This window comes from Amycolatopsis sp. PSD-21 (genome assembly GCF_055561455.1).
This window is the reverse complement of sequence record NZ_CM145712.1, coordinates 6,739,530-6,852,568: the sequence shown is the minus strand read 5'-3', so window position 1 is coordinate 6,852,568 and position 113,039 is coordinate 6,739,530. Positions and strand designations below refer to the sequence as shown.

Here is a 113,039-nt window from a genome sequence, read left to right as displayed (position 1 = left end):
CTCGCCTTCGTGGCCAGCACGATGTCCTCACGGCGGCCCGCGATGGCCTTGCCGACCATCTCCTCCGACTGCCCGGCGCTGTACATGTCCGCGGTGTCGATCAGGTTGACACCGGCGGCCAAGGCGGCGTCGACGATGGCGGTGGCCTCGTCCTGGGTGGTGCGCCCGATCGCGCCGAAGTTCATCGCGCCGAGCGCGAGGGTGCTGACCTGCACGCCGGTCCTGCCCAAGGTGCGGTACTGCATGACGATGTCCTCCATGGCAAAATAAGCAAGCGGAACACTGCTCCGCTAACGATACGGAGCAGTGTTCCGTTTGGCAAGCCCGCTGGCAGAGGAGTGGCGTGATGAGTGAAGAGGGCACCAAGGCCAAACGCGCGGACGCCCGCCGCAACGAGAAGACCCTGCTCGACGCCGCGGCCGCGGTCTTCGTCACCTCGGGCGTCGAGGCGCCGGTCCGCGACATCGCGGCCAAGGCCGGCGTCGGGATGGGCACGATCTACCGGCATTTCCCGACCAGGGCCGACCTCATCGTCGCCGTCTACCGGCATCAGGTCGACGCGTGCGCCGAAGCGGGGCCGGAACTGCTGGCGTCGAGCGACTCCCCCTATGAGGCGTTGCGGCGCTGGATCGACCTCTTCGTCGATTTCCTGGTCACCAAACACGGGCTGGCGGCGGTGCTGCAGTCCGACAACGCCGGATTCGAGACGCTGCACACCTACTTCCTCGACACCCTCCTGCCGGTGTGCGCCCGGCTGCTCGGCGCGGCGGCGGAAGCGGGGGAGATCCGCTCCGATCTCGAGGCGCTCGAAGTGATGCGCGGCGTCGGGAACCTCTGCATCGGCGCCGAAAGCGATCCGCGCTACAACGCGCGCAAGATGGTCGGGGTGCTCGTGGCGGGACTTCGCGAGAGGTAAGGCAAAGGGTGGCGGTGTCGCGAAAGCCACTTTCGGGACATCAGACGTCGCGAAAGTGGCTTTCGCGACACGCGTCGGCCAGGAGGCGGCCTCTCGACAGGACCTAGGTCCATGGCGGCGGCGCCATTCCGCGCGCTACAACTCGACCATGGAACGTACACAGTGCTGTGTGGTGGGGGGCGGTCCGGCGGGGATGGTGCTCGGGCTCCTGTTGGCGCGGGCCGGGGTCGAGGTCACCGTTCTCGAAAAGCACCACGACTTCTTCCGCGATTTCCGCGGTGACACGGTGCATCCGCCGACGCTGATGCTGCTCGACGAACTCGGGCTCGGTGCGCGTTTCGCGGAATTGCCGTCGCGACGGCTGGAGAAGATGCGGTTGCTGATCGGCGGCGCGACCATCGTCGCCGCCGATTTCAGCCGAATTCCGGGGCCGCACAAATACATCGCGATGGTTCCGCAATGGGATTTCCTGAACCTGCTCGCCGGAGCCGCGGCCGAGGAACCGACGTTCACCCTGCGAATGGGAGCCGAAGTGCTCGGCCTGCGCGAGGGCGGCGGCGTGCGTTATCGCGACGCCGACGGTGAGGAACGCGAACTGGCCGCACCGCTCGTGGTCGGCTGTGACGGCCGGGACTCGCTGATCCGCGCCGAGGCGGGGCTCGTGCCGAAGGAGTACGAGGTGCCGATGGACGTCTGGTGGGTCCGGGTGCCGAAACTCGAGGACACCGGCAAGGAAGCGCAGGTGTTCGGCCGGTTCGAGGGCGGGCTCGCCGGGATGACCATGGACCGCGGCGACTACTTCCAGACGTCGTACCTGATCCGGAAGGGGCAGGACGCCGCGCAGCGCGCCGAAGGGATCGACAGGTTCCGGGAGCGGATCGGCGGCCTGTTCGGCTGGAACGACCGGCAAGTGAACGAGATCCGCGGCTGGGACGACGTCAAACTGCTGAAGGTGCGGATGTCCAAGCTGCCGCGCTGGTACTCCGGCCGGGTGCTCTGCATCGGCGACGCCGCGCACGCGATGTCACCGGCCGGCGGAATGGGGGTCAACATCGCGGTGCAGGACGCGGTGGCGGCCGCGCGGATCCTCGCCGCCCCGCTGCTGCGCGGGACACTGACCGCCCGGGATCTCGCCCGCGTGCAGCGACGGCGATCCGTGATCGTCTCGCTCGCCCAGAAGCAGCAACTGGAGGAGCACAAGAGGCTCATCGAGCCCGCTCTCGACGGGACGCTGAACGAGCGGACCGTGCCGTTGCCGCTTCGCGTCTCGGACCGGTTCCCGCGGCTCATCGCCCTCGCGGCCTTCTTGGGCGGCATGGGCCCCTTGCGCGAAAAGACCCCCGTCTTCGCCCGCCGCTGACGCGCGTTTCGTCCTCTGGATGCGGTACTTGCGCGTGCAAGTACCGCATCCAGAGGACGAAACGCGCGCACAATGGAGGAGTGAGCGATCCACTGGCGGGCTTCGTCGGCTTCGCGGAGGCATTGCGCGAAGCCGGTTTGCCGTGCGACGCGCACCGAGTGCAGGCGTACCTCGGAGCCGTCGGCGAGATCGACCTGGCCGATCCGGACCAGCTGTACTGGGCCGGGCGGTTGACGCTGTGCGCGGATCCCGACGACCTGCCGCGCTACGACGCCGCGTTCGACGGCTGGTTCACCGAAAAGGAAGCCGGACCACGGCGGCGAAGCCGGGAAGCGGCCCCGAAGCGAGCCAGGATCGCCACGCTCGCGCAGGCGGGCCAAGGCGAGTCCGCCGCGGAGCCCGACGAACTCCGCGTCGCGGCGAGCGACGAAGAGATCCTGCGGCACCGCGATCTCGCCGAGCTGAGTGTCGCCGAACGCGCCCACCTGCGGGAACTGCTCGCGAAACTGCGCCCGGCGCTCCCGGTGCGTCCGTCCCCACGCCGTCGCGCCGCCCGGCGGGGCACGCTCGATCCGTCGCGCACGCTCCGCGCGATGCTGGCCGGGGGCGGCGAGCCCGTGCGCTTGGCGTACCGGCGGAAGGGGAGCAAACCGCGCCGCGTCGTCCTCCTGATCGACGTCTCCGGCTCGATGGGGCCGTACGCCGACTCCCTGCTGAGGTTCGCGCACGTCGTGGCGCGGTGCGCTCCCGGCCGGGTCGAGGTGTTCACCCTGGGCACCCGGCTCACCAGGGTCTCCCGGCAGCTCCGGCTGCGCGATCCCGAGCACGCGATGCTCGCCGCGGCCGCCGCGGTCCCCGATTTCGCGGGCGGGACCAGGCTCGGCGAGACCTTGCGGGCGTTCCTCGACCGGTGGGGACAACGCGGTGTGGCCAGGCGATCCGTGGTCACCGTGTTCTCCGACGGCTGGGAACGGGGCGACCCCGGCCTGCTCGGCGAGCAGCTCGCGAGGCTGCGGAGGCTCGCGCACGTCGTATTCTGGGTGAATCCGCACGCGGGGCGGGCGGGTTACGCTCCCGTGCAGTCCGGCATCGTGGCCGCGCTCCCGCACCTCGATCGGCTGCTCGCCGGGCACAGTTTGGCCACATTGGAACGACTTCTCGTGGAGATCGCCGATGCGTGACGTACTGGACGAACTGCACCGCCGCTGGGCGGCAGGCGAGACGGTGGGGGTCGGCACGGTGGTGGCGACGTTCTCGTCGGCGCCGCGGAGCCCCGGCGCGGCGATGCTCGTCGCCCCGGACGGCACGGTCACCGGCAGCGTCTCCGGTGGCTGCGTCGAGGGCGCCGTCTACGAGCTCGCGCAGCAGGTGGTCGCCGAACGCGCGCCCGTGCTGCAGCGCTACGGCGTGTCCGACGACGACGCCTTCGCCGTGGGGCTGACCTGCGGCGGGATCATCGACATCTACGTCCAGCACATCGACCGCGACTCGATGCCGGAGCTCGGTGACGTCGTCGAATCGGTCCACAGTGGACAGCCGGTCGCCGTGGTCACGGTGATCGAGCACGAGCGGGAGGGCATGGTCGGCGAGCATCTCGTCGTCTGGCCGGATCGTGTCGCGGGTTCGCTCGGTTCCTCGCGCATGGACGACGCCGTCGTCGACGACGCGCGCGGCATGCTCGCCGGCGGCCGCACGGGCACCCTGCACTACGGGCCGGACGGGCAGCGCCGCGGCGAGGGGATGACGGTCTTCGTCAACTCCTTCGAGCCGCCCGCGCGCCTGCTGGTCTTCGGCGCGATCGACTTCGCCGCCGCGATGGCGAAGATGGGCGCGTACCTCGGCTACCAGGTCACGGTCTGCGACGCGCGGCCCGTGTTCGCGACGAAGAGCCGGTTCCCCGACGCCGACGAGGTCGTCGTCGACTGGCCGCACCGCTACCTCAAGGCCGAAGCCGACGCCGGCCGGGTCGACGGCCGGACCGCGATCGCCGTGCTCACCCACGACCCGAAGTTCGACGTTCCGTTGCTGGAGGTCGCGTTGCGCCTCGACGTCGGCTACGTCGGCGCGATGGGCTCGCGCAAGACCCACGACGACCGGTTCGCGCGGCTGCGCGAGGCCGGGGTCACCGAGGCGGAGCTCGAAAGGCTGTCATCGCCGATCGGCCTCGACCTCGGCGCGCGGACCCCCGAGGAGACCGCGGTGTCGATCGCGGCCGAGATCATCGCGCTGCGGTGGGGCGGTTCGGGCTCGCGGCTCGCCGAGCTCAGCGGCCGGATCCACGGCTGACACCGGGCACCGGCACCGCCTGGCTCGATTTGACCACCTCGAACGCGGGCAGGGTCTCGAACCGTTTGACGTGCTTGTCGAACAGCTTCCTGGACAGGTACCGGCTCGCCTTGAGATCCGGGGTGAGCAGCACGACGACGTAGTCCCACTGCCCGACGATGCTGTAGCAGTGCTGGACGCGGGGCTCCGCCAGCATCCGCTCGCGGAAGGCCGTGTGGCGCTTTTCGTCGTCGTCGGTCAGTGCGACCAGGATGACCGACGTCATCCCCGCGCCCAGCGTCTCCGGATCGAGCACGGCGACCTCGGCGCGGATCACGCCCGCGGCGCGCAGCCGGGTCAGCCGCCGCTGCACCGCGCTGGGGGAGAGGCCGACGGCGTCGCCCAAGTCGTGCAGGGGGCGCGCCGCGTCGGCCTGGACGAGGTCGAGCAGCAGATGGTCGATCTCGTCGAGAGGCACGCAAGATTTTTGCACGCGGGCGGGAAAATTTACAATCGGCATGATCGGCCTCCGGCCTAGCTTGAGGGTCATGGACCTCAAGCTGGACAACGTCGCCGAGGCGGCGAAGGTGATCGATCCCGTTTTCCTGAACTCCCCGCAGTACGGCGACGAACAGCTGAACGCACGGCTCGGCCGTTCCGTGCTGGTGAAGATCGAGACGCTGAATCCGTTGCGCAGCTTCAAAGGCCGGGGCGCGGACTACTTCGCCGCCGGGCTGGAGCCGGGCACCACGATGGTGTGCGGAACCAGCGGCAACTTCGGGCAGGCCGTCGCGTACGCCGCCAGGAAACGCGGATTGCGGGCCGAGGTGTTCGTCCCGGCCGACGTCTCCCCGGTCAAGCTGCGGCGGATCAAGACCCTGGGGGCGCGGGTGCGGAGGGTCGAGGGCGAGGTGAAGGTCGTCGCTGCCGCCTTCGCCGCCGAAGCGCCGGACCGCGTCTTCGTGGTCGACGGCCGTGATCCCGCGATCTCCGAAGGGGCGGGCACGATCGGGCTGGAACTGGCGGGAGCGGGCGCGATCGACACGGTCGTGCTCCCGGTCGGCGACGGCGCGCTGATCGCCGGCGTTGCGCTCTGGCTCAAGGCGCACATGCCGGACGTCCGTGTCGTCGGCGTCGGGACCACGTCGGCGCGGGCGATGGCGACGAGCTGGCTGGCCGGTGAGCCGGTCACCGTCGACCGGGTGAACTCGTTCGCCGGTGGCATCTCGATCCGCACCCCGGAACCCGAATCCGTCCGGCGCCTGCGGTCGCTGGTGGACGACTTCGTGCTGGTCGAGGACGACGATCTGCGCGCGGCCATGCGGCTGGGCGCGGAAACCCTCGGTGTCCTGCCGGAACCCGCCGGGGCCGCCGGACTGGCCGCGCTGACCGTGCACGACCTCCCCGGCGACCGGGTCGCCACCGTGGTCACCGGGGCCAACGCCGTCTGGCCGCCGACGTGGTCGTGAGTGGCGATTCGGGTTAGAACCCGAATCGCCACTCACGACCCCCTGTACCGAATGGACACTTGCGCTTTCCCCGCATCTGCACCGATTTCCCCGGAGTACAACCGCATCTGCGGAGCCGTTCGCGAGTCACCCCCTGGTGGGGGTTGCCCTGGCAGGCGCTGAGTAGCACGCTCGACTGTGAGTCCGATCACGGTCGCTCCGGGGTCGGTCCGTGACAACCGAATGACCGGCCGCTCCCGAACGACCCCGGACCAGCGCGGGGTTTCTCTTGCTTTTGGAGGCCTGATGCGCATCACCGTCACCGTCGACGGCACCAGCTACACAGACGACGTCGAGCCCCGGACCCTCCTCGTGCACCATCTGCGCGAACGGCTCGGGAAGGTGGGCACCGTGGTCGGCTGCGACACCAGCAACTGCGGCGCCTGCACCGTCCACCTCGACGGGCACAGCGTGAAATCCTGTTCGGTACTCGCGGTCCAGGCCGACGGCTGCGAGGTCACCACGATCGAGGGACTCGCCCGCGACGGCGAACTGCACCCGGTGCAGAAGGCCTTCCACGAGAACCACGCGCTCCAGTGCGGTTTCTGCACTCCCGGCATGATCATGCAGTCGATCGACCTGCTCGCCGACAATCCCGATCCGGACGAGAAGGCGGTCCGCGAAGGGCTCGAAGGCAACCTGTGCCGCTGCACGGGTTACCAGAACATCGTCCGCGCGGTGCGCGACGCCGCCCACGAGATGCGGCCCGGTGCCGGCCCCGAAGCCGAGCGGCTCGCTTCGGACACCGCTTCCCGTGTCGGCGCGGGTGGTGAGTGATGACCTCCACGATCGAGCCGGAGGTCGGCAAGTCCCGTCGCCGCAAGGAGGACGAACGCCTCATCACCGGCAGGACCCGCTGGACCGACAACCTGACCCTGCCCGGCATGCTGCATCTCGCGGTGCTCCGCAGCCCGTTCGCGCACGCCAAGATCGTCTCGATCGACGTCACCGAGGCGAAATCCGCGCCCGGCGTGGTCGCGGTCTTCACCGGGAAGGACCTCGACCCCGAGGACGCCATCGGCATGCCGTGCGCGTGGCCGATCACGCCCGACATGAAATCGCCGAGGCGGCCCATCCTCGCTTCGGACACGGTGAACTTCGCCGGTGAGGGGGTCGCGGTGGTCGTCGCCCGCACCTCGGCCGAAGCGCACGACGCCCTCGAAATGATCGACGCCGATTACGACGAACTGCCGGTCGTCCTCGGTCTGGAGAACGCGCTCGCCGAGGGCGCGCCGCTGGTGCATGAAGATCTCGGCACCAACCAGAACGCGGTCTGGGTCTTCGATTCCGCAGACGCGGGAACGGGTTCCAGCGTCGAGGACGCGATCTCGAATTCCGAGGTCGTGCTCAAGCGGCGGTTCCGCCAGCAGCGCCTGGTGCCGGCGTTCATGGAACCGCGGGCGTGCGTGGTCGACCCGACGGGCAATCAGCTGGTCATGTGGTCGGCCACCCAGGTCCCGCACATCCTCAAGACGATGACCGCGGCCACGCTCGGGCTCCCCGAGCACAAGGTGCGGGTGATCGCGCCCGACGTCGGCGGCGGGTTCGGCGGCAAGATCGCCGTGCTGCCCGAAGAGATGATGTCGACGCTCATCGCCAAGCGACTCGGCAAACCGGTGAAGTGGACCGAGTCCCGTTCGGAGACGATGGTCGCCGCGCACCACGGCCGCGACCAGATCCAGGACCTCACCATCACCGCGAACCGCGACGGCACGGTGACCGGCCTCAAGGTCGAACTGCTCGCCGACATGGGCGCGTACCTCGGTCTCGTCGGCCCCGGCGTGCCGATCCTCGGCGCGTTCATGTTCAACGCGATCTACAAGTTCCCGGCGTACCACTTCGCCTGCACCAACGTGTTCACCAACACCACGCTCACCGACGCCTATCGCGGCGCCGGGCGGCCGGAGGCCACGTTCGGGATCGAGCGGATGATGGACGAACTCGCCGTCGAACTCGGCATGGACCCGATGGAGATCCGCGAGAAGAACTGGATCAAGCACGAGGAGTTCCCGTTCACGACGGTGGCCGGGCTGACCTACGACTCGGGCAACTACGAGGCCGCCACCGCCAAGGCCAAGGAACTCTTCGACTACGACGGCCTCCGCCGCGAGCAGAAGGAACGGCGGGAATCGGGCGACCCGGTCCAGCTCGGCATCGGCATCTCGACGTTCACCGAGATGTGCGGTCTCGCGCCGTCGCGGGTGCTCGGCTCGCTGGACTACGCGGCAGGCGGCTGGGAACACGCGGAGATCCGCGTGCTGCCCACCGGCAAGATCGAGGTCATCACCGGCGCCTCCGCGCACGGCCAGGGCCACGAGACGGCGTGGAGCCAGATCGTCGCCGACAAACTCGGTGTCCCGTTCGAGGACATCGAGGTCATCCACGGCGACACCCAGTCCTCGCACAAGGGCATGGACACCTACGGCTCCCGGTCGCTCGTGGTCGGCGGGATCGCGGTGGTCAAGGCGGCGGACAAGGTCCTCGCCAAGGCCAAGCCGATCGCGGCGCATCTGATGGAGTGCTCCGAGGACGACCTCGAATTCTCGGCGGGCAAGTTCTCGGTCAAGGGCACGGATTCCTCGACGTCCATCCAGGACATCGCGTGGGCCGTGTTCTCGGCGCACAACCTGCCGGACGGCGTCGAGCCCTCGCTGGACTCGTCGGACACGTTCGATCCGGAGAACTTCTCGTTCCCGCACGGCACGCATCTGTGCGCGGCCGAGGTCGACACCGAGACCGGGCGCGTGCGGTTGCGCTCCTACGTCTGCGTCGACGACGTCGGCGTGGCCGTCAACCCGCTGATCGTCGAAGGCCAGGTGCACGGCGGGCTCGCGCAGGGCATCGCCCAGGCGTTGTTCGAGGAGGCCGTCCACGACGAAGGCGGCACGCTGACCACCGGGACCTTCGCCGACTACCTGCTCCCGTCGGCCGCGGATCTGCCCAGCTTCACCACCGACCGCACCGAGACCCCGTCGACGACGAACCCGTTGGGCGCCAAGGGAGTCGGGGAGGCGGGCACGATCGCCTCGACCCCGGCGGTGGTCAACGCCGTTGTCGACGCCGTCCGGCACTTCGGGGTGAACGACATCGAAATGCCGTTGACCCCGATGCGGGTCTGGCACGCCATCCAGCACGGGTCGGCCGCCGCGGGCGGGCTGGGCTCCGAAGCCGGTGGCGGTCTCGGTTCGATCGACGCCACCGGAGGTGCCCAGTGATCCCGGCCCCGTTCGATTACGTCGCTCCGTCCACAGTGGACGAAGCGATCAGCGCGCTCGCCGAGGCGGGCGAGGACGCCAAGGTGCTGGCGGGCGGGCAGAGCCTGCTGCCGGTGCTGCGGATGCGGCTCGCCACGCCGACCACGCTGGTCGACCTCGGGAAGGTCGCCGAACTGCGCGGCGTCCGCGAGGACGGCGACGTGCTGGTCATCGGCTCGATGACCACGCATTACGACGTCCAGCGGGACACGCTGGTCGCCGAGCACGCCGCGTTGCTCAAGGCCGCCACCGACACGGTGGCCGATCCGCAGATCCGCCACCGCGGCACGTTCGGCGGCGCCATCGCGCACGCCGATCCCGCCGGTGACCTGCTCGGCCCCGTTCTCGCGCTCGGCTGCGAACTCGTCGTCGCCGGGCCGGGCGGGCGGCGGACGGTCGCCGCGGCGGACTTCTTCCAGGACATGTTCACCACCGCGCTCGCCGCGGACGAACTCCTGGTCGAGGTCCGGGTGCCGAAGCACACCGGCTGGCACGCGCACTACGAGAAGTTCAACCGGGTCGCGCAGGCGTGGTCGATGGTCGCGGTCGCGGCCTGTGTCCGCACCGAGGCGGGCACCATCGAGGAGGCGCGGGTCGCGCTGACCAACATGGGTTCGACGCCGGTGCGGGCGGCCGGGGTCGAGGAGGCGCTGGTCGGCTGCGCGGCCACCGCCGAGGCGATCCGCGCCGCGGCCGAACGCGCGGCCGAGGGCACGAATCCGACGGCCGACGGCAACTCCGACGTCGAATACCGGCAGCACCTCGCGCGGGTGCTGACCGGCCGGGCGGTCCTCGCCGCGGCAGGTAGCTGAGACACAGAAGGGAGGTCGGCCCGTGCGGCTCGACCACGAATTCACCGTTCCCGCCCCGGTCGGCGAGGTCTGGAAGGCCGTCATTGATCCGGAACGGGTGGCGCCGTGCATGCCGGGTGCCACCGTCACCGAAGTCGACGGGGACGCCTTCAAAGGCACGGTGAAGGTCAAGCTCGGGCCGATCTCCCTGCTCTACAAGGGAACCGGCCAGTTCATCGAGAAGGACGCCGACGCGAAGAAGGTGGTCATCAAGGCCGCCGGGAAGGACGCCCGCGGCGCGGGCACGGCGTCGGCGACGGTGACGCTCACCCTGACCGAGAAGGACGGCGTCACCCATGGCGCCGTCGCCACGGAGCTTGCGGTCACCGGGAAACCGGCGCAGTTCGGACGCGGGATGATCTCCGAGGTCGGCGGCAAGATCCTCGACTCGTTCGCGGACTGCCTGTCCGGCAAGCTCGGTACCCCTGAGCCTGAGAAGGCCGAAGAACGCCCGCCGTTGAAAGCGGTAAAGCCGGTGCCGGAGGGCGAAGCCATCGATCTGATGGAGTACGCGGGCGAATCCGTGGTCAAACGGGCGGCGCCGGTGCTGGTGGTGCTCGCCGGGGTGCTCCTGATCGTCGCCATCGTGAGGGCTGTGACGCAGCGGACACAGTGACGTAGAGGGAAATAGCTGCTTCCGGGAGCCGTTGAACCCGGTATGAAGGCGGATCACGAAGTCGACGTGGCGGTGATCGGGGCGGGACAGGCCGGTCTGTCGGCGGCGTATCACCTGCGCCGCGCGGGATTCGCCAACGAGGCGGGTTTCGTCGTGCTCGACCACGGCAAACGGCCCGGCGGCGCCTGGCAGTACCGCTGGCCTTCGCTGATCGTCGAGAAGGTCCACGGCATCCACGACCTCCCGGGGATGGCGTTCGGCACCCCGGATCCGAAACTGCCCGCGGCCGACGTCGTTTCCGACTACTTCGGCCGCTTCGAACGCACCTACGACCTCCCGGTCCACCGGCCCGTCGACGTCCTGTCGGTGAGCGCCGAGGGCGACCGGCTGGTCGTGGCGAGCGCGGCGGAAACCTGGGCAGCGCGCGCGGTGATCAGCGCGACCGGCACCTGGGACCGGCCGTTCTGGCCGCACTATCCGGGGCAGGAGACCTTCCGCGGCCGTCAGCTGCACACCGCCGATTACACCGGCGTCGAGGACTTCCGCGGGAAACGCGTCGTCGTGGTCGGCGGTGGCTCGTCGGCCGTCCAGCTGTTGCTGGAGATCGCGCCGTTCGCGCGCTCGACGCGCTGGGTGACCCGGCGCCCGCCGGTGTGGCGGGACGAGCCGTTCAACGAGAACTGGGGCCGTGAGGCCGTCGCGAAGGTCGATCGGCGTGTCCGCGAGGGCCTGCCGCCGAAGAGCGTCGTCAGCGTGACCGACCTGGCGGTGACGCCCGAGGTGCGCGCCGGCCTCGACGCGGGGATCCTCGACCGGCACCCGATGTTCCAGCGGATCACGCCGGACGGCGTGGAGTGGGCGGACGGCACCTTCGAGCCCGCCGACGTCATCCTGTGGGCCACCGGGTTCCGCGCCGCGATCGACCACCTCGCGCCGCTGCGCCTGCGGGCGGCCGGCGGGGGCATCCGGATGGACGGCACCCGCGTCGTCGCCGAACCGAGGCTGCACCTCGTCGGCTACGGCCCTTCCGCGAGCACGGTCGGCGCGAACCGGGCCGGCCGCGCGGCCGTCACCGAGATCCGGCGCCTGCTCGGACACTGAGGTCCCGGCCCCCGTATTTGACCGATCGTTACAAAACGTGGCATGCTGCGGCCATGCCCCGCCCCAAGGGATTCGATCCCACCGAAGTACTCGATGCCGCCGTCAGTACGTTCTGGCGCAAGGGATACGCGGCCACGTCGGCCCAGGATCTGGTCGACGGCACCGGGCTGGGCCGGGGGAGCCTGTACAACACGTTCTCGGGCAAGCAGCAGCTGTTCAGCGAGGCGCTGCGCCGGTACGAGGAGACGACGGCCGTCCGCATCGAGGAGATGCTGGCCGGGCCGGAGTCCATCCGGGCGCGGGTCAGGCGGGTCCTGATGGACGTCGCCGACGACGAGCTGGACCCCTCGGCCGCGCATCGCGGCTGCCTCGCCGTCAACGCCGCCATCGAGCTCGGCGGGATCGACGACGAGGTCACCGCCCGTGTCCGCCACGACTTCGAACGGGTGGAGAACGCCTTCCACGCCGCCTTCGCCGCCGCGAGGGAGGCGGGCGAGATCGGCCCGGACCGGGACCCGCGGGCGCTGGCGCGGTTCACGCTCGCCGCGATGTACGGCATGCGGGTGCTGGGAAAGACCGCGGACCGGCGGGCGCTCACCCAGATCGTCGAAACCACCGTCCAGGCGTTGTGAGACTTCCGGGTTTCACGCCGGATTTTTAACGACCATTCCACTACTGGCAGGGAGCAAGCCAAGTCATGACGAAGACCGTCGCGGTGCTCGGCACCGGAATCATCGGTGCCCCGGTCGCCCGCAACCTGAGCAAGGCCGGGTTCGAGGTCCGTGCCTGGAACCGCACCCCGGCCAAGGCCGAAGCCCTGTCCGGGGACGGTGTCCGGGTCGCGGCGAGCGCCGCGGAGGCCGTGGAGGGCGCGCCGGTCGTGATCACGGTCCTCACCGACGGCCCGGCGGTACTGGAGGCGATCCGTGCGGCAGGCCCCGCCGCCGGAACGATCTGGGTCCAGCTCAGCACCGTCGGCGACGCGGTCGACGAACTGGTCGCGTACGCGGACGAGCACGGCCTCGTCTTCGTCGACGCGCCGGTGCAGGGCACCCGCCAGCCCGCCGAGCTGGGCCAGCTGATCGTCCTGGCGGCGGGCGCCGCCGAGGCCCGCGAGACCGTCCAGCCGCTGTTCGACGCCATCGGCAAGCGCACGCTGTGGGTCGGCGAAGACGGCCGCACCGGCGCGTCGAGCAGGCTCAAACTGGTGCTGAACACCTGGGTGATCGCGCTGACCCACGGCGTCGGCGAAGCACTCTCGCTGGCCGAAGGGCTCGGTGTCGACCCGCGGCATTTCGTCGACGTCGTCACCGGCGGCCCGATGGACAACGGCTACTTCCAGGCGAAATCCACCGCGATCCTCGAGAACGACTACACCACCGCCTTCTCGGTCGACAACGCCGAGAAGGACTCCCGGCTGGTGCTGGAGGCCGCGGCCCGCGCGGGTGTCCGGCTGGACGCCGTCGAGGCCGGTCGAGCCCGCTTCGCCCGCGCGTCCGCGGCCGGACACGGCGACGAGGACATGGCGGCCGGCTACTTCGCCAGCTTCGTGAAGTGAGTCAGCCCGTCAGGTAACCGCCGCTCGCGTCGACGTCGGTCCCGGTCACCGCGCTCGAATCCGGGGAGCTGAGCCACATCACCACGGTCGCCATCTCCTCCGGCCGCACGATGCGCTTGATCGGATAGTCCTGCGCGATCTGTTCGTAGGTCAGCCCGAAGGCCTCCGCGGCGCGGCGGAGCATCGGGGTGTCCACGGCGCCCGGAGCGAAGGCGTTGACCCGGATGTTCTTGTCCGCGTACTCGAGCGCCGCGACCTTGGTCAGCGACGTGACACCGTGCTTGCTCGCGTTGTAGGGCGCGATGGTGGCGAACCCGACCTCGGCGGAGATCGAGGCGGTGTTGACGATGACGCCACCACCCTGCGCGAGCATCCGCGGGATCTCGTACTTCATCCCGAGGAAGACCCCGGCCGTGTTGGTGCGCCAGACGTCCTCCAGCTCGGCCAGGGTCTGCTCGGCGAGCGGTACCGCGCGCGGGCTTTCGATCCCCGCGTTGTTGACGGCGATGTCCAAGCGGCCGTAACGGCGCACGCACTGGTCGACCAGACCGCGCACGTCGGCCTCCACCCGGACGTCCGCGCGGCGGAAGGTCGCCTCGCCGCCCCGCGCCCGGATTCCGGCCGCGACCTCCTGGCCGAGCTTTTCGCGGCGGCCACAGAAGAACACCTTCGCACCCTCGTCCGCCATCGCCCGCGCCGTGGCGGCACCGATACCCGAGGTCGCGCCGGTGATCAGCACGACTTTGCCGTCGAACCGGCCTCGTGACCGTTCCGCGGCGGCGGCCGCGCCGGTCGGCGCCATGGCCGTCGCCGCGAGCCCCAGGGCACCCGCGGTCAGCACTCGTCTGCGTGAGGTGTCCATCGCTCAGCCCTTGGCGAGACGGTCGGGAATCCGTGCCAGCGGATATCGCCGCCAGAAGAACGCGTCGGCGGCGTGCTGGTCGGACGCGAAGTTGATCGCCTCGGCGATCCGCCTGCCCTGGATGCGATAGGCGAGCACCCAGGTGATGTCCAGCCCGGCGGGCGTGGTGCTCCAGCCGCGGTGCAGATCGACCACCCGGTCGCCGTCCGCGGCGAGGTACAGCACTTCCGCGCGGAATCCAGCACGGGCGAGCTCGCCGAAGAAGGCGATCACCTCGTCCGCACCGGTCTTGGTCCCGGCGAGCGGATGGTGTCCCGGGATCGTCCACCGGATGTCCGGTGTGAAGAACTGCTTGAGGGCATTGAGATCGCCGGACCCGTACGCCTCGTAGTAACGGCGGATCAGCGCGACGTTGGGGTGCTCCCGGGTCCGCTCCGGCACGGCGGAGGCGGTCCCGCCGGTCAGGGACGTGGCCAGCAGCGCGGCGGCGCCCGTGCCGCCTGCCCGCAGGAACGTCGCCCGGTCGATCGGTGTCCTTCGGTCTTCCACGGTCTTTTCCCTCCAGAAGTGGCTGCCGTCCACGCAATCACCGGGACCTCACGGCGGTCCAATGCCCGTACCCATACGTTCTGGGCATCGGGAGGATCGGGACATGGACGTCGACACGAGGGTGCTGCGCTATTTCGTCGCCGTCGCGGAACAGCTGAGCTTCACCAGGGCCGCCGAAGCCCTGTTCGTCACGCAGCCGTCGCTGAGCCGCCAGATCCGCCAACTGGAGTCCCGGCTCGGCACGGACCTGTTCACCCGGGGGAACTCGGAGATCCGGCTGACCGCCGCCGGTGAGGTCCTCCTGCCCGCCGCGCACCGCCTTCTCGCCGACTGGCAGCTCACCGGCCGTCTCGTGCGCACGGCCGCCGCGGCCGCGGGCAACGTCCTGCGGGTCGGCTTCGTCGCGACCGGCGGCGGCCCGCTCGCCCGGCGGGCGCGGACCCTGTTCACCGAACGCCACCCCGACGCGACCATCGAACCGAAGCGGTTCGACTGGGGTGGTGAGGCGCAGGCCTTACGGGACGGACTCGCGGACATCGCGTTCGTCTGGCTACCCGCCGATCTGACCGGTTTGCACGCCGAAGTCGTCGCCACCGAACGGCGATGGGTCGCCATGAACGCGTCACATCCCTTGTCGGCCAAGGAAGAAGTCGTCATCCACGATCTCCGCGACGCGCCTTTGCTCTGGACCCGCAACGCTCCGCCCGAGTGGGTCGACTGGTGGGCGGTCAACCCGCGTCCCGACGGCTCGGCGCCGAACTGGGGGCCGGAGAACGGCAACGTGGAGGAGATGCTCGAATTCGTCGCCACCACCGACGCGGTCTGCATCTCGCCCGAGTCGATGGCGAGGTTCTACGCGCATCCGGATCTGGTGTGGCGGCCGATCGTCGACATCGAGCCACTGCGGATCGCACTGGCCTGGCCGAAGGAGAGCACCGGCCCGCTGGTGGGAGCGTTCGTGCGGGCGGTGCGTCTCGTCAGCTCTTCAAGTACCTGACCTGTCCGGCTTTGCTCTCCTCGAAGTCCGCACGTCCGGAAAGGTGTTCCGGAACGCCGACTTCCCACCAGGCACCGGCTTCGGTCCACGCGTCCGGCCGGGTGCGCACCACGACCACCGCCGGCCGGTGCTCGGCCACCGCGGCTTCCCGTGCCTTCGCGTACGCCGCCCCCACGTCGTCCACAGTGGACGCTGTGAACACCGCGCACCCCAGCGACTCCGCGTGCCGCGCGAAGTCGACCCGAGGCGGAGCGGTGTGCGCGCTCCGGCAGTCATCGAGGAGGTTGTTGAACGGCTTGCCGCCCTGCCCCTCCTGCAGCCGGGCGATGACCGCGTAGCCGTCGTTGTCGCAGACCACCGCCACGAAGGGATGCCCGGCGAAGGCGGCCGAGAACAGTTCGGAGTTCAGCATCAGGTACGAACCGTCCCCGAGCATCGTGGTGACCAGGCCCTCGGTATGCGCCATTGCCGCACCCCAGGCACCCGCCAGTTCGTAGCCCATGCACGAAAACCCGTACTCGACGTCCATGCCGATCGAGCCCGAACCGCGCCAGCCGCCGATCAGCTCGCCCGGCATCCCGCCGGACGCGGTCATCACGTAGTCGTGCGGTTCGGAGAGGTCGTTGACCGCGCCGACGACCTGGGCGTACGTCGGCACCTCGCCGGAAGCGGCGCGCAGGGTGTCGATATGCGCGTCCCAGCGGGCGCGCTCCGCCGAGGCGCGCTCCGTCCACAGTGGATCGACTTGCCAGTTTTCGAGCTGGGCGGACAGATCCACGAGCCCCGCGTCGGCGTCGCCCACGACGGCCAGCGCACCGTGCTTGACCGCGTCGAACCGGGCGGCGTTCAGCGTGATCAGCCGCACGTCCGGGGAGAACACCGTCCAGGACGCCGTGGTGAAGTCCTGCAGGCGAGTGCCGACGGCCAGCACGACGTCGGACTCGGCGGCCAGCACGTTCGCCGAGGTCGAGCCGGTGACCCCGAGCGGGCCGGCGTGCAGCGGATGGCCGTGCGGGACCAGGGTGCGCCCCGCCGTGGTCTCGGTGACCGGGATGCCGTGCCGTTCGGCGAAGGCCAGCGCCCGCGCGCCCGCGCCGGAATACCGGACGCCGCCGCCGAGTACCAGCAACGGTTTCCGCGCCGCCCGGAGCAGGCCCGCCGCTTCGGTGAGCGCCCGGCGATCGGGCCGCGGGCGCTGCGGGCGATGGGTCACCGGCGCGAACAACGCGTCCGGGAAATCGTAGGTCTCCGCCTGCACGTCCTGGGGGAGCGCCAGCGTCACCGGCCCCGCGTCCGCCGGATCGGTCAGCACCCTGGCGACCTGCGGCAGCGTCGAAAGCAACTGCTCCGGCCGGGTGATCCGGTCGAAGTACCGGCTCACCGCGCGGAAGGCGTCGTTGACCGTGGCCGTCGGATCACCGAAATGCTCCACCTGCTGCAACACCGGATCGGGGGCGCGGCTGGTGAAGGTGTCGCCGGGGAGCAGCAGTACCGGCAACCGGTTCGCGTGCGCGACCCCGGCCGCGGTGACCATGTTCAGCGCGCCGGGACCGATCGACGACGTCACCACGCCGACCTGCCGCCGGTGCGTGGCCTTGGCGTAGCCGACCGCCGCGAGCGCCATGCCCTGCTCGGTCTGCCCTCGCCACACGGGGAGCTCGTCCCGGTGCTCTTCCAGCGCGGTGCCGAGACCCAGGACGTTGCCGTGCCCGAAGATCGCGAACACCCCGGGGAACAACGGGACCTCCCGGCCGTCCAGGGTTTCCGACCGCTGCGCCAGCAGCCAGCGCACGAGGGCCTGTGCCGTGGTCAGCTTCATGAGACCCGCCCTTCGTGGCTCGTGACCGGGCAGCGCGGATCGAGCTCCTGGTCGTTCCACGTCTCGCGGACCCAGCCGTGCGCGGGGTCGTCGCAGAACGCCATCGACCGCTCGGCGGCGGGCCCGGCCAGGACGTTCAGGTAGTACATCGGATAGCCGGGCGCGGCGACGCAAGGACCGTGGTAGCCGCGCGGGATCAGGAAGACGTCGCCGTCCCGGACCGCGACGTCCTCGTCCAGTCCACCGTCGGCGGTGTACGTCCGGTGCAGGCCGAACCCTTCGCGCGAAGGGGTCACGCCGTCGCGGCCCGCGATACGGAAGTAGTAGATCTCCTCGTTGACGACCTCGCAGTCGGACGCCTCGTCGTGTTTGTGCGGCGGGTACGACGACCAGTTGCCGCCCGGGGTGATCAGCTCGCAGGCGTTCAGCTTGTCCGCGTGGTCCCAGACACCGGGCACGCCGAAGTTGGTGACCTGCCTGGTCGCCTGTCCCGCGCCGCGCACCTCCACCGGCACGTTCTCGGCCGGCCCGTAGCGCGGTTCGAGACGGCGGGTGCAGCGGGCCATCGGCAGGGCGACCTCGATCCCCGCGACTGTCGACAACTCGACTTCGGCGTCCCGTGGCACATAGGCGAAATCCGTGACGCGGGTGAACACGGAATCCCGCCCGGCGAGGGCGAAGACCTGCCCGTCGACCCGGACGGTGCACGCGCCGGACAGGGGCAGGACGAACGCTTCGTACTCGCCCGTGCGCACCACCCTGGACTCCCCGGCGGCCAGCGAGAGGACCCGCAGGCCGCTGTAGTCCCAGCCCGCCGAATCCGGGGTGAGCCGGACCGGGTCCCGCTCGTCCGAAAGCGTCCCGAGTGGACGGTGCAGCTTGCTCACAGCAACTCCTCGATCTCGTCGGCGGTGGGCATGGCGTCGGCGCAGGCGAGCCGGGAAGCGACGAGCGCGCCCGCCGCGTTGGCGTAGGTGGCGATGCGCACCGGATCCCAGCCGGACAGCAGACCGTGGATCAGCGCCCCACCGAAACCGTCCCCGGCACCGAGCCCGCACACGACCTCGACCCGCTGGGGCGGCACGGTCCAGCGGCCTTCGGCGGTGGCCACCAGCACCCCGTCCGCGCCTTTCTTGATCACCGCCAGCTCGACACCCCTGGCCAGCATCCGGGACGCGGCCTCGTCGGGGTCCGCCGTGCCGACGGCGACCTCGGCCTCGGTGCGGTTGCCGACGGCGACCGTGACGTGGTCGAGCATCCAGCCGATCTCTTCCTGCGCCGTCTCGGTGTCCGGCCAGAACATCGGCCGGAAGTCGAGGTCCAGCACGGTGTGCGACCGGCGTCCGCGCCGTTCGAGCATCTTGCGCTGGGTGCCGCGCGCCGGCTCGACGGAGACGCCGGTGCCCGTGACCCACAGCAGCGGAACGGATTCCACGAGGTCCCACGGCACGTCGTTCTCGGTGATGGTCAGGTCCGGGGCGATGGGGGACCGGTAGAACAGCAGCGGTGGATCCGCGGGCGGGTCCAGCGCGCAGAACACCACCGGCGTCTGCAATCCGGCCGACGTCCCGACGTGCTCGGGGGAGACGCCGAACTCCCGCAGCGCCTGCCGCACGTACTCGCCGAAGCCGTCGGGGCCGACCTTCGTCAGCACCGACGTCGAGCGGCCGAGCCGCGCGGCGGCGACCGCGACGTTGGTCGCGGTGCCGCCGAGCGACTTGGCGAAGGTGCTGACCCCGGCCAGCGGCACGCCGCTCTGTTCGGGGTAGAGGTCCACCCCGACCCGGCCGACGGTCAGTGCTTCGAGAGCGGTCATGAAGGGGACTCCGCGGCTCGCAATTCGTGTTCGAGGGCTTCCAGTTCCGCGCCGCCCGCCATCTGCCGGGTCAGCTCGGCCAGATCGATCTCGGACTTCTCGTACGCGCCGAGCGACGCGCCCCGTTTGAGCAACAGGAAGCGATCGGCCACCGGGTACGCGTGATGCGGGTTGTGCGTGATCAGCACGACCCCGAGCCCGCGGTCACGGGCCTGTGCGACGTACTTGAGCACGACGCCCGCCTGCTTGACCCCCAGCGCCGCCGTCGGCTCGTCGAGGATCAGGACCTTCGCCCCGAAGTACACGGCCCGTGCGATGGCGACGCACTGCCGCTCGCCACCGGACAGCGTGCCGACCGGCTGCTCGACGTCACGCAGGTCGATACCCATGTCGGACAACGCCTTCTTGGTCGTCTCGCGGCCCTTCTTCCGGTCGAGCGCGCGGAACGGGCCGAAGCCGACCGTCGGTTCGGAGCCGAGGAAGAAGTTCCGCCAGACGCTCATCAGCGGGACGACCGCGAGATCCTGGTACACCGTCGCGATTCCGCGATCGAGCGCCTCACGCGGCGAAGCGAACTTCACCGGCTCGCCTTCGACCAGGAACTCGCCCTTGTCGTGCTGGTGGACCCCGGCGAGGATCTTGATCAGGGTGGATTTGCCCGCGCCGTTGTCGCCGAGGACGCAGGTGACCTCGCCCGCGTCGACCACGGTGGAGACGTCGCGCAGCGCGATCACGCTGCCGTAGGTCTTGCCGACGTCCTTGACCTCGAGAAGACGACTCATCGCCGCACCCTTTCCGCGCGCCGCCGGAAGGCGTTGTTGACCAGGACCGCGGACAGCAGCATGACGCCGAGGAACAGCATGAACCAGTCGCTGTCCCAGCGGGCGAACACAATGCCCTGCCTCGCCATCCCGAAGATCAGCGCGCCGATCGCGGCGCCGATCGCCGAACCGAACCCGCCGGTGAGCAGGCAACCGCCGATCACGGCCGCGATGATGTACTGGAACTCCAGCCCGATGCCCTGGTTCGCCTGGACGCTCGCGAACCGCAGGATGTTGATCGAGCCGACCAGCCACGCGGCGAGCGCGGTGGTCATGAACAGCAGGATCTTGGTGCGCACCACCGGGACCCCGACCGCGCGCGAACTCTGCGCGGAGCCGCCGACGGCGAAGATCCAGTTGCCGAAGCGGGTCCGCACCAGCAGCCAGGCCGCCAGCACGGCGAACCCGATCCACCAGACGATGGAGATCTGGAACGCGGTCCCACCCATGTCCACTGTGGACGCGAAGACGAAGCCGGCGGATTCGTAGCCGTCGGCCGACCGCATCCCGGACACCTGGACGGTGCCGGTGACCAGGCGGGTCACCCCGAGGTTGAGCCCCTGCAGTGCCAGGAAGGTGCCCAGGGTGACGATGAAGCTGGGCAGACCGGTGCGCATCACCAGCCAGCCGTTGAACGCGCCCACCGCGAGGGCGAAGACCAGCGACGCGAACAGCGCGAGCCAGACGTTCCAGCCGGCCTGAGTCGCCAGCGTCGCGGTGACGAGCGCGGTGGACGCCGTCATCACGCCCGCCGACAGATCGAACTCGCCGCCGATCATCAGCAGGGACACCGCGACCGCCATGATGCCGAGCGTCGAGGCGTCGTCGAGCCAGGTCGCCACGCCGCTGCCGCTGAAGAACTGGTCGGTGACGAGGGTGAAGAACAGGAAGACGACGACGGCGCCGAGGAGCGCGCCGATCTCGGGGCGGACGACCAGCCTGTCGAGCAGGCGGGGTTTCGCGATCCGTTCGTCGAGCATGGTGGTGGTCATCGCGTGCCCCTTTGCACGTACTTGCCGACGGTGTCCACAGTGGATTTGTCGACCAGGTCGGGCCCGGTGAGCACCGGCTTCCCGCCGCCGACGACGTTCGCGTTGTCCCGGTACAGCTTGAGGAACTGCACCGGGAGATAACCCTGCTCGTACTGCTGCTGGTCGACCGCGAACACCACGTCGCCCGCCTTGATCGCGCCGACCACGTCGGTGTTGAGGTCGAACGTGCCGACCTGGGCCGCCGAGCCGACCGCCTTGATCGCGCTCACCGCCCGCGCCGCGACCTGGGAGTTCAACGTCAGAACGGCGTCGAGGGTGGAGTCGGTCTGCACCGCGCCCCTGATCCGGGATTCGGCGTCGGTGGGGTTGCTGATGTCGACCTGAAGGGTCTGCACGTCGCCCGCGAAGCCGGTCTTGGCGCCATCGCACCGCTGTGCCTGCCCGACGTTGCCCGCTTCGTGGACCACGCAGAGCAGCTTCTTCTTGCCCAGCTCACGGAACTTCTTCCCGGCTTCCTCGCCGGCGATGGTCTCGTTCTGCCCGACGTGGGTGAGCGCGCCGTAGCCCGCGCTCTTGTCCTCGCCGGAGTTGATGGTGATGACCGGGATCCCGGCGCGGACCGCGTTCTCGATCGAGGTCTTGAGCGCCTCCGGGTTCGCCATCGACACCACCAGCCCGCCGACCCGCTGGGCTACCGCGTTGTCGATCAGCTTGGCCTGGTTGCCGGGGTCTCCGTCGGAGTTGTACTCGACCTGGACGTCGAGCTGCCTGCCCGCCTCCTCGGCGCCGTTCTTGACCACGTTCCAGAACGCGTCGCCCGCCGTGCCGTGCGAGATGACCGCGACCCGCAGCGGCCCGCTGGGCTCCGCCGTCTCCGGGCCCGCGCCCGCGGCCGGTTTCACCTCGGCCTTCGGCCCGGTGCACGCGGACAGGAGCAACAGCCCCGCCACGAGCACCGAAGCCGCTTTCAAGCGATGGGACATCGTCGTCTCTCCTCGCTTCTTCCGTTACCTGGCAGCCGGGAGCCGGCTGACGATTCCGTCGAGATGCGCCAGGCTCCTGGCCACGTCCCGCTTCGGCAGATCCTCCGGGCTCCCCTCGCTCAGCGCGGTGTCCTGTTCGAGCACGTACCACCCGTCGTAGCCCGCCTCGTGGACGGACCTGACCATCGTTTCGATGTCGACGTCCCCGTCACCGAGGGGGACATAGAGACCTTTACCCACGGCCTCGGTATACGGAAGCCTGCCGGCGCGGACGTCTTCGGCGAGTTCGCCGCGCACGTCCTTGAGATGCAGATGCCCGACGCGTCCGGGGTACCGCTTCGCCAGCGCGACCGGGTCGGTCCCGCCGATCAGGAGATGCCCGGTGTCCAGGCACAGCGGGAGAGCGGAATCGGCGAGGAAGCGCTCGACCTCTTCCTCGGTTTCCGCGTGCGTCCCGACGTGCGGGTGCAGCACGGTGCGAAGGCCGTGGCGCGCGGCGATCTTCTCGATCTCGCCGGAGGTATCGACGAGGGTCGTCCATTCGGTTTCGCTCAGCTTCGGCCGGTCGTCGTAGCCGTCGAGGCCGGTGGCGGCGGCGAGCACGAGCACATCGCCACCGCAGGCCGCGAACAGCGCGGCGGACTCCTCGGCCGCGGCCAACGCGGCTTCGGGATCCTCGTGCAGCACCACGGCGAGGAAACCGCCGACCAGTTCCAGCTCGTATCCGCCGAGCAGCTCACGCAGCGCGGCCGGGTCACGCGGCAGATAGCCGGGCGGGCCGAGCTCGGTGGCGCGCACCCCCAGCTCCGCCATTTCGCCCAGCACGGTCTTCGCGTCGAGCACGCGGCCCCAGCCGGGGACTTCGCAGACGCCCCACGAGATCGGGGCGGCGGCGATCCGGATCCGGGATGTCGGCGCTGTCATCGGCGGCCTCCTGCGGTGGGAACGGTGGGACGGGGATGGGATTAGAGCGCTCTATTGATTAGAGCGCTCTAATCATGTAGCGTCCGTCACAGTAAAGTCAAGGGCAGGGGGACGGTGGAAAATGGCGCGACCGACGATGGAGGACGTCGCCGCGAAAGCGGGAGTGTCCCGTGCGCTCGTGTCGCTGGTGATGCGGAACGCTCCGAACGTCTCCGACGAACGGCGCACGCGCGTGCTGTGCGCGGCGCACGAACTGGGGTACGAGCCGCACGCGATGGCCAGGTCGCTGGCGAGCCGGACGTCGACCGTCCTCGGCGTGATGGTCTCCGACCTTCGCAACGCGTTCTTCGCCGACGTCGTCGAGGGGCTGGACGCGGCGGCGGAAGCGGCCAGGTTCCACTTGATCCTCAACACCGGCGGCCGCAGTCCCGCGCGCGAGCGTGCCGCGCTGAAGAACCTGCTGTCCTTCCGCCCCGCCGGGGTGATCCTGCTGTCGCCGGTGGTCCCCGCTTCGGCGATCGAGGAAGCCGCCGCGCAATGTCCCGTCGTCCTGGTGTCGCGCACTTCGCGCGCCGCGGGGGTGGACACGGTGAACGACGACGGCGAGGCCGGGTCCGCGCTCGCCGTCGATCATCTGGTCTCGTTGGGCCACCGGAGGATCGCCCATCTGGACGGCGGGCTCGCGGCCGGTGCGGCGGCCCGGCGCAGGGGCTATCAGCAGGCCATGCGGCGGCACCGGCTGCCCCCGATCATCGTGCACAGCGAGCATACGGACACCGCCGGGGAGAAGGCCGTGCACGAACTGCTCAGCGACCCTCCGATGGGCGGAATGCCGACGGCCCTGGTTGCGGGCAACGACTTCAACGCCGTCGGCGCGATCTCCGCCCTCGAAGAGGTGGGCCTTCGCGTGCCGGAGGACGTGTCCGTGGTCGGCTACGACAACACCTCGCTCGCCGCGTTGCGCCATCTCTCACTGACCACTGTGGACCAGCCGCGTACGGAAATGGGCAGGCTGGCCGTCGAAGCGCTGCTCGAACGGATCCGGGGCGAACGCGCCGAACCGGTCCGGCATCTGCTGCACCCGTCGCTGGTGGTCCGTTCGACCACCGCCGCTCCAGAAAGGTAACCACATGAGGTTGGGACTCGCCGGCACCGGCCGGATCGGCACTTCGCACGCCGAGACCTTGAAGAGCTTCGACGAGGTTTCCTCCGTGGTCGTCGCCGACGTCGACGCCGCTCGTGCCCAGGCCGCCGCGGCGAAGCTCGGCGTCGAAGCGGCGGCGGACATCCCCTCGCTTTTCGCGTCCTCTTTGGACGGTCTGGTGATCGCCGCGGCGACGGACGCGCATCCGGAGCTGATCCTCAAGGCGGTGGACGCGGGCATCCCGGTGTTCTGCGAGAAGCCGGTCGCCGCCGACATCCCCGGGACGCTCGCGGTGATCGACAAGATCTCCGGTTCGGACGTGCCGGTGCAGATCGGTTTCCAGCGCAGGTTCGACGCGGGTTACGCCGCGGCCCGGGCGGCGGTGGCGTCCGGCGAACTCGGCTGGCTGCACACCTTGCGCGCGACCACGCTCGACCCGGCACCGCCGCCCGCCGAGTACGTCGCGCACTCGGGTGGACTGTTCCGCGATTGCGGGGTGCACGACTTCGACGTCGTCCGGTTCGTGAGCGGGCGCGAGGTCGCCGAGGTCTACGCGGTCGGCGCCAACAAGGGCGAGCGGTTCTTCGCCGACGCCGGTGACGTCGACACCGCGGCCGCGACGCTGACGCTCGACGACGGGACGCTGGCGGTGGTTTCGCTGACGCGCTACAACGGCGCGGGCTACGACGTCCGACTGGAAGTCCTCGGCTCGGCGGGCAACGCCGTGGTGGGCCTGGACGACCGCGCGCCACTGACCTCGGTGGAACCCGGCGTCCAGCCGTTGCCCGGCCCGGCCTACCCCGGGTTCATGGAACGTTTCCGCCCCGCGTACATCAGCGAACTGAAGGCGTTCCTCGACGTCGCCGCCGGTCGCGCGCCGAGCCCGTGCGGCGCGGCGGACGCGCTGGAGGCGTTCTACATCGCCGAGGCGTGCGAGCTCTCGCGCCGCGAACGGCGCCCGGTCCGCGTGGACGAGGTCCGCGTCTGACCGGCCGACACCCGTGACTGGATGGACGACACGCGTGATCAGGCGGACGACACGCGCGTGGCCGGGGCTCGCGCCGAGTCGGCCGTCCAATCACGCGAGACGGCCTTCTGATCACACGTGTCGTCCGTCCAATCACGCGAGACGGCCTTCTGATCACGTATGTCGTCCATCCAGTCACGCGAGACGTCCACTCGCGCACCCGGCGGGGCATACCTGAGGCACGGTCGGCTCCAGCGACCCGACGCAGTCACGAGTACTTGCCGCCGGTACCACGTGCGAAGGTCGAGTTTCCTCAGCCGAACCCTCAAGGCCGTGTCGCGAAAGCCACTTTCGGGACATCCAACGTCGCGAAAGTGGCTTTCGCGACACGGGCCGGGGCAGACTTCGCCCCCCTGCGCCGCACGGACTCACCGTGTCGCGAAGGCAGTTTCCTGCCATGAACGGTCCACCATGAGCCGACTTTCGCTACGGTGACCGCGAACCACGACAGGCGGCCCGGTCCGTGCCGCCGAACGCGCGAGGAGTGCGGATGCAGCCGAATCCACCGCAGCCCGGCTTTCCGCAGCCCGGTCAGCCGACGCCGAGCGGACCTCCGCCGTGGGGCCAGGCGGCGCGGCCCAAGCCGCGGGCCAACACGCCGGCAGCGGTGACAGCCGGCGTCCTCGCGTTGCTCGCCGCTGCCATGCTCGTCTGGTTCGCGCTCTACAACGTCGTCGTCGCCGCGGAGGCGGACGGTCGCCCGCCGGGTATCACGGTGCAGAACATGGCCAGCGGCGTCATCTCCGCCGTGGTCCTGGTGATCGCGGCGGCGTTCACGGTCGCCCGCCGGATTCCCGGCGCCTGGACCCTGTGCGGGCTTTGCCTGTTCTACGTGGTGGCGGTCTTCGTGGGGACGCCCCTGGTGTGGGGCACGCCGTTCGGCGCTCAGGCGAAGTGGCTCTTCAGCTTCGACGACGGCGACAGCACCGCCATGGCACTGACGATCATCCTCGCTGTCCTGGCGGCGATCGCGGCGGCGATCGCCGCCAGTGTGAAGTCGTACGACACCAACGACTAAAGCTCGTCCAGGATCAGCTTCGCGCGTTCCTCGACGAGCCGGTAGCCGGAGCGCGCGGCGAGTTCCAGTGCCAGTTCGCCGTGTGTCCGGGCTTCCGCGAGCTTTCCCAGTTTCAGCAGGGTTTCCGCGAGCCCGGTCCGGGCGGCGGCTTCGCACCAGAAGAAGCTGGTCGTCCGCGCGATGGACAACGCGAGCCGGTAGTGCTCCACAGCTTCCTCGGGCCTGCCGAGCCGCAGGCAGACCTCGCCGAGCCCGGCCAGCGTCCAGGCCTCGGTGCCCCGGTCGCCGATCTTGCGGGTGAGCTCGACGGCTTCGAGCGCGTCCGCGTGGTTCTGCTCGCCCGGGTCGCGCCTGCTTTCGAGCACGGCCCTGCCGGACAGTGCCGTCGCTTCGCCGTAGGTGTAACCCAGCTCGCGGTTGGCCGCGAGCGCCCGGGTGTAGAAGTCGTAGGCGTCGTCGAGGAGGCCGAGATCGCGGTGCACGTTGCCGAGGTCGACCAGCAGCACCGCGACGCTGAACCGGGCGCCGTCGCGTTCGGAGACCGCGAGCGCGCGAGTGAAGTTGGCGAGCGCTTCGTCGAGCTGACCCGTCTGCCAGTACGGGAAACCGAGGTTCGCCAGCGCCATCGAGACGGCGGGCATGTTCAGTTCTTCGCACAGCCGCAGGGATTCCAGCCCGCAGCGGATCGCCTCCTGCGGGTCGCCGAGCCGCTGGTGCACCGCGCTCAGATTGTTGAGCACGGCCGCGCGGCCCGCGTCCCAGCCGTCCAGGAGATCGCCGCGCAGGGCGTTGGTGAGGTGTTCGCGCGCTTCGTCGTAGCGGCCGCTGTTGACGCAGGCCAGCGCGATGCTCAGGTGCATCGCGGCCTGTGCCTGCCCGGCGCCGCTGCGGCGGGCGGCCTGGAGCGCGGTCGAGGCCGTGTCGATCCATTCCGCGTGATGCCCGCGCTGGTGGAAGAAGGCGCGGAGCGCGTCGGCGAGATGCCACGAGAACTCGGGCGGGCCGTGTTCGGCGCTGTGCTCGACGGCGGCGGCCAGGTTCGGCCACTCGGCGTCCAGCCAGGCCAGCGCCTCTTCGGTGTCGGCGAAGGGTTTGGCCGCCGGTTCTTCGCGCGGCAGGCGCAGGAAGTGCGGGATGAGGACACGCCCCGCGGCGTCGGCGGTACTCAGGTAGCTCTCGAAGAGCCGCCTCTCCGCGGCGTCACGGTCGGCCTTCGAGTCCTCCGAGAGCGTGCGTCCCGCCGCGAAACTGCGGAGAAGATCGTGGAACCGGTAGCGCCCCGGGGTGTAGCGCTCGACCAGATGCGCCGCCGCGAGCGCCTTGAGTTGCTGGTTCGCCTTCGAGTGCGCGACACCGGTCAGCGCCTGCGCCACGGGAGCGGTGAACGTCTGGCCCGGAACGAGCGCGAGACGGCGGAACAGCTCCCGGTGCTCCTCGGGAAGCGCCCGGTAGGAGACACCGAACGCCGTGGTCACGGCACTTTCCTCGGCGCCGTCGACGGTCAGCTCCGCCAGCGGGTCACCGCCTGCCAGCTCGCGGGCGAGTTCGGCGATCTCGGGTTCGCCACTGGCACCGAGGTTGGCCGCCGCGATCCGCAGGGCGAGCGGGAGATGCCCGCACAGCCGCGCCAGTTCGGCGGCCGCGACGGCCTCGGCGGCGACGGTTTCGCTGCCCAGCACGGCTTCCAGCAGATGCCGCGCGTCCTCGGCGGGCAGCACGGACAGCGGGAGCGCGCGGGCGCCGGTGCGGGCGATGAGGTCGCCGAGCCGCTGGCGGCTGGTGACCAGGACGGTGCCGGAAGGCGGCAGCAGCGGCAGGACCTGGCCGCTGTCGCGCACGTTGTCGAGCACCAGCAGCACCCGGCGGTCGGCGAGGAGGGACCGGAGCAACGCTGCCCGTGTGTCGGTGTCCGGCGGGATCGCCTTGGGCGCGGTGCCGAGCGCCTGCAGGAGCTGGGTGAGCGCGACGGCCGGGGTGAGCGGTTCGTGGTCGGGGTCGAAACCACGCAGGTCGAGATAGAGCTGGCCGTCGGGGAAGGAGTCGCGGACGCGGTGGGCCCAGCGGACGGCGAGCGCGGTCTTGCCGACCCCGGCGGTCCCGCTGATGACCCAGATGTCGGTGCCCTCGCCCGGGTGCCGGGTCGCCTCGTCGAGCCGCTCCAGCTCGGCCGCCCGCCCGGCGAACCCCCGGACGTCGTGCGGCAGCTGGGCCGGGCGGACCGGCTCGGGCCGGGTCGCGGGTTCCAGCGCGGGATCGGCGCCGAGGATGGCGGATTCCAGCCGCCGCAGCTCCGGCGAGGGATCGAGACCCAGCTCGGTGCCGAGCCGGCCCCGCAGAGCGCGGAAGGCTTCGAGGGCGTCGTCGGTGCGGCCTTCGCGGTGCAGCGCGAGCATGAGCTGCCCGACGAACCGCTGGCGCAGGGGATGCGCGGCGACCAGCTCGGTCAGCTCCGCGAGGACCTGCCTGCCGCGGCCGAGCCGCAGCTGCGCTTCGGCCCGATCCTCCAGCGCCGTCCAGCGTGCTTCGTGCATACCGCCGCGGAGCCGCTGGGCGACCTCGCCGCTCACCACGTCGGACAACGCCTCGCCGCGCCACAAACCGAGCGCCTCGTCCAAAAGCCCGACGGCGGTCTCGTCGTCGGCGTCGCGGGCTCGCGCGGTCAGCTCGGTGAAGCGGTGCAGGTCGACCTGACGCGGATCGACCTTGAGCAGGTACCGAGTCCCCTCGGAGACGATCTCCGGCCCGCCCGCGCCGCGGAACACCGCACGCAGCCTGGACACCAGCGCTTGAACGGTGTTCCGGGCACTGGCCGGGGGTTCTTCGGGCCAGAGGAGGTCGATGATGCGGTCGCGCGGCACCGGTTTGCCCGCCTCCAGCAGCAGAACCGCCAGCACGAGCCGTTGTTTGGGCGAGCCGAGATCGACCGGAACGCCGTCGGCCCACGCCTCGACGGCGCCGAGGACGCGGAACTCCACGCGGCCACCTCCGCTCACCCTCGTCAGAGCCTGCAAGCGTAGTGCAAGCGCCCTGCATCCGGACGGCGTGATGCTTGCCCATGTGTCCACCGAGGACCCGTCGCCGGAACCGTGCCCAACCAACCAGACGGGCAGGACCCCCCATTCGGTTCCGGTACGACGGTGGGCACCTTCGCTTGCACAGGCACCGCCGATCTGAAGGCGGTGGGGGTTGGGGGTAGTGCCAGCTCGACGTCTTCCCCCGTGTCGTCGAACTGGCGCTTCTTCTTACTGGGGCTGGGGTTTTCCGTGAAGGCCCCTTGAGGGATCCAGACTCCCTCAAGGGGCCTTCACGGATTTTTCGCGTGATCACTTGACAGTCGTCGCGGTCTGCCTGCACCCTTTCACTACTTAATTAGTGAAAGGGTGTTGCCAGTGGTCACCTTCCACCTGGACAAGGGCTCGGGCGTCGCGACGTACGTCCAGCTGGTCCAGCAGGTCAAGAACGCCCTCCGCCTGGGGTTGCTGGAGCCGGGGGACCGGCTGCCGACGGCGAAGGAAGTGGTCGCCGAGCTGGCGATCAACCCCAACACCGTCCTCAAGGCCTATCGCGAGCTGGAGCGCGAAGGGCTCGTCGAGGGGAAGCCGGGCCTCGGCACCTTCGTCAAGAAGACGCTCGGCGGCGCTTCGTTCGCGGAGCACACTCGCTTGCGGAAGAGCCTCGGCGCGTGGGTCCGCGACGCGCGCGAATCGGGGCTGGATCAGGAAGACGTCGAGGCGCTGTTCACCTCGGTGGTGGTCGATGGCTTTCGAGGGGAGCGGACGGCATGACCGATAAACCCGTCATCGAGGCGACCGGGCTCGGCAAGCGTTACCGCCGCAAGTGGGCGCTGCGCGACTGCTCCCTCGCCGTCCCGAAAGGTCGCGTCGTCGCGCTGGTCGGGCCCAACGGCGCGGGTAAGACGACCTTCCTGCACCTGGCCGTCGGGTTGCTCGACCCGACCCTCGGCTCGGTTTCGATCCAGGGCACCGCGGCCTTTCTCGCGCAGGACAAGCCGTTGTACTCCGGCTTCAGCATCGCGGAGATGCTCAAGTTCGGCAGGCGCCTCAACCCCGGCTGGGACGACGAATTCGCGCTCAAGCGCATCGATGCGCTCGGGCTTCCCTTGAAGCACAAGGTCGGCAAGCTCTCCGGCGGACAGCGCGCGCAGGTCGCGCTCACCGTCGCCCTCGCGAAACGCCCGGATCTCCTGGTGCTCGACGAACCGCTCGCGAACCTCGACCCGCTCGCCCGCCACGAGGTCATGCGCGGGCTGATGGAGGCGGTCGCCGAGACCGGGATGACCGTGCTGCTCTCGTCCCACGTCGTCTCCGATCTGGAGAACACCTGCGACTGGCTGATCGTCCTCAACGGCGGCCGCGTCCAGGTCAGTGGTGACATCGACGAACTCGTCGCCGGGCACCGGACCTTCGTCGGCCCCGCCGAGGAGGCCGACGCGCTGGCCCGGCGGGTCGCGATCGTGGACGAGGCGAGGGCGGGGCGGCAGGCGACCGTCTTCGCCCGCACCGAACCGGTCCCACTGGGTCCACAGTGGACAGAGCGGCCGGCGAACCTGGAGGAACTGGTGCTCGCCTACCTGCGGCGCCCGGAATCCGCGAGCCTGCCTCGCCCGACACTGGCTTCGGCGTAAGGGGGAACGATGCTCTGGCTCACCTACCGTCAGCATCGCATGCAGCTGGTGATCACCGCCGGTCTGCTCGTCGCCGTCGGGATCGTCCTGCTGGTCAACGGCAACGCCGCGGCGGACAGCCCGACCCCGGCGAAGCTGTTCGCGGATCTCTACCAGTACCTTTCCTGGCTTCAGGTCGTCCCGGTGGCGATCGGCGTGTTCTGGGGCGCCCCGCTCGTCGCGGCCGAATTCGAACGCGGCACCACGAAACTCGCCTGGACCCAGTCGATCTCGCGATTCCACTGGCTCGGCGTGAAACTGGGATTCCTCGCGGTTCTCGCCACCCTCGGCGGGCTCGCGTTCGGCACGATGATGCAGCGCTGGGTGGCGGTCTTCCCCACCGACCGCGGCGACACCGCCTTCACCAGCCGGTTCGACAACCCGGTCCTGTTCGCGATGACCGGTGTCGCGCCGGGCGCGTGGTGGCTCTTCGGGTTCGTGCTCGGCACGGCCGCGGGGGCGCTCATCCGCAAGACGCTGCCCGCCATCGCCGTCACCATCGCGGTGTCGGTGGGTTTGATGATCGGCGTGAGCAACGTCCGTGACCTCTACGCGGAACCGCGGCTCGTCGCGGTGGGCACGGAACCCGTGGGCCGGGTGGTCGAAATGGTCAGGGACGCCGCCGGTGAGATCACCGCGCTCAAGATCCTGCCCGCGGACTGGTACTGGCGGTTCCAGTGGACCGAAGCCGCAATCCTGACCGGCGTCACGCTCCTGCTCGCCGTCGCCGCCACCTTCGCCATCCGCCGCCGCTCCTAGAAAGGCACAGGTGTCGTGGCTCCCTCGGGGCCGGGCCGGGGGTTCATGTTACGAAAGCCACTTTCGCAACGTCGAAGGTTGCGAAAGTGGCTTTCGCAACCCGGCATCTCGCCCCTCTATAGCCGAATCGCCACTCACGAGCCGCACTCGACCAGGGCCTTCACTCCACCGCCGGCCCGCCCGCGAACATGCCACGTTTGCCTTGCCCCTCAAGAGAAAGGCACAGCTTCTTGCTCTGGCTCACCTGGCGGCAGCACCGCACCCAGCTGCTCGTCACCCTCGGATTCCTCGTCGTGCTCGGCGGGATCCTGTTCCTCTCCGGACAGCTCGCCGCCGGCGCCGCGAACGGCAAGACCTCCTTGTACTGCCACGGCGGCGGCGTCCCGTGCCGTGAATACGACGCGGGACTGGAGGATCTCTATCAGAAGGTCTACCCGCTGGTCGTGATGGTGCCGTTCGTTCCCTTGCTGGCGGGTGTCTTCTGGGGCGCGCCGCTGCTGGCCAGGGAGTACGAGCGCAACACCCACCAGCTCGCGTGGACCCAGTCGGTCGGCCGGGGACACTGGCTGGCCGTCAAGTTCGGTGTTCTCGCCGGGTGCGCGATGCTCGCCGGGCTCGCTTCCGGGCAGATGTTCGGCGCGTGGCTGGAAATGTTCCCCGGCAAGTCGGAGAGCTTCGCCGAGACGTCCTACTTCGGTGCGCTCGGGATCGCGCCGGCGGCCTGGTGGCTGTTCGCCTTCGCCCTCGGTGCGGCGGCCGGGGCGCTCGTGCGCAAGACCCTGCCCGCCATCGCGATCACCGTCGCGGTGTTCCTCGCGGCTTCGATCGCCTTGCTGGTGCTGAGGCCGCATTACGCCGAGCCGGTGCGCACGATCGGCGCGGATCCGGCCACCAAGGGGGCGCTGATCGTCGAGCTGGGCAGGGTCACGCCGGACGGCCGCGAGACGAGTTCGCTGGACGAAGTGCCCGGGTGCCCGCTGGGGCTGGGGAAGAGCGCGTGCGCTCAGGCGGCGGGGTATCGGGATTTCACCGTCTACCAGCCCGCCGACCGGTTCTGGCGGTTCCAGTGGACCGAGGCGGGCATCCTGCTCGCCGCGACCGCGGTGCTCGGGGGCGCCGCGGTCGGGGGCACGGTCCGCCGCCGTCGGTGACTGTCCGCTGGTGAACCCGCGGCCGCGATCGACGTCGGCAGGGCGCGACCTGGTCTTCCAGGTCGCGCCGGGTGCCGAGGGCGCCCTGCCACCGCGATAGCGGGGCCTCCGGCCGGGCGGGTTCACGTGTGTGGTCACTTCACGGACGAATCTCAGCTCCGCCCACAGGCGCCGAGACGGCGGCGGACCAGGACCTCAGTCGAGCTGGAGTTCGGGCCGGTACAGGTCGAACCAGTGGTAGAGGTCCAGCGCACGGTCGATCCCGGAGCGCTGGGCCGACGACATCGTGGCCGGGTCCACTTCGGACACCCGGTGCAGCCAGTCGCGGTCCACCAGCTCGAACACCGGGTTGTCCCGTTCGGTCAGGGCCTCCTTGGCCTGCTGCTGCAACGCAGCCGCGTATCCGGGGTCCTGAGTGGACGGATACGGGCTCTTGACCCTGTCCCGCACGGACGTCGGCAGCACGTGTTCGGTCGCGTGCCGCAGCAGGCTCTTTTCCCTGCCGTCGAACGTCTTCAGCGACCACGGCGTGTTGTAGACGTACTCGACGAGGCGGTGGTCGCAGAACGGCACGCGCACTTCGAGCCCGACGGCCATCGACGCCCGGTCCTTGCGGTCCAGCAGCATCCGCACGAACCGGCTCAGGTGCAGGTTGCAGACCGTGCGCATCTTGCGGTCCTGCTCGCTTTCGCCGTCGAGGTGCTCGACCTGGGCGACGGCGGTGGCATACTGGTCGGCGATGTAGCCGGGCAGGTCGAGCTTCTCCTGGACCTCGCCGCGCAGGAGGGCACCCCGCTCACTGGTGAGCCCCATCCGGAAGGCGAGCCAGGGGAACGTCCCCGAGTTCACCGCGGCCTCGTCGTGGAACCAGCGGTAACCGCCGAAGACCTCGTCGGCGGATTCGCCGGACAGCGCCACCGTCGACTCCGCGCGGATCGCCTTGAACAGCAAGTACAGCGACGTGTCCATGTCACCGAGCCCGGCCGGGATGTCCCGCGCGGCCAGCACCTTGCGGCGGACCTCCGGGTCGCTGAGCTCGGCCGGGTTCAGCACGACGTCCTTGTGGTCGGAGCCGACCAGCTGCGCGACGTCGCGGATGAAGGGCGAGTCCGGGGTGTCGCGCACCTCGTCCGGTTTGAAGTTCTCCTCCTGGCCTTGGAAATCGACGGAGAACGTGCGCAGCCGCTCACCCTGTTCGGCCAGCCGCGCCGCGGCGAGACCGGTGACGGCGCTGGAGTCGAGCCCGCCCGAGAGCAGGACGCAGCGGGGCACGTCGGCGATCAGCTGACGGTGCACGATGTCGGTCATCAGCTCGCGCACCCGCTCGACCGTCGTCTCCTGGTCGTCGGTGTGCTGTTTCGCGTCGAGCTTCCAGTACGTCCGCGTGCGGATCCCGGAGCGGTCGACCGTGACGATGGTGCCCGGCCCGACCTCGTGCATGCCCTTCCACAGCGACCAGCCCGGCGTCTTGGTCATGGCCATCAGCTCGCGGAGGCCGTCGGTGTCGACCACCTTGCGCGCCAAGGGATTCGCGAGGATCGCCTTCGGCTCGGAACCGAAGAGGACGCCATCCGGGGTCGGGTAGTAGTAGAACGGCTTGATGCCCATGCGGTCGCGGATCATCACGAGCTTCTCGTCACGCTCGTCCCAGATCGCGAAGGCGTACATGCCGTTGAGGTGGTCGACGACCTCGTCGCCCCACTCGAGGTAGCCGTGGAGCACGACCTCGGTGTCGCTGTCGGTCTCGAACTTGTGGCCCCGCTTGAGGAGTTCCCCGCGCAGCTCGGTGAAGTTGTACGCCTCACCGCTGTAGACCATCGCGGCCAGCCCGGCTTCGGCCATCGGCTGCCTGCCGCCGGGCAGGTCGATGATCGCCAGCCGCCGGTGGCCCAGCGCGACGTTCGGCCGGACCCAGGTGCCCGAGTCGTCCGGCCCGCGGCAGGCCATGGTCTCGGTCATCGCGTCGACGATCTCACGGCGTTGGGTCAGATCCGTGTCGAAGGAGACCCACCCTGCGATTCCGCACATCGCTACCTCCCGGTGATTAGTTAGCGCATACAACTATCCGTAACACCGGTGTAACACGCTTCGGCGGGCTTGTCTGCCCGAATTGCACGCTCCGTCCGCAGTGCGTCACCGTCTGTGGGGCACGTCACCGGGCATCAAGAAGTCGTAAAGGCACCCGATCGGGGCATCAAGAGGCCGTCAGGCGAGGGTCGCGTTGGTCTGTACCAGGCGCAGTGTTGCGGGGTCCTGGTCACCGATGGGGTGACCTGTCCTGAGAGGTGCCTAGTGGCCGACTTGCTCTACGCCGTGCTCCTGATCGGCGTATTCGTGGTTCTCGCCCTGACCCTTCGCGGTCTGGAAAAGCTGTGACCGGCACGGGAACCGTGGCCAACGTCGTCGGCGGACTGCTGGCGCTGGGGCTGATCGTCTATTTGTTCATCGCACTGGTCAGGCCGGAGAAATTCTGATGTCAGACATGATGGCCGGCCTCCTGCAGGCCGGTCTCCTCCTCGTCGCGCTCGCCGTGGTCCACCGGCCACTCGGCGACTACATGGCGCGCGTCTTCTCGACAGAGAAGCACACGAAGGCCGAACGCGGCCTGTACCGCCTGTTCCGGGTGAACCCCGGATCGGAACAGCACTGGAAGACCTACGCGTCCGCCGTGATCGGCTTCTCGTTCGTCTCCGTCGTCTTCCTCTACCTGCTTCAGCGGCTCCAGGCGATCCTGCCGTGGAGCCTCGGCAAGGAACCGGTCTCGCCGGCGGTCGCCTTCAACACCGCCGTCAGCTTCGTGACCAACACGAACTGGCAGTCCTACAGCCCCGAAGCGACCATGGGTCACTTCGTGCAGATGGCCGGCCTGACCGTGCAGAACTTCCTGTCCGCCGCCGTCGGCCTTTCGGTCGCCATCGCGGTCGTCCGCGGATTCGTCCGCTCGAAGACCGACCGCCTCGGCAACTTCTGGGTGGACCTGACGCGCGGCACGATCCGGATCCTGCTGCCGATCGCGTTCGTCGCGGCGATCACGCTGATCGCGCTCGGCGTCGTGCAGAGCCTCAAGAGCGGCGTCGACGTCCTCAACCCCGACGGCAGCACGAGCAAGATCGCGCTCGCCCCGGCCGCGAGCCAGGAAGCCATCAAGGAGCTCGGGACCAACGGCGGCGGCATCTTCAACGCCAACTCCGCCCACCCGTTCGAGAACCCGAACGCCTGGACCAACCTGATCGAGATCTTCCTGATCCTCGTGATCCCGGTGTCGCTGACCCGCACGTTCGGCAAACTCGTCGGCAACAAGCGCCAGGGTTACGTCCTGCTTTCGGTGATGGCCGCGCTGTTCACCGCGATGCTCGCGGTCACCTGGCTGTCCGAAGCCAACGCGAGCGGCCCCGCGTCGCTGGCCGCCGGGGCGAATCTGGAGGGCAAGGAACGGCGGTTCGGCATCGGCCTGAGCTCGCTGTTCGCCAACGCCACCACCGGCACGTCGACCGGCGCCGTCAACGGCGCGCACGACAGCTACAGCGGGCTCGGCGGCGGGGGCGTGCTGCTCAACATGCTGCTGGGCGAGATCTCGCCGGGCGGGGTGGGCACCGGTCTCTACGGCATCCTCGTGATGGCCGTGATCGCGATGTTCCTCGCCGGGCTGATGGTCGGCCGGACGCCGGAGTACCTCGGCAAGAAGCTCGGGAAACGCGAGGTCACCTGCGCGGCCGTCTCCATGCTGGCGATGCCGACCGTGGTGCTGCTCGGTTCCGGTGTCGCGCTGATGCTGGCCGACACCCCGGCCGCCATGACCAACTCGGGCGCGCACGGCCTTTCCGAAGTCCTGTACGCCTACGCCTCGGCGGGCAACAACAACGGCAGCGCGTTCGGCGGGCTGACCGTGACGAACGACTGGTTCCAGTCTTCGCTGTCGGTGGCCATGCTGCTCGGCCGGTTCGTCCCGATCCTCGCCGTGCTGTGCCTGGCCGGATCCCTTGCTTCCCAGCGGAAGGTTCCGGAGACCGCCGGCACGCTGCCGACCACCGGGCCGCTCTTCGGCACGATGCTCGCGGGCACGATCGTGCTCGTCGCGGCCCTCACCTTCATCCCGGCGCTCGCGCTCGGGCCCATCGCAGAGGCACTCGCATGACCGTCACACAGGAACGCACTCCCGAAGAAACGACCCAGCACCACGTCGAGAACACCGGCCGGGTCGGCGCGGGGATCTTCAGCCCGCGCCAGCTGCTGACCTCCTTGCCGGAGGCGCTGCGCAAGCTGAATCCCAAGCACCAGCTCGGCAACCCGGTCATGTTCGTGGTGTGGATCGGCTCGGCGCTGACCACGGTCTTCGCGATCACCGACCCGAGCGTGTTCACCATCCTCATCACCATCTGGCTGTGGTTCACCGTCCTGTTCGCGAACCTCGCCGAGGCCGTGGCGGAGGGCCGCGGCAAGGCGCAGGCGGAAACCCTGCGGCGCAGCAAGAAGGAGACGGTCGCGCGCCGTCTCACCGAAGACGGCGACGAGGAGACCGTGCCGGGCGCCGATCTGCGCGTCGGCGACCTCGTGGTCGTCGAGGCGGGACAGGTCATCCCGGGTGACGGCGACGTCGTCGAGGGCATCGCGACCGTCGACGAATCGGCCATCACCGGCGAGTCGGCCCCGGTCATCCGCGAGTCGGGCGGCGACCGGTGCGCGGTCACCGGCGGCACCACGGTGCTCTCGGACCGCATCGTCGTGAAGATCACCACCAAACCCGGTGAGTCCTTTGTGGACCGGATGATCGCCTTGGTGGAAGGCGCTTCCCGGCAGAAGACGCCGAACGAGATCGCGCTGACGATCCTGCTCTCGACGCTCACGATCATCTTCCTGCTCGCCGTCGTGGCGCTGCAGCCGATGGCGGGCTACTCCGGCAGCCAGCAGTCCGTGATCGTGCTGACCGCGTTGCTGGTCTGCCTGATCCCGACGACGATCGGCGCGCTGCTGTCCGCGATCGGGATCGCGGGGATGGACAGGCTGGTGCAGCGCAACGTCCTCGCGACGAGCGGCCGCGCGGTGGAGGCCGCCGGCGACGTCTCGACCCTGCTGCTGGACAAGACCGGCACGATCACCTTCGGCAACCGCAAGGCCACCGAGCTGATCCCGGTCGGCGACTCCACCATGGGCGACATCGCCAAGGCGGCCCGGCTGTCCAGCCTCGCCGACGGCACGCCGGAAGGCCGCAGCATCGTCGAACTCGTCGCGAGGGAGCACGGGCTCGCGGAGACCGCGTCCGACGAGGAGAAACGCGCGGAGTTCGTCGAGTTCACCGCGCAGACCCGGATGAGCGGTATCGACATCGGCGCACGCCAGGTGCGCAAGGGCGCCACCTCGGCCGTCCGGGATTGGGTCCGCGACCACGGCGGCGACATGCCGGACGAGACCGAGCGCGTCGTCGACGAGATCAGCGGGCAGGGTGGCACGCCGCTCGTGGTCGCGGAGTACGACGGCGTGAAAGCGTTCGTGCGCGGCGTGATCCGGCTGTCCGATGTGGTCAAACCCGGGATGAAGGAGCGGTTCGTCCAGCTTCGCTCGATGGGTATCAAGACCGTCATGATCACCGGGGACAACCCGCTGACCGCAAAGGCCATCGCGCGGGACGCGGGCGTCGACGACTACCTCGCCGAAGCCAAGCCCGAAGACAAGATGGCGCTGATCAAGAAGGAGCAGGAGGGCGGGCGGCTGGTCGCGATGACCGGCGACGGCACCAACGACGCTCCCGCGCTCGCGCAGTCCGACGTCGGCGTCGCGATGAACACCGGGACCTCCGCCGCCAAGGAGGCGGGGAACATGGTGGACCTCGACTCCGACCCGACGAAACTGATCGAGATCGTGGAGATCGGCAAACAGCTGCTGATCACCCGCGGCGCGCTGACCACCTTCAGCGTCGCCAACGACCTCGCGAAGTACTTCGCCATCCTGCCCGCGATGTTCACCGGCATCTTCGCCCAGCTCGGCGCGCTCAACATCATGCAGCTGGCGACGCCGAAGTCGGCGATCCTGTCGGCGGTCATCTTCAACGCGCTGATCATCGTCGGGCTGATCCCGCTCGCCCTGCGCGGCGTCCGGTACAAGCCGTCGTCCGCCTCGGCGCTGCTGCGCCGGAACCTGCTGGTCTACGGCCTCGGCGGGATCGTCAGCCCGTTCCTCGGGATCTGGCTGATCGACCTGCTCGTCCGTCTCATCCCTGGAATCGGGTAACGCCATGAACGCACTGCTGAAGCAGACCCTCGCCGGGCTGCGTGTCCTGCTCGTCTTCACGGTCCTGCTGGGCGTGGTCTACCCGCTCGGCGTGTGGGTGGTCTCGCGGATCCCCGGCCTCGAAGGCAACGCCGAGGGCTCGATCATCAGCCAGGGCGGGCAGGCCGTCGGCTCGTCGCTGATCGGCGTCGACCCGGTCGCGGCCGACCCGGCCAAGGACCCGTGGTTCCACAACCGCCCGTCCGCGGGCTCGAAGGACGCCCTCGGCCCCGGCGACCCGTCGTCGTCCGGCCCGTCGAACAAGGGGCCGTACAACGAGGACCTGGTCGCCGCGATCGGTGAACGCAAGAAGCTCATCGCCGCCCGCGAGGGTGTCCAGGAGTCGCGGGTGCCCGCCGACGCGGTGACGGCGTCGGGGTCGGGGATGGACCCGGCGATCAGCGTCGCCTACGCGGACCTGCAGATCCCGCGTGTGGCCAGGAACACGGGCCTGCCGGAGGAGAAGGTCCGGCAGCTCGTCGCGGAGAACACGAGCGGTGCCGGGATCGGGGTGCCGGGCGTCAATGTGCTGAAGGTCAACTTGGCCGTGCGCGACGCGGCCGGAGGAGCACACTGACAGACGTGGACGAGAACACGACCAAGCCGCGCCGGGGTGAGCTGAGGATCTACCTCGGCGCGGCCCCGGGCGTCGGCAAGACCTACGCGATGCTCGGCGAGGCGCGGCGACGCCTCGACCGGGGCACCGACGTGGTCATCGGCCTGGTCGAGACGCACGGGCGGAAGAAGACCGCGGAGCTCGTCGAGGGTCTGGAGACCGTGCCGCGCCGCCGGTCGGCGCACCGGGACCACGAGTTCGAGGAGATGGACCTCGACGCGCTGCTCGCCCGCGCCCCCGAGGTCGCCGTGGTCGACGAACTCGCGCACACCAACGTGCCGGGTTCGCGCAACGAGAAGCGCTGGCAGGACATCGACGAACTGCTCGCCGCCGGGATCGACGTCCTCTCCACGGTGAACGTGCAGCATCTGCAGAGCCTCAACGACGTCGTCGAGCGGATCACCGGCGTCACCCAGCAGGAGACGGTGCCCGACGAGGTCGTGCGGCGGGCCGAGCAGCTGGAGTTGGTCGACATAACGCCCGAAGCGCTGCGGCGGCGCCTGGCGCACGGCAACGTGTACCCGGCCGAGCGGATCGACGCGGCGCTCGGCAATTACTTCCGCCCCGGCAACCTGACGGCGCTGCGGGAGCTCGCGCTGCTGTGGGTCGCCGACCAGGTCGACGTCGCGCTGCAGCGGTACCGGGCCGAACAGAAGATCACCGACACGTGGGAAGCCCGCGAACGGGTGGTCGTGTCCATCACCGGCGGCCCGGAGAGCGAGACGCTGATCCGCCGCGCGAGCCGCATCGCGAACCGCGCGGGCGCCGAGCTGCAGGTGCTGCACATCCTGCGCGGCGACGGGCTCGCCGGGATGGGGCCGACCGCGGTCGGCAAGTACCGGAAGCTGGCCGAAGAGGTCGGCGCGACCTTCCACACCGTCGTCGGCGACGACGTGCCGACGGCGCTGCTCGACTTCGCGCGCGGGGTGAACGCGACCCAGCTGGTGGTCGGGACCTCGCGGCGGTCACGCGTGGCGAGGCTGTTCGACGAGGGCATCGGCGCGGCCGTGGTCCAGCGGTCCGGCCCGATCGACGTCCACATGGTCACGCACGACGAAGCGGGCGGACGGCTGCGCGCCCGCTTCAACCGGAGCCCCTTGACGCCATCACGCCGCCTGACCGGCTGGGTGCTCTCACTGGTGCTGCCGGCGCTGGCGACGCTGCTCGGTGTCCTGCTGAGGGATCAGCTCGACTTCTCCACCGACGTGATCGACTACGTGCTCGCGACGGTGCTGGTCGCGCTCGCCGGCGGGCTCGGCCCGGCCTTGCTCGCGGCGGTGTTCTCGGCGGGACTGCTGAACTTCTTCTTCACCCCGCCGCTGTACAACCTGACCGTCCACGAGCCGCGCAACGTGATCACACTGGTCGCGATGGTGCTGGTGGCGGTCCTCGTCGCGGCGGTCGTCGACACCGCCGCCCGGCGCGCGACGCAGGCCGCGCGGGCGCGGACCGAGGCGGCGTTGCTGGCGTCGTACGCGCGGACGGTGCTCACCCACGCCAACCCGATCGAGCGGCTGCTGGAGAAGGTCCGCGAGAACTTCGGCCTGACTTCGGTGACCCTGCTGGAAAAGCGGGACGGGAAATGGAAACGGGTGGCGAACGCGGGCACGGATCCGTGTGCCGACCCGGACCAGGCCGACGTCGACATCGCGGTCACCGCCGACGTCCACCTGACGCTGCGGGGCCGCGCGCTGCCGGCGTCGGACCGGGGCGTGCTGGAAGCCGTCGCGGGGCAGGCGTTGCTGGCCCTGCGGCAGCAGCGGACGGCGAAGGCGGCCATCCGGGCCGAGCGCAAGGCCGAGGCGACCGAACTCCGCACGGCGCTGCTGTCGGCCGTCGGCCACGACCTCCGCACCCCGCTGACGTCGATCAAGGCGGCCATCGGCAGCCTGCGCGCGACCGACATCTCACTGTCCGAAGAGGACACCGACGAACTGCTCGAAGCGATCGAGGAATCGGCGGACCGGCTGGCCGGGCTGATCGACAACCTGCTCGACTCCTCACGGCTGGCGACCGGCGCGGTGCGCCCGCACCTGCGCCCCGTCGGCTACGACGAGGTCGTCTCGCACGCGCTGTCCAATGTGGACAACTCCGAGTCGGTTGTGGTCGCGATCGACTCGCGGCTGCCGTCGGTGTGCGCCGACCCAGGCCTGCTCGAACGCGTCGTGGCGAACGTGATCGACAACGCGCTGCGGCACGGCAGGTCCGGCGAGCCGGTCTCGGCCCGCGCGAGCACGCATTCGGAACACGTCGAACTGCGCATCGTCGACCACGGGCGCGGGCTCAAGAAGGGCACCGCGGACTCGGCGTTCGCGCCGTTCCAGCGGCTCGGGGGAGACCGGGACAGCGTGCCCGGCGTGGGACTGGGGCTGTCGGTCGCCAAGGGGTTCACCGAGGCGATGGGCGGGCGGATCCGGGCGGAGGACACGCCCGGCGGCGGGCTCACCGTCGTCATCTCGCTGCCCGCATATGTTGGTCAGGATCCGGAAAAGAGCCTCCTCGCTTTCGACGACGAGGGCCTCGAGAACGAAGAGGAGGAGCGAGTGCGATGAGCGCAGACACCGCGTCGGCGACCGTGCTGGTCGTCGACGACGAACCGCAGATCGTGCGAGCCCTGCGGATCAACCTGTCCGCCCGCGGCTACAAGGTGATCACCGCGCACGACGGGACGGCCGCGCTGAAGGCCGTCGCCGAGACCAAACCCGACGTCGTCGTTCTCGACCTCGGCCTGCCCGACCTCGACGGCACCGAGGTGATCGCCGGGCTGCGCGGCTGGACGACCGTGCCGATCATCGTGCTGTCCGCGCGCGGCGACTCGGCCGACAAGGTCCAGGCCCTCGACGCCGGCGCCGACGACTACGTCACCAAACCCTTCGGCATGGACGAACTGCTGGCGCGGCTGCGGGCCGCCGTGCGCCGCTCGGCGTCGTCCGGTGTGGACGGTGCGGACGCGGTCGTGGACACGGGATCGTTCCGGATCGACCTCGCGGCGAAGAAGGTGCGCCGGGACGGCAAGGAAGTGCACCTCACCAAGACCGAATGGGGAGTGCTGGAACTGCTGGTGCGCAACCGCGGGCGTCTGGTGGCGCAGAAGCAGCTGCTGCACGAGGTGTGGGGGCCGACGTACGAGACGGAGTCGCACTACCTGCGCGTGTATCTGGCGCAGCTGCGGCGGAAGCTGGAACCGGAACCCTCGCGGCCGCGGCACCTGCTGACGGAGCCGGGGATGGGCTACCGCTTCGAGGTTTGAGCCCCCGCGTGCGTGGCTGACGCGTTGCGAAAGCCACTTTTGCAACCTTCAACGTTGCGAAAGTGGCTTTCGCAACCTCCTGCCGCCCCAGCGCCGTGCCGCAATTAGTCGGCTGACTGCGATGGATTCGGTGCGGGCCGGGAAGTAGTGAAGGCCTCCTTCCCTACCGTCAAGGTAGGCAAGGAGGCCTTCACGGACCCGAAGTCCTACTGAGCGCTGCTCGTGGACGTGTCGGTGCCCGAAGTGCTGGACTTGCCCGGCGACGATTCCGGGGCGCCGCTGGAGCTGGAGCCACCGCCGGTGGTTGTCGTTGTCGGAGGATTTTCCGTCGGCGAGGGTTTGGGCGTCGTGCTAGACGGCGTCGTGCTGGGCGACGGGTCCGACGACGGCGGCTTCGACGGACCGGGATCAGGGTTCGGTCCCGGCCCGGGGCCGGGACCCGGATTCGGGTTCGGCGGCACCACCGGCGGGGGCGGGGTGACGACGCTCGTCGTCTCCTTGCCGTCCGCCCCGACCGAGGTCACCGTGGTCGGCGGCGCCGTCGAGCTGGAGGGCGCGCCCGGGGTGGGCGAACCGCTGACGGTCATCGGGCCGCCGGGGACGGCGTTGCCCGGGACCAGCTGGACACCGGCGGGGGCGATGCCCTGCCCGCCGCCGGGGACGCCGGTGCCGCCCGCGGTGGCGGAGACGCCGGGGCCCGCGAGTTCGGCGATCGCGGCGAAGGCCGTCGCCACCACGAGGCCGCTGACGCCGAGGACGGCGTAGCCCGCGCGGTTGAGCTTGCCGGTCGCGCCGCGCGGCGGTGCCACGGACACGCGTGCGCTCGAATCAGACCCGTCGGGACGGGGCATGTGCTGGCTCCTCGGATGGGGGACTTCGGGGAGTTCGGCTACCCGGGCGAGGTAGCCCAAGTGGGGACCCGGCGCGGAGATTATCACCGCCGCTTCACCGTCTGCGAACTACAGCGCACGTCGTGTTCACCCTCCGCGTTCATCCGCATGGTGCACGATAGGGGTCGTGAGTGAAGAAGTAACGCACATCAGGCTGACCGCGTGGGTGCACGGCCGGGTGCAGGGTGTCGGTTTCCGCTGGTGGACCCGTAGCAGGGCGCTTGAGCTGGGGCTGGCTGGCAGCGCGGCCAATCTGGCCGACGGACGTGTCGAGGTGATAGCGGAGGGTGTTCGTGAACACTGTGAGCGGCTTTTGGCCGCCCTGCGCTCCGGGGAATCACCCGGAAGTGTGGATCACGTAGTCGAGCGGTGGTCGCCTGCGAAAGGCGGGCTTCGCGGCTTCGTGGAGCGCTGAAGCCCGGCGTCCCACGATCACCGTGAGCACACAGGTAGCCTGGGTCGATTGAAAGACCGGTTCCCGCAGCCAGAGGGGTCAGCACGACGTGCACCTGAAGAGCCTGACGCTCAAGGGCTTCAAGTCCTTCGCCTCGGCGACGACGTTGCGTTTCGAGCCGGGCATCACCTGCGTGGTCGGACCGAACGGGTCCGGCAAGTCGAACGTCCTCGACGCGCTCCGCTGGGTCATGGGCACCCAGGGCGCGAAGGACCTGCGCGGCGGCAAGATGGAGGACGTCATCTTCGCCGGGACCGCCGGCCGCGCCCCGCTCGGGCGCGCCGAGGTCACCCTGACCATCGACAACGCCGACGGCGCGCTGCCCATCGAGTACTCCGAGGTCTCGATCACCCGCCGGATGTTCCGTGACGGCGCGAGCGAGTACGAGATCAACGGCGACCGCTGCCGCCTGATGGACGTGCAGGAACTGCTGTCGGACTCCGGTATCGGCCGCGAGATGCACGTCATCGTCGGGCAGGGGCAGCTTTCGGCGATCCTCGAATCGAAGCCCGAGGAGCGCCGCGCCTTCATCGAAGAGGCCGCGGGCGTCCTCAAGCACCGCAAGCGCAAGGAACAGACCCTGCGCAAGCTCGCGAACATGCAGGGCAACCTCGACCGTCTCGGCGACCTCACCACCGAACTCCGCCGCCAGCTCAAACCGCTGGGCAAACAGGCCGAGATCGCCCGCAAGGCGCAGTGGGTGCAGTCCGAACTGCGGGACGCGCGGCTGCGGCTGTTCGCCCACGACCTGGTCACCCAGCGCGAAGGCATCGCCAAGGAAGAGGCGGACGAGCGCGTCGCCCGTCAGCGGCGCGCCGAGGTCGAGCAGGCGCTGGAGATCGTCGCCGCCGAGGAGGCCGAGCTCGAAGCGTCGCTCGCCGAGGACGCACCGAAGCTGGCCGCCGCCCAGGAGACCTGGTACAAGCTTTCCGCGTTGACCGAGCGGTTGCGCGGCACCGTGCGGCTCGCGCTGGAGCGTCAGCGGCACCTGTCGTCCGACGTGCAGCAGGCGAGCACCGGTCGCGACCCCGACGAGCTGCTCGCCGAGGCCGAGCAGGTCGCCGAGCGGGAGCAGGAGCTCAACGAGGCCGTCGCCGAGGCCCGGATGGTGCTTTCGGAGACCGTCCAGCGGCGCGAGCAGCTCGAACACCTCGTCCAGGCCGCCGAGCGCGCGCATATGGCCGCCGTCCGCGCGATCGCCGACCGCCGGGAAGGGCTCGCGAAGCTCTCCGGCCAGGTCGAGGCGCTGCGCAGCAAGAACGGCGCCACCTCCGACGAGATCGACCGGCTCACCGTGTCGCTCGAAGAGGCGGCCGAGCGGGCCGAGATCGCCGTCGAGGAACTCGAAGAGGCCAAAGCGGCGGGTGGCGTCGAGGAATCCGACGACTCCGAGCTGCAGGCCCATCACGACCGCGCGGTGGAGGCCAACAACGCCGCCAAGGCGCGGGTCGAGGAACTGGTCAAGGCCGAGCGGGCCGCCGAACGCGAGATCGCGTCGGAGAAGGCGCGCGTCGAGGCGCTGTCGATGGGGCTGCGGCGCAAGGACGGCGCCGGCGCGCTGCTCGGCGCGCAGCACGAACTTCCGGGCCTGCTCGGTTCGGTCGCCGCGCTGCTCACCGTCGAAGCCGGACACGAGGTCGCGCTGGCCGCGGCCCTCGGCCCGGTCGCCGACGCGGTCGCGGTCAACGGTGGCGAAGACGCGCTCGCCGCGCTGAAGTTCTTGAAGGACAACGACTCCGGGCGTGCGGGCATTCTGCTCGGCGGCTTGGAATCCACTGTGGACACCAGCTCCTGGCCGTCGCTGCCCGAGGGTGCGCGCTGGGCGCGTGAAGTGGTCACCGCGCCGCCCGCGTTGCGGTCCGCCGTCGAGCACGCGCTCGACCGGGTGGCCATTGTGGACGGTCTGGAGTCCGCGCGACGGCTCGTCGAGGTGTACCCCGAGGTCAGTACGGTCACGCCCGAAGGCGACGTCTTCGGCGCGCGCTGGGCGGTCGGCGGGTCCGCCCGCAGTGAGAGCGTCATCGAGGTGCAGGCCGCGGTCGACGAGGCGAGCGATCGGCTCAGTGCCGCCGAGCGCGCGCTGGAACGCACCGCCGCGGAACTCGAAGGCGCCCGCGCGGGGCAGGCAGCCAGGCGCGAAGAGGTCGGCAGGGCCAAGGAAGCGCTCGGGGACGCGAAGGTCCGCAAGGCGCGTTCTTCCGAGCGGCTGAACCGGATGCAGCAGGCCGCGCGCGCCGCGCAGGCCGAAATGGACCGGCTGAGCAACCAGCGCGCCAAGGTCGAGCAGAGCCGCGAAGATGCATTGCGGCAGCTCGCCGAACTCGAAGAGCGGCTGGCCGCCGTCGCCGACCAGGAGGTCGACGAGGATCCGGACACCGCCGAGCGCGACCAGGCCGCCGAAGACCTCGGCACGGTCCGCCAGGAGGAGATGGAATCCCGGCTCGCGCTGCGCACCGCCGAGGAGCGCGCGCGGAGCATCCAGGGCAAGGCCGAATCGCTCCGCCGGGCCGCGCACGCCGAGCGGCAGGCCCGCGAACGGGCCGAAAAGTCCAGGGCCGCGCGGAAACGCGGCGCCGAGATCGCCAACGCGGTGGTCAACGGCGGCGAGATCGCGCTGGAGCGCATCGAGGTCTCCGTGCAGCGCGCCGCCCACGAACGGGACGAGGCGCAGGCACAGCGGCAGTCTCGGGAGACAGCGCTGACCCAGGTCCGCAGCAAGGTCCGCGAGCTGACCGGCGAACTGGAGAAGCTCACCGACGCCGTCCACCGTGACGAGGTTCTGCGCGCTGAGCAGCGGCTGCGGCTGGAACAGCTCGAAACCAAGATCGCCGAAGACTTCGGCATCGGTCTCGAGGACCTCGTCGCCGAGTACGGCCCGGACGTCCCGGTGCCGCCGAGCGCGGGGGAGATGGCCGAGTACGAGGCCGCCAAGGAACGCGGTGAGGACGTCACCCCGCCGCCGCCGATGCCGTTCGACCGCGACACCCAGGCCCGCCGGGCGAAGCGCGCGGAGAAGGACCTGAGCCTGCTGGGCAAGGTCAACCCGCTGGCGCTGGAGGAGTTCGCGGCGCTGGAAGAGCGCTACAAGTTCCTCTCCACCCAGCTCGAAGACCTCAAGGACACCCGCAAGGACCTCGAAGCCGTCATCAAGCAGGTCGACGAAAAGATCCTCGAGGTCTTCGCGTCGGCGTACGAGGACGTCGCGCGCGAGTTCGAGACGGTGTTCAGCGTGCTGTTCCCGGGTGGCGAGGGGCGCATGGTGCTCACGCAGCCCAACGACCTGCTCTCCACCGGTGTCGACGTCGAAGCGCGGCCGCCGGGCAAGAAGGTCAAGCGGCTCTCGCTGCTCTCCGGTGGCGAGAAGTCGCTCGTCGCCGTCGGCATGCTGGTGGCGATCTTCCGCGCCCGGCCTTCGCCCTTCTACGTCATGGACGAGGTCGAGGCCGCGCTCGACGACACCAACATGCGGCGGCTGATCGGGTTGCTGGAGCAGCTGCGGGACTCTTCGCAGCTGATCATCATCACCCACCAGAAGCCGACGATGGAGATCGCCGACGCGCTGTACGGCGTTTCGATGCAGGGCGACGGCATCACCAAGGTGATCTCGCAGCGGCTGCGTACGTCCGAAGAGGAGCTCGTCACCTCGTGAGTGGTAAGGACGGTTCTAACCGTCCTTACCACTCACGAGGCTCTAGACGGGGGTCGACTCCTTCACGTCCGGTTCGGCCAGCGGGTCCACGCTCCCGTGCCGCAGCGACAGCAACCCGCCCACCACGAGCGTGATCACCACACCGCACAAGGTGTACCAGGGCCACGCCAGCGCCACGGTGTTCCCGGAAGCCTTGCTGAAGTCGACGCCGATCAGGCTGCCGTCCGGTTTGTTGAACTTGACGCCCAGGATGATGAACGCCATCACGATCACCGTCGACACGAATGCCACGATCGCGTCGGCCTGCCTCGCCCGCTTGAACAGCAGGCCCAACAGGAACGCGCCGAGCAGGGCGCCGTAGGTGTACCCGGTGATGCCGAGCGCCTGCACCACGATCGGATCGGCCGAGGTCTTGTTGGAGGAGGCGAAGAAACCCGCGCACAGGATCAGCGCGCCCGCCCAGACGATCGTCCAGATCCGGCCGTGCTTCAGCCGGTCGGCTTCCGGGAGTTCCCGGCCGATCACCCGTTCGTAGACATCGGTCACCGTCGACGAGGCCAGCGCGCCGAGTGACGAACTCAGTGCGGCGGCGAGGATCCCGGCGATCACGAAGCCGGACAGACCGCTCGGCAGGTCGTTCACGATGAAGTTCGCGAACAGTTCGTCCTTGTTGGCCAGCCCCAGTCCTTCCGGCTTCGGCTTCGTCGGGGCGAGACCGTTGTACAGCGCCCACAGCAGCACGCCGATGAACAGGAACAGCGCGAACTGCAGGAACACCACGAATCCGCTGGCCACCAAGGCCTTCCGCGCGGCGCGCAGATCGTTGGTCGCCTGGAGGCGCTGCACGATCAGCTGATCCGAGCCGTGCGAGGCCATCGAGAGCACCGCGCCACCGATCAGCGCGGTGAAGAACGCGTACTGCCCGGTGAGCATGTTCGAGGAGAAGTCGAAGATCTGGAACTTGTTCGCGTCGACGGCCTTGCCGAACCAGCCGTCGGGCAGCCTGCCGGAGATCGCCCAGATCACCACGACCGCGCCGAGGACGTACCAGAGCATCTGGATCGCGTCGACCCAGACGACCGCGCGGACCCCGCCGAAGAAGCTGTAGAGCACCATCGCGATACCGAGGCCGATCACGATCGTCCAGTACGAGACGTTCAGGCCGTAGGCCGCCATCACCACCTTGATCGGGATCGCGGTGGCGAACAGCCGGATCCCGTCGGCCAGCGTCCGGGTGAGCAGGAAGGTCACCGACGCGGTGCCCTGCAGCCCGCTGCCGAAGCGTTTGCCGAGGAAGGCGTACGCGGTGACCAGGTTGCCCGCCACGTAACGCGGCAACAGCACCATCGACACCACGATCCGGCCCGCGATGTAGCCGATCGCCAGCGCCAGGTACGTCATGCCGCCGTCGCCGGGGGTGGCGATGTAGGCCACCGTCGGCACGGAGAGCACGGTGAGGGTGGACGTCTCCGCGGAGACCACCGAAAGGCAGGCCACCCACCAGGAGATCTTGCCTTCGCCGACGAAGTAGTCGGAGCCGGATTTCTGTTTGCCGCCGATCCAGACGCCCAGCAAGGGCATACCGACCAGAAAAAGCCCGATGATCGCGAGGTCAAGTGCGCGCATCCGTATCTCCTATCGCTCGCCGGTCTTCGCCGCTACCCGTAGCCGGGTCACGGTTGAGCTGTGCGGGGCGGGGAGCCGCAGGGGCCCCGCGCCCGGGGTGATGCTGCCGAGCAGCCGGTCGCCGCGGGCACCGGTCGCCGACGGGAGGTTCCCCGGGGCGCCGGACCAGGTCAGCCAGCCCAGCAGAATGGTCAGGTATGCCTCTTTGCCCGCGCGGGGCAGCCCGTGGTCGTCGCTGGTCTTCAGCGCCGTGTCCGGCAGGTTCCTGGCGAGCGCGGCCATCAGCGCCGGGTTGTCGGCGCCGCCGCCGGAGACGATCACCGTGGCGATGGCGTGGCGACGGCATTCCGCGGCGATGGTCACCGCGGTCAGTTCGGTGAGCGTCGCCAGGAGGTCTTCCGCACCGACCGGCGGGAGCCCGTCGAGCGCTTCGTCGAGATACGTGGCGTGGAACAGTTCCTTGCCGGTGGACTTCGGCGGTGCGGCCGCGTAGTAGGGATCGAGCAGGAGTTTCGCCAGCAGGTCGGGCCGCACGTTGCCGCGCAGCGCGAGTGCTCCGCCGATGTCGGCGCGCAGCCCGGTGGCGCGGTGCGCGGCGATGTCCATCAGCGCGTTGCCGGGGCCGGTGTCGTAGGCCAGGACCGGACCGCTCGCGGGGACCACGGTGATGTTCGCGATCCCGCCGATGTTCAACGCCGCGACCGGGCCTGCCGCGGCCATTTCCCGGAGCCACAACGCGTCCAGCGTGCTGGCGAGCGGCGCGCCGTGCCCGCCGGCGGCGACGTCGCGGACGCGCAGGTCGGCCACCACCGGCAGCCCGGTGCGCTCGGCGATCCACGCCGGGTTCCCCAGTTGCAGCGTGCCACGCGCGACGCCGTCCTCGACCCAGTGGAACACCGTCTGGCCCAGCGAAGCGACGACGTCCGCCTCGCCGCCGGCCAGTTCCTCGACCCCGCGCGCGGCCGCCTCGGCGAAGGCCTGGCCCACCAGGGTGTCGAGTTTCGTGAGCTGCTCGGCGTCGCAGGGATTCGGTGGCAAGGCGGCGAGCAACGCCTCGCGGAGCGCTTCGGGATAGGGGACTTCGAGCTGGCCGAGCGGCGAGAGCACCACCGTGTCCCCGTCGGCGCGCAGTTCGGCGGCCGCCACGTCGATCCCGTCGATCGACGTGCCGGAGATGAGCCCGATCACCCGGACCCCAGTGCCGGAGGAAACCGTCATTCGGAGTGGTTTATCCGTCGATCCGGAGGGCGCGCAAGCCGGACCGTTTCTTCTTGTCCGAAATGAGTCCTATCCAGTGGGTGTTTGACAAGATCGGCTTGCTTCCCGTGGGGCGTCTGAGCGCGACGGGGTGCGGATGCGAGGATGGCGCCGTGTCGAGTACCCCCTGGTTCTGGATCGTTGTCGTTGCCGTCGTGGTCCTGGTCGCCGTACTGGTGGCCGGGCTGCTCATCGCGCGCCGCCGCCGGATCAGCCTGGACGAGTCCAAGGCTGCCGACGTCGTCGAGAAGCCGAAGGGCGGCGGTTATACCGCGACAGGCGGGATCGCGCTCGCCCCTGGTGGAGAGAAGACCGAGGAGCCGGAACACCCGGTCGAGGATCGCCCGGAGACCGACGGGCAGCCCGCCGTCGGGGACGACGCGGCGGTGCCGAGGGATTCCGCGCAGCGCACGGTGCGCGACGTCGAACTTCCCGAACCGGCCGAGGAAGCGGCACCCGAGCCCGCCCCCGTCGAGGAGATCGCCCCGGCCACCGGCCGCCTGGAGCGGCTGCGCGGCAGGCTGGGCAAGTCCCGGTCGGTGTTCGGGCAGAGCCTGCTCGGCCTGCTGGGCGCCGGTGACCTGGACGAGGATTCCTGGCAGGACGTCGAAGACACGCTGCTCATGGCGGACCTGGGCGCCGCGACGACCACCGAGATCGTCGAACGCCTTCGTGACGAGCTGAAGCGCCGCGCGGTGCGGACGTCGGAGGAGGCGCGCGCGGTCTTGCAGGAGGTGCTGACCGCCGCCCTCTCGACCGACGCGGTCCGGGCCGTCCGCGCGCTGCCGCACACCGTCGACGGGAAGAAGCAGCCCGCCGTCGTGCTGGTCGCCGGGGTCAACGGCACCGGCAAGACCACCACCACCGGCAAACTCGCCCGGGTGCTCGTCGCGCAGGGGAGCACCGTGGTGCTCGGCGCGGCCGACACCTTCCGCGCCGCCGCGGCGGACCAGCTCCAGACGTGGGCCGAGCGCGTGGGCGCGGAGGTCGTGCGCGGCAAGGAAGGCGCGGACCCGGCGGCGGTCGCCTTCGACGCCGTCAAACGCGGCACCGAGGCCGGCGTGGACACCGTCCTGATCGACACCGCGGGCCGCCTGCACACCAAGACCGGCCTGATGGACGAGCTGGGCAAGGTCAAGCGAGTCGTCGAGAAGCAGGCGAAGGTCGACGAGGTGCTGCTGGTACTCGACGCCACCACCGGGCAGAACGGGCTGATGCAGGCCCGCGTGTTCTCGGAGGTCATCGACGTCACCGGCATCGTGCTGACCAAACTGGACGGCACCGCGAAGGGCGGCATCGTCTTCCAGGTGCAGCGCGAACTCGGGGTTCCGGTCAAGCTGGTCGGCCTCGGCGAGGGACCGGACGACCTGGCGCCATTCGAGCCGGGCGCGTTCGTCGAGGCCCTGCTCAGCAGCTAGGACCCTGACGGCTGCCACCGGCGGGAAGGTCGGGCTGAGCTGCCCGGGCTTTGGAGGGCTTGCGTGCAGGCTTGAGGGCGCCCGGTTTGGCTCTGCGGTTGGGGCCCAGCCAGAGCCGCTGCCATCCGACGGCGTGCACGGTCTCGGTCTGGCCGTGCAGGGGCGAGAGCTGGACGACCCACGCCGTGATCTCGTAGGTGCCCCGCCTCGGTCTCACGCGTCGGGATAGCCGTCGACCCTCTGCGAGATCAGCCGTACCGGTGCTTTCGCGCTCCGCCAGTACGGCAGGGTGTACTTCACGGTGATGTCGAGGTCGCTGGTCGCTTCGGCGCCTGGGACGCTGAGGTCGTGGCGCCGTGACTTCCGGTCGAGCGTCTTCTCCGCGACTTTCTGTCCGATCCAGGCGATCACCGATTCGACAATCTGACATCCCCTCGCTCGGCCCTGTTTCGAGGCTACGACGAAGGCCCCTCCTCCGGCTGAGCCGAAAGAGGGGCCTTCGCGCGTTTTCGTCAGACGGCGGCGGGAGCCTTCTCCTCGGTCCCCGCCGGTGCGGTCTTCTTGTCCCGCATCACCAGGAACGCGAGCACCGCCGCGGCGAGCACACCGATCGCGCTCACCAGGAACGTCGTCGACATCGCCGAGGTGAACGACTCGCGGGCCGCGGCGATGAGGCCGCCGTCGCCGGTCGCGAAGGCGTCACCGATCGAAAGCCGTGCCTGCGCCGGGGCGGACTCGGGCATGTTCGCGGTGAACAGGCCCGACACGACGCTGCCCAGGATCGCGATGCCGAGCGCGGCGCCCAGCTGCTGGATGGTGTCGTTGAGCGCGGAGCCGACCCCGGCCTGCTCCTCGGGGACCTCGCCCATCAGCGCCGCGATCGCCGCCGGCATCGCCACCCCGCCGCCCGCTCCGAGCAGGAACAGCGCGGTCGCGGGCAGCAGGATGCCCTCGTTCGCCGACATCGTCGCGAGCAGGCCGAAACCGCCCGCCATCACGATCATGCCGACCGTGGTCAGTGCCCGGTTGCCGATCTTCTGGCCCAGCGTGGCGCCGAGGGTGTTGAACAGCAGCGACGCGACGGCCATCGGGATGAACGCGAGACCCGCCTCGGTCGGGGTGTAACCGAGCACGAACTGCAGGTACTGGGTGAGGAGCAGCAGGAGCCCGCCGTTGCCGATCTGCACCAGCGTGAGCGACAGGCTGCCACCGCTGAAGTTGCGCTTGCGGAACAGCACGAGCGGGACCATCGGCGACGGCGTGTGCCGCTCCCAGAACACGAAACCGGTCAGGCACACCACCGCGACCGCCAGCGGGATCAAGGTCCCCGCCTCGGCGATGCCGTGCTTGGGAAGCTCGATGATCGTCCAGACCAGCGCGACCATGCCCGCCGCCGACAGGAGCGCGCCGAGCGGGTCGGGCTTCTGCCACGGGCCCTTGGACTCCGGCATCAGCGTGAGCGCGGCGATCACCGCGATGACGACGATCGGCACGTTGATCAGGAACACCGCGCCCCACCAGAACCACGCGATCAGCACGCCGCCCAGCACCGGGCCGCCGATCAGGCCGATCATCGCGACCGCGCTCCACGCCGCCATCGCCTTGCGGCGCTCTTCGTCGTCGAAGACGGTGATCAGGATCGACAGGGTGCTCGGCATGATCAGCGCGCCGCCGACGCCCATCACCGCGCGGGACACGATCAGTTCGAGCGGATTCGCGGCGAACGCCGCGACGAGTGAGGCCACGCCGAAGAGGAGGAGGCCTATGAGCATCACCTTTCGGCGGCCGAACCGGTCACCGAGGCTTCCCGACGTGAGCAGCAGGCCGGCGAAAACGAGGATGTAGGAGTCCAGGATCCACTGGGTGTCCTGGGCGCTGGCGCCGAGGTCTTCGGCCAGCGGCGGGACGGCGACCGTCAGCACCATGTTGTCGACGACCAGTACGAGCGTGCTCAGGCACAACACGATCAGGATCCACCAGCGCCGTGGATCGCGGACGGGTTCGTTCATCGGGATACCCCCAGAAGTGTTTGCGTACGTTGTTCGGCTGATGCGCACACTGTACGCAAAACGAAACGGCGTACGCAAGGGGGTACTTCGTGCGCTAAGGTGGGGTCATGTCGATCGAGGAGCAACCGATCCAGTCGGTATGGACCCGTCCGCGCCGGAAGCGGGATCAACCCGCGCTGAGTCAGGCGCAGATCGTGGCCGAGGCCGTCCGGCTCCTGGACGTCGAAGGTGTCGACGCGCTGAGCATGCGCAGGCTGGGCACCGCGCTGAACGCGGGCGCGACGTCGCTCTACCGGCACGTCGCCAACCGCGACGAGCTGATCGAACTGGTCGTCGACGAGGTCTACGGCGAGATCACCGTGCCGGACGGCGACGATCCGGCGCGGTGGCGGGAAGCCGCCGTCGTGGGGGCGGAAAGCGTCCGCGCGATGATCCTGCGGCACCCATGGGTCGCTTCACTGCTCGGCTCGGTCGGCCTGTCGTATCTGGGCCCGAACGTCATGCGGCTCAACGAGCGGCTGCTGGGGGTCTTCGTGGCCGCGGGATTCCCCGGCGACGAGGCCGAGCAGGCGATCAGCGCGGTGATCTCCTACGTCATCGGCATGGGGACGACCGAGGCGGCCTGGCTCACGACCGTCGCCAGGAGCGGCCGGAGCGAAAGCGAGTGGGCGGAGCGGCTGCGGCCCGCCGTCGAGGAGGCGGTGCAGGGCCATCCGCACCAGCGGGAAATGCTCGCCAGGGCCGTCGCCGAAACCGATCCGGTCCGGCTCCGCGACGAGAAGTTCCGCTATGGGCTGGAGAGGATGCTCGACGGCCTGGAGGCCAGGCTCAAACGGTGACCCCGTCCTTCGAAAGGGTCGAACCGAGCGAGTTCGCGATCCGCTGGACGACGGGCGCGATCCGCTCGACGGCCTCCATCGTCAGCCGCCCCGACGGCCCGGACACCGACACGGCCGCCGGCACCGGCGCGCCCGGCACCGCGACGGCCACGCAACGGACACCCAGTTCCTGCTCCGCTTCGTCAAGCGCGTAACCCTGCTGGGCGATTTTCGCCAGCTCGCGCAGGAGCGCGTCCTGGTCGGTGAAGGTGTGCTCGGTGTAGGAGGGCATGCCTGTCCTGGCGAGCAGCGCCGTGACGTCGTCGGACGGCAGATGCGCGAGCATCGCCTTCCCCACGCCGGTGCCGTGCGGCAGGAGACGCCGCCCGACCTCGGTGAACATCCGCATCGAGTGCTTCGAGGGCACCTGGGCGACGTAGACGACCTCGTCGCGCTCGAGGACGGCGAGGTTCGCGGTCTCGCCGACCTCGTCGACCAGCTCCGCGAGCAGCGGGCGGGCCCACGAGCCGAACTGCATGCTGGCGTTCTCACCCAGCCGGATGAGGCGGGCGCCCAGCGCGTACCGGCGGTTGGTGTTCTGCCGGACGTAACCCAGGTCCACCAGTGTCCTGATCAGCCGGTGGATGGTCGGCATCGGCAACCCGGACAGGGTCGCCAGCTCCGAAAGACTGGCCTCCCCGCCGGTGTCCGCGAGATGCTCGAGGAGCTCGAAGGCCCGCTGAAGGGACTGGACGCCGCCGTCGCGCCCGTTCTTCTCCGCTGCCACCGTGGTACTCCTTACGTCTGCGTTGATGTTCCGCTATGCAGAAACTATAGTCCGTCATGTAAAACCGTAGGGACGTTATCTTTCCGAACTCGGGGTGTTACTCATGTCTGAAGCTCAGGTGCTCGGCGATCCGGTCGAGCGCGGGGACGAAATCCTCACGCCGGAGGCGCTCGCCTTCCTCGCCGGCCTGCACGAGGCCTTCGCCGCCCGCCGCGACGAGCTGCTGCAGGCCAGGAGCAAGCGCCGCGAAGAGGCCAGGGTCACCGGCAAGCTCGACTTCCTGCTCGAGACCAAGGAAATCCGCGAGGGTGACTGGAAGGTCGCCGAGGCGCCGCCCGCGCTGCGCGACCGCCGTGTCGAGATCACCGGTCCCACCGACCGCAAGATGACCATCAACGCGCTGAACTCCGGCGCCAAGGTCTGGCTCGCCGACCTCGAAGACGCCAACACGCCGCACTGGGCGAACGTCGTCTCCGGCCAGGTCAACCTGTACGACGCGGTCCGCAAGACCATCACGCTGGAAAGCGGCGGCAAGAGCTACGCGCTGAAGGACGACGTCGAGCACGCGACCATCGTCGTCCGCCCGCGCGGCTGGCACCTCGACGAGCGCGGCCTGTCCTTCGGCGGGCGCCAGGCCGTCGGCGCGCTGGTCGACTTCGGCCTGTACTTCTTCCACAACGCGCAGGAACTGCTCAACCGCGGCAAGGGCCCGTACTTCTACCTGCCGAAGATGGAGAGCCACCTCGAAGCCCGGCTCTGGAACGACGTCTTCACCCACGCGGAGAAGACGCTCGGCATCGAGCACGGCACCGTCCGCGCGACCGTGCTGATCGAGACCATCCCGGCCGCGTTCGAGATGGAGGAGATCCTCTACGAACTGCGCGAGCACGCCTCCGGCCTCAACGCCGGCCGCTGGGACTACCTGTTCAGCGTCATCAAGTACTTCCGTGACGCGGGGGAGAAGTTCGTCCTGCCGGACCGCAACTCGGTCACCATGACCGCGCCGTTCATGCGCGCGTACACCGAACTGCTGGTGCGCACCTGCCACAAGCGCGGCGCGTTCGCGATCGGCGGGATGGCCGCGTTCATCCCGAACCGCAAGGACCCGGAGGTCACCGCCGCGGCGCTCGACAAGGTCCGCGCCGACAAGAGCCGTGAGGCGGGCGACGGCTTCGACGGTTCCTGGGTCGCGCACCCCGGCATGGTGGACATCTGCCGCGAGGAGTTCGACAAGGTCCTCGGCGACAAGCCGAACCAGCTCGACCGCACCCGCGACGAGGTGTCCGTCACCGCCGACCAGCTGCTCGACGCGGCCTCGACGCCGGGCAGCGCCACCGCGGCCGGGCTGCGCGCCGCCGTGGACGTCGGCATCCGCTACATCGCCTCCTGGCTGGGCGGCAACGGCGCGGCGGCCATCCACAACCTGATGGAGGACGCGGCCACCGCGGAGATCTCGCGTTCGCAGGTGTGGCAGTGGGTGCGCAACGGCACCCAGCTCGACACCGGCGACAAGGTGACCGGGGAGCTGGTGCGCGGCGTGCTGGCCGAAGTCCGCGGCGAACTCGCCGCCGAGATCAAGCCGGAGCTGCTGGAGCCCGCCGTCGAGCTGTTCGAGCAGGTCGCGCTCGCCGACGAGTTCCCGGACTTCCTGACCCTGCCCGCCTACGAACGGATCAAGTAGACAGATGGGGAACGGGCGGCTCACCGAGGACGTCTACACCGCCGCTGACGCGCGTCTGGCCGAGGCCGACGCGCGCGTCACGGCCAAGTATCCCGGCGAGCCGCCCGGCCGCCAGCCCGTGCACACCGTGTACGTGCCCGCGTCGCAGTACAAGACGCGGCTCGTGGCGGACTGGGGCAAGCAGGCCTTGCGGGTTTTCGGCGAGCACGCCGATCAGCTGGGCCTGGACGCGGATATCGCCGACCGGGTCCGGACCAAACTGCTGACCGAGCCGATCGAGGATCTGCGGATCGATTTCGAGGACGGCCTCGGCAGGCCGGGCGACGACGAAGAGGACGCCATCGCGCTCGCCGCCGGCAGGACCCTCGCCGTCACGGGCGGCACGCCGTTCGTGGGCATCCGGTTCAAGAGCTTCGAGCAGGCGACCCGCCGCCGCGGTATCCGCACGCTCGATCTCTTCCTGGCCGGGTTGCTGGAAAGCGGCCCGCTGCCGGACGGTTTCGTCGTCACGCTGCCGAAGGTGACCGCCGTCGAGCAGGTCGAAGTGGCGGCGGATGTCCTGGAGCGCCTCGAATCCGCGTACGGGCTGCCCGAGGGCGCGCTGCGGTTCGAAGTCCAGATCGAGACCGCGCAGTCCATTGTGGACATCGATGGGACGGTGGCGGTGCCGCGGATCATCGAAGCCGCGCGCGGCCGGTGTTCGGGGCTGCACTACGGAACCTACGACTACAGCGCCGGGCTCGGGATCAGCGCCGAGTACCAGAGCATGGAACATCCGGCCGCCGATTTCGCCAAGCAGCTCATGCAGGTTTCGGCCGCGGGTACCGGCGTCCGGCTTTCCGACGGCTCGACGAACAAGCTGCCCGTCGGCGACGCGATCCTCCCGGCCTGGCGCGAACATCTGCGGCTCGTGCGGCGTTCTCTGGAACGAGGCTTTTACCAGGGCTGGGATCTGCACCCGCACCAGCTGCCGTCCCGGTTCGCCGCGACGTACGCGTTCTTCCGCGAAGGTTTCCCGGCCGCGCTGGGCCGGTTGCGGGATTACGCGGACCAGACCGGTCGTGGGGTGCTGGACGAGCCGGCGACCGCCCAGGCCTTGGCAAGCTTCTTGGTGCGGGGGCTGGATTGCGGCGCCGTCGACCTCGGGGAGCTTTCGTTCTCCCGGGCGGAGTTGGACGGCTACGCGCGCCGGACGGTATGAGCAGCGGGTCAAGATCTTCCTTTGATCGCCGTGGATCGCGCCAGGACGGTCACCGTCGGACCAGAGCGGACATTTCCGTCCGGTCATGAGGTTTCGGTGATAGGTGTCGGGTTCCGCATCCACGATGTCTGCCTCGGTCGTTGATGAAGGATCTGGGACGTTGAGTGTCCCGAATCCTTCATCAACGACCGCGTTCGGCGGGCATGCCGAAGGGCCCGTCGCCGGTGTGGCCGACGGGCTCCTCGGGTTCAGACGTGATGCAGGGTGTTGCGCCGGGGATGTCGGAGTGGGTCTCGGTATTGGGGTGGGATGAACTCCGGTAACCCATCGGCCGCCATCCGGACTTCCCAGTCACCGTGGTGGATCAGGCGGTGGTGGAAACTACATAGCAGCACCAGGTTTCGGAGGTCGGTGGGGCCGTCGTCTGCCCAGTGGATGATGTGGTGGGCGTGGCAGTTCTTCGGTTTCCGATGACAGCCCGGGAACGCGCAGCCACCGTCACGAATGTTCAACGCCCGTCGTTGCCCGGGCGTGACGAAGCGTCGTAGCCTCCCCACATCGAGGGGTTCTCCGGCGGTGCTCATCACGACCGGCAGCATCAGGCAGTCGCAGGCGGCGAGCCGCGCTTCCCTCGCCGTCATCGTGCCGACGAAGTCGAGGCACGCGGTCCCGAGACCCGACTTCAGCTCCTCAAGCCCGATGGTGACATGCACGAGGGTGCGGTAGCCGCTGGTTCCGGGTTGGTCGGGGCACGCGATCGCGAGGTCGAGGAGTTCGGCCCACGCGTCTCCCAGGCGTTCGCACTTCATCCGCAGATCGGCCTGTCCGAACTCGTCGACTGGCCGTGGTTGGGCGTAGGCCTCGAGTGCGGCGGCGGTGCGGGCACCGGTCTCGTCGTCCAGCAGCCCGGTGAGTTTCCAGAACCCGTCCCTGCGCCGCTCCAGGGTGATTTCCCGGCGTGGTTCTTTGGGTTCGGGGTCTTGGGGTTCGTTGCCGTCGGGGTCCAGCCAGCCCAGCAGGTTCGCCTCAGCCTTGGCGAGCTGCTGCGGACCGGCGGTCGGGGCCAACTCGGCGAGGATCTTCTCCGCGACCGCCCGATCCTCGGCAGAGGTATCGGCAGGCAGCCTCTTCAAGATCTCCAGGATCTGATCGATCCGCTCGTCCCCGACCAACCCCTCGGCGGCGACCGCGGCGGTCTCGGGTGCCACGGCCGGGGCTTCGGTGCCATCCAGGTTCCGCGTCGGGTTCAAAGCGATCGCCCGCTTCACCACCGCACCAGCCTCGGCCCGCGACAACCCCGCCATCTCCGCGAACCAACTCGCCGTAGTCCCATGCCCGAACAAGTCTTTCGCGCCCCGGGACTCGACCTCCGCCAGAAACCGCCCCAAACCCGCGGTGGCCATCCGAATCACCTGCAACGACTGCTGCACACCGTGGGCAAGCTCCAGCTTGCCGGCACGCCACAGTTCCTGCGGCAACTCGGGGAGGAAGGTCTCGGACACGCCTCCATAATACCCGAAAAAATCGAACAGGTGTTCGTAAGTTTAAGCAACAAGCGAAACGTGCATACAACACCGAAGGGTGATCCGGCTGCGCAGGAAGATCACGCAAAGAAAGCAGGTTGCGTTTAGTCGGCTAAACGCATACCGCAGTTAGCCGGCTAAATGCGAAGGGTCAGACGGGCTTCGCGTAGCGCAGGCAAGGCACCGAAACCGGACCGTCAGGTCCGGCGACCCGATTGTCGAACTCGCCCTCGTCGGTCCACCCGCACCGCTCGTAGAACCGCCGCGCCCGCGCGTTCCCCGGCGCCACCGCGAGCCAGGCGCGCGAGTGCCCGCCCGCACTCACCAGCCGTTCGGCTTCCGCGAGCAGCGCGCCTGCCACCCCGCTCCCGCGATGGTCCGCCGAAACGTAGACCTGTTCGACCTCGTCCCCGACGACCATCACGAAACCCGCCACCTCACCGTCCAGCACGGCGACGGTCGTGTCGCCGACGCGGGCCGCGGCCCGCTCCCAGAACGATTCACGGGTGCGGATCCGGACGAGCGAGTCGGGCACGTTGCCGAGATGGCCGTCCTGCCAGCCGTGGTACCAGATCTTCGCGACGGCGTCGGCGTCCGCGGGGGTCGCCGGTCGAATCGTCAAAGGCATGCGCGAAGTCTAGGAAACCAGCGCGCCGATCCGCCGTTCCACTTCGTCCGCGCTCGCGTTTCCGGCGACCAGCGTCACCACCTGCTCCGACGGCAAGGAGGCCAGAAGAGTCGGGTAGCCGGTGACGCCCAGTTCCCGTGCGCGCCGGAAGTCGTCCGCGGCGGAAACCCGGTCCAGCGCGGCCTCGACGTCGTCCCCGTCCAGGCCTGCCCGCTGTGCGACCACGCGATAGGTCGAGACCTCGGACAGGCTCAGCCCGTCGAGGTAGAACGCCTCCTGAAGCAGCGCCGCGAGCCGTACCGCGCGGTCCGGCCCGACCTCGCGCAACGCCGCCATTCCGCAGGCGGCGGCCTCGGAGTCCATGACGAACTCCCCGTCCGCGATGAGCCGTTCGTAGCTCTCCCCGAACGGCGCGCCGGTCCGGCGGGTGATCTCGGCATTGGCTCCCTGGACGTAGCCGAACTGCCGGATCGGCACCCGGCGCCCGCCGAGGAAAAGGCCGCCGGACACCACTTCCACCGGCAGGTCCGGATGCCGGTGCGCGACGTCGGCCATGGTGCGGGCGAACCCGTACGACCAGCCGCAGTACGCGTCGAAGACATAGATGAGCTTCATGACCGAACCAACGATGTCTGACTGGTCAGATATTCCTACCGGAGCTTGGGGAGTGCGTCACGTGCCGAGTGGCTCAGTGTCCGCAGGTCCTGCGCGAACCGTTCGCGATGGTCCGCGGGCAGCGGGTCGAGGAAGAGCCGCTGGATGTTCTCGACGTGCACCCGCGCGGCCCGCACGGTCGTCTCCTCGCCTTGCGCGGTCAGCCGCACGAGCTGCACGCGACGATCCTGGGCGTCGGACGAACGGACGACGAGGCCGAGGGTGGTCATCCGGTCGACCAGCCGCGTCGCGCCACCGGTGGTCAGCACCTGTTCCTGCGCGATGGCGCGCATGCTCATCCCGGCTTCACCCGACCTGCCGACGATGAGCAGGACCTCGAACATCAGGTGCGAGATCCCGCATTCGGCCTCCAGTGCGCGGCCGAGCAGGTATTCGAGCCGGTTCGCGGCGCCCATCATCCGGCCGAAGGCGACCACGCGCGGGTCGTAGGCGGCTTCTTTCGCCGTGGTGATGCCCATTTTCAGCTCCCTGCCGACAAGGCCAAATAGACGTCGAGCTGTTCGGTGAACTCGGTCAGGTCGGTGCCCAGCAGTTCGCTCGCGCGCCCGATCCGGTACCGCAACGTGTTGACGTGGACGTGCAGCGCCCGCGCGGCCCGCGTCGGCGAGCCGGAGCATTCGAGGTAGACGCGCAGGGTGTGCACCAGATCGGTGCCCTGTTCGGCGTCGTAGCTCAGCAGCGGGCCCAGCACCCGCCGCCGCAACGCCGCCCGCAGGTCGTCGGGCGCGCCCGCCAGCAGCAGCCGGTGCATCCCGATCTCGCCGCCGGGGACGACCTCGATCGTGCCGGGCCGTTCCGCCGCCACGGCCAGCGCGTAGCGCGCGACCTCTTTCGCGCCCCGTAGCACGGAAACCGGGGAGCGGTCGCTGACGCCGATCAGCACCCGGCGGCACGGCAACAGGGACTCCACGCCGGTCAGGGTGCCGGTCACCGTGGAGTGCCAGTCCTCCGGCCATTCGCCGTCGTCCTCGGCCAGCGCCCAGGTGGTCTCCCCGGCGGGGCCGACGAGCGCGCCCGGCGGCAGGAGTTCGGTCAGGATGCCGCGTGCCGCTTCGGATCCTTCGGTACGCGCGACGACGACCCGCAGATCGCCGCGTAACCCGGTCGCGGTCAGCGCCGCGTGCGGATCGCCGCCTTCGTCGAGCGCGGCGAGCAACGGTTCGAGCACCCTGTCGGTGACGGCGCGGACCTCGTCCGCCCGCGTGCGCGCGAGCCCGATCAGCCCGGCGAGTTCTTCGGCGATCTCGGCCTGTGAGGCGGTCAGCCTGCCGCCGATCGCGAGCAGCCACGGCAGCGCGTGCCTGCCGCCGACGGGCCGCACCGAGACGTCGTCGGCTTCCAGGGAACGTCCGCCCGCGGCGACGAACCGGCGCACCAGCTCCGACGGGGTGCCGACAGGTACCACCCAGCAGGGGAGGCCGATCTCGCCGCGCGCCCGCTCCAGGAGGGCTTCGACCGACGAGTCTTCCGTCGCCGCCGAAAGCAAACGTTTGCGAGCGCCTTCCGCGGCCGCGGCCAGTGCCAGGACGACGCGTTCGGTGACGACCGAGAACGACAGGTCCGCCGGCACCTCCAGCAACGGGATCCCGTGTCGCGTACAGGCTTCGACGAGGTCTTCGGGAATCCCGTCGGAGTCGGCTCCGGACGCCGCCAGCGCCGCGGCCCCCGCCTTCGCGAGCGCCGCGACGAACGCCTCCGAATCGCCCGGCCCGCGCCACCACAGCAACCCGCTCAGGACGAGCTCGCCCGCCGACACGTACCGCCCGGGATCGGACAGTTCCGTGACGTAGATCCGGGACACCGGACGGTCGAGCAAAGCCGTCCCGGCGCGGACGCGCAAGCGCAGCCCGGGGAGCGCGAGCAGAGTTTTCACGGTCGTCATCAGGTTTGTAGGAAAGCACAAAACGACCGGCGCGTGCAGGGGAGATTTCATGCTTCGGCACCGTTGCCGCCGTGCGGGCGCAGGGCGTCTACTGAGTCAGCCGTCACACAACGCCGCCGAACCGAGGAGCCCGAGAGTGGATTTCCTGCGCCCCAGCTCGCTGACCGAGGCGCTCGCCGTCAAGGCCGAGCGGCCCGACGCGGTGCCCATCGCGGGCGGCACGGACGTCATGGTGGAGCTCAATTTCGACCACCGCCGCCCCGGCGCGCTGCTCGATCTCAACCGCGTCACCGAACTCGCCGAGTGGAGCGAGAGCGACGGCAGGATCCGCCTAGGCGCCTCGGTGCCCTACGTCCGGGTGATCGCTGAGCTGGGTGAAGTTCTGCCCGCGTTGGCGATGGCCTCGCGCACCGTCGGCTCGCCGCAGATCCGCAACCGGGGCACCGTCGGCGGCAACCTCGGCGCCGCCTCGCCCGCCGGGGACACTCATCCCGTCTTGCTCGTGCTCGGCGCCGAGGTCGAGGCCGCCTCCGTCCGCGGCACCCGGCTGATCCCGGCCGAGGAGTTCTACCTCGGCGTGAAACGCAACGCCCTCGAACCCGACGAGCTGATCACCGCGGTGCACCTGCCAGCCGAGGTCGGCCCTCAGCAGTTCGCCAAGGTCGGGACGCGCAACGCGATGGTCATCGCGGTCTGCTCGTTCGCGCTGGCCCTGCACCTGGACACCCGCGAGATCCGCGCGGCCGTCGGGTCGGCGGCGCCGACACCGCGCCGTGCGACCGCCGCCGAAGAGTTCCTCGGTGCCGAGCTTCCCTGGTCCACCAAGGCTTCGATCACCGATTCCGTCAAACGCCGGTTCGGCGAGCTGGTCTCCCAAGCGGCGTCGCCGATCGACGACGTCCGCGGCAGCGCCGACTACCGCAAGCACGCGCTGTCCGTCCTGGCGCGGCGAACGCTGACCTGGGCGTGGAACGACTTCCAGAAGGGTGAACGCGAGTGCGCGTGAACGTGACGATCAACGGTGAGTCCCGCCAGGCCGACGACGTCTGGGAGGGCGAAAGCCTGCTGTACGTCCTCCGCGAGCGGCTCGGCCTCCCGGGCTCGAAGAACGCCTGTGAACAGGGCGAATGCGGCTCCTGCACGGTGTACCTCGACGACGTCCCGGTGTGCTCCTGCCTGGTCGCGGCCGGTCAGGTCGAAGGCCGCGAGGTGCGCACGGTCGAAGGGCTCGCCGAGGGCGACAAGCTGGACCGCGTCCAGCAGTCCTTTGTGGACGCGGGTGCCGTCCAATGTGGCTTCTGCACGCCCGGCCTCGTGGTGGCCGCGCACGATCTGCTCAACCGCGTCGAAAACCCCGCCGACGAGGAGATTCGCGAGGCGCTGGCGGGGAACCTCTGCAGGTGTACCGGATACGAGAAGATCCTCGACGCCGTCCGGTTGGCCGCGACCAGGGGAGAGACCACGTGAAGACCGTCATCGAGAACGCCGCGATCGCCACCGTCGACGGAGCGGGCACCGAGCACTCCTCGGGCCACGTCGTCATCGAGAACGACCGGATCGCGGCGGTCGGCGCGGGGAAGGCGCCCGACGGCGAGTACGACGAACGCGTCGACGGCTCCGGCTGCCTGGTCACGCCCGGTCTGATCAACACCCACCACCACCTCTACCAATGGGCCACGCGCGGCCTCGCCGCCGACCACACGCTCTTCGAGTGGCTGGTCGCGCTGTACCCGGTCTGGGGCAGGCTCGACGCCGAGATCACGCACGCGGCGGCCACGGCCGGCCTGACGCGGCTCGCGACCACCGGCTGCACCACGGTCGCCGACCACCACTACGTCTTCCCGCGCGACGGCGGCGACCAGGTCGAAGCCCTCGCCGCCGCCCGGATCCGGGTCGGCGTGCGGTTGCACGTCGTCCGCGGCTCGATGGACCGGGGCGAGTCGCACGGCGGGCTCCCGCCGGACAACCTCGTCGAGGAGACCGAGGCCGCGCTGCTCGGCACCGAGGCCGCGATCGAGCGGTTCCACGACGACTCCGCCGGCGCGCATCTGCAGATCGCGGCCGGCCCGTGTTCGCCGTTCTCGGTGAGCGAGCGGCTGATGACCGGCGCGGCGGAATTGGCGCGCCGCAAGGGGGTGCGGCTCCACACCCATCTCGCCGAGACGGTCGACGAGGAGAAGCAGTGCCTCGCCGAAGTCGGCTGCACCCCGGCCGAATACGCCGACAAACTCGGCTGGCTCGCCGACGACGTCTGGCTCGCGCACTCGATCCACCTCGCCCCGGAGGCGATCCGGCGGATGGGTGCCACCGGCACCGGTGCGGCACATTGCCCGACGTCCAACGGGCGGATCGGCGCCGGGATCGCCCCCGTCCGGCAGCTGCTCGACGCCGGGGTTTCGGTCGGGCTCGGCGCCGATGGCGCGGCGTCCAACGAATCCGGGGGCCTCGGCGAGGAACTGCACCAGGCGCTGTTGCAGGCGCGGCAGCGCGGCGGACCGCGCGGGCTGACCACGCGTGAGGCCCTGTGGATGGGCACGATGGGCGGCGCGCGCTGCCTCGGCCGCCAGAAGGATCTGGGTTCGATCGAGGTGGGCAAGCTCGCCGACCTCGCGGTCTGGAACCTGAACGGCCTGAACTACGCCGGGATCACCGATCCGGTCGCCGCACTGGTGCTCGGCACGACCCCGCCGGTCGAGCGGCTGTACGTCGGCGGCGCGGCCGTCGTCGAGGGCGGAACGCTGCGCGAGGAATCCGAAGACGAGATCGCCCGTGAGCTGGCCGTGGCCAGCGCGCGGCTGAGGGAGACGGTATGACCACCACTGAAGTCTCCAAGCAGGCCACCGGGAACGGGGTGGGGACTAGCCCGCAGCGGCCCGACGGCACGGTCAAGGTCCGCGGCGAGTTCGCCTACTCCTCGGATCTGTGGCACGAGGACATGCTGTGGGGCGCGACGCTGCGCAGCCCGCATCCGTACGCGCGGATCACCGGCATCGACATCACCGAAGCCCTTGCGGTGCAAGGGGTGTACGCGGTGCTGACCCATGAAGACGTGCCGGGCGTGAACAAGTACGGCCTGGAGCACGCGGATCAGCCGGTGCTCGCCGTCGACGTCGTGCGTTACCAGGGCGAGCCCGTCGCGCTCGTCGCCGCGGACCACCCCGAGACCGCGCGCCGCGCGATGAAGCGGATCAAGGTCTCCTACGACGTCCTCGAACCGGTGACGGACTCGGAGAAGGCCGCCGCCGGCGAGGGAGCCGAGCTGCACCCAGGCGGGAACGTCGTGCGGTACGCCAAGATCCGGCACGGCGACCAGTCGGTGAAGGCCGACGTCGTGGTGTCCGGGGTCTACGAGGTCGGCATGCAGGACCAGGCCTTCCTCGGGCCGGAGTCGGGTATGGCGATCCCGGACACCGAAGGCGGCGTCGACCTTTACGTGGCCACGCAATGGCTTCACGTGGACCAGCAGCAGATCGTCGCCGCGCTGGGCCTGCCCAAGGACAAGGTGCGGCTGACGCTGGGCGGGGTCGGCGGCGCGTTCGGCGGCCGCGAGGACCTCTCGATCCAGGTCCACGCGTGTCTGCTGGCGCTGCACACCGGCAAGCCGGTCAAGATGGTGTACAACCGCGAGGAATCCTTCTACGGTCACGTGCACCGCCACCCGGCGAAGATGTACTACGAGCACGGTGCCGACAAGGACGGCCGCCTCGTCTACGTCCGGGCGAAGCTGTACCTGGACGGCGGCGCGTACGCGTCGTCCACCGGCGCGGTGGTCGCGAACGCCGCGACCCTCGGCGTGGGCCCGTACAATGTGGACAGTGCTTCGGTCGATTGCTGGGGCGTGTACACCAACAACCCGCCTTGCGGTGCGATGCGCGGTTTCGGCGCCGTGCAGGCGGGCTTCGCGTACGAGTCCCAGATGGACAAGCTCGCCGAGGCGTGCGGCCTCGACCCGGTCGACATCCGGATCCGCAACGCGATGGCCGAAGGCAGCGTCATGCCGACCGGGCAGATCGTCGACTCTGCCGCCCCGGTCGCCGAGTTGCTGGAACGCCTGCGCGCCAAACCGTTACCGGTCACGCACGAGGAACTCGACCTGCGCCGCATGCCCGGCGGTGTCTCCAACACCACGCACGGCGAGGGCGTCGTCCGCGGGGTCGGCTACGCGGTCGGCATCAAGAACATCTGCTTCTCCGAGGGTTTCGACGACTACTCGACCGCCCGCGTGCGGCTGCAGCTCGTCGGCGGCGAACCCGCGGCGACCGTGCACACCGCCGCCTGCGAGGTCGGCCAGGGCCTGGTCACGATCATGCAGCAGATCGTGCGGACCGAACTCGGCATCGACCAGGTGACGATCCTGCCGATGGACACGAACATCGGCAACGGCGGTTCGACCTCGGCCTCCCGGCAGAGTTACGTCACCGGCGGCGCCGTGCAGGCGGCGTGTGTCGCGGTGCGTTCCGGGCTGCACAAGCATCTGGCGGCCAAGCTCGCCGCGGACGGGAAGCTGAGCGTCGTCGCGAACAAGGTCGTCTCCGCCGACGGCAGCGTGCTCGCGGACCTCGCCGACGTCCTCGGCGACGAGGTCTTCGACGAGACCGTGGAATGGCGGCACCGGCCGACCGTGCCCATCGACCCCGAGACAGGGCAAGGGAACGCGCACGTCCAGTACGGCTTCGCGGCACACCGCGCGGTCGTGGACGTCGACACCGAACTCGGCCTGATCAAGGTCGTCGCGCTCGACTGCGCGCAGGACGTCGGCAAGGCGCTCAACCCGCAGGCGGTGCTCGGCCAGATCCAGGGCGGTTCCGCGCAGGGGCTCGGGCTCGCGGTGATGGAGGAGATCCAGACCGACGGCGGGAAGATCCGCAACCCGTCGTTCACCGACTACCTGATCCCGACCGTGCTGGACATGCCGCCGATGGACATCGACGTCCTGGAACGGCCCGACCCGAACGCGCCGTATGGTCTGCGCGGGGTCGGGGAACCGCCGACGATCTCGTCCACCCCGGCGATCGTCGCGGCCATCCGCGCGGCCACCGGGCTCGCGCTGCCCCGCGTCCCGGTGCGTCCCGAACACCTCACCGGCACCTGAGAATCCGTACTTTCCCGAGCTAGGAGCACATCCGTGGGTACCCGTCTGTCCATTTCGGAGTCCGACGAGCAGAAATGGCTCGCCGAAGCCGTCCGGCTGGCCACCTCGAACGTCGAGCGCGGCGGCGGACCGTTCGGCGCGATGATCGTCCGGGACGGTTCGGTGCTGGCCACCGGCACCAACCAGGTGACGCCGACGCTGGACCCGACGGCGCACGCCGAGGTGGTCGCGATCCGCGCGGCCTGCCAGGCTATCGGCGACTATAAACTCGACGGCTGCGTCCTCGTGACCTCCTGCGAGCCTTGCCCGCTCTGCCTTTCCGCCGCGCTCTGGGCGCGTGTCGGCAAGGTCGTCTACGCCGCGGATCGCCACGACGCGGCCGAGGCGGGCTTCGACGACCGCGAGTTCTACGACCTCTTTTCCCGTCCGCGCGAGACCTGGTCACTACCCGTCGGCCAGCTGTCCCTTCCGGACTCTTTCGCGCCTTTCCAGGCCTGGCTGTCGAAACCCGACAAGAAGGCTTACTGATCCAGGTGAACCCGCGACCGTTATCGCGTCGCCAGGGCACTCGTGCTCGAAGCGACGTGTCAGGTGTGAAGAGGCGCCCTGCCGCCGCGATAACGGGGTCTTCGACCGGGGCGGGTTCACGTCGTAGTCGGCTGGTTCGGCTGCCACAACTGCTCCGCCGACCGGCTTGCTGAGCGAATCTTCCCGCCCCACAACGTTGTGGAGTAGGCATGACCCAATTAGGTACCGAGCGTCCCCACCTGCCCTCGCCCGAGCCGGGGCGGCTGTCCGGGCTCGACCGCTGGTTCAAGATCTCCCACCGCGGCAGCACGATCGGCCGCGAGGTGCGCGGCGGGATCACCACGTTCGTCGCGATGTGCTACATCGTGCTGCTCAACCCGCTCATCCTCGGCGCGTCGGCCGACATCACCGGCGCGAAGCTGACCACCGAGGCGATCACCACCGCGACCGCGCTGGCGGCCGGCGTCACCACGATCCTGATGGGACTGGTCGGCAACGCGCCGCTGGCGCTCGCGGCCGGTCTCGGCGTCAACGGGGTCGTCGCCTTCCAGATGGCTCCGGCCATGACGTGGGCGCAGGCCTTCGGGCTCGTCGTCCTCGAAGGCTTCTGCATCGTGCTGATGGCCGTTTCCGGTGTCCGGGAACGGATCATCAACGCGATCCCGATGGCGCTCAAGGTCGCGATCACCGTCGGCATCGGCCTCTACATCGCGCTGGTCGGCCTGGTCAGCGCGGGATTCGTGACCAGGACACCGGATTCGGCGCAGTCGACGGTGCCGGTGCGGATGGGGATCGCCGGCCATCTCGAAGGCTGGCCGATCGCGATCTTCTGCCTCGGGCTGCTGCTGATGATCGTGCTCGTGAGCCGCGGCGTGCCGGGCGCGGTGCTGATCAGCATCGCGGTCGCGACCGGGCTCGCCGTGCTGGTCAACAGCGTGTTCCACGTCGAAGGCTGGGGGCTGGTCGAGCCGAAGGTGCCCGACCAGGTCGTGGCGCATCCCGACTTCAGCCTGCTGGGCGACATCGACCTCTTCGGCGGCTTCGGGTCGGCGGGCGCGGTGACGGCGGCGGTGTTCCTGTTCACGCTGGTGCTGTCCGGGTTCTTCGACGCCATGGGCACGATCACGTCCGTCTCGGAGGAGGCGGGGCTGGTCAAGAACGGCAAGGTCGAGGGGATGGGCCGCATCCTGCTGGTCGACGGCGCGGGCGCGCTGGCGGGCGGCGTCACCGGATCGGCGCCGAACACCGTGTTCCTCGAATCGGCCGCCGGCGTCGGCGAAGGCGCGCGGACCGGGCTGGCGAGCATCGTCACCGGCGGGTTGTTCACCGCCACGCTGTTCCTGACGCCGATCGCGGCCATCGTCCCGGCGCAGGCCGCGGCGCCCGCGCTGGTGGTCATCGGCGGGATGATGATGGCGCAATGCGCGCGGATCCCTTGGCGGGACCTGGATTTCGCGATCCCGGTGTTCCTGACCATCGCGCTGATCCCGTTCACCTACTCGATCACCAACGGGATCGGCGCCGGGCTGGTCGCCTACGTGCTGATCAAGATCTGCAAGGGCAAGATCCGCGAGATCGGCTGGATCCTCGGGATCCTGGCCGCGGTGTTCGGGGTGTACTTCGGGATCGAAGGGATCATGTCGTGGTTCTGATGTTCCTCAACGGCGGCGGGATGCGTGGCGGCCCGCTGCACGAGCAGTTGCAGGGCGCGCCGTTGTGCTGCGTAGCCCGATCCGCGCCCAAGTACCACTACTACTCCGTGGGCGACCGGTTCCCGGCCATGCACGAGGGCGGTTCCGCGTCGGTCGTGGGCGAGGTCTACGACCTGCCGCTCACCGTGCTGCGGGATCACCTCGTCCCGGCCGAACCGCCGGAACTGGAGCTGGGCGTCATCGAACTGGAGGACGGCGCGGCCTGTCTCGCCACCGTCCTGCGTTCGTCCTATGTGGACTCTCCGGAGCTGACCGACATCTCCTCCGTCGGCGATTGGCGTGCCTACCTCGCGTCCCGCTAGTGGTCCGTGAAGGCCTCTTTCCCAGGGAAAGAGGCCTTCACGGAACGTCAGAGCACGAAGACGAGGTCGCTCGCCGCCGCGTGGAACATCTCGGGCGCGCCCGCGTAGAAGGCCCGCCAGGCGCCGGGCTTGCGGTGTTCGGCCGAAGCCGCGAAGGCCCAGGTGGTGCCGTTCCAGGTGGCGGTGACCGTCGCCGCCGTGGTCCAGCGGTAGGTGCTGAACGAGAAGTACTGGAGCTCGACCGGGATCGGGTTCGCGGTGTACCGGCCGGGGAACTCGATCGTGCCGGAGCCGGTCACCGCCCTGGCCGCGTCCCGGCCCGCCGCGAACGACGTGATCTTCGCCGGGTGGAGCACGACGATCTTCGCGGTGTCGGCGCTCGAGTTCGCGATCGACGGGTCGGTGGAGAAGAAGTCGGCGCGGTAGTTGCCGGTGCGGATCGGGGTCAGCGTCGCGCTGTACGCACCGGCGGCGTCGGTGACCGGCTTGGCCTGCGCTTCACCGCAGAAGCCGTTGAAGCAGAACGAGATGCCCACCTCGGCGCCCGCGATCGGGGTGGCGTCGGCCTTGGTGAGCTTCCCGGAGATGGTGACGGTCTGCCCGGCGTCGATCTTGGTGCTGCTGGTCGTCGTGGTGAGGGTGGACGGCTGGGCCTCGGCGGCGGTCGCGGGTACCGCGCCCGCGGTGAGCAGCGCGGCCGCGGCGATGGTGCCGATCACGAGCTTCCTGATGATCATGGGCTCCCCAAACGGATTCCGGTGTTGGCGACGGCTAGGTCGGCCGGAAGCCGTGGTGCGTTGCGGGAAAATCCCGGTGTTCAGGATTCCGCCGTCGGTGCTTCACGCATCCGGGAGCAACGTGCGCGCGTACGCCACCGACGAGGCACCCGCGACCTCGAGCGCTTCGGTGTTACGCAGCGAACGGCTCAACACGAACGCTCCTTCGAGGCTGTTCACCAAAGCGATGGTGAGGCGCCGCGCGGCTTCGGGTTCGAGGCCGTACTTGCCCAGCTTCTCGGCGCCGGTCTCGATCCACGCCGTGAAGACGTCGGCCGTCGCGATCCGCAGCTTCTCGTTGGTGCTGGCGACCTCCAGCGCGACCGTCGCGATGGGGCAGGCGTCGGCGTAGTCGGTCGCCTTCAGCGTCTCGGCGGCGCTGGCGAAACACGCCTCGATACCGTGGACGAGGTCCGGCTCGTCGGCGAAGAAGATCTCGAACAGCGCGAGGTACATCATCCCCGAAGTGCGGATGACCTCCTCGCCGAGCTGTTCCTTGCCGCCCGGGAAGAAGTGGTACAGCGAGCCGAACGGCGCGTTCGCCGCCTCGACGATCTGCTTCACCCCGGTGCCGGTGTACCCGTTGCGCCGGAGCAGCTCGGCGCCGGCGTTCACGATGCGTTCCCGCGTTCCAGTCACGCCTCCCATGATAGAGCGTTCTATCAAGTTTCGATGGTCCCTTCGACCTTGGTTCACCTTCCGGCGCTACCTGCGGTCGATGTTCGCCCGGTGTGCCCGGCCCTAGCGTCGTGAGCCGTTGGGAAACCAAGGAAGAAGGGGGAAGTGCATGAAGCGGTTCTTGGCCGCCGGGTTGCTCCCGGTGATCGTGGGCGGGCTGCTCGCCGGAGCCACACCGGCTTCGGCGAGCGTCCCGGCGCACTACGCCGACCAGAAGCTGGATTGGCATCCCTGCGCGGCGGAGGAACTGGTCACGCTGCCGCCGGGCACCGACATCAGCGGGCTCGAATGCTCGACGTTCCGCACACCCCGGGACTGGGATCGTGCGGACGAGCGGCAGGACCTGACCATCGCGGTCAGCAGACTGAAGGCCACCGGCACCTCGACGGCCTCGGTGCTCACCAACCCGGGCGGGCCGGGCGGTCCCGGGCGCTGGTTCCCGGTGACGTTCCGCGGCCAGGAGAAACTGCGCGAGCACCAGGACATCATCGGCATCGACGTGCGCGGGACCGGCAAGAGCACCAACGTCACCTGCCGGGGCACGGCCGATCTCATCCGGCAGCTGGATCCACGTGACCGGGATCCGCGCAATCTGAACCAGATCCTGGCGAACGCCGAGCACGTGGCCAGGTCCTGCCAGAGCGCCGGCGGCGAACTCGGCCCGCTGATCACCACCCACCAGACGATCCGGGACTTCGATCTGCTCCGCGACCTGCTCGGCCGCGAGAAGATCAACTGGGTCGGCTATTCCGGCGGGACCTGGCTGGGAGCGCATTACGCGCAGCAGTTCCCGCAGCGGACCGGGCGGTTCGTGCTGGACTCCGCGACGGAGTTCACCACGGACTGGCAGAAGACGTTCGACCGGCAGCCGGTCGGGTTCGAACGGCGCTGGCGGCAGGACTTCCTGCCGTGGATGGCGCGGTACGACGCGAAGTACCATTTCGGCACCAACGGTGAAGAGGTCCGGCAGAACTACGAGCGGGTCCGTTACGCCTTGTCCCGCAACCCGCTGAACGGGAGCGGGCCGATGGAACTCGACACCGCCATCATCTACATGCTGTACAAGAAGGCGACCTTCCCGGCGCTGGCCGATCTGCTGGTCAAGATCCGGGACGCGATGGAGAACCCGGCGGCCAGGGCCGAGGCGAAGGCCGCCGTCGACGCGGCGGGTGACCACCCCGACGCGCAGGACGCCACCTTCTGGAACACCCTCTGCGGTGAGGGACGTTTCATCGGCACCCGCGAATCGCTGATCCGCGCCTCACAGCGGAACCTCGATCGCGGTCTGCTCCTGGCGGGTGGCGGCACGCTGAACGCCTCGGTCTGCCTGTTCTGGGACAAGGAACCCCGTCCGCTGCCGAAGATGGACGGCAAGGGGGTCCCGCCGGTGCTGATCGTGCACTCCGAGCACGACCCGGCCACGGCGATCGAGGGCGCCAGGAAGGCGCACGCCGGGTTCGCGAACTCGCGGATGCTGACCGTGACCGGTGAGGGTGACCACGGGCTCTACGCCGACGGGAACCCCAAGCTGGACGAGATCGTGGACGCCTACCTGGTCGACGGGGTGGTCCCCGCCGACCAGAGCGTCCCCGGGATGCCGCTACCGGTGCCGGCTCCCTAGCGACGCCGGGCCGCCTGCTCCCAGTGTCGCGAAAGCCACTTTCGAGACGCCAGACGTCCCGAAAGTGGCTTTCGCGACGTGCCCGCTGCCCTAGAAGGCGGCGAGGGTGTGCCAGGCCAGGCCCGGATCCTCGGCGTCGTCGCGGAGGACCACACCCTCGATCAGGCCGTACGGACGGTCGGCGGCGTAGAAGACCTCGTTGTCGTTCTTCAGCCCGAACGGTGACAGGTCGACCAGGAAGTGGTGCTTGTTCGGCAGTGAGAGCCGGACTTCGGCGACCTCTTCGCGTTCCTTGAGCACAGCCTCTCCCATGGCGTACAGCGTCTGCTGCAGGGAGAGGCTGTGCTTGTCCGCGAAGGTCTCCAGCAGGATCCGCCGGACCTCCGCGTGGCTCGTGGCCCAGTCGATCCCGTCGCCCTGGTAACGCCAGCGCGCGGTCACGGCGGTCGCGAGGATCCGGTCGTTCGTCTCGGCCAGCGTCGTGTACTCGTCGCGCGGGAAGCCGTGGAACTCCGAGCCGGTCGACTTGAGCACCACGAGATCGTCCAAACCGGACACCACCCAGGCCTGGTCGCCCTGCACGGTCACGGCGGTCGTCCGCTTTTCGCTGCCCGCCTGGGAGAACGCGTGGTCGTGGCCGGAGATGCGGTTCCAGCCGTGTTCGTCGATCAGGATCCGGGCGCCGGTGATGTGCTCGAACGAGCCGACGAAATGGCGTCCCAGCCGCAGCGCGAAGTCCTCGATCTCGCCGACCGGGGCTTCCTTGGCGAAGGCGTAGACGGTGTTCTTCTGGGTGTCGGTCGCGACGACGTCGGCGTTGTCGCCGGTGAGATGCGTGGCCGCGAGGTCGCCGCGAAGCGACGTCGAAACGGTGAGGTCCTTGAGGTGGTGGACGGTGCCTTCGCGCTGGACGGTGACGAGCCGGACTTCGGCCTTGCCGTACTGGTTGGGGCCCAGGGTGATGGCCACGGGCGATCAGCTCCCTCGATAGGTGGAATAGGCGAACGGGCTCAGCAGCAACGGCACGTGGTGGTGCTCGGTCCCGTCGGCGATGCGGAAGGTCAGGGTGACTTCGGGGAAGAAGGAGTCCGGGCCGAGGTGGGCGCCGGTGTCGAAGACCAGCCGGTAGACCCCGGGTTCCAGGGTGTCCGGGCCGAGGTCGCGGATCCGGCCGTCGGCGTCGGTCCGCCCTTCGGCGACGGGTTCGCCCGTGCCGGTTTCGAGCCGGGCCCCGACGCCTGCCGCCGGCCGTCCCGCGGCGGTGTCGAGGATGTGCGTGGTCACGAGGCTCATGCCGTCACCGCCTTTTCCAGCCGCAGCGCGGCGATCCTGGCCAGCTCTTGACCGGCCACTTCGAGTTCCTTTTCGGGATCGTTCGACAGCCTCGAACGCAGGTTTTCCAGCAGCTCGGCGCCGCTCCGGCCGCTCGCGCAGACCAGGAAGACATGCCCGAACGTCGCTTCGTACTCGGCGTTGGCCGCGGCGAACTCGCGTGCCGCGTCACCGTCCACACCGGACTGTTCCGAGCGCGACCAGCCCGCTTCGGTGCTCTTCCCGTCCGCTTTCTCCCCGATCCGGGGATGGGCGGCCATGGCGCGCCGGACCTCTTCGGGACGCAACGGGGTGAGCGCCCCGGCCGCGGCGAGCAGCGCGGCGAGGTCGGCGTACGGGCGCCTGGCCAGCAGGGTCTCCACCCAGCGCGGGACGTCGAGGCAGGCGGTCAGCGCCGGCCGGACGTCCTGTGCGGGAGCCTCGTTGAACTCTCGAATGGTGAGCGGCACGGGAACTGACGGTACGGCGACGATTCCGCCGCCGTCAACATTTTGTTGAATCAGCTCTTCAGTCTTGGTCCCGGTTGAGGTAGTTGTAGACCGTGAACCTCGTGACCCCCAGCGCCTCGGCGACGGTCGACACCGACTTGCGGAGGCCGAACGCGCCGCGTTCCTTGAGCAGCCGCACCGCGCGCTGCTTGGCGGCGCGGTCGAGGGTGTCGAGTCTGCCGCCGAGTTCGCGTTCGACGTCGCCGATGAGCCGGGCCAGCGCGCTGTGCAGTTCGACGGCGGGCTCGCTCGTTTCGTCGCCGACCTGCCGGAGCTGGAGGGTCACGCGGGTGGCGCCGCCGTTCAGTGCCGCCCTGGCGATGGCGGGGAGCGCGTCGAGGAGGGCGTCGGCGTCGCCGCGGACGAGCGTGCCGAGCGGGCCGAAATCGGCGGAGAGGCCCGCGTCCTCCGCGGTGTCGCGGGCTTTGACGGCGTGTTCGGGTGGCGGACCCTCGCCGTGGAACGGTTCGCTGGTGAACTCGGCTTCTAACTGCACCCAGCGAAGGTAGCGCCGCCCGGGCTCGTTGACGAGCAGGGTGGCCGGAGTTAATGTCGGAGTGCGAAACCTCGATTCCACTCAGTGGAAGTTGGAGGCTCTAGATGGACTTGGTGATCAAAGCCGCCCGAGCCGTGACGGCCGCCGGCGAGGTACCCGCGACCGTCGGTGTCGACGGGGGCCGCATCGTCGCGGTGGAGCCCGCCGGAGCCGATCTGGACGGCGAGCGGGTACTCGAACTCGGTGACGACGTCGTCCTGCTGCCGGGCCTGGTGGACACGCATGTGCACGTCAACGACCCTGGCCGCACGGAATGGGAGGGGTTCGCTTCGGCGACCCGCGCGGCCGCGGCGGGCGGCGTCACCACGATCGTGGACATGCCGCTGAACAGCCTGCCGCCGACGGTCGACGTCGCGTCGCTGGAGGTGAAACGCAAGACCGCCGAGGGCCGGGTGCACGTCGACGTCGGCTTCTGGGGCGGCGCGATCCCCGGCAACCTCGCGGACCTGCGCGGCCTGCACGAAGCTGGAGTGTTCGGCTTCAAGTCCTTCCTGCTGCATTCCGGGGTCGACGAGTTCCCGCCGCTGGACGCGCGCGGGCTCGAAGAGGCGATGACCGAACTGCGGACCTTCGACGGCATGATCATCGTGCACGCGGAGGACTCCGACGCGATCGACCACGCGCCCGACCCGCATGGCGAGAAGTACGAAGACTTCTTGCACTCGCGGCCGCGCGGCGCGGAGAACGTGGCGATCGCGCAGGTCATCGAGCTGGCCAGGAAGACCGGCGTCCGCGCGCATATCCTGCATCTGTCCTCTTCGGACGCGCTGCCGATGGTCGAGAGCGCGCGGCGCGACGGCGTGCGGCTGACCGCCGAGACCTGCCCCCACTACCTGAGCTTCACGGCGGAGGAGATCGGCGACGGCGCCACGCAGTTCAAATGCTGCCCGCCGATCCGCGAGGCCGGGAACCGCGAACTGCTGTGGAAGGGCCTCGCGGACGGGGTCATCGACTGCGTGGTGACCGACCATTCGCCCTGCACGCCCGAGCTGAAACGCTTCGACAGCGGCGATTTCGGGCTCGCCTGGGGCGGGATCGCCGGGTTGCAACTCGGCCTGCCGGCCGTCTGGACTCAGGCGCGGCAGCGCGGTTTCGCGCTCACCGACGTCGTCCGCTGGATGGCCGAACATCCGGCCGCACAGGCGGGGATGAAGCGCAAAGGACATCTCGCCCCCGGCTACGACGCCGACTTCAGCGTGTTCGCCCCCGACGAGGCGTTCGTCGTCGACGTCGCGAAATTGAAGCACCGCAACCCGGTCAGCGCCTACCACGGACGGCCGCTCGCCGGTGTCGTCCGGAGCACGTGGTTGCGAGGCGAGGAGATCACCGGTGAAGACCCGGCAGGCGTTCTGCTGACCCGGGGAGACTGCTGAGATGGAGGATGCCGTGAACGACCGTCCTGAGTGGACAGCCCTGCCCGATCTGGCCTCGCGCAGGTTCGGCGGGACCGTGATGTGGGCGACGGACGAGTTGTTCGCCGAGAAGGAGAACCTGGTCAATCCCTGGGTTCCCGCGCATCGGGCGGAGACCTTCGGTCCCAAGGGGCAGGTCTACGACGGCTGGGAGACCCGGCGGCACCGCGAGCCCGGCGACGATCAGGCGGTGATCCGGCTCGGCCTGGCGGGCGCGATCACCGGCGTCATCGTGGACACCGCGTTCTTCAAGGGCAACTACCCGCCGTTCGTCTCGGTCGAAGCGTGCGCCGTCGACGGCTATCCCAACGCCGCCGAACTGTCCGAAGCGGACTGGGACGTGCTGGTGAAACGCGGTGCGGCGGCGGGGCACACGGAGAACTTCTTCGAGGTCGGTGGGAGCAAGCGCTACACGCACATCCGGCTGACCATGCATCCGGACGGCGGGGTGGCCCGGCTGCGGGTGCACGGCACACCGATCCCGGACCCGCGGCTGCTCGACCTCGGCGCACTCGACCTCGCCGCGCTGGAGAACGGCGCGGTCGTCACCGGCTGCAGCGACATGTTCTATTCCTCGCCCAACAACCTCTTCTCGCCGGGGCTCGCCGCGCATCAGGCCGAGGGCTGGGAGACCGCGCGGCGCCGCGACGACGGGAACGACTGGGTCACCGTGCGCCTCGCCGGCGCGGGCGTCGTCCGGTTCGCCGAACTGGACAACAGCAACCTCAAGGGCAACGCGCCGGGCTGGGCGTCGCTGAGCGGCCGGGACGGTGACGGCGAATGGGTCGAACTGCTGCCCAAGACGCGGTTGCAGCCGGACACGCGGCACCGGTTCGCCCTCGCTGAGGGACCCGAGGTGACCGAGGTCCGTCTCGACATCTATCCCGACGGCGGGATGGCGCGCCTACGGCTCTTCGGGGCGCTTTCCGAACGAGGCCGCGCGGATCTCACTTCCCGTTTCGAGGCGGCTCAGGGCTGAGCGCCGGGCCGGTTCAGATACGCGGAGAACAACGAGAGGACGGTGCCGATCGAGAAGATCGCGGTGAGCCACCAAGCGCCGCCGATGGACAGGTTCCACACCAGGGCACCCACCATGAGCACCGCCATGACGATGTTCCTGATCTGCAGCGGCGTCGGTTTGGCCATGCCGCCACCCTCTCACGGGCCTGGGCGGGCCCTGGTCAGGGGGCGGACTGGCGCCGTGAGCTGATCACCCCGGTGTTGAAACCGGCGAGGTGGAGCCCGCCGGCGAACCGGGCGTGTTCGATCTTCACGCAGCGGTTCATCACCACGTCCAGCCCCGCCTCCTTGGCGAGGTCGGCGACGGGCTCGTGCCACAGGCCCAGCTGAAGCCAGAGCGTGCGCGCTCCGGCCTTGACGACCTCCTCGGCCACGCCGGGGAGGTCGTCGTGCTTGCGGAACACGCTGACCAGGTCGGCCTCGCCGGGCACGTCGGCCAGCGACGGGTACACCGGCCGCCCGAGGAGCTCGTCCAGCCGCGGGTTCACGAAGTTGACCTCGTACTTGCTGGAGGAGAGCAGGTACGTCGCGACGACGTAGCTCGGCCGCGCCGGGTTGTTCGAGGCGCCGACGATGGTCACCGACTTCGTGCGCGAAAGGATGCGGCGGCGTTCGACCGCGCCGACGTCGTAGGTCATCCCGCCACCGCCTTGCCGAGTGCCTGGTCGAGATCCCACAGGATGTCGTCGACGTCCTCCAGCCCGACCGACAGGCGGATCAGATCCGCTCCCACGCCCGCCGCGCGCAACTGGTCTTCGGAGAGCTGCTGGTGGGTGGTGGACGCCGGATGGATGACCAGCGTCCGCGCGTCCCCGACGTTCGCCAGATGCGACAGCAGCTCGACGGAGTTCACGAACTTCTCCCCGGCCGCGCGGCCGCCGTCGACACCGAAGGAGAACACGGCGCCCGGCCCGGCGGGCAGATACTTCTTCGCGCGATCGTGATGGGGATGGTCCGGCAGGCCCGCGTAGTTCACCCAGGCCACCCGGCTGTCGTTCGCGAGGTACTCCGCGACGGCCCGCGCGTTGGCGACGTGGGCGTCCATCCGCTGCGGCAGCGTCTCGACCCCCTGCAGCAGGAGGAAGGCCGAATGCGGGGAGAGGACCGCGCCGATGTCGCGCAACTGCTCGGCGCGGAGCCGGGTGCAGAAGGCGTACTCGCCGAAGTTCTCCCAGTACTTCAGGCCGCCGTAGCTCTCGACGGTCTCGGTCATCCGCGGGAACTTCCCGTTGCCCCAGTCGAACTTCCCGGACTCGACGACCACGCCGCCCAGCGTGGTCCCGTGCCCGCCGAGGAACTTCGTGGCCGAATGCAGCACGATGTCCGCACCGTGCTCGATCGGGCGGCACAGGTACGGCGTCGCCAGCGTGGCGTCGACGACCAGCGGGATGTCGTGCGCGTGCGCGAGCTCGGCCAGCCCGGCGATGTCGGCGATCCCGCCGCCGGGATTGCCGATGACCTCGGTGAAGATCAGCTTCGTCCGGTCGGTGATCGCGGCCGCGTAGTCCTCGATGCGGTCTCCGTCGACGAAGGTGGTCTCGATACCGAAGCGGCGCAGCGTCCCGGTGAGTTGCGTGACCGTCCCGCCGTAGAGCCCGCCCGCCGACACGATGTGGTCGCCCGCCTCGGTGAGGGCGGAGAAGGTCAGGAACTCCGCGGCCTGGCCACTGCTGGTCGCGACCCCGCCGATCGCGCCTTCGAGACTGGCCAGCCGCTCCTCGAAGGCCGCGACCGTCGGATTGCCGATGCGGCTGTAGATGTTGCCGTACTTCTGCAGCGCGAACAGGTTCGCCGCGTCGGCCGCGTCCTCGAAGACGAAGCTCGTGGTCTGGTAGATGGGCACGGCGCGGGCGCCGGTCGCCGGGTCGGGCGTCCCGCCCGCGTGCAGGGCGCGGGTGCGGAAGCCCCAGGTGCGTTCACTCATCGCGCCCGACGCTACCTCGGGTCCCACTCCGTGACCATCGTTCCCAGCCCGTGGCTACCCGTCGTCGCGCGTTACCCGAGCGCGGCGCGCAGCCGCCGGTCCCGTTCCTCCGGGGTCTGCCGCGGGCAGCTGGTGCACTTGGGGTTGCCCGCCTCGTAGATCAGGCAACAGGAAGCACGGCGCACCACGGTGTTCCGCCCGATCCGGGAGAACCGCGGCTCCGGCATCCCGAGCCCGATCGCGGCCACGAGCGGCCCCGCCAGCTCGATCGCTCGTGCGGTGTCGCCGGTCCACAGCAGGCGGTTGCCGATCGAGTCCGTCGCGATCGCGCCCAGCGCGCGCGGATTCGCCCCCGTGACGGCCGAGATCGTGCCGATCGCCGTGCTCAGCGTCCCGGCGAACGCGGCACCGAGTTCGGCGAGGCCGCCGTCGAGGAGCCGTGACGATCGGGCGCCGGTGAAACGGCCGTCCGGGACGAGGTCGATCGTGACGGCGTCGAGCGACGGGTCCAGCGGCTCACCACGTACGAGCGACTCGACGGAGGGCGCGACGAGGACGGAAGACAGCGAGTACCACCAGATCGTGCCGAGCACTTCGGGCCGCGAACAGCCGTAGAGCTTCGCGGCGCCGCCGATGCGGGCGCCGACCCATGCGGCGTCGGCGAGCAGGGTCGCGGGTGCCTCCATCAGGGCACCGGCCGGTACAGCGTGACGCTGAACGAGGTGGTGACGTCCATCGGCGCGGTGATCGCGTCGAGGCGTTCACGGCGGCCGTCACGGTGCAGGTGGTGCGCGCTCGGCCCCATCTCGACCACCTGGCGGATCTGGGCGGGCGCCAACGCCACCTCCTGGGTGACCTCGTGCCGCTCCACCCGGGTGAAGCGTTCGCCGAGGGTGTCCTCCAGCCGCGCCTCCTTGCCGCCGTCGACGGAGATCACCAGATCGCCCAATTCCCGGAGGTGTCCCGGGTTCGGCGTCGCGACGACCAGCAGCCCGTCCGCGGTCAGGACGCGGTGGAACTGCGGGGCGTTGCGGGGCGCGAAGACGTTGAGGATCAGCGACGCGCTCGAATCCGCCACCGGCCAGGGTTCCCACAGATTCCACACGGCCGCGCCCGCGCGCGCGTGCGCGCGGGCGGCCCGGCGCAGGGCGACGGCGGAGACGTCGAGCGCCAGTCCATAGGCGGCGGGGACGGCGTCGAGCACATGCGCGAGGTAGTACCCCGTGCCCGCTCCGGCGTCGATGACCATCCCGTTCTCGACGTGATCCGAAGCCACCTTCGCGAGGGCGTCGGCGAGGGGCAGGTAAACACCGGAAGAAAGGAGGTCGACGCGGGCCGCGACCATCGGCGCGGTGTCCGCCGTGCCGGCCGGGATGCGCGCATGCAGAAGATTGACGTAACCCTGCTTCGCTACGTCGAACGAGTGGCCCCGGTCGCAACGCACCGTGCGCTCGGTTAGCCCGACCGGGTCACCGCAGACCGAACACCGCAAGGACCGGACGATCGCCGGTGGCAGGGGGTCATGGCCGGAAACACGCGCGTTCATGGGCCTATTCGACCACGAGGTTTCGCAACCGGACAGAACGCACCAGGTCAGCGGAAACCTGGCCGTAACAACGCCGTACCGACAGTTCACGCGGGTGAAACCTGAATCGCCGCCCGAGGAAACACCGCGGTCCAAAGATTCCTGCGCAGTACACCCCAGGCACGGGAGGAAGATTGTGCTGAACGCAGGAGACACCGCATGGGTGTTGATCAGCGCCGCGCTGGTCATGCTCATGACACCGGGACTGGCGTTCTTCTACGGCGGCATGGTCCGCGCGAAGAGCGTCCTGAACATGTTGATGATGAACTTCATCGCGCTCGCCGTAGTCGGTGTCCTCTGGACGCTGTACGGCTTCACGATGGCGTTCGGCAACGACATCGGCGGAGGATTGCTCGGTAACTTCGACTTCGCCGGGCTCACGGACATCTCCGGCAAACTCGCCGGGTTCGCGACCGCGGCGACGAGCACCACGCCCGAGGTCGCCTGGCCCGGCGCGGACGCGTTGCCGCTGTTCGCCTTCGTGATGTTCCAGCTGATGTTCGCGATCATCACGCCCGCGCTGATCTCCGGTGCCATCGCCGACCGCGCCAAGTTCTGGGGCTGGACGCTGTTCGTCGCGGTGTGGGTGACCATCGTGTACTTCCCGGTGGCGCACTGGGTGTTCTCGTTCAACGGCTTCATCGGCGCGGATTCGGTCGGCGGCTGGATCGCCAACCAGCTCAAGGCGCTCGACTTCGCCGGCGGTACCGCGGTCCACATCAACGCCGGTGCGGCGGGTCTGGCGTTGGCGATCGTGCTCGGCAAGCGCAAGGGCTGGCCGAAGGGCACCGGACGCCCGCACAACGTCCCGTTCGTGCTGCTGGGCGCCGCGTTGCTGTGGTTCGGCTGGTACGGCTTCAACGCCGGTTCGTCGCTGGCCGCCAACGACCTCGCCGCCGTCGCGTTCACCAACACCACCGTCGCGACCGCCGCCGCCATCCTCGGCTGGCTGATCGTCGAGCAGATCAAGGTCGGGAAGCCGACCACCCTCGGTGCCGCGTCCGGCGCCGTCGCGGGTCTCGTCGCGATCACCCCGGCGGCCGGTTTCGTCAGCCCGCTGGGCGCCATCGCCATCGGCCTCGTCGCCGGTGCCCTGTGCGCGCTGGCGATCAGCCTCAAGTTCCGCTTCGGCTTCGACGACTCCCTCGACGTCGTCGGTGTCCACCTCGTGGGTGGTCTCGTCGGCACGCTGCTCATCGGTTTCTTCGGCACCACCAGCGTCAACTCGCTCGGCGTCGACGGCCTGTTCTACGGCGGCGGCCTCGGCCAGCTCGGCAAGCAGGCGCTCGCGGCGGTCGTCGTCCTCGGTTACTCGTTCGTGCTGACCTTCGTCATCGGCTGGGTGATCAAGAAGCTCGGCGGGTTCCGCGTCAGCGCGGAGGACGAGGTCAGTGGTATCGATGAGGCCCAGCACGCGGAGAGCGCGTACGACTTCACCGGTTCGGGCGGCGGCCTCGGCCAGCCGAGCTCCATCCCGGTCAAGCCGTCCTCCGGAAACGCGGCCACGAAACTCGAGGAGAGCAAGGCATGAAGCTGATCACCGCGATCGTGAAGCCGTTCACGCTCGACGACGTCCGCTCCGCGCTGGAGCAGCTGGGCGTGCTCGGCATGACGGTCAGCGAGGTGCAGGGCTACGGCAGGCAGAAGGGCCACACCGAGGTCTACCGGGGTGCCGAGTACTCCGTGGACTTCGTGGCGAAGCTGCGGGTCGAGGTCGTCACCGACGATTCCAACGTCGAGAAGGTGCTCGACGCGATCACCACCGCCGCGCACACCGGCAAGATCGGTGACGGCAAGATCTGGGTGACGCCGGTGGAGACGGTCATCCGGGTACGCACCGGCGAACGCGGCTCGGACGCCCTATAGGCGTCACGGATGGCCGACGGGGGTGAACTGGTCAAGGCCACCGAGCGGTTGCTCGAGGGCAGGCACGGAAGGCTGGGGGCGTCCGCGTTGCGGGCGGCCCTGGTCGACCTCTACGAATTCTGGTTGGGCAAGGGCGCCGCGGCGGCCGGCGTCGACACCGCTGAACCCGGTGTCGCGCTGGCCGCCGTCGGCGGCCTGGGGCGCAGCGAGCTGGTGCCCTTCTCCGATCTCGACCTTTTGTTGCTGCACAACGGGAACTCGCGGGTCGGCGAGATCGCCGACGCCATCTGGTACCCCTTGTGGGACGCCAAGATCGGCCTCGACCACTCGGTGCGCACTCCGGGTGAGGCACTGAAGGTGGCGTCCGAGGATCTGCGGACCGCGATGGGGCTGCTCGACATCCGCCACATCGCCGGGGACGCCGAGATCACCGCCAGGCTGGCGGCCGCGGCGCGGGACCAGTGGCGGCGGACCGCCCGGAAACGGATGGACGAACTGTCGGACGCGGTGCGTCAGCGCTGGGCCCGCAGTGGCGAGATCGCGCAGTCCGCCGAGCCGGATCTCAAGCACGGGCGGGGCGGGCTTCGCGATTTCGCCGTCCTGGAAGCGCTTGCGGCGGCGCAGCTGACGGCGAGACCCGGCGAGGAACTGCTGGCGGCGAAGAGCCTGCTGCTCGACGTCCGGACCGAACTGCGCCGGGAACTCCGCCGGGAGCGGGACATCCTCAGTGCGCCGGAGGCCGAGACGGTCGCGGGTGAGCTCGGGTTCGGCGACCGGTTCACCTTGGCGCGCAAGCTTTCCGGCGTCGGCCGGACGATCGCGTACGCGGTGGACGTGGCACTCCGGTCCACTGTGGAACCACCGAAGACGCGGTTCGGGCGGCGGCCGGCGCGGACGCCGCTCGACGAAGGTGTCGTCCTGCACGGCAACGAGGTCGCCCTGGCGCGGGACGCGGTGCCCGCCAAGGATCCGGCCCTGCTGCTGCGGGTGGCCGCGGCGTCGGCGCGGATCCGGAAACCCATCGCGCACGGGACCCTGCGGGCGCTCGCCGACACCGCGCCCGAACTGCGTGCGCCGTGGCCGGCCGACGCCCTCAAGGCGCTGGTGGAACTGCTCGGCGCCGGTGAGGGACTCGTCGACGCCGTGGAAGCGCTGGACCGCACCGGCCTGTGGGCGCGCCTGTTCCCCGAATGGGGGGCGGTGCGGGATCTCCCGCCGAGGTCGCCGGTGCATTCCTGGACCGTCGACCGGCATCTCGTGCGGGCCGCGGTCGAGGCGTCGAAGCTGACGACCACCGTTTCGCGGCCGGATCTGCTGCTGATCGGCGCGCTGCTGCACGACATCGGCAAGGGCCGTGACGCGGACCATTCCGAACTCGGCGCGAAGATCAGCGCACAGGTGGCGGCCCGGCTCGGGCTGCCGGAGGCGGACGCGGCACTGGTGTCGGCGATGGTCCGGCATCACCTGCTGCTGCCGCACACCGCGACGCGGCGGGACATCAGCGATCCCGCCACGATCCAGCGGGTGACGAAGACGCTCGACGAGAACCTGGTCCTGCTGGAACTGCTGCACGCCCTGACGACGGCCGATTCGCTGGCCACCGGGCCGGGCGTGTGGACGGACTGGAAGGCGCGCCTGCTCGCCGAACTCGTGTCCGGTTGCGAAGAAGCGTTGCACGGCAAGGGTTTCGTGCCGCCGGAGCCGATGGGGGCCGAACAGCGGGAGCTCGTCGCGGAGGCCGTCGCGTCCGGCCGTGGCGAGGTGCGCATCACCGCCGCGGGCAAGGTCGTGACCGTGGTGCTGGCGGTCCCGGCCCGGGCGGAACTACTGGCGCCCGCGGCCGGCGTGCTCGCGCTGAACTCGCTCGAGGTCCACGCGGCGGTGCTGCGCGGGCACGACGGGGGACGGGCGGGAGTCTTCACGGCGTCGCCGAAGTTCGGCTCGCTGCCCGACGTCACCCTGTTGCGTGAGCAGTTCGCGCGGGCGGTGGCCGGGACGCTGCCGCTCACCCAGCGGCTCGCGGCGAAGGAACGGGACTACGGCGGAGGGGAGCCGCCGTCCGCGGGAGCGAAGGTGATCTGGTTCGACGACGAGACCAGCGGGCACGACACGGTCGTGGTCGAACTACGGGCCGCGAACCGGATCGGGCTGCTGTACCGGGTCGCGGGCGCGCTGCGCCGGTGCGAGGCGGAGGTGCGCTGGGCGAAGGTGGCCACGCTCGGTGGCGCCGTCGTCGACTCGTTCGCCGTCGCGCCGCGGGCGGGCCGCGTCGACCAGGAGTGGCGGTCGAGGATCGAAGCCGCGCTGCTGGCGGCAGCTTCCTGACGTTCGGGGTGTCGCGCGAATCGCGGAGGGTAGCGGTGGCAGGATGTGCGCGGTCGAGACCCGAAGGAGCCGGAGGGGCGGTGAGCACGTGCTCGACCACGAGCAGGACTCGCCCGGACCGCAGCGGATCACGCTTCCGCCGACGGTCGTGGCCTCCCATCTCCGTGCGTGCGCGGACGACCTCGCCGTCTCCCTCACCGCGTCCGGCCCCGCCGCGACCGTGCCCGAACTGCTCAAGGTGGTCCGGCACCTCGTCGCGGGGCAGCAGGCGCTGGCCATCGCGCTCGAAGGCATGGCGGGCCGGGTCGAAGGCGGCGGCGAAGGCGCGCTGGCCACCGCGCCGATGGTCGACGTCGAGGTGGTCGCCGAAGTGCTCCGTGCGGCGGCCACCGCTGTCGACTGTTCGGCGGAGGCACTCGCCGAATCCCGTCCGTCATTCGAATGTGTGAGCGAATCGGTCGCCCCTGACACCCGTTTGTAGCTGTCCCGCCCCTTCGGCGCGTGGATACGCTGACCAGGCGGAGGTGGGCGATGCGAGCGGTGTGGAAAGGCACGATCGGATTCGGGACCTACGCCATTCCGGTGAAGGCGTACAGCGCGACCGAAGAGCACAACGTCCCCCTCCACCAGGTGCACGAGCCCGACGGCGGCCGGGTGCGGGTGAAGTGGGTCTGCGAGGTCGACGGCGCCGAGGTGCCCGCGGCCGAGATCGCCAAGGGGTATCCCGTCCCCAACGGCGACGTCGTCCTGCTGACCTCCGGGGATTTCGCGTCGCTGCTCCCGCCGACCACCCAGTCGATGGACGTCGTCGGCTTCACCCCCGCCGAGCAGGTCGACCCGATGTACTTCGCGCGCAGTTACTTCCTCGAGCCGGAGCCTGCCGGCACCAAGCCTTACGTGCTGTTGAGCGAGGCGCTGCAGCAGTCCGGGCGGATCGCGATCGTGAAGGTGACCTTGCGGCAGCGCGAAACGCTGGGCGCGCTGCGCGTGCGGGACCAGGTGATCCTGCTCGAGACGATGCTGTGGCCCGACGAGATCCGGCGGCCCGAATTCCCGTTCCTGCACGAGGACGTCGACCTGCGGCGCGGGGAGCTGCGGAACGCGGTCTCGCTGATCGAAGACCTCACCCGGGATTTCGACCCCGGCCGGTACACCGATCACTACCGTGAGGCGCTCGAAGCACTCATCCAGGCCAAGCTGGACGGCGACGACGTTCTGCGGCCGACCGCCGCCGAACAGTCCGAAGGCGTGACGCGGCTGCTGGCGGCATTGCAGCAGGGCCCGGTCGGGAAAGCCCAGGAATCAGCGGACAAGGCGCGCGAGGCGCGGACGCGGGCGAAGCGGGCTGCGTCGTCGGCGTCGTCTGGGTCGTCGGCCAAGACCAGTTGAGTAGATCTACTCAGGGTGAGTTGGGGGTCTTCACGCTGCCGTGACCCCAGGGTGACCGGGCATGGTTATGTCATCGCGCGGAGAGAGCGCGGGCAGCGAATCGCCTGGTACTGGGGGTCCGGCGATACCGAGTCCCCGCGAAGCTCGCCAAGTGTGCTTACGGTCGGCTCGCGGGGAGGCGAGCCTTCCGTAGGGGCTCCGGTACCGGTCTGCGAGGGGCGACCGGTCCCGGAGCCCTGTTTCGCGGCCCGTCTCAAAGCCGTTTGGCCGCGCGGAACGCCTTGGCGTAAGTCCCTTCGCCGTCGATCAGCGACACGCCGCCGGCGTCGCCGAACGTCGGCCCGTTGGCGACTTTGCGGCTGGACAGCACTCGCCGCTTGCCGTCGTTGTCGATGCCGAGGTAGATCCCGGTGTGCGACACGCGCGGCCCGAGATGCGGCTCCAGATTGAAGAAGAGAATGTCGCCGGGCTGCAGTGCCGAGTAATCCGTCGCCTGTTTCCCGATGTCCGCGACCACCGGCGTTCCCGGCCCGAGTTCCGACATCGCCCAGGCACGCCGCGGCAGCCCCGGCCCCTTCGTGTTGGTACCGAGCAGCGGGTAGCCCGCGCGGTAGCCGTAGACCATCCGCACGAAACCGGAGCAGTCGAGCGAGCCGAACCGCGCGGGCTCGGCCTTCTCGTGCTTGTCGGGGAAATCCCAGTCGACACCGAGGAAATCGTAGAAGTCCGACTTCTCGAGCCGTCCCTCGGCACTGTCGGGACCGAAGGTCGCGTCGCCCGCGATCCGGAGCTTCTTGGACCTCTGGGCCGCCGAGCCGTCGGTGTACTGCAACGCGATGGCGAGGAGGTCCGGCGAGGTGTCACTGACGGCCTTGGGCAGCCAGTCGCGTAACCAGGGTTCCTTTTCCGCGCCCTCCCGCCATACCTGCGGCGCGAACCGGACCCAGGCCGACGAGGTGATCGTGGCCTCGGTGAACTTCGGCTCGGTGAAGGTCCGGCTCCGGCCGGTCAGCAGGACCGTGCGCGAGCCGTCGGTGAACGACGCCAGCTGGGTGCCGGCGGAATCCCGGACGATCGTCCTCGCCGGGGCGGCGAGCCGTTCGTACGAATACCCGCCCACCGCGGCCGCACCCGGCGCCCCCGCGGAGGCGGACATGGCGGTGATGTCCTGGTTCTCCTGCTTCGCGACGTAGAACGCGGCCGTGCCGGACACACCGATCACCGCGACCAGGACACCGATCCGGATTGCCTTGCGCATCACCGAGTCCCCTTCTGTTGGTGAACCCGAGTCCGCGATCGACGTCGGCAGCGCTGCCTGGTCGTCCACGTCGCGGGTGTGGAAAGGGCGCCCTGCCACCGCGATAGCGGGGCCTTCGGCAGGGCGGGTTCACTCGTCGCGTCCCGATCGAGGTACATCTTCAGCTTCGCCACCAAGACCTCACAACGTGGGGACCAGCCCGACCAGCACTCCGCTGATCAGGATCGCGTAGCAGGCGAGGCTGACTCCGGTGGTGGCGAAGATGGTCGCCGCCGGAGGCTGCCGGACGAGTTGGTAGGCCACCAGACCGGGCACCACGAAACCCAGGGTCTGGTGGACGAACAGCAGCGGGAAGTCGGCTTGGAGGACGAGCAGCAAGGTCGTCTGCAGCACGACCCCGAGCAGCACCACCGCGGCGAACAAGCGCTTGCCGTAGAGGATCACCACGCGTTGCAGCACCTTCGTGCCCGCGTACGTCAGCGCGGTCATCAGCACGATGATCGCCGCTCGCCGGAAGTCCTCGACGATGGTCAAGGCGATCCATCCTGGCGTGATCATGCCGCCGGGGGACAGGTTGGTCGTGAGGTAGCAGACCAGTGACAGCAGCAGTCCGATGGCGAGCCCGATGGTGGCGACCTCGGCGGAGAGGGAGGTGGTGAGCATCAGGAGGCGACCGTTTCCAGTTTGGCGAGTTCGTCGATGAGCAGTTCGCCCTGTCCGTGGATGTTGCCGATGGCGACGAGCGACGCCTGCCGGTCGATGCCGCCGATGATCCCGCGCAGCAGTTCTTCGGGCCGCCGTGAGCCGCCGAGGTCGACGACCCGGTCGTGCCATTCGTTCGGGATCGCGGTCCGGGCGCTGCGGGTCGGATCGCCGATCAGCACCACGCGCTCTGGGGCGATACGGGGGATCAGCGCGCCCATCTGGCCGTTGCGCTCGACCCGGTCGGGGCGGCAGTTGATGATCACGTGCAGCGGATCGGCGATCGCGCCCTGGGCACGGAGCTGGTCGATGTTCATCAGCGTCGATTCGGGGTCGTTCGCGGCGAAGACGTTCGCGAACCGCAGTCTGCGCCGCCCCGCGCGGTAGTGGTGGACCTGGAGGACACCGGGGTCCGGCGGTGCGGCCCACATGCCTTCGAGCGCCAGCCCCCGGTTGACCTTGAGCAGGTCGGCCACGGCCAGCGCGATCGCCACGTTCTCCTTGAACGTGATCCAGCTGAACCCGCGCATCTCCTCGTCGGTGACCGATTCGGGGTCGACGGCGATCAGACGGCAGTTCCGCTTGTCCGCCTCCTCCTGCAGGATCGCGAGCCGGTCCTTCTCCGCGGTGAGGCAGATCCCGCCGACCGGCATCGAGCGGCTCAGCGAGCGGGCCACGTCGTCCAGCGTGGGGCCCATCTCGGCGAGATGATCCTCCCGGACGTTGCAAAGGACGCCGATGGTGGAGCGGATCAGCTTGCTCTGGTTGATCTCCTGCAGGTCCGGCATCACCGCCATGCATTCGATCACCAGCGCGTCCGGCCGGTACGCGGCGGCGCGGCGGACGATGCCGATCTGCTCGACGACGTTGGCGATGCCGAACTTGCGGTAAACCGGTTCTTCGCTGCCGTCGGGGTGGATGAAACGGGCCGCGGTGCCGGTGGTCTTCGCGGTCGTCACCAGGCCGCCGCCGCGCAGCGCGCCCGCGCAGAGCCGGGTGATCGACGATTTGCCGCGGATGCCGTTGACCAGTACCCGCGTCGGGATGCTGTGCAGGTTCCGGTAGTGGTTGCGTTGCTCGAAGATCCCGGCGACCAGCATCGCCACCGACGCGGTGAGCAGCACGAAATAGAGAAACGTCACTTCGGGTTCCGGCCTTGTTCGACCAGCCGCCTCGGCGGCTTCGGGGGTTCGTGCCGTCGCACCGGGCGACGAGGTGGGAGCCGTGTTTCCGGACGGCGAACGGCGCCCGGTTCCTTGACGGCTTCCGAGGGCTTCTCCGGCAGATCCTTCACACGCCGGAGCAATTTGGTCTCGTCGGTCGCCGCACCGACCGGGCGCCGGACCTCACCGAGGCGGGCCTTGCCGTCGGTCAGCGCCTGGCGGCAGATCTCGACGCAGGACGCGATGGTGCCGATCTCGTCCTGGCGCTGCGGGTACACCACGGCCCCCAGCCCGACGCCCTTGGCGATCGGTACGGCGGATTCGGCGATCCGGCGCAGCGGCAGCACGACGACCAGCAGGTGCCAGGCGTACGACATCAGCGCGACGACGGCGGTGAGGAGCGCGGCGACGCGGGCGCCCGCCCGCACGGTGTTGTCCGCGACGCCGAGCGAGCCGATCGGCTGTTCGGCGACGACGACCCAGTTCAGTGCGGCGGCGTTGCCGTCGTCGGCGAGGCGCTCGGCCGCCACGAGGGTCGTGGCGGTGGTTTCACGGGCGTCCTCGCCGGACCGCGCGGTCGTGATGTTCTTGACCAGTACGGGATCCGTGAGCTCGGAGAAGGCGAAGTAGCCCTCGGTGTCGGCGATGGTGCGCTTGCCTTCGTCGACCACCCGGACGCGCCCGCCCGCCGACTCGAGCACCGAGGCCATCCGCGGCACGTCGAATTCGCCGACCAGGACGTTGGCCGAGTTCGGCACGCGCGCGAAGGCGTAGACCACGGGCACCCGGCCGCTGGTGTTGTGCTGGCGCAGACCGGCACCGTCGGGGAGCTTGCCCGGATCGCGCAGGGATTCGCGCCCGGCCCGTTGGAGTTCCCCGCCTTCGGCGTCGGCGAGGTAGACGCTGCGGAACCGGCTTTCGCTCGTGGCGAGCCGGTCGAGCATGCCGTGCAGCTGGTCCGGCTTCTTGTCCGCGCTGAGCCGGGCGACGGCCCGCAGGTCGCCGAGCCCCTGGGAGAGGCTGCGGCGCAAGGTGTCGGCCGTATGGGCGACCCGGTCGCCGTACTCGCTGAGCATGCTGGGCGAGACGGCCGCGTGCTGGCGGCCGAGCGTCGCGGCGACGGCGACCGACCAGCCGAGCAGCATCAGCGAGACGAGCGCGATGACGAGCTGGGCGGAGAGGAACGGCTTGAGTTTGCCGCGGGGCCTGCGCCGGCCGAGCTTCGCCCGGTAGCGCTCGACGGCCCGGGTCAGCCGGTTCACTTCGCGGATGCGGGACTGACGGACCGGCCGGTCGAGGACGCCCGCCGCGACGGCGAGCGCGTCGGCGCGAAGGCGCAGGATCGGGTTGACGAGCGCGCGGCGCAGCAGCACGAAGCCGGCGATGGCGATCACCAGCAGCGCGGCCGCCGGGATCAGCCCCGGCCAGCGCGCGGGTACCGGCTCGACCGGGAAACGGCTGAGCGTGAGGGCGGCCAGCCCGAGACTGCCCTCGATACCGTCCGAGGCGACCGGCGCGAAGGCCACGACCGGCGCCACCCGCCGGTCCGGCTTGGCCGGGTCGGCCCCGGGGTCACCGGTGAACACACCCGACTCCCCGGCGGCCGCGGCGGCGCCGGCGCGAGCGAGGAGGTCATGGGCGGTCCGGTCGTCCTTGGGCGCCTCGGTGCCGTGAGAGTGGAGCAGCGTGCCGTCGGCCGTGACCAGCCTGAGCTGTTCCTTGATGTCCTTGTCCAGCTCCGGCGCCGCCCCGCGCAGCACGGTGGAGACGACGAGGAGCCGTCCGGCACGGGCCCCGGAGAGCGGGAGCGCGGTGAGGACGAGCGGAGTGCCGCCGGGACGGGCGATCGGGCGGACCGTGAGCTTCGGGACGGCGATGCCCCGGAGGTTCTCGACGGACACCGGCTCGCCGTGCGTCGCCAGTACCTTCTGCGCGGCGGGATCGAAGACGACGATGCCACGCCAGTCCGGGTAGGTCTCGCCGAGGCGGTCTAGGACGGCGTCGTCGTCGGTGTTGTCGAACACTCCGGAGCCGGTCGCGACCTGCAGGTCACCGGCGGCGGTGGTGGCCGAGGTGGCCAGCGCCTGCGCGAGGGCGGCGGTCGCGCGCCGACGGCTTTCGGTGACCTCGTCCGGGACGACGTCGGCCGCTTTCGCGCCGAGCGCCGAAAACGGCCCGGTCGTGGACAGGTGGAGAGCGGTGAAGGCGGTGATCATCAGGAGCAGGACGAGGCTCGTCGCGGACGCGACCTTCACGCCGCGCGGGAAGCCCGCCTCCGGGATCTGGTCGCGAAGCCGCGCCACCGGATCGAGCCGGTCCTTCTGCCGAGTCACCTGACGCCAGGCCTTTCAGTTTTACGATCGGGGAGATCGCTGCCCGGTGGGGCGGTAGCGGAACCTGCACCCGATCGGGTTACGGGCAGATATCGAAACTGCCGTCGGTGACGGTACAACTCACCTCAAAGGGGTGAAAGCGCGGCATAGGCTACCTATTCGAGTGAGTCGGTAGGCTTCGAGTGGTGATCAGCCGAAACCGGATGTGGCTCAGCGTGATCAGCGTGGGCGTCGCGCTGGCCTTGGTGCTGACAGTCGTGCTGGTCCTCGGCGACGACGAGCCACCGAAGCCCCCTCCCGTTCCGGAGAACGACCTGGGTGCCGCTGTCGCCAACCTCACGTCCGGGCTTTCCGCCGAGCAGGACTACCGCTCGCCGAAAGCCGACGAACGTCGTTTGGCCGCCGCCGGCTTCGGCGCGCTGATGGACCGCGCGGAGCCGGCCGATCTCGAGAAGCTCGGGTTCTCGGTGCGAGACGGGGTGGACCCGGAGACCGGGCGGCGGTACACGATCGCCACGAACGAGCCCGGGACCGAGCGGGCGTGGGGGATGTATCTGATCGACCGCTCGGCTCCGCCCTCACTGGTCATCGAGGTCCCGCATCCCGCGTCCGACCTCCGGACGGAGCTGTTCGGACTCGACTACTTCCGTCAGGTGCCGGGCGCGGTGCTGCTGATCGCGGGCGCGCACCGAAAGGCCGACGACGGTCAAGCCGACGTAGCGCACGAGGTGGATTCGGTGTTCCACGCGGTGGCCGCCACGCTCGCCGGGCGGGGGATGACGCAGGTCCAGCTGCACGGCTTCGACGACCAGAACATGCCGGACGACGACATCGTGCTGTCGTCCGGTGCGTCGGCGGCGGGGGATCCCGTCCGGCGCGCGGCCGACCGGCTCGAAGCGGGCGGATTCGCCGTCTGCCGGGCGTGGACGTCGTCGTGCGGCGCGCTGGAGGGGACGAAGAACGTCCAGGGCAAGGCCGCGGCCGAGGACGGGACAGCCTTCCTGCATGTGGAGATGAGCCGCACCGTCCGCGAGGCCGGCACCACCGGCGTGATCCGTGCCCTCACCGAAGCAGACCTCCGCAGGCCCTGAGCCGTGCGCAACCGCGTCAAACGCTGACCTCGGACACCGACTACCCTGGAAAGCCGCCGGTCCGTACCGGCGAGCCACAACGACCCAGCTGGAGCGTGCACACCCGTGTTCGACACCCTCTCCGATCGGCTCACGTCCGCCCTGCAGACCCTGTCTCGCAAGGGCAGGCTCTCCGACGCCGACATCGACGCCACCGCGCGCGAGATCCGGATCGCGCTGCTCGAGGCGGATGTCGCGCTGTCTGTGGTCAAGGACTTCATCGCCCGGATCAAGGAGCGCGCCAAGGGCGCCGAGGTGCACGGCGCGCTGAACCCGGCGCAGCAGGTCATCAAGATCGTCAACGAGGAACTCGTCACCATCCTCGGCGGCGAGACCAGGCGGCTCACGTTCGCGAAGAACCCGCCGACGGTCATCATGCTCGCGGGTCTGCAGGGTGCCGGTAAGACGACGCTCGCGGGCAAGCTCGCGATGTGGCTGAAGAAGCAGGGCCACGCGCCGATGCTGGTCGCGTGTGACCTCCAGCGCCCCAACGCGGTCACGCAGCTGCAGGTCGTCGGTGAGCGGGCAGGCGTCGCGGTCTTCGCGCCCGAGCCCGGCAACGGCGTCGGCGACCCGGTCGACGTCGCCCGCCGCGCCATCGACGAGGCCAAGCGCGCCCAGCACGACATCGTCCTGGTCGACACCGCCGGCCGTCTCGGTGTCGACGAAGAGCTGATGAAGCAGGCCGCGGACATCCGCGACGCCGTCTCGCCGGACGAGACGCTGTTCGTCGTCGACGCGATGATCGGTCAGGACGCGGTCACCACGGCCGAGGCGTTCCGCGACGGCGTCGGCTTCACCGGTGTCGTGCTCACCAAGCTCGACGGTGACGCCCGCGGTGGTGCCGCGCTGTCGGTCCGCCAGGTCACCGGCCAGCCGATCCTGTTCGCCTCCAACGGTGAGAAGCTCGAGGACTTCGACCTCTTCCACCCGGATCGGATGGCCAGCCGGATCCTCGGCATGGGCGACGTGCTCAGCCTCATCGAGCAGGCCGAGCAGCATTTCGACCAGGAGAAGGCCGAGCAGACCGCCGCCAAGCTCGGCAGCGGCCAGCTCACCCTCGAAGACTTCCTCGAGCAGATGCTCGCGGTCCGCAAGATGGGCCCGATCGGCAACCTGCTCGGCATGCTGCCCGGCGCCGGGCAGATGAAGGACCAGCTCTCGCAGGTCGACGACAAGCAGCTCGACAAGCTGCAGGCGATCATCCGCGGGATGACTCCCGCCGAGCGGGCCGATCCGAAGATCATCAACGCGTCGCGCCGGGTCCGGATCTCGAAGGGTTCCGGTGTCGCCGTCCGCGACGTCAACGACCTGGTCAACCGGTTCTTCGAAGCGCGCAAGATGATGGCGCAGATGGCCGGCCGGTTCGGCTTCGGCGGCGGAGGCGGCGGCAGCAAGAACCGCAAGGGCAAGAAGGGGAAGAAGGGCAAGGGGCGCGGCCCGACGCAGCCCAAGGTCCGCGGCGGGTTCCCCGGCGGCATGCCGATGCTGCCTCCGGGCGGGATGCCGGGCGCCGGCGGCGGGATGCCCGACCTCTCCCAGCTCGGCGGCATGAACGACGTACCCGGGTTCGACCCGAAGAAGTTCAAGCTGCCGAAGGACAAGTAGCCCGTGGAGGCGCTGCACCTGGCCGGCGTCGTCCTGCCGGACGGCGAGCACCGCGAGCTGTGGGTCACCGGCGGCCGGATCACCACCGAACCGGTCGCCGGAGCGGAAACCGTCGTACGGGAAGGCTTTCTGGTCCCCGGGCTGGTCGACGCGCACTGTCACCCCGGCATCGGCGTCGGTGGCGCGACCACGCTCGAAGAGGCAACCGAGCAGGCGATCACCGATCGCGACGCCGGGACGCTGCTGATCCGTGACTGCGGTCTGCCGATCGACGTCCGGCCGCTGCAGGAGCGGGCCGATCTGCCGCGGATCATCCGCGCCGGACGGCATATCGCCCTGCACAAGCGCTACATCCCCGGCCTCGGCATCGAACTCGAAGACCCCGCCGAGCTGCCGAAGGCGGTCGCCGAGCAAGCGCGTGACGGCGACGGCTGGGTCAAACTCGTCGGAGACTGGATCGACCGGGGCGCCGGCGATCTCGCGCCGCTCTGGCCCGACGACGTCCTCGCCGAGGCCATCGCCGTCGCGCATGCCGAGGGCGCCAAGGTGACGGCGCACGTGTTCGGCCAGGCCGCGTTGCCCGGCCTGATCGACGCGGGGATCGACTGCCTCGAACACGGCACGGAGCTTTCGGCGGACCAGCTCGGCGTCCTCGCCGAACGCGGGATCGCGCTCGTGCCGACGCTGATCAACATCGAGAACTTCCCCGGTATCGCGGACAAGGCGGGCAAGTACCCGGTGTACGCCGACCACATGCGGGCGTTGCACGCCGGCGTGGGGGAGATGGTCTCGACGGCGATCGAGGCGGGTGTGCCGGTGTACGCGGGAAGCGACGCGGGCGGCATGGTCGAGCACGGCAGGCTCGTCGACGAGATCGAGGCGCTGCACAAGGCGGGCATGTCCGCGGAGCGGGCGCTGGCCTCGGCTTCGTGGGCCGCCCGCGAATGGCTGGGCGTGCCGGGAATCGTCGACGGCGCTTCGGCCGATCTGCTGGTCTACCCGTCCGACCCGCGTGAGGATCTCGCGGTACTCCGCCATCCGAGCCACATCGTCCTGCGTGGCAAGATCTACGCCTGACCCGACTCCACCGGTGACCGGAGCGGCACTTAGCGTGGAGGCGTGGTGGACGACGGGCAGGCTCGCGAGCGTTTGGTGCTCGGAGCGCACTGGGGCTTCGTAGCGTTCTTCGCGGGCATCGCCGGATACCACCTCGTCACGCTCGTCATGAGCTTCCTGATGTCAGGCCGCTTCGGCGGCTACGACCCGCTCGAACTCCGTGACGTCGGCCCGCTGCTGATCCTCGCGTTCCTGCCCACCCTCGTGCTCGGACTCGGCCCGGCGGTCGGCTCTCGCGTGTGGGGCCAAGGACTTCGCACGGACTTCGGGCTCAAACCCACCTGGCGCGACGTCCGCATCGGGCTCGCCTGCGGGGCCGCCGCGCTCGCCGCCGGCTACCTCCTCAACCTGCTCCTGCTCGCCGTCTACGGGACCGACAGCGACGACCGGACCTTCTCCGACGTCTCGCCCGGTCCGATCACCGAGCTTTCGGGCACCACCGAGGGCGACACGGTCTGGCTGGTGCTTGCCGCGGTCATCGTCGTCCTCGCCGCTCCGGTCACCGAAGAACTGCTCTTCCGCGGCACGCTGTGGAACGCCATGGGCTTCCATCGCCTGCCCTCGTGGGTGATCCTGCTGGTCACCGCGCTCGTGTTCGCCCAGTTGCACGGCGAGGCCGCGCGCACGATCGCGCTGTTCGGCCAGGGCATCGCCATCGGTCTCGCCCGCTATCTCTCCGGCCGGGTGAGCGCGTCCGTGATCGCGCACGCGGCCAACAACCTCCCACCGGCTGTATTGCTCTTCGCGGCGAGGTGATCGCCGGTCCAGGCGGCTAGAGTCTTTGAGTAACCGAACGATCACCGGAGGGATCGGCGTGACCGTATCTCAGCCCAGGGAGCCGATCCCCGAGGCCGCGCCGCCGGATGAGCTGACCGAAGAAGTCATCGCCGGAGGTGAGGTGGCCGCGCCCGACACGCCACCGCCGCATCGCTGGGGGTTCGGGGCCTTCCTCCTTGTGGAAGCCGTCCTGCTGGCATCGGCGGCGTTCATCAGCGTCCTGCTCGGCGACGTCCAGCCCGGTCAGCCCCTGCCGATGCGCATGGTGCTGCTGGGCACCATGGTGCCGACGATGATCGCCGCCGGGGTCGCGCTGCTGATCACCCGCCTGCGCGGCAACGGCCCCTTCACCGACCTGCGGATCGGCTGGAGCTGGGCCGACGTCAAGGTCGGGCTCAAACTCGGCGTGCTCGGGCTCGGGTTGACCTCGCTCGCCGCCTACGTCTGGACGCAGGTCGTCGGCAACGAGAACGCGACCTCGGCGATCAGCGCGCTCGTCGAGGACCGGCGGATGTCGATCTCGGCGGCCGTCGTCATGTTCATCTACCTGTGGCTGGTCGGGCCGATCTGCGAGGAGATCATCTACCGCGGCCTCCTGTGGGGCGCGGTGGAACGGCTGACGTGGCGCACCGAACGCTGGGGGAGGATCGCGGCGTTCCTGGTCTCCACGGCCGTTTTCGCGGCGAGCCACCTCGAACCGCTGCGCACCACGTTGCTGCTGGTGATCGCGATCCCGATCGGGCTGGCCAGGGTGTTCACCGGGCGGCTGCTCGGCAGCGTGGTCGCCCACCAGGTGAACAATTTCCTCCCGGCCGTGACGATCCTGCTGGCCTCGCTCGGGATAGCCGCGTTCTGACGGCCGATCGGCGTCTGGCAGAATGTACGCTTGCCTGCTTTGGCCGGACCCTCTCACCGCGCCCGAGCTCACCCTTCGGGTGTGCGCAGCCGTGTCCCCACTCGGCTGGCGTGCGCCTTCCACATGCATCAGAGAGAACTGAGGAGTACCCACACCCGTGGCCGTCAAGATCAAGCTGCAGCGTCTCGGCAAGATCCGTGCGCCGTACTACCGCATCATCGTCGCCGACGCGCGCACCCGCCGTGATGGCAAGGCCATCGAGACGATCGGCAAGTACCACCCCAAGGAAGAGCCGAGCTTCATCGAGGTCGACACCGAGCGGGCCCAGCACTGGCTGTCCGTCGGCGCCCAGCCGACCGAGCCGGTCCAGCGCATCCTCGAGATCACCGGTGACTGGCAGAAGTTCAAGGGCCTCCCCGGCGCCGAGGGCACCCTGAAGGTCGCCGAGCCGAAGCCGTCGAAGCAGGACCTGTTCAACGCCGCGCTCGCCGCCGCCGGTGACTCGGCCTCCGCCGAGGCCACCACGCCGAAGAAGAAGTCCGCTCCGAAGAAGGCCGAAGCCGACAAGGCCGAGGCCGCCGAGGGTGACAAGGCCGAGGCGTGAGCTTCCTCGCTGACTCCCTCGAGCACCTGGTGCGCGGGATCGTCGACAACCCGGACGAGGTCCGGGTCGAGCTGCTGACCACGCGTCGTGGCCGCACGCTCGAGGTGCACGTGCACCCCGACGATCTCGGCAAGGTGATCGGCCGGGGTGGCCGCACGGCGACCGCCCTGCGCACCGTCATGGGCGGCATCGGTGGCCGCGGCGTCCGCGTGGACGTCGTCGACACCGATCGCTGACCAAGGACTGAACGGGATGGACGTCGTAGTCGGCCGGATCGCCAAGGCGCACGGAATCCGCGGGGAACTCGCGGTGGACGTGCGCACGGACTCGCCGGAACAGCGGTTCGCGGTCGGTTCGGCCGTCACGACGAAGCTGCGTGACGGCAGCAGCAGAGACCTCACCATCGCAGCCGCCCGCGAACACAGCGGGCGGCTGCTGGTGCGTTTCGAAGAGGTGCTGACCAGGGACGTCGCGGAGACCCTCCGCGGCGCGCTCCTCATCGCCGACACGTCGACGCTGCCGCCGACCGAAGACCCCGACGAGTTCTACGACCACGAACTCGAAGGCCTGCGGGCCGAACTCGCCGACGGCACGGTCGTCGGCAAGGTGCTCGAAATCGTGCACTCGCCCGCCGGCGAGCTGCTGTCGATCGAACACGACGGACGCGAGGTGCTGGTGCCGTTCGTGAAGGCGATCGTCCCGGCGGTCGACGTCCCGGGCGGCCGCGTGGTCCTCGACCCGCCGGAAGGCCTGCTGGACGCCTGATGCGCCTCGACGTCGTCACGATCTTCCCCGAATACCTCGACCCGCTCCGCGCCGCGCTGCTCGGGCGCGCGATCGACCGCGGCCTCATCGAGGTCGGCGTGCACGACCTGCGGGACTGGACGCACGACGTCCACCGCGCCGTCGACGACGCGCCGTACGGCGGCGGGCCCGGCATGGTGATGAAACCGCAGATCTGGGGCCCCGCCCTGGACGACGTCTGCGGCGAGAACACCCGCCTCGTGGTCCCGACCCCCGCCGGGCGGCCGTTCACCCAGGCCATGGCCCACCAGTACGCCGCCGAGGAGCACCTGGTGTTCGCGTGCGGCCGCTACGAGGGCATCGACCAGCGGGTGATCGACGACGCCGCGCGGCGGATGCCCGTCGACGAGGTCTCCATCGGCGACTACGTGCTGGTCGGCGGCGAGGCCGCGGTGCTGGTGATGGTCGAGGCCGTCGTCCGGCTGCTGCCCGGAGTCCTCGGCAACGCGCGCTCCGCCGAAGAGGACTCGTTCTCCGACGGGCTACTCGAAGGCCCCAGCTACACCCGGCCGGAAGTCTGGCGCGACCTGGCCGTCCCGGACGTCCTGCGCTCGGGAAACCACGCGCTGATCGACCGCTGGCGCCGTGACCAGGCGCTGGAACGCACCGTGCGGCGCAGGCCCGAACTGATCGGGCAACTGCCGGAAGGTAGTCTCGACAAGCACGATCTCCGTGTCCTCGAGCGGTTGCACGAGGACACGGGCCAGGCCGGGTCGAACGCCTGAGACCTGGTCTGCAATACTTGACAGGTTGGCGTGAGTGGACGCGCGGCTTCGCAGCCGGCGCCGTACACCGGAACGCCATCAGCCCCCGGGTAGGTCGCAGTGCCCGACACTGCGCGCCCAAGCTGCACGTAAGCCATACGAAGACGAGGACGGACCACCGATGAACACCCTGGACGCGCTGGACGCGCAGTCACTGCGTTCCGACATCCCGGACTTCCGACCGGGCGACACGCTCAAGGTTCACGTCCGCGTCATCGAGGGCAACCGCGAGCGCAACCAGATCTTCCAGGGCGTCGTGCTGCGTCGCCAGGGCGGCGGCATCCGCGAGACCTTCACGGTCCGCAAGGTGTCGTTCGGCATCGGCGTGGAGCGCACCTTCCCGGTGCACTCGCCGAACATCGCCGAGGTCGAGGTCTTCAAGCGCGGTGACGTCCGCCGGGCGAAGCTGTACTACCTCCGCGAGCTGCGCGGCAAGGCCGCCAAGATCAAGGAACGCCGCGAAAACCGCGAGACGACCTCCGCCAAGTAGGTAGCCGCACGGTTACCGGTAACCTGGCGTCGTGGTCGAACCCGTGTCCCAGAACACCTCCGAAGACGAGCCCGATCGCCCCGATGAGGAGCGCCCTACCAGGGCCTCCCGGCGGGGCCGGTCCGGCTCCAAGAAATTCGGCAAGGTCAACAAGAAGCGGTCGTTCTGGAAGGAACTGCCGATCCTGATCGTCGTGGCACTCGTGCTGACGATCTTGATCCAGCAGTTCCTCGCCAAGGTCTACATGATCCCCTCGGGGTCGATGGAGACCACGTTGCACGGCTGCGCGGGATGCACGGGCGACCGGATCCTGGTCGACCGGATCACGTACGACTTCACCGATCCCGGCCCGGGCGACGTGGTGGTCTTCAAGGGACCGCCCGCCTGGGTCGGCGAGATCGACACGCCGGAGTCCAGCAACATCTTCGTCACCGGATTCCGCACGCTGGGTTCCCTGATCGGGTTCGCACCGCCGGACGAGCGTGACTTCGTCAAGCGGATCATCGCGACCTCCGGGCAGACGGTGCAGTGCTGTGATCCGCAGAACCGCGTGATCGTGGACGGCAAGGCGCTCGACGAGCCGTACATCCACTGGGAACCGGGTTCGCAGGTGGACGAGAGCGGCAAGCCCGTCCAGGACACGTTCGCACCGGTCAAGGTGCCTGCCGGTTACGTCTGGGTGATGGGCGACAACCGCAACAATTCGAGTGACTCACGGCGCCAGGGCGGCGGCGGGGTCAACGGCGCGATCCCGGTCGAGAACATCATCGGCAAGGCACGGGTCATCGTGCTCCCGCCCGGCCGCTGGGGTGGCGTTTCGGACCACAACCCGCAGGCGAACGCCCAGCCGGTGGCGCTCGGTGCGCCTGCCTGGCAGCAGGGGCTTCCCCTCGGCGTCGGTGTCGCCGCGGCGTGGCCCGTGCTCTTCCTCGGCAGGCGGATGTCGGCTGGAGTGCGCAAGGCGGTCGACCGGAGGCGGTAAGGCCTTGAGAGTTCCTGTACCGCTCACACCGGCCGAGCCGCTTCGGCCGCCGCGGGCAGTGGTGCGTGGCGACCTCTTCTGGGGGTTGCAGGGTGCGCTGGACCGGCGAGGCCTCGGGCCCGTCGCCGGAGTCGACGAGGCAGGGCGCGGTGCTTGCGCCGGCCCGCTCGTCGTGGCCGCCTGCGTCCTGCGTCCGGGTGACGCCGCACGCCTGCCCGAGCTCACCGATTCGAAGGTGCTCACGGCCAAGGCTCGCGACCGGGTGTACGACCGGGTCGTCCAGCGTGCCGTCGACTACTCGGTCATCGTCATCCCCGCGGCCGAGATCGACCTGTTCGGCATCCACGTCATGAACCTCGAAGGCATGCGGCGCGCCGTCTCGGCGCTGCGGACGACGCCCGGCTACGTCCTGACCGACGGATTCCGCGTGTCCGGGCTGCCCGCCCCGAGCATCCCGGTGCTCAAGGGGGACAAGGCCGTCGCGTGCGTGGCGGCGGCGTCCGTGCTGGCGAAGGTCACCCGGGACCGGATCATGGGCGACCTGCACGACGTCCACCCGCACTACGGTTTCGACGTGCACAAGGGCTACAGCACCACCGACCACAGCGCGGCACTGAACACCCACGGTCCGAGCCCGGTCCATCGCTGGTCGTACACGAACGTGGCCACCGCGGCGGCCGCGCACCGCGTCCCACCACCTCATCCGGTGGTCCTGACCGTCGCGGCACTGGAAAACCCGAGCGTGCCGATACGTGCCCTCGGCCCGTACGTGGGTAACAATGAACGCTCCGCCGCTGGAACAGCAGCAAAATCGCGAGGAGGGGCGCGGATTTCATGAGCGCAGAGGATCTCGAGAAGTACGAGACCGAGATGGAGCTCTCGCTTTACCGCGAGTATCGCGACATAGTCGGCCAGTTCTCGTACGTGGTGGAGACCGAGCGGCGGTTCTATCTGGCCAATGCCGTCGACGTGCAGGTGCGCGACGGCGGCGGTGAGGTGTACTTCGAGGTCCGCATGTCCGACGCGTGGGTCTGGGACATGTACCGGCCCGCGCGGTTCGTCAAGCACGTCCGGGTCATCACGTTCAAGGACGTCAACGTCGAAGAACTCGACAAACCGGATCTCCGGCTGCCGGAAGACGGGCCGTTCTCCGGCTGATCTTCGGAAGTACGTGAAGGCACCCTTCAGTGCATGAAGGGGGCCTTCACGTATCTCCGGGCCGCATAGCACAGCCCACCGACGATTCCGGCCGGTGAGCTCCCGCGACGGCCCAACCATCCACAACACCCCAGTTGTCCACAGGCGGCGGAATCAGCCCTGTCCACCGCCCCTTCACCCTGGCAGCGTCGATCCCACACGCACCGTGACGATCGCTGAGGGGGATCGAGATGACGAGCACGGCCGAACAGCCGTCCGCCGGGACACCACATATCGAACTGGGCCGATGGGGCGAGGAGCTCGCGGTCCGGCATCTGGAAAAGACGGGCTATGTCGTCCTGAGCCGTAATTGGCGTTGCCGCGACGGCGAACTGGATCTGATCGCGACCGACACCAAACGCCTCGTCTTCTGCGAGGTGAAGACGAGGACCGGGGTGGGTTTCGGCACGCCCGCCGAGGCGGTGACCCCGGACAAGGCGGACCGCATCCGCCGCCTCGCGTACCAGTGGCAGCGGCAGTTCATGCTCCGCTGGTGCCCCGTCCGCTACGACATCATCGCGATCGTCGCCAGGCCCGACGCCAAGCCCAAGGTGCGGCATATCAAGGCGGCGTTCTGAATGGCGCTGGCGAGGGCCTGGTCCGTCGCGTTGCTCGGCGTCGAAGGCAGGATGATCGAGATCGAGGCCGACATCGGCGGCGGCTCGCCGAAGGTGACGATGGTCGGACTGCCCGACACCGGGCTGAAAGAGGCGAAGGACAGGGTCCGCTCCGCCGTCCGCAATTCGGGGCGGACCTGGCCGGACGAGCGGGTGATCCTCGGCCTGTCGCCGGCGAACCTGCCGAAGGTGGGATCCGGTTACGACCTGGGGATCGCGGCGGCGATCATGGCCGCGACCGGATCTGTTCCCGCCACGAAGCTGCTGAACACCGTGCTGCTCGGCGAACTGGCCCTGGACGGCCGCGTGCGGGCGGTCCGCGGGGTCCTGCCAGGGCTCCTGGCGGCGCGCAACGCCGGATATCGGAGGGCGGTGGTCCCCGCCGAGTCACTGTTCGAAGCCGCTCTCGTGGACGGCTTGGAGGTCGGCGGGGTAGCCCGGCTGAGCGAATTCGTGGACTGGCTCAAGGGCGAAGGAGAACTCACCCGTCCCGAGCCTTCCACCGTCCAAGAGCCACCACAGGTGCCCGACCTCGCGGACGTCGTCGGACAGCCGGAAGCGCGATGGGCGCTGGAGGTGGCCGCGGCGGGCGGGCATCACCTGCTCATGACCGGACCGCCCGGGGTGGGCAAGACGATGCTCGCCAAACGCCTACCCGGCCTCCTCCCGCGGCTGACCGCCGAAGAGTCGTTGCAGGTCACAGCGATCCATTCGATCGACGGTTCGCTTTCGCGGTCCGCGCCGCTCGTCACCGTGCCGCCGTTCGTCGCGCCGCATCACTCGATCAGCGTGCCCGCCCTGATCGGCGGAGGAAGCGGCCTCGCCGTGCCCGGCGCGATCAGCCGGGCGCACCGGGGGATCCTGTTCCTCGACGAGGTGTGCGAATTCGGCCCGGAACGGCTGGAGTCGCTGCGCACGGTGCTCGAAGAGGGCGAAGTGCGGATCGCCAGGGTCAAGGGCGCCGTGCGATATCCGGCGCGGTTCCAACTGGTGCTGGCGACCAATCCCTGTCCCTGCGCTCCGGCGAAGGACGCCGACTGCACGTGCTCCGCGACCGTGCGGAGGCGCTACTTGAGCCGACTCTCCGGGCCATTACTCGATCGGGTGGATCTGCGGGTTCGGCTGCGTCCGCTTTCCGCGCTCAGCGCGCACCTGAGCGAGCCGCCCGAAGCGTCGGCGGCCGTCCGGGAGCGAGTGCTGGAGGCACGCGAGCGTGCCGGAAAACGCTGGGCTGAGCAAGGCTGGCTCACGAACGCCGAGGTGCCCGGCCCGGCACTGCGCCGTGAGTTCGCGCTGCCGTCGCAGGTCACGGCGTTGCTGGACCGCGCGTTGGAGCGAGGCGCGATCACCGCGCGCGGCGCCGACCGGTGCCTTCGCATCGCCTGGACGCTCGCCGATTTGCAGGGCGCCGACAAGCCGGAGGCGGACGAGGTCGCGGCCGCCCTGAACTTCCGAGAGCGGTCATCCGGATGAGTGAACTCGACGCCGAGCGCATCGCCCGGTCGTATCTCCTGCGTGTGGCCGAGCCACCGGCACCCGCCTTGGCCGATTTCGTCGGTGACATCGGCCCCGTCGCCGCCGCGGAACGAGTGCGGAGCGCCGAGTGCCCGCCGAAGGTGCGCGACGAGACCGCCGCGCGGCGAGCACACGACTATGCCGAGCGAGATCTGGAGCGGGCCGAGGCAGGCGAGGCACGCCTCGTCATCCCGGAAGACGACGAATGGCCGGCCTGGCCGTTGCTTTCGCTGGCCGTGGCGCAGAGCAGGGGTGTCTCTGGCGCGGCACCTCCGCTGGCGCTGTGGGTACGCGGCCCCGCGAGGCTCGACGAGGCCGTGGACCAGGCGATAGCGATCGTCGGTGCCCGCGCGGCGACCGGGTACGGCGAGCACAACGCGGCCGAGGTGGGCTACCACCTGGCGAGCCGGGGGATCCCGGTGTTCTCGGGGGCGGCGTACGGCATCGACGGCGCGGCCCACCGGGGCGCGCTGAGCGCGGGCGGCACGACGGTCGCCCTGCTCGGCTGCGGCGTCGACGTCGGCTATCCGGCCCAGCACGCGACCTTGTTGCGCTCCATCGGGAAGACCGGCGCGGTGGTCAGCGAGTATCCGCCGGGCACCACACCCGCGAGGCATCGCTTCCTCGTCCGGAACAGGCTCATCGCGGCGCTCACGGAAGGGACCGTCGTGGTCGAGGCGGGCAGGCGCAGCGGCGCGCGGAACACCGCGGCGACGGCCGGAGCGCTCGGCAAGGTCGTGATGGCCATGCCGGGGCCGGTGTCCTCGGGGATGTCCGCCGGCTGTCACGCGCTGATCCGCGAAGGCGAGGCCACGCTGGTGACCTCGGTCGACGAGATCCTGGAGACGGCGGGACGGTTCGGGGCACCGGGAGCGGATCCGTCGAAACCACGCCGCCGCACCGATCAGCTCGGTCCGGAAGCGCTGCGAGTGCACGACGCGCTGTCCGATCGGTCGGCGAGGCCCGTGGAACGGATCGCCGCCGAGTCGGGCATCCCGGTCGAACGTGTCCGTTCGTTGCTTCCGGCTCTCGAACTCGACGGCTTCGCGGAAAGAGGTGACACAGGGTGGCGAAGACGCGCCGCCAAGACCTGACTGGCCTACACCTGAGACGCCATCCCGGCACGATCCGACCACGGACACCGCAACAGGGTGCGGCGATACTTGACCATCCGCCGTACATCGCGCAGCGTGATCGGCATGCCGTCGACCGAAGGTCCCCACGGCACGGGGAAACGCGCCCGCAGACCCGATCTGCGCGCCGCCCGTGCCGCGCTGCCGGAGCCTGTCCGGAAGCTGATCGACGACTACGAGCGGCACCTTTCCCTCGAACGCGGGCTGTCCGCGCATACGGTGCGTGCCTACCTCGGCGACGTGGTGTCGCTGATGGGTTTCGTGGACGCGAACGGTGGCCGGTTCTCCGACCTCGACATCGGGACGCTGCGTGGCTGGCTCGCCCGGCAACGCGAGGAAGGGGCCAGCCGGACGACGCTGGCGAGGCGGGCCGCGGCGGCTCGCACCTTCACCGCGTGGGCCCATCGAGGCGGGGCGCTCGCGTCGGATCCGGGCGGGCGGCTGGTAGCTCCGCGCGCGCACCGCAAGCTTCCCGGGGTCCTCCGCGCGGAACAGGCCAGCGACGTCATGCGCTTCTCAGCCGCCGGTGCCGAACAGCGCGACCCGGTGGCATTGCGGGACAGTGCCATCGTGGAACTGCTCTACGCGAGCGGCGTGCGGGTCTCGGAACTGTGCGGGCTGGATGTGGGCGACGTCGATTTCTCCCGCCGGGTCGTGCTCGTGCTGGGCAAGGGCGGCAAGGAACGCGTCGTGCCGTTCGGCGTGCCCGCCGAAGCGGCATTGCGGGCTTGGCTGGACGAGGGCAGGGGAAAGCTCGCCGTCGAAACCAAGGGATCGGGGGAAGCGGCGCTCTTCCTCGGGGCACGGGGAGGCAGGCTCGATCCGCGGGCGGCCCGCCGCGTCGTCCACGACGCCGTCGGTTCGGTGCCGGGCGCGAACGACATGGGCCCGCACGGCCTGAGGCATTCCGCGGCCACTCATCTGCTCGAAGGCGGCGCTGATCTTCGGAGCGTTCAGGAACTGCTTGGTCACGCTACGCTGGCCACAACGCAGCTCTACACTCATGTGACCGTCGATCGGCTGAAGGCGATCCACGACCGCGCGCACCCCCGGGCCCGATGATGCCGGGGAGGACTCGGCAGGTGACCCGGCGGCCCGGACCGGCGGCGCACGCGCATCCGCACGAGCACGGAGAACACGCTGAGTCGCATGCTGAGAACGGCGGCCCGATGACCGCCGACCCACATGTCACCGAAGCCGCCGGGAAACACCGCCCCGGCGGGGACGGTCCTGCCGTCGCGCCCGAAGCGCGGACCGGCTACGAAGTGGACGCCGGGATCCAGGCGCTGTGGCGGGAGTTCACCGAGTCCCCGGACCAGATCGTGCGCGACCGGCTCGTGCTGCACTACGCCCCGCTCGTCAAGTACGTGGCCGGCCGGGTCGGCACCGGCCTGCCGACCCACGTCGACGTCGGGGACCTGATCCAGTCCGGGATCTTCGGCCTGGTCGACGCGATCGAGAAGTTCGAACCCGCCAGGGGCCTGCGGTTCGAGACCTACGCCATGCAGCGCATCCGGGGCGCGATCCTCGACGACCTGCGCTCACAGGACTGGGTCCCCAGAGCGGTGCGCAGCAAGGCCCGCGAAGCCGAGCGTGCCCTGGAACGCCTCGGAGCCCGGCTCAACCGCACCCCGACAGACGCCGAACTCGCGGCCGAGCTGGAAATCAGCGTCGACGACCTGCGCGAGTTCTACGGCCAGATGCAGCTGACCAGCGTCATCGCCCTGGAAGACCTGGTCGCCGCGGGCAAGGACAGCGGCTCACTGGTCGACACCCTGCCCGACGACGGCGCCGTCGACCCGGTGGCCGTCCTGGTCGACCAGGACAACCGCCGCCAGCTCGCGCAGGCGATCGCCCAGCTCACCGAACGCGACCGGATCGTGGTCGGTCTCTACTACTTCGAAAGCCTGACACTCGCCGAGATCGGCAAGGTCCTCGGCGTCACCGAATCGCGGGTCAGCCAGCTGCACACCCGCGCCGTCATGCGGTTGCGCGCCAAACTGGTCGAGCAGGCCTAGCCGCCGTCCAGTTCCGCGGCCGGTCAGCCGATTCGCCGCCTGATCCCAAGGTTCCGCAGCTGCTTCAGGTGAGCTGCGAAGCCCGCCTCGCTACCGCGCCGTGGTTCTGGGACCCGCTCGCAGGCTTGTTTCGCACGCTCCGCCGACGGACGACACCTGTGCCGGACGGACGACACATGGGCTTCGCCGGACGGCGGCGCATGTGTTTGGGGTGGACGACGCATGTGTTCGGTGGGCCGACACGTGTGTTTGGACGGACGGCGCGTGTGTTTAGGCAGACGGCGCGTGTGCTTGGGCGGACGGCGCGTGTGGTTGGAGGGACGGCGCGTGTGTCCAGGCGGGCGGCGCGCGTGCCTGGGTGGACGGCGCGTGCGTGTGGGGACGGAACACGCGGCGCGGAGCCGCTCGGCGTGATCGCTCCCTTATCACGCGTGTTCGGTCTTCAATCACGCGTGGCCCGTGCCTGGACACGCGAATCACGCCGATCTGCCCAGTACTGAGACAAGGGCGAGGAGCGCCGCGCCAGGGCGCGAAGGCAGGACCGCAAGGCCAACCTGGCGAGCCCGGAAAGCCGGGCCGCAAGGCTTACTCTGAGCGAGCCCGGAAGCCGTTACCGCCGAGCCCGGAAGGCCGGTACAGCCGACTCGGCGGACAAGCGGGCACCGCCTGATCCCGCAGCGGTCATTCAGTCTCCTTCCCAGGGTTTGAGGCGGATCTCGGACGGTTCACCGATCAACGTGAGCGGGTCGACGTACTCCTCGCCCCGCCGGACGCCGAAGTGCAGGCACGCCGGCTCCGGGCAGCCCGGGTGGCCCGCCGCGAGCGTGCCGAGCACCTGGCCCCGGTGGACCTGATCACCCGCGGTGACCGTCGGGGCGAGCGGTTGGTAGGTGGTGCGCAGGCCTCCGTCGTGATCGATCGACACCACTCCGCGGCCCGCCACCTGGCCGGCGAACATCACCACTCCCTCGGCGGCCGCGAGGACGTTCGCGCCCGGGGGTGCGGCGAGGTCGACGCCCCGGTGGCCGGGGCCGTACGGCGTCGAGGGCGGCTCGAAGTACCTGGTGACGCTCGGTGCCGGCGAGAGCGGCCAGGAGAGGCGCCCCTGCGGGGTGGGCGCCCCTCTCGCCGTCCCGGGCATCGCCGCGGACGTGAGGATCGCGAGCACGGTCGCGAGGATCGCCAGGCGGGGAAGGCGCCGGGCGTGCCCTGGGCGGCGGTGCCTGCCGCCGGTGCGGTCGATCGCGAAGGAATGCCTGGTGACAGGGCGGGATGAGGTCGTCGGTGTCATGTGTTCCAGGTTGGGGGTACGGCGTGGCGGGCGGGGCGCGCCGGTGGAATCTGTGGATAACCGAGGTGGTTGTGGACAACCCCTCTCATCAGGGGCTGCCGGTGCGGTACCCGGTGGCGACAGGGAGTAGACTCTTTTGCGCGGTCCGCGGCAGCGGACTGACTTCGCGTGCACGTGCGCGCTCCCGATGGCCGATCTCCTCACGGAGGGTCAGGACAGCCGGGGGCACACGGCCCGGCGGTCCCTGGGGTATTTCGCTCCCGGGTCCGGGCCCGAGCATCGGCACCAGGGCGATCGGCCACCCGGCCGAGAGCGACGAACCGAGCAAGCGCGTTCCGGCGGAGCCGGGCGCGCACGACACAGAAGAGGTTGATTCCGGCAATGGCCGTCGTCACCATGAAGCAGCTGCTCGACAGCGGCGTGCACTTCGGGCACCAGACCCGTCGGTGGAACCCGAAGATGAAGCGCTACATCTTCACCGAGCGCAACGGCATCTACATCATCGACCTGCAGCAGACGCTGACCTACATCGACCGTGCGTACGAGTTCATCAAGGAAACCGTCGCGCACGGCGGCACCATCATGTTCGTCGGCACGAAGAAGCAGGCCCAGGAAGCCATCGCGGCCGAAGCCTCGCGCGTGGGCATGCCCTACGTGAACCAGCGCTGGCTCGGCGGCATGCTGACCAACTTCCAGACGGTGCACAAGCGTCTTCTCCGCCTGAAGGAGCTCGAGTCGCAGGAGCAGACCGGCGGCTTCGCCGGCCTGACCAAGCGCGAAATCCTCACGCTCACCCGTGAGAAGGACAAGCTCGAGAAGACCCTCGGCGGTATCCGCGACATGGCCAAGGTGCCGAGCATCGTGTGGATCGTCGACACGAAGAAGGAGCACATCGCCGTCGGCGAGGCTCGCAAGCTGAACATCCCGGTCGTCGCGATCCTGGACACCAACTGCGACCCGGACGAGGTCGACTACCCGATCCCGGGTAACGACGACGCCATCCGTTCGGCCGCGCTTCTGACCAAGGTCGTGGCCGAGGCCGCCGCCGCCGGTCTGATGGCCCGCTCCAGCCGCAACGGTTCCTCCGCCGACGCCAAGCCCGAGGCGGGCGTCGCCACGGACGAGCCGCTGGCCGAGTGGGAGAAGGAGCTGCTCGCCGGCTCCGAGACCGCCGCCGCGGACGCCAAGGAAGCCGCCGCCGCGACCGAGGCCGCCACCGAGGCTCCGGCCGAGCAGGCCACCGCCTCCTCCTGATCCACCTGCCCGTGGGGCCGCCTGGAGGCGGCCCCACGGGTGACTTCCCCAAAAGACTTTCTCGTACCTGAAAAAGGACGGACACACCCACGATGGCGAACTACACCGCCGCAGACGTGAAGCGTCTCCGGGAGCTCACCGGCTCCGGCATGATGAACTGCAAGAAGGCGCTGGAGGAGAACGACGGCGACTTCGACAAGGCCGTCGAGTTCCTGCGCATCAAGGGCGCCAAGGACGTCGGCAAGCGCGCCGAGCGCGCCACCGCCGAGGGCCTCGTCGCCGGTGACGGCGGCGTGCTGATCGAGCTCGACTCCGAGACCGACTTCGTCGCGAAGAACGAGGACTTCCAGGCTCTCGCCGCGAAGATCGTCGAGGTCGCGAAGGCCGAGAAGACCAGCGACGTCGAGAAGCTGAAGGCCGCCTCGCTCGACGGCAAGACCGTCGACGAGCAGGTCCAGGAGCTGGCCGCCCGCATCGGTGAGAAGCTCGAGCTTCGCCGTGTCGCCGCTTACGAGGGCACCACCACCACGTACCTGCACCGTCGCGGTGCGGACCTCCCGCCCGCCGTCGGCGTGCTCATCGAGTACACCGGTGAGGGCGAGGCCGCCGCCGAGGCCGCCCGTGGCGCCGCCATGCAGGTCGCCGCGCTCAAGGCCAAGTACCTGACCCGTGAAGAGGTCCCGGCCGAGGTCGTCGAGAACGAGCGTCGCGTCGCCGAGGCCACCGCCCGCGAAGAGGGCAAGCCGGAGCAGGCCATGCCCAAGATCATCGAGGGCAAGGTCAACGCGTACTACAAGGACAACGTCCTGCTCGAGCAGCCGTCGGTCAAGGACAACAAGAAGACCGTCAAGGCCCTGCTCGACGAGGCCGGCGTGTCCGTGAGCCGGTTCGCCCGGTTCGAGGTCGGCCAGGCCTGATCCAGGCGCGGAACACAAGAATCACCACTGTGCCCCGTCTCCGTCCATCGGGGACGGGGCACAGTCGGGTTCGGAGCATTAGGGAGGGCGACATGGGTGTCCGGGTCGAAGGCGGATACCGGCGGGTGCTGCTGAAGCTGGGCGGCGAGATGTTCGGCGGCGGTTCCATCGGGGTTGATCCGGATGTGGTGCACTCGGTCGCTCAGCAGATCGCCGACGTCGCGCGGACGGGCGTGCAGATCGCCGTCGTGATCGGCGGTGGCAACTACTTCCGCGGCGCGGAGCTGTCGCAGCGCGGCAT

The 113,039-nt window shown here is 69.7% G+C and carries 108 protein-coding genes (2 of these 108 cut by a window edge); 68 read left to right on the top strand and 40 right to left on the bottom strand.

Annotated elements, in window-relative coordinates; genetic code table 11:
- Positions 1-245: the 5' portion of an aldo/keto reductase gene (locus tag ACZ1DY_RS32075; RefSeq protein WP_465485736.1), read on the bottom strand. The gene continues 775 nt to the left of window position 1, outside the view; 245 of the gene's 1,020 nt are visible here — the first part of the coding sequence; its start codon is at positions 243-245; its stop codon lies beyond the left edge, outside the window.
- Between the two features lie 101 nt (positions 246-346).
- Here ACZ1DY_RS32075 and ACZ1DY_RS32070 point away from each other — a divergent pair, with 101 nt between their 5' ends.
- The 4 genes from ACZ1DY_RS32070 (at position 347) to ACZ1DY_RS32055 (ending at position 4,562) form a co-directional block, all read left to right on the top strand.
- Positions 347-916: a TetR/AcrR family transcriptional regulator gene (locus ACZ1DY_RS32070; RefSeq protein WP_465481874.1), complete on the top strand. Its 570-nt coding sequence runs from the start codon at positions 347-349 to the stop codon at positions 914-916.
- Between the two features lie 148 nt (positions 917-1,064).
- The gene (locus ACZ1DY_RS32065) at positions 1,065-2,276 is read left to right on the top strand and encodes an FAD-dependent oxidoreductase (RefSeq protein WP_465481873.1); all 1,212 of its coding nucleotides are present in this window, start codon (positions 1,065-1,067) and stop codon (positions 2,274-2,276) included.
- Positions 2,277-2,356: 80 nt separating this feature from the next.
- The gene (locus ACZ1DY_RS32060) at positions 2,357-3,457 is read left to right on the top strand and encodes a vWA domain-containing protein (RefSeq protein WP_465481872.1); all 1,101 of its coding nucleotides are present in this window, start codon (positions 2,357-2,359) and stop codon (positions 3,455-3,457) included.
- Complete coding sequence (locus ACZ1DY_RS32055) at positions 3,450-4,562, top strand: XdhC family protein (protein ID WP_465481871.1); 1,113 nt, start codon at positions 3,450-3,452, stop codon at positions 4,560-4,562. The genes ACZ1DY_RS32060 and ACZ1DY_RS32055 overlap by 8 nt, the downstream gene beginning before the upstream one ends.
- On the opposite strand, the gene ACZ1DY_RS32050 is transcribed toward ACZ1DY_RS32055, so the two are convergent.
- Entirely contained in the window at positions 4,540-5,019 is a 480-nt protein-coding gene (locus tag ACZ1DY_RS32050) for an Lrp/AsnC family transcriptional regulator (RefSeq protein ID WP_034321136.1), read from the bottom strand. The genes ACZ1DY_RS32055 and ACZ1DY_RS32050 overlap by 23 nt on opposite strands.
- Positions 5,020-5,089: 70 nt before the next feature.
- Here ACZ1DY_RS32050 and ACZ1DY_RS32045 point away from each other — a divergent pair, with 70 nt between their 5' ends.
- From ACZ1DY_RS32045 to ACZ1DY_RS32010, 8 genes are all read left to right on the top strand, one after another.
- Positions 5,090-6,010, top strand: a complete 921-nt coding sequence (locus ACZ1DY_RS32045) for a threonine ammonia-lyase (protein WP_465481870.1) — start codon at positions 5,090-5,092, stop codon at positions 6,008-6,010.
- Between the two features lie 285 nt (positions 6,011-6,295).
- Positions 6,296-6,826 (top strand): (2Fe-2S)-binding protein, encoded by a 531-nt coding sequence (locus ACZ1DY_RS32040; RefSeq protein WP_016336316.1) that lies wholly within the window; start codon positions 6,296-6,298, stop codon positions 6,824-6,826.
- Complete coding sequence (locus tag ACZ1DY_RS32035; protein WP_465481869.1) at positions 6,826-9,264, top strand: xanthine dehydrogenase family protein molybdopterin-binding subunit; 2,439 nt, start codon at positions 6,826-6,828, stop codon at positions 9,262-9,264. The genes ACZ1DY_RS32040 and ACZ1DY_RS32035 overlap by 1 nt, the downstream gene beginning before the upstream one ends.
- A complete protein-coding gene (locus ACZ1DY_RS32030; protein ID WP_465481868.1) occupies positions 9,261-10,115 on the top strand; it encodes an FAD binding domain-containing protein in 855 nt (284 codons plus the stop codon). Before ACZ1DY_RS32035 ends, ACZ1DY_RS32030 begins: the two co-directional genes overlap by 4 nt.
- Before the next feature lie 22 nt (positions 10,116-10,137).
- On the top strand, positions 10,138-10,770 hold the full coding sequence (locus tag ACZ1DY_RS32025; RefSeq protein WP_465481867.1) for an SRPBCC family protein: 633 nt from the start codon (positions 10,138-10,140) through the stop codon (positions 10,768-10,770).
- Between the two features lie 42 nt (positions 10,771-10,812).
- Positions 10,813-11,871, top strand: coding sequence for an NAD(P)-binding domain-containing protein (locus ACZ1DY_RS32020; RefSeq protein ID WP_465481866.1), 1,059 nt, complete (start codon positions 10,813-10,815; stop codon positions 11,869-11,871).
- Positions 11,872-11,924: 53 nt separating this feature from the next.
- Positions 11,925-12,503: a TetR/AcrR family transcriptional regulator gene (locus tag ACZ1DY_RS32015; RefSeq protein WP_465481865.1), complete on the top strand. Its 579-nt coding sequence runs from the start codon at positions 11,925-11,927 to the stop codon at positions 12,501-12,503.
- Between the two features lie 65 nt (positions 12,504-12,568).
- Positions 12,569-13,429 (top strand): NAD(P)-dependent oxidoreductase, encoded by an 861-nt coding sequence (locus tag ACZ1DY_RS32010; RefSeq protein WP_465481864.1) that lies wholly within the window; start codon positions 12,569-12,571, stop codon positions 13,427-13,429.
- Position 13,430: 1 nt separating this feature from the next.
- Here ACZ1DY_RS32010 and ACZ1DY_RS32005 read toward each other — a convergent pair whose 3' ends face one another.
- Complete coding sequence (locus tag ACZ1DY_RS32005; protein ID WP_465481863.1) at positions 13,431-14,291, bottom strand: SDR family NAD(P)-dependent oxidoreductase; 861 nt, start codon at positions 14,289-14,291, stop codon at positions 13,431-13,433.
- A 3-nt stretch (positions 14,292-14,294) separates the two neighbouring features.
- Entirely contained in the window at positions 14,295-14,840 is a 546-nt protein-coding gene (locus tag ACZ1DY_RS32000; protein WP_257485138.1) for a nuclear transport factor 2 family protein, read from the bottom strand.
- Positions 14,841-14,943: 103 nt separating this feature from the next.
- Here ACZ1DY_RS32000 and ACZ1DY_RS31995 point away from each other — a divergent pair, with 103 nt between their 5' ends.
- On the top strand, positions 14,944-15,837 hold the full coding sequence (locus tag ACZ1DY_RS31995; RefSeq protein WP_465481862.1) for a LysR family transcriptional regulator: 894 nt from the start codon (positions 14,944-14,946) through the stop codon (positions 15,835-15,837).
- On the opposite strand, the gene iolD is transcribed toward ACZ1DY_RS31995, so the two are convergent.
- Genes iolD through ACZ1DY_RS31960 form a run of 7 tightly spaced genes read right to left on the bottom strand, consistent with a single transcriptional unit; the run spans position 15,818 to position 23,192 of the window.
- Complete coding sequence (iolD, locus tag ACZ1DY_RS31990) at positions 15,818-17,656, bottom strand: 3D-(3,5/4)-trihydroxycyclohexane-1,2-dione acylhydrolase (decyclizing) (protein ID WP_465481861.1); 1,839 nt, start codon at positions 17,654-17,656, stop codon at positions 15,818-15,820. The two genes, ACZ1DY_RS31995 and iolD, sit on opposite strands and share 20 nt — an antisense overlap.
- Positions 17,653-18,543: a 5-deoxy-glucuronate isomerase gene (gene iolB, locus ACZ1DY_RS31985; protein WP_465481860.1), complete on the bottom strand. Its 891-nt coding sequence runs from the start codon at positions 18,541-18,543 to the stop codon at positions 17,653-17,655. The genes iolD and iolB overlap by 4 nt, the downstream gene beginning before the upstream one ends.
- Positions 18,540-19,472: a 5-dehydro-2-deoxygluconokinase gene (iolC, locus tag ACZ1DY_RS31980; RefSeq protein ID WP_465481859.1), complete on the bottom strand. Its 933-nt coding sequence runs from the start codon at positions 19,470-19,472 to the stop codon at positions 18,540-18,542. The genes iolB and iolC overlap by 4 nt, the downstream gene beginning before the upstream one ends.
- Positions 19,469-20,254: an ATP-binding cassette domain-containing protein gene (locus ACZ1DY_RS31975; protein ID WP_257485143.1), complete on the bottom strand. Its 786-nt coding sequence runs from the start codon at positions 20,252-20,254 to the stop codon at positions 19,469-19,471. The genes iolC and ACZ1DY_RS31975 overlap by 4 nt, the downstream gene beginning before the upstream one ends.
- Positions 20,251-21,285 carry an ABC transporter permease gene (locus ACZ1DY_RS31970; protein WP_257485144.1) on the bottom strand — a complete coding sequence of 345 codons (1,035 nt, stop codon included), beginning with the start codon at positions 21,283-21,285 and terminating at the stop codon, positions 20,251-20,253. The genes ACZ1DY_RS31975 and ACZ1DY_RS31970 overlap by 4 nt, the downstream gene beginning before the upstream one ends.
- Positions 21,282-22,268 (bottom strand): sugar ABC transporter substrate-binding protein, encoded by a 987-nt coding sequence (locus ACZ1DY_RS31965; protein ID WP_126733468.1) that lies wholly within the window; start codon positions 22,266-22,268, stop codon positions 21,282-21,284. The genes ACZ1DY_RS31970 and ACZ1DY_RS31965 overlap by 4 nt, the downstream gene beginning before the upstream one ends.
- Before the next feature lie 24 nt (positions 22,269-22,292).
- Positions 22,293-23,192, bottom strand: coding sequence for a sugar phosphate isomerase/epimerase family protein (locus ACZ1DY_RS31960; RefSeq protein WP_465481858.1), 900 nt, complete (start codon positions 23,190-23,192; stop codon positions 22,293-22,295).
- Between the two features lie 121 nt (positions 23,193-23,313).
- Between ACZ1DY_RS31960 and ACZ1DY_RS31955 the strand changes: the two genes are divergently transcribed.
- The 3 genes from ACZ1DY_RS31955 (at position 23,314) to ACZ1DY_RS31945 (ending at position 26,381) form a co-directional block, all read left to right on the top strand.
- The gene (locus ACZ1DY_RS31955) at positions 23,314-24,318 is read left to right on the top strand and encodes a LacI family DNA-binding transcriptional regulator (RefSeq protein WP_465481857.1); all 1,005 of its coding nucleotides are present in this window, start codon (positions 23,314-23,316) and stop codon (positions 24,316-24,318) included.
- A 4-nt stretch (positions 24,319-24,322) separates the two neighbouring features.
- Complete coding sequence (locus tag ACZ1DY_RS31950) at positions 24,323-25,324, top strand: Gfo/Idh/MocA family protein (protein ID WP_465481856.1); 1,002 nt, start codon at positions 24,323-24,325, stop codon at positions 25,322-25,324.
- 529 nt (positions 25,325-25,853) lie between these two features.
- Complete coding sequence (locus tag ACZ1DY_RS31945) at positions 25,854-26,381, top strand: hypothetical protein (protein WP_465481855.1); 528 nt, start codon at positions 25,854-25,856, stop codon at positions 26,379-26,381.
- Here the strand turns inward: ACZ1DY_RS31945 and ACZ1DY_RS31940 are convergent.
- A complete protein-coding gene (locus ACZ1DY_RS31940) occupies positions 26,378-29,356 on the bottom strand; it encodes an AfsR/SARP family transcriptional regulator (RefSeq protein ID WP_465481854.1) in 2,979 nt (992 codons plus the stop codon). The two genes, ACZ1DY_RS31945 and ACZ1DY_RS31940, sit on opposite strands and share 4 nt — an antisense overlap.
- A gap of 414 nt (positions 29,357-29,770) precedes the next feature.
- Between ACZ1DY_RS31940 and ACZ1DY_RS31935 the strand changes: the two genes are divergently transcribed.
- The 4 genes from ACZ1DY_RS31935 to ACZ1DY_RS31920 all read left to right on the top strand — a co-directional run bounded on the left by ACZ1DY_RS31935 (position 29,771) and on the right by ACZ1DY_RS31920 (position 32,975).
- Positions 29,771-30,166 carry a GntR family transcriptional regulator gene (locus ACZ1DY_RS31935; RefSeq protein ID WP_126733463.1) on the top strand — a complete coding sequence of 132 codons (396 nt, stop codon included), beginning with the start codon at positions 29,771-29,773 and terminating at the stop codon, positions 30,164-30,166.
- Positions 30,163-31,026, top strand: a complete 864-nt coding sequence (locus ACZ1DY_RS31930) for an ABC transporter ATP-binding protein (protein WP_465481853.1) — start codon at positions 30,163-30,165, stop codon at positions 31,024-31,026. The genes ACZ1DY_RS31935 and ACZ1DY_RS31930 overlap by 4 nt, the downstream gene beginning before the upstream one ends.
- Before the next feature lie 9 nt (positions 31,027-31,035).
- Entirely contained in the window at positions 31,036-31,824 is a 789-nt protein-coding gene (locus ACZ1DY_RS31925; protein WP_465481852.1) for an ABC transporter permease, read from the top strand.
- 230 nt (positions 31,825-32,054) lie between these two features.
- Positions 32,055-32,975 (top strand): ABC transporter permease, encoded by a 921-nt coding sequence (locus ACZ1DY_RS31920; RefSeq protein ID WP_465481851.1) that lies wholly within the window; start codon positions 32,055-32,057, stop codon positions 32,973-32,975.
- Positions 32,976-33,170: 195 nt separating this feature from the next.
- Here ACZ1DY_RS31920 and asnB read toward each other — a convergent pair whose 3' ends face one another.
- Positions 33,171-35,003 (bottom strand): asparagine synthase (glutamine-hydrolyzing), encoded by a 1,833-nt coding sequence (gene asnB, locus ACZ1DY_RS31915; RefSeq protein ID WP_465481850.1) that lies wholly within the window; start codon positions 35,001-35,003, stop codon positions 33,171-33,173.
- Positions 35,004-35,347: 344 nt separating this feature from the next.
- Here asnB and kdpF point away from each other — a divergent pair, with 344 nt between their 5' ends.
- Genes kdpF through ACZ1DY_RS31885 form a run of 6 tightly spaced genes read left to right on the top strand, consistent with a single transcriptional unit; the run spans position 35,348 to position 43,105 of the window.
- Positions 35,348-35,449: a K(+)-transporting ATPase subunit F gene (gene kdpF / locus ACZ1DY_RS31910; protein WP_020630647.1), complete on the top strand. Its 102-nt coding sequence runs from the start codon at positions 35,348-35,350 to the stop codon at positions 35,447-35,449.
- Positions 35,449-37,110, top strand: coding sequence for a potassium-transporting ATPase subunit KdpA (kdpA, locus tag ACZ1DY_RS31905; protein WP_465481849.1), 1,662 nt, complete (start codon positions 35,449-35,451; stop codon positions 37,108-37,110). Before kdpF ends, kdpA begins: the two co-directional genes overlap by 1 nt.
- Positions 37,107-39,200: a potassium-transporting ATPase subunit KdpB gene (kdpB, locus tag ACZ1DY_RS31900; protein WP_257485154.1), complete on the top strand. Its 2,094-nt coding sequence runs from the start codon at positions 37,107-37,109 to the stop codon at positions 39,198-39,200. Before kdpA ends, kdpB begins: the two co-directional genes overlap by 4 nt.
- 4 nt (positions 39,201-39,204) lie before the next feature.
- Positions 39,205-39,816, top strand: a complete 612-nt coding sequence (locus tag ACZ1DY_RS31895) for a potassium-transporting ATPase subunit C (protein ID WP_465481848.1) — start codon at positions 39,205-39,207, stop codon at positions 39,814-39,816.
- Between the two features lie 5 nt (positions 39,817-39,821).
- Positions 39,822-42,407 carry a sensor histidine kinase gene (locus ACZ1DY_RS31890; protein WP_257485156.1) on the top strand — a complete coding sequence of 862 codons (2,586 nt, stop codon included), beginning with the start codon at positions 39,822-39,824 and terminating at the stop codon, positions 42,405-42,407.
- Entirely contained in the window at positions 42,404-43,105 is a 702-nt protein-coding gene (locus ACZ1DY_RS31885) for a response regulator (RefSeq protein ID WP_126733454.1), read from the top strand. The genes ACZ1DY_RS31890 and ACZ1DY_RS31885 overlap by 4 nt, the downstream gene beginning before the upstream one ends.
- A gap of 206 nt (positions 43,106-43,311) precedes the next feature.
- Here ACZ1DY_RS31885 and ACZ1DY_RS31880 read toward each other — a convergent pair whose 3' ends face one another.
- Positions 43,312-43,956: a hypothetical protein gene (locus tag ACZ1DY_RS31880; RefSeq protein WP_465481847.1), complete on the bottom strand. Its 645-nt coding sequence runs from the start codon at positions 43,954-43,956 to the stop codon at positions 43,312-43,314.
- A gap of 166 nt (positions 43,957-44,122) precedes the next feature.
- Between ACZ1DY_RS31880 and ACZ1DY_RS31875 the strand changes: the two genes are divergently transcribed.
- Both ACZ1DY_RS31875 and smc read left to right on the top strand, forming a co-directional pair.
- Positions 44,123-44,410: an acylphosphatase gene (locus ACZ1DY_RS31875; protein WP_192742667.1), complete on the top strand. Its 288-nt coding sequence runs from the start codon at positions 44,123-44,125 to the stop codon at positions 44,408-44,410.
- Positions 44,411-44,498: 88 nt separating this feature from the next.
- Positions 44,499-48,098, top strand: coding sequence for a chromosome segregation protein SMC (gene smc / locus ACZ1DY_RS31870; RefSeq protein WP_465481846.1), 3,600 nt, complete (start codon positions 44,499-44,501; stop codon positions 48,096-48,098).
- 42 nt (positions 48,099-48,140) lie between these two features.
- Here the strand turns inward: smc and ACZ1DY_RS31865 are convergent, their stop codons facing one another.
- Both ACZ1DY_RS31865 and ACZ1DY_RS31860 read right to left on the bottom strand, forming a co-directional pair.
- The gene (locus ACZ1DY_RS31865) at positions 48,141-49,724 is read right to left on the bottom strand and encodes a sodium:solute symporter (RefSeq protein ID WP_257485159.1); all 1,584 of its coding nucleotides are present in this window, start codon (positions 49,722-49,724) and stop codon (positions 48,141-48,143) included.
- Between the two features lie 9 nt (positions 49,725-49,733).
- Positions 49,734-50,942 (bottom strand): anhydro-N-acetylmuramic acid kinase, encoded by a 1,209-nt coding sequence (locus ACZ1DY_RS31860; protein WP_465481845.1) that lies wholly within the window; start codon positions 50,940-50,942, stop codon positions 49,734-49,736.
- Between the two features lie 152 nt (positions 50,943-51,094).
- On the opposite strand from ACZ1DY_RS31860, the gene ftsY reads away from it, so the two are divergent.
- Positions 51,095-52,399 carry a signal recognition particle-docking protein FtsY gene (ftsY, locus tag ACZ1DY_RS31855; protein ID WP_257485161.1) on the top strand — a complete coding sequence of 435 codons (1,305 nt, stop codon included), beginning with the start codon at positions 51,095-51,097 and terminating at the stop codon, positions 52,397-52,399.
- Positions 52,400-52,612: 213 nt separating this feature from the next.
- Here the strand turns inward: ftsY and ACZ1DY_RS31850 are convergent, their stop codons facing one another.
- Both ACZ1DY_RS31850 and ACZ1DY_RS31845 read right to left on the bottom strand, forming a co-directional pair.
- A complete protein-coding gene (locus ACZ1DY_RS31850; RefSeq protein WP_465481844.1) occupies positions 52,613-52,810 on the bottom strand; it encodes a hypothetical protein in 198 nt (65 codons plus the stop codon).
- Between the two features lie 101 nt (positions 52,811-52,911).
- Entirely contained in the window at positions 52,912-54,408 is a 1,497-nt protein-coding gene (locus tag ACZ1DY_RS31845; RefSeq protein ID WP_465481843.1) for an MFS transporter, read from the bottom strand.
- A 107-nt stretch (positions 54,409-54,515) separates the two neighbouring features.
- Between ACZ1DY_RS31845 and ACZ1DY_RS31840 the strand changes: the two genes are divergently transcribed.
- Positions 54,516-55,247 (top strand): TetR/AcrR family transcriptional regulator, encoded by a 732-nt coding sequence (locus ACZ1DY_RS31840; protein WP_465481842.1) that lies wholly within the window; start codon positions 54,516-54,518, stop codon positions 55,245-55,247.
- Here ACZ1DY_RS31840 and ACZ1DY_RS31835 read toward each other — a convergent pair.
- A complete protein-coding gene (locus ACZ1DY_RS31835; RefSeq protein ID WP_126733446.1) occupies positions 55,237-56,013 on the bottom strand; it encodes an IclR family transcriptional regulator in 777 nt (258 codons plus the stop codon). The genes ACZ1DY_RS31840 and ACZ1DY_RS31835 overlap by 11 nt on opposite strands.
- 103 nt (positions 56,014-56,116) lie before the next feature.
- Between ACZ1DY_RS31835 and aceB the strand changes: the two genes are divergently transcribed.
- Both aceB and ACZ1DY_RS31825 read left to right on the top strand, forming a co-directional pair.
- Positions 56,117-57,694: a malate synthase A gene (gene aceB, locus ACZ1DY_RS31830; RefSeq protein WP_465481841.1), complete on the top strand. Its 1,578-nt coding sequence runs from the start codon at positions 56,117-56,119 to the stop codon at positions 57,692-57,694.
- Between the two features lie 4 nt (positions 57,695-57,698).
- Positions 57,699-58,895, top strand: a complete 1,197-nt coding sequence (locus ACZ1DY_RS31825) for a DUF6986 family protein (RefSeq protein WP_465481840.1) — start codon at positions 57,699-57,701, stop codon at positions 58,893-58,895.
- Between the two features lie 248 nt (positions 58,896-59,143).
- Here ACZ1DY_RS31825 and ACZ1DY_RS31820 read toward each other — a convergent pair whose 3' ends face one another.
- From ACZ1DY_RS31820 to ACZ1DY_RS31800, 5 genes are all read right to left on the bottom strand, one after another.
- Complete coding sequence (locus tag ACZ1DY_RS31820; RefSeq protein ID WP_465481839.1) at positions 59,144-60,397, bottom strand: HNH endonuclease signature motif containing protein; 1,254 nt, start codon at positions 60,395-60,397, stop codon at positions 59,144-59,146.
- A gap of 172 nt (positions 60,398-60,569) precedes the next feature.
- Positions 60,570-61,046, bottom strand: coding sequence for a GNAT family N-acetyltransferase (locus tag ACZ1DY_RS31815; protein WP_465481838.1), 477 nt, complete (start codon positions 61,044-61,046; stop codon positions 60,570-60,572).
- Between the two features lie 9 nt (positions 61,047-61,055).
- Positions 61,056-61,661, bottom strand: coding sequence for a DsbA family protein (locus tag ACZ1DY_RS31810; protein WP_465481837.1), 606 nt, complete (start codon positions 61,659-61,661; stop codon positions 61,056-61,058).
- Between the two features lie 35 nt (positions 61,662-61,696).
- The gene (locus ACZ1DY_RS31805) at positions 61,697-62,179 is read right to left on the bottom strand and encodes a MarR family winged helix-turn-helix transcriptional regulator (protein ID WP_126733440.1); all 483 of its coding nucleotides are present in this window, start codon (positions 62,177-62,179) and stop codon (positions 61,697-61,699) included.
- Positions 62,180-62,181: 2 nt separating this feature from the next.
- The gene (locus ACZ1DY_RS31800; protein ID WP_465481836.1) at positions 62,182-63,603 is read right to left on the bottom strand and encodes a PucR family transcriptional regulator; all 1,422 of its coding nucleotides are present in this window, start codon (positions 63,601-63,603) and stop codon (positions 62,182-62,184) included.
- Between the two features lie 136 nt (positions 63,604-63,739).
- On the opposite strand from ACZ1DY_RS31800, the gene ACZ1DY_RS31795 reads away from it, so the two are divergent.
- The 7 genes from ACZ1DY_RS31795 (at position 63,740) to ACZ1DY_RS31765 (ending at position 71,237) form a co-directional block, all read left to right on the top strand.
- On the top strand, positions 63,740-64,609 hold the full coding sequence (locus ACZ1DY_RS31795) for an FAD binding domain-containing protein (RefSeq protein WP_126733438.1): 870 nt from the start codon (positions 63,740-63,742) through the stop codon (positions 64,607-64,609).
- A complete protein-coding gene (locus ACZ1DY_RS31790; RefSeq protein WP_125673221.1) occupies positions 64,600-65,070 on the top strand; it encodes a (2Fe-2S)-binding protein in 471 nt (156 codons plus the stop codon). Before ACZ1DY_RS31795 ends, ACZ1DY_RS31790 begins: the two co-directional genes overlap by 10 nt.
- On the top strand, positions 65,067-66,416 hold the full coding sequence (locus ACZ1DY_RS31785; RefSeq protein WP_465481835.1) for an 8-oxoguanine deaminase: 1,350 nt from the start codon (positions 65,067-65,069) through the stop codon (positions 66,414-66,416). The genes ACZ1DY_RS31790 and ACZ1DY_RS31785 overlap by 4 nt, the downstream gene beginning before the upstream one ends.
- Positions 66,413-68,695 (top strand): xanthine dehydrogenase subunit D, encoded by a 2,283-nt coding sequence (gene pucD, locus ACZ1DY_RS31780; RefSeq protein ID WP_465481834.1) that lies wholly within the window; start codon positions 66,413-66,415, stop codon positions 68,693-68,695. Before ACZ1DY_RS31785 ends, pucD begins: the two co-directional genes overlap by 4 nt.
- A 33-nt stretch (positions 68,696-68,728) precedes the next feature.
- Positions 68,729-69,223, top strand: coding sequence for a nucleoside deaminase (locus ACZ1DY_RS31775; RefSeq protein ID WP_126733435.1), 495 nt, complete (start codon positions 68,729-68,731; stop codon positions 69,221-69,223).
- A 209-nt stretch (positions 69,224-69,432) separates the two neighbouring features.
- A complete protein-coding gene (locus tag ACZ1DY_RS31770; RefSeq protein ID WP_126733434.1) occupies positions 69,433-70,875 on the top strand; it encodes an NCS2 family permease in 1,443 nt (480 codons plus the stop codon).
- Entirely contained in the window at positions 70,866-71,237 is a 372-nt protein-coding gene (locus tag ACZ1DY_RS31765; protein ID WP_465481833.1) for an allophanate hydrolase-related protein, read from the top strand. Before ACZ1DY_RS31770 ends, ACZ1DY_RS31765 begins: the two co-directional genes overlap by 10 nt.
- A 47-nt stretch (positions 71,238-71,284) precedes the next feature.
- Here ACZ1DY_RS31765 and ACZ1DY_RS31760 read toward each other — a convergent pair whose 3' ends face one another.
- Entirely contained in the window at positions 71,285-71,974 is a 690-nt protein-coding gene (locus tag ACZ1DY_RS31760) for an Ig-like domain-containing protein (RefSeq protein ID WP_465481832.1), read from the bottom strand.
- A gap of 102 nt (positions 71,975-72,076) precedes the next feature.
- The gene (locus ACZ1DY_RS31755; RefSeq protein ID WP_257485177.1) at positions 72,077-72,661 is read right to left on the bottom strand and encodes a TetR/AcrR family transcriptional regulator; all 585 of its coding nucleotides are present in this window, start codon (positions 72,659-72,661) and stop codon (positions 72,077-72,079) included.
- 139 nt (positions 72,662-72,800) lie between these two features.
- On the opposite strand from ACZ1DY_RS31755, the gene ACZ1DY_RS31750 reads away from it, so the two are divergent.
- Positions 72,801-74,312 (top strand): alpha/beta hydrolase, encoded by a 1,512-nt coding sequence (locus ACZ1DY_RS31750; RefSeq protein ID WP_465481831.1) that lies wholly within the window; start codon positions 72,801-72,803, stop codon positions 74,310-74,312.
- Positions 74,313-74,402: 90 nt separating this feature from the next.
- Here the strand turns inward: ACZ1DY_RS31750 and pucL are convergent, their stop codons facing one another.
- Genes pucL through ACZ1DY_RS31730 form a run of 4 tightly spaced genes read right to left on the bottom strand, consistent with a single transcriptional unit; the run spans position 74,403 to position 76,628 of the window.
- A complete protein-coding gene (gene pucL / locus ACZ1DY_RS31745; RefSeq protein WP_034310855.1) occupies positions 74,403-75,281 on the bottom strand; it encodes a factor-independent urate hydroxylase in 879 nt (292 codons plus the stop codon).
- Between the two features lie 6 nt (positions 75,282-75,287).
- Entirely contained in the window at positions 75,288-75,605 is a 318-nt protein-coding gene (gene uraH, locus ACZ1DY_RS31740; RefSeq protein ID WP_465481830.1) for a hydroxyisourate hydrolase, read from the bottom strand.
- Positions 75,602-76,093 carry a 2-oxo-4-hydroxy-4-carboxy-5-ureidoimidazoline decarboxylase gene (gene uraD, locus ACZ1DY_RS31735; RefSeq protein ID WP_465481829.1) on the bottom strand — a complete coding sequence of 164 codons (492 nt, stop codon included), beginning with the start codon at positions 76,091-76,093 and terminating at the stop codon, positions 75,602-75,604. The genes uraH and uraD overlap by 4 nt, the downstream gene beginning before the upstream one ends.
- Positions 76,094-76,151: 58 nt before the next feature.
- Positions 76,152-76,628, bottom strand: coding sequence for a helix-turn-helix domain-containing protein (locus ACZ1DY_RS31730; protein ID WP_126733427.1), 477 nt, complete (start codon positions 76,626-76,628; stop codon positions 76,152-76,154).
- A 104-nt stretch (positions 76,629-76,732) separates the two neighbouring features.
- Between ACZ1DY_RS31730 and allB the strand changes: the two genes are divergently transcribed.
- Positions 76,733-78,061: an allantoinase AllB gene (gene allB / locus ACZ1DY_RS31725; protein WP_257485180.1), complete on the top strand. Its 1,329-nt coding sequence runs from the start codon at positions 76,733-76,735 to the stop codon at positions 78,059-78,061.
- Between the two features lies 1 nt (position 78,062).
- Complete coding sequence (alc, locus tag ACZ1DY_RS31720) at positions 78,063-79,079, top strand: allantoicase (RefSeq protein ID WP_465481828.1); 1,017 nt, start codon at positions 78,063-78,065, stop codon at positions 79,077-79,079.
- Here alc and ACZ1DY_RS31715 read toward each other — a convergent pair.
- From ACZ1DY_RS31715 to ACZ1DY_RS31695, 5 genes are all read right to left on the bottom strand, one after another.
- Positions 79,070-79,246 (bottom strand): hypothetical protein, encoded by a 177-nt coding sequence (locus ACZ1DY_RS31715; protein ID WP_340687324.1) that lies wholly within the window; start codon positions 79,244-79,246, stop codon positions 79,070-79,072. The genes alc and ACZ1DY_RS31715 overlap by 10 nt on opposite strands.
- A gap of 35 nt (positions 79,247-79,281) precedes the next feature.
- Positions 79,282-79,758: a CoA-binding protein gene (locus ACZ1DY_RS31710; RefSeq protein WP_465481827.1), complete on the bottom strand. Its 477-nt coding sequence runs from the start codon at positions 79,756-79,758 to the stop codon at positions 79,282-79,284.
- Positions 79,755-81,044 carry an O-acetylhomoserine aminocarboxypropyltransferase/cysteine synthase family protein gene (locus ACZ1DY_RS31705; protein ID WP_465481826.1) on the bottom strand — a complete coding sequence of 430 codons (1,290 nt, stop codon included), beginning with the start codon at positions 81,042-81,044 and terminating at the stop codon, positions 79,755-79,757. The genes ACZ1DY_RS31710 and ACZ1DY_RS31705 overlap by 4 nt, the downstream gene beginning before the upstream one ends.
- A gap of 71 nt (positions 81,045-81,115) precedes the next feature.
- Positions 81,116-81,730, bottom strand: a complete 615-nt coding sequence (locus ACZ1DY_RS31700; protein WP_257485184.1) for a (2Fe-2S)-binding protein — start codon at positions 81,728-81,730, stop codon at positions 81,116-81,118.
- A complete protein-coding gene (locus ACZ1DY_RS31695; RefSeq protein WP_465481825.1) occupies positions 81,730-82,590 on the bottom strand; it encodes a putative RNA methyltransferase in 861 nt (286 codons plus the stop codon). The genes ACZ1DY_RS31700 and ACZ1DY_RS31695 overlap by 1 nt, the downstream gene beginning before the upstream one ends.
- Before the next feature lie 175 nt (positions 82,591-82,765).
- Between ACZ1DY_RS31695 and ACZ1DY_RS31690 the strand changes: the two genes are divergently transcribed.
- The 5 genes from ACZ1DY_RS31690 (at position 82,766) to ku (ending at position 88,209) form a co-directional block, all read left to right on the top strand.
- Positions 82,766-84,160, top strand: coding sequence for an ammonium transporter (locus tag ACZ1DY_RS31690; RefSeq protein WP_257485186.1), 1,395 nt, complete (start codon positions 82,766-82,768; stop codon positions 84,158-84,160).
- Positions 84,157-84,495, top strand: coding sequence for a P-II family nitrogen regulator (locus ACZ1DY_RS31685; protein WP_020630602.1), 339 nt, complete (start codon positions 84,157-84,159; stop codon positions 84,493-84,495). The genes ACZ1DY_RS31690 and ACZ1DY_RS31685 overlap by 4 nt, the downstream gene beginning before the upstream one ends.
- A gap of 9 nt (positions 84,496-84,504) precedes the next feature.
- Complete coding sequence (locus tag ACZ1DY_RS31680; RefSeq protein ID WP_465481824.1) at positions 84,505-86,820, top strand: [protein-PII] uridylyltransferase; 2,316 nt, start codon at positions 84,505-84,507, stop codon at positions 86,818-86,820.
- Positions 86,821-86,908: 88 nt separating this feature from the next.
- Positions 86,909-87,301, top strand: coding sequence for a hypothetical protein (locus ACZ1DY_RS31675; protein ID WP_126733419.1), 393 nt, complete (start codon positions 86,909-86,911; stop codon positions 87,299-87,301).
- A gap of 50 nt (positions 87,302-87,351) precedes the next feature.
- A complete protein-coding gene (ku, locus tag ACZ1DY_RS31670; RefSeq protein ID WP_465481823.1) occupies positions 87,352-88,209 on the top strand; it encodes a non-homologous end joining protein Ku in 858 nt (285 codons plus the stop codon).
- A gap of 253 nt (positions 88,210-88,462) precedes the next feature.
- On the opposite strand, the gene ACZ1DY_RS31665 is transcribed toward ku, so the two are convergent.
- From ACZ1DY_RS31665 to ACZ1DY_RS31650, 4 genes are all read right to left on the bottom strand, one after another.
- Positions 88,463-89,467, bottom strand: coding sequence for a C40 family peptidase (locus ACZ1DY_RS31665; RefSeq protein WP_257485189.1), 1,005 nt, complete (start codon positions 89,465-89,467; stop codon positions 88,463-88,465).
- Positions 89,468-89,647: 180 nt separating this feature from the next.
- A complete protein-coding gene (locus ACZ1DY_RS31660) occupies positions 89,648-90,130 on the bottom strand; it encodes a poly-gamma-glutamate biosynthesis protein PgsC/CapC (RefSeq protein ID WP_257485190.1) in 483 nt (160 codons plus the stop codon).
- Positions 90,130-91,311 (bottom strand): poly-gamma-glutamate synthase PgsB, encoded by a 1,182-nt coding sequence (gene pgsB, locus ACZ1DY_RS31655; protein WP_465481822.1) that lies wholly within the window; start codon positions 91,309-91,311, stop codon positions 90,130-90,132. The genes ACZ1DY_RS31660 and pgsB overlap by 1 nt, the downstream gene beginning before the upstream one ends.
- Entirely contained in the window at positions 91,308-93,665 is a 2,358-nt protein-coding gene (locus ACZ1DY_RS31650) for a hypothetical protein (protein ID WP_465481821.1), read from the bottom strand. Before ACZ1DY_RS31650 ends, pgsB begins: the two co-directional genes overlap by 4 nt.
- Positions 93,666-93,850: 185 nt before the next feature.
- On the opposite strand from ACZ1DY_RS31650, the gene ACZ1DY_RS31645 reads away from it, so the two are divergent.
- The 18 genes from ACZ1DY_RS31645 (at position 93,851) to ACZ1DY_RS31560 (ending at position 109,276) form a co-directional block, all read left to right on the top strand.
- Complete coding sequence (locus ACZ1DY_RS31645; protein WP_257485193.1) at positions 93,851-94,756, top strand: hypothetical protein; 906 nt, start codon at positions 93,851-93,853, stop codon at positions 94,754-94,756.
- A 105-nt stretch (positions 94,757-94,861) separates the two neighbouring features.
- The gene (gene ffh / locus ACZ1DY_RS31640) at positions 94,862-96,403 is read left to right on the top strand and encodes a signal recognition particle protein (RefSeq protein ID WP_257485194.1); all 1,542 of its coding nucleotides are present in this window, start codon (positions 94,862-94,864) and stop codon (positions 96,401-96,403) included.
- A 3-nt stretch (positions 96,404-96,406) separates the two neighbouring features.
- Positions 96,407-97,480: an amidohydrolase family protein gene (locus ACZ1DY_RS31635; RefSeq protein ID WP_465481820.1), complete on the top strand. Its 1,074-nt coding sequence runs from the start codon at positions 96,407-96,409 to the stop codon at positions 97,478-97,480.
- A gap of 45 nt (positions 97,481-97,525) precedes the next feature.
- Positions 97,526-98,275, top strand: a complete 750-nt coding sequence (locus ACZ1DY_RS31630) for a lysostaphin resistance A-like protein (protein WP_465485735.1) — start codon at positions 97,526-97,528, stop codon at positions 98,273-98,275.
- Between the two features lie 58 nt (positions 98,276-98,333).
- A complete protein-coding gene (locus tag ACZ1DY_RS31625) occupies positions 98,334-99,152 on the top strand; it encodes a lysostaphin resistance A-like protein (RefSeq protein ID WP_465481819.1) in 819 nt (272 codons plus the stop codon).
- A gap of 157 nt (positions 99,153-99,309) precedes the next feature.
- Positions 99,310-99,756: a 30S ribosomal protein S16 gene (gene rpsP, locus ACZ1DY_RS31620; protein ID WP_005154724.1), complete on the top strand. Its 447-nt coding sequence runs from the start codon at positions 99,310-99,312 to the stop codon at positions 99,754-99,756.
- Positions 99,753-99,992 (top strand): RNA-binding protein, encoded by a 240-nt coding sequence (locus tag ACZ1DY_RS31615; protein WP_003103110.1) that lies wholly within the window; start codon positions 99,753-99,755, stop codon positions 99,990-99,992. Before rpsP ends, ACZ1DY_RS31615 begins: the two co-directional genes overlap by 4 nt.
- Before the next feature lie 16 nt (positions 99,993-100,008).
- Positions 100,009-100,521: a ribosome maturation factor RimM gene (gene rimM, locus ACZ1DY_RS31610; protein WP_126733415.1), complete on the top strand. Its 513-nt coding sequence runs from the start codon at positions 100,009-100,011 to the stop codon at positions 100,519-100,521.
- Positions 100,521-101,285, top strand: coding sequence for a tRNA (guanosine(37)-N1)-methyltransferase TrmD (gene trmD, locus ACZ1DY_RS31605; protein ID WP_126733414.1), 765 nt, complete (start codon positions 100,521-100,523; stop codon positions 101,283-101,285). The genes rimM and trmD overlap by 1 nt, the downstream gene beginning before the upstream one ends.
- Before the next feature lie 160 nt (positions 101,286-101,445).
- Positions 101,446-101,814, top strand: coding sequence for a 50S ribosomal protein L19 (gene rplS / locus ACZ1DY_RS31600; protein WP_005154717.1), 369 nt, complete (start codon positions 101,446-101,448; stop codon positions 101,812-101,814).
- Between the two features lie 31 nt (positions 101,815-101,845).
- Entirely contained in the window at positions 101,846-102,796 is a 951-nt protein-coding gene (lepB, locus tag ACZ1DY_RS31595) for a signal peptidase I (RefSeq protein WP_257485198.1), read from the top strand.
- Positions 102,797-102,854: 58 nt separating this feature from the next.
- Entirely contained in the window at positions 102,855-103,634 is a 780-nt protein-coding gene (locus ACZ1DY_RS31590) for a ribonuclease HII (protein ID WP_192742363.1), read from the top strand.
- Positions 103,631-103,954: a DUF2469 domain-containing protein gene (locus ACZ1DY_RS31585; RefSeq protein WP_003096226.1), complete on the top strand. Its 324-nt coding sequence runs from the start codon at positions 103,631-103,633 to the stop codon at positions 103,952-103,954. Before ACZ1DY_RS31590 ends, ACZ1DY_RS31585 begins: the two co-directional genes overlap by 4 nt.
- Positions 103,955-104,184: 230 nt before the next feature.
- Entirely contained in the window at positions 104,185-104,571 is a 387-nt protein-coding gene (locus tag ACZ1DY_RS31580) for a YraN family protein (protein ID WP_126733412.1), read from the top strand.
- Positions 104,572-106,083, top strand: a complete 1,512-nt coding sequence (locus ACZ1DY_RS31575; RefSeq protein ID WP_465481818.1) for a YifB family Mg chelatase-like AAA ATPase — start codon at positions 104,572-104,574, stop codon at positions 106,081-106,083. It begins immediately after the preceding gene.
- On the top strand, positions 106,080-107,219 hold the full coding sequence (gene dprA / locus ACZ1DY_RS31570) for a DNA-processing protein DprA (protein ID WP_257485200.1): 1,140 nt from the start codon (positions 106,080-106,082) through the stop codon (positions 107,217-107,219). Before ACZ1DY_RS31575 ends, dprA begins: the two co-directional genes overlap by 4 nt.
- A 105-nt stretch (positions 107,220-107,324) precedes the next feature.
- Positions 107,325-108,320, top strand: coding sequence for a tyrosine recombinase XerC (locus ACZ1DY_RS31565; RefSeq protein ID WP_465481817.1), 996 nt, complete (start codon positions 107,325-107,327; stop codon positions 108,318-108,320).
- 107 nt (positions 108,321-108,427) lie between these two features.
- The gene (locus ACZ1DY_RS31560; protein ID WP_126733408.1) at positions 108,428-109,276 is read left to right on the top strand and encodes a FliA/WhiG family RNA polymerase sigma factor; all 849 of its coding nucleotides are present in this window, start codon (positions 108,428-108,430) and stop codon (positions 109,274-109,276) included.
- Between the two features lie 685 nt (positions 109,277-109,961).
- On the opposite strand, the gene ACZ1DY_RS31555 is transcribed toward ACZ1DY_RS31560, so the two are convergent.
- A complete protein-coding gene (locus ACZ1DY_RS31555; RefSeq protein WP_257485203.1) occupies positions 109,962-110,567 on the bottom strand; it encodes a murein hydrolase activator EnvC family protein in 606 nt (201 codons plus the stop codon).
- 381 nt (positions 110,568-110,948) lie between these two features.
- Here ACZ1DY_RS31555 and rpsB point away from each other — a divergent pair, with 381 nt between their 5' ends.
- The 3 genes from rpsB to pyrH form a co-directional block, all read left to right on the top strand.
- On the top strand, positions 110,949-111,821 hold the full coding sequence (rpsB, locus tag ACZ1DY_RS31550) for a 30S ribosomal protein S2 (protein WP_034310929.1): 873 nt from the start codon (positions 110,949-110,951) through the stop codon (positions 111,819-111,821).
- A gap of 92 nt (positions 111,822-111,913) precedes the next feature.
- Entirely contained in the window at positions 111,914-112,738 is an 825-nt protein-coding gene (gene tsf, locus ACZ1DY_RS31545; RefSeq protein WP_007032885.1) for a translation elongation factor Ts, read from the top strand.
- A gap of 92 nt (positions 112,739-112,830) precedes the next feature.
- Positions 112,831-113,039, top strand: the start of a protein-coding gene (gene pyrH, locus ACZ1DY_RS31540; protein WP_005154669.1) for a UMP kinase. The gene runs 535 nt beyond the window's last position; the window shows 209 of its 744 coding nt (coding positions 1-209); the start codon lies at positions 112,831-112,833; the stop codon falls past the right edge of the window.

What these genes read in the sequence shown, in the direction of transcription:
- ACZ1DY_RS31960 (WP_465481858.1), bottom strand. Translation starts at nt 23,192, where the DNA reads ATGACAGCGCCGACATCCCGGATCCGGATCGCCGCCGCCCCGATCTCG.
- ACZ1DY_RS32020 (WP_465481866.1), top strand. Translation starts at nt 10,813, where the DNA reads ATGAAGGCGGATCACGAAGTCGACGTGGCGGTGATCGGGGCGGGACAG.
- rplS (WP_005154717.1), top strand. Translation starts at nt 101,446, where the DNA reads ATGAACACCCTGGACGCGCTGGACGCGCAGTCACTGCGTTCCGACATC.
- aceB (WP_465481841.1), top strand. Translation starts at nt 56,117, where the DNA reads ATGTCTGAAGCTCAGGTGCTCGGCGATCCGGTCGAGCGCGGGGACGAA.
- ACZ1DY_RS31975 (WP_257485143.1), bottom strand. Translation starts at nt 20,254, where the DNA reads ATGAGTCGTCTTCTCGAGGTCAAGGACGTCGGCAAGACCTACGGCAGC.
- ACZ1DY_RS31580 (WP_126733412.1), top strand. Translation starts at nt 104,185, where the DNA reads ATGACGAGCACGGCCGAACAGCCGTCCGCCGGGACACCACATATCGAA.
- ACZ1DY_RS31710 (WP_465481827.1), bottom strand. Translation starts at nt 79,758, where the DNA reads ATGACCTACGACGTCGGCGCGGTCGAACGCCGCCGCATCCTTTCGCGC.
- ACZ1DY_RS31880 (WP_465481847.1), bottom strand. Translation starts at nt 43,956, where the DNA reads ATGCCCCGTCCCGACGGGTCTGATTCGAGCGCACGCGTGTCCGTGGCA.
- ACZ1DY_RS31865 (WP_257485159.1), bottom strand. Translation starts at nt 49,724, where the DNA reads ATGCGCGCACTTGACCTCGCGATCATCGGGCTTTTTCTGGTCGGTATG.
- iolD (WP_465481861.1), bottom strand. Translation starts at nt 17,656, where the DNA reads ATGAAGCTGACCACGGCACAGGCCCTCGTGCGCTGGCTGCTGGCGCAG.
- uraH (WP_465481830.1), bottom strand. Translation starts at nt 75,605, where the DNA reads ATGAGCCTCGTGACCACGCACATCCTCGACACCGCCGCGGGACGGCCG.
- ACZ1DY_RS31845 (WP_465481843.1), bottom strand. Translation starts at nt 54,408, where the DNA reads ATGAACGAACCCGTCCGCGATCCACGGCGCTGGTGGATCCTGATCGTG.
- ACZ1DY_RS31560 (WP_126733408.1), top strand. Translation starts at nt 108,428, where the DNA reads ATGACCGCCGACCCACATGTCACCGAAGCCGCCGGGAAACACCGCCCC.
- ACZ1DY_RS32065 (WP_465481873.1), top strand. Translation starts at nt 1,065, where the DNA reads ATGGAACGTACACAGTGCTGTGTGGTGGGGGGCGGTCCGGCGGGGATG.
- ACZ1DY_RS31665 (WP_257485189.1), bottom strand. Translation starts at nt 89,467, where the DNA reads ATGCGCAAGGCAATCCGGATCGGTGTCCTGGTCGCGGTGATCGGTGTG.
- ACZ1DY_RS31825 (WP_465481840.1), top strand. Translation starts at nt 57,699, where the DNA reads ATGGGGAACGGGCGGCTCACCGAGGACGTCTACACCGCCGCTGACGCG.
- ACZ1DY_RS31800 (WP_465481836.1), bottom strand. Translation starts at nt 63,603, where the DNA reads ATGACGACCGTGAAAACTCTGCTCGCGCTCCCCGGGCTGCGCTTGCGC.
- ACZ1DY_RS32015 (WP_465481865.1), top strand. Translation starts at nt 11,925, where the DNA reads ATGCCCCGCCCCAAGGGATTCGATCCCACCGAAGTACTCGATGCCGCC.
- ACZ1DY_RS31950 (WP_465481856.1), top strand. Translation starts at nt 24,323, where the DNA reads ATGAGGTTGGGACTCGCCGGCACCGGCCGGATCGGCACTTCGCACGCC.
- ACZ1DY_RS31810 (WP_465481837.1), bottom strand. Translation starts at nt 61,661, where the DNA reads ATGAAGCTCATCTATGTCTTCGACGCGTACTGCGGCTGGTCGTACGGG.
- pucD (WP_465481834.1), top strand. Translation starts at nt 66,413, where the DNA reads ATGACCACCACTGAAGTCTCCAAGCAGGCCACCGGGAACGGGGTGGGG.
- ACZ1DY_RS31895 (WP_465481848.1), top strand. Translation starts at nt 39,205, where the DNA reads ATGAACGCACTGCTGAAGCAGACCCTCGCCGGGCTGCGTGTCCTGCTC.
- tsf (WP_007032885.1), top strand. Translation starts at nt 111,914, where the DNA reads ATGGCGAACTACACCGCCGCAGACGTGAAGCGTCTCCGGGAGCTCACC.
- ACZ1DY_RS31585 (WP_003096226.1), top strand. Translation starts at nt 103,631, where the DNA reads ATGAGCGCAGAGGATCTCGAGAAGTACGAGACCGAGATGGAGCTCTCG.
- ACZ1DY_RS32005 (WP_465481863.1), bottom strand. Translation starts at nt 14,291, where the DNA reads ATGGACACCTCACGCAGACGAGTGCTGACCGCGGGTGCCCTGGGGCTC.
- ACZ1DY_RS31555 (WP_257485203.1), bottom strand. Translation starts at nt 110,567, where the DNA reads ATGACACCGACGACCTCATCCCGCCCTGTCACCAGGCATTCCTTCGCG.
- ACZ1DY_RS31575 (WP_465481818.1), top strand. Translation starts at nt 104,572, where the DNA reads ATGGCGCTGGCGAGGGCCTGGTCCGTCGCGTTGCTCGGCGTCGAAGGC.
- rimM (WP_126733415.1), top strand. Translation starts at nt 100,009, where the DNA reads ATGGACGTCGTAGTCGGCCGGATCGCCAAGGCGCACGGAATCCGCGGG.
- ACZ1DY_RS31860 (WP_465481845.1), bottom strand. Translation starts at nt 50,942, where the DNA reads ATGACGGTTTCCTCCGGCACTGGGGTCCGGGTGATCGGGCTCATCTCC.
- ACZ1DY_RS32055 (WP_465481871.1), top strand. Translation starts at nt 3,450, where the DNA reads ATGCGTGACGTACTGGACGAACTGCACCGCCGCTGGGCGGCAGGCGAG.
- ku (WP_465481823.1), top strand. Translation starts at nt 87,352, where the DNA reads ATGCGAGCGGTGTGGAAAGGCACGATCGGATTCGGGACCTACGCCATT.
- ACZ1DY_RS31680 (WP_465481824.1), top strand. Translation starts at nt 84,505, where the DNA reads ATGGCCGACGGGGGTGAACTGGTCAAGGCCACCGAGCGGTTGCTCGAG.
- alc (WP_465481828.1), top strand. Translation starts at nt 78,063, where the DNA reads ATGGAGGATGCCGTGAACGACCGTCCTGAGTGGACAGCCCTGCCCGAT.
- rpsB (WP_034310929.1), top strand. Translation starts at nt 110,949, where the DNA reads ATGGCCGTCGTCACCATGAAGCAGCTGCTCGACAGCGGCGTGCACTTC.
- ACZ1DY_RS31840 (WP_465481842.1), top strand. Translation starts at nt 54,516, where the DNA reads ATGTCGATCGAGGAGCAACCGATCCAGTCGGTATGGACCCGTCCGCGC.
- kdpA (WP_465481849.1), top strand. Translation starts at nt 35,449, where the DNA reads ATGTCAGACATGATGGCCGGCCTCCTGCAGGCCGGTCTCCTCCTCGTC.
- ACZ1DY_RS31885 (WP_126733454.1), top strand. Translation starts at nt 42,404, where the DNA reads ATGAGCGCAGACACCGCGTCGGCGACCGTGCTGGTCGTCGACGACGAA.
- asnB (WP_465481850.1), bottom strand. Translation starts at nt 35,003, where the DNA reads ATGTGCGGAATCGCAGGGTGGGTCTCCTTCGACACGGATCTGACCCAA.
- ACZ1DY_RS31715 (WP_340687324.1), bottom strand. Translation starts at nt 79,246, where the DNA reads ATGGCCAAACCGACGCCGCTGCAGATCAGGAACATCGTCATGGCGGTG.
- ACZ1DY_RS31700 (WP_257485184.1), bottom strand. Translation starts at nt 81,730, where the DNA reads ATGGAGGCACCCGCGACCCTGCTCGCCGACGCCGCATGGGTCGGCGCC.
- dprA (WP_257485200.1), top strand. Translation starts at nt 106,080, where the DNA reads ATGAGTGAACTCGACGCCGAGCGCATCGCCCGGTCGTATCTCCTGCGT.
- ACZ1DY_RS31965 (WP_126733468.1), bottom strand. Translation starts at nt 22,268, where the DNA reads ATGTCCCATCGCTTGAAAGCGGCTTCGGTGCTCGTGGCGGGGCTGTTG.
- allB (WP_257485180.1), top strand. Translation starts at nt 76,733, where the DNA reads ATGGACTTGGTGATCAAAGCCGCCCGAGCCGTGACGGCCGCCGGCGAG.
- ACZ1DY_RS31955 (WP_465481857.1), top strand. Translation starts at nt 23,314, where the DNA reads ATGGCGCGACCGACGATGGAGGACGTCGCCGCGAAAGCGGGAGTGTCC.
- ACZ1DY_RS31750 (WP_465481831.1), top strand. Translation starts at nt 72,801, where the DNA reads ATGAAGCGGTTCTTGGCCGCCGGGTTGCTCCCGGTGATCGTGGGCGGG.
- iolC (WP_465481859.1), bottom strand. Translation starts at nt 19,472, where the DNA reads ATGACCGCTCTCGAAGCACTGACCGTCGGCCGGGTCGGGGTGGACCTC.
- ACZ1DY_RS31930 (WP_465481853.1), top strand. Translation starts at nt 30,163, where the DNA reads ATGACCGATAAACCCGTCATCGAGGCGACCGGGCTCGGCAAGCGTTAC.
- ACZ1DY_RS31660 (WP_257485190.1), bottom strand. Translation starts at nt 90,130, where the DNA reads ATGCTCACCACCTCCCTCTCCGCCGAGGTCGCCACCATCGGGCTCGCC.
- ACZ1DY_RS31565 (WP_465481817.1), top strand. Translation starts at nt 107,325, where the DNA reads ATGCCGTCGACCGAAGGTCCCCACGGCACGGGGAAACGCGCCCGCAGA.
- ACZ1DY_RS31925 (WP_465481852.1), top strand. Translation starts at nt 31,036, where the DNA reads ATGCTCTGGCTCACCTACCGTCAGCATCGCATGCAGCTGGTGATCACC.
- ACZ1DY_RS32070 (WP_465481874.1), top strand. Translation starts at nt 347, where the DNA reads ATGAGTGAAGAGGGCACCAAGGCCAAACGCGCGGACGCCCGCCGCAAC.
- ACZ1DY_RS32010 (WP_465481864.1), top strand. Translation starts at nt 12,569, where the DNA reads ATGACGAAGACCGTCGCGGTGCTCGGCACCGGAATCATCGGTGCCCCG.
- ACZ1DY_RS31695 (WP_465481825.1), bottom strand. Translation starts at nt 82,590, where the DNA reads ATGAACGCGCGTGTTTCCGGCCATGACCCCCTGCCACCGGCGATCGTC.
- ACZ1DY_RS31770 (WP_126733434.1), top strand. Translation starts at nt 69,433, where the DNA reads ATGACCCAATTAGGTACCGAGCGTCCCCACCTGCCCTCGCCCGAGCCG.
- ACZ1DY_RS31705 (WP_465481826.1), bottom strand. Translation starts at nt 81,044, where the DNA reads ATGAGTGAACGCACCTGGGGCTTCCGCACCCGCGCCCTGCACGCGGGC.
- trmD (WP_126733414.1), top strand. Translation starts at nt 100,521, where the DNA reads ATGCGCCTCGACGTCGTCACGATCTTCCCCGAATACCTCGACCCGCTC.
- ACZ1DY_RS31970 (WP_257485144.1), bottom strand. Translation starts at nt 21,285, where the DNA reads ATGACCACCACCATGCTCGACGAACGGATCGCGAAACCCCGCCTGCTC.
- ACZ1DY_RS31805 (WP_126733440.1), bottom strand. Translation starts at nt 62,179, where the DNA reads ATGGGCATCACCACGGCGAAAGAAGCCGCCTACGACCCGCGCGTGGTC.
- kdpB (WP_257485154.1), top strand. Translation starts at nt 37,107, where the DNA reads ATGACCGTCACACAGGAACGCACTCCCGAAGAAACGACCCAGCACCAC.
- ACZ1DY_RS31685 (WP_020630602.1), top strand. Translation starts at nt 84,157, where the DNA reads ATGAAGCTGATCACCGCGATCGTGAAGCCGTTCACGCTCGACGACGTC.
- ACZ1DY_RS31815 (WP_465481838.1), bottom strand. Translation starts at nt 61,046, where the DNA reads ATGCCTTTGACGATTCGACCGGCGACCCCCGCGGACGCCGACGCCGTC.
- ACZ1DY_RS31945 (WP_465481855.1), top strand. Translation starts at nt 25,854, where the DNA reads ATGCAGCCGAATCCACCGCAGCCCGGCTTTCCGCAGCCCGGTCAGCCG.
- ACZ1DY_RS31755 (WP_257485177.1), bottom strand. Translation starts at nt 72,661, where the DNA reads ATGGGAGGCGTGACTGGAACGCGGGAACGCATCGTGAACGCCGGCGCC.
- ACZ1DY_RS32040 (WP_016336316.1), top strand. Translation starts at nt 6,296, where the DNA reads ATGCGCATCACCGTCACCGTCGACGGCACCAGCTACACAGACGACGTC.
- ACZ1DY_RS32045 (WP_465481870.1), top strand. Translation starts at nt 5,090, where the DNA reads ATGGACCTCAAGCTGGACAACGTCGCCGAGGCGGCGAAGGTGATCGAT.
- ACZ1DY_RS31760 (WP_465481832.1), bottom strand. Translation starts at nt 71,974, where the DNA reads ATGATCATCAGGAAGCTCGTGATCGGCACCATCGCCGCGGCCGCGCTG.
- ACZ1DY_RS32035 (WP_465481869.1), top strand. Translation starts at nt 6,826, where the DNA reads ATGACCTCCACGATCGAGCCGGAGGTCGGCAAGTCCCGTCGCCGCAAG.
- ACZ1DY_RS31995 (WP_465481862.1), top strand. Translation starts at nt 14,944, where the DNA reads ATGGACGTCGACACGAGGGTGCTGCGCTATTTCGTCGCCGTCGCGGAA.